The organism is Nocardia sp. NPDC057663 (assembly GCF_042799895.1).
GTDB lineage: Bacteria > Actinomycetota > Actinomycetes > Mycobacteriales > Mycobacteriaceae > Nocardia.
On the sequence record NZ_JBHVHX010000002.1, the window covers coordinates 54,859 to 167,952 of the forward strand.

Annotated in this window: 107 protein-coding genes, 3 tRNA genes and 1 pseudogene (2 of these 111 cut by a window edge); 67 read left to right on the top strand and 44 right to left on the bottom strand. The window is 69.6% G+C overall.

Going from position 1 to position 113,094, the window contains the following annotated elements; genetic code table 11:
* A protein-coding gene (locus ACFVAV_RS04970; protein ID WP_379030179.1) for a tyrosine-type recombinase/integrase crosses the window boundary here: on the bottom strand, positions 1-432 show its start. The gene continues 501 nt to the left of window position 1, outside the view; the window shows 432 of its 933 coding nt (coding positions 1-432); it begins with the start codon at positions 430-432; its stop codon lies beyond the left edge, outside the window.
* Positions 433-530: 98 nt separating this feature from the next.
* Positions 531-604, bottom strand: a tRNA-Arg gene (locus tag ACFVAV_RS04975).
* A gap of 135 nt (positions 605-739) precedes the next feature.
* On the opposite strand from ACFVAV_RS04975, the gene ACFVAV_RS04980 reads away from it, so the two are divergent.
* From ACFVAV_RS04980 to ACFVAV_RS05010, 7 genes are all read left to right on the top strand, one after another.
* A complete protein-coding gene (locus ACFVAV_RS04980; RefSeq protein WP_379030182.1) occupies positions 740-2,806 on the top strand; it encodes a cytochrome c oxidase assembly protein in 2,067 nt (688 codons plus the stop codon).
* 11 nt (positions 2,807-2,817) lie between these two features.
* Positions 2,818-3,780: a serine/threonine dehydratase gene (locus ACFVAV_RS04985; RefSeq protein WP_379030184.1), complete on the top strand. Its 963-nt coding sequence runs from the start codon at positions 2,818-2,820 to the stop codon at positions 3,778-3,780.
* A gap of 121 nt (positions 3,781-3,901) precedes the next feature.
* Positions 3,902-4,465 (top strand): single-stranded DNA-binding protein, encoded by a 564-nt coding sequence (locus ACFVAV_RS04990; RefSeq protein WP_379030187.1) that lies wholly within the window; start codon positions 3,902-3,904, stop codon positions 4,463-4,465.
* A gap of 69 nt (positions 4,466-4,534) precedes the next feature.
* On the top strand, positions 4,535-6,211 hold the full coding sequence (ettA, locus tag ACFVAV_RS04995) for an energy-dependent translational throttle protein EttA (RefSeq protein WP_379030189.1): 1,677 nt from the start codon (positions 4,535-4,537) through the stop codon (positions 6,209-6,211).
* Between the two features lie 248 nt (positions 6,212-6,459).
* Positions 6,460-11,334 (top strand): NAD-glutamate dehydrogenase, encoded by a 4,875-nt coding sequence (locus tag ACFVAV_RS05000; protein ID WP_379030192.1) that lies wholly within the window; start codon positions 6,460-6,462, stop codon positions 11,332-11,334.
* 41 nt (positions 11,335-11,375) lie between these two features.
* Positions 11,376-11,801 (top strand): acyl-CoA thioesterase, encoded by a 426-nt coding sequence (locus tag ACFVAV_RS05005; RefSeq protein ID WP_379031771.1) that lies wholly within the window; start codon positions 11,376-11,378, stop codon positions 11,799-11,801.
* A gap of 5 nt (positions 11,802-11,806) precedes the next feature.
* Positions 11,807-12,478, top strand: a complete 672-nt coding sequence (locus tag ACFVAV_RS05010; protein ID WP_379030195.1) for a hypothetical protein — start codon at positions 11,807-11,809, stop codon at positions 12,476-12,478.
* A gap of 165 nt (positions 12,479-12,643) precedes the next feature.
* Here the strand turns inward: ACFVAV_RS05010 and ACFVAV_RS05015 are convergent, their stop codons facing one another.
* Together ACFVAV_RS05015 and ACFVAV_RS05020 are read right to left on the bottom strand one after the other, a co-directional pair.
* Positions 12,644-12,964 carry an AzlD domain-containing protein gene (locus tag ACFVAV_RS05015; RefSeq protein ID WP_379030198.1) on the bottom strand — a complete coding sequence of 107 codons (321 nt, stop codon included), beginning with the start codon at positions 12,962-12,964 and terminating at the stop codon, positions 12,644-12,646.
* Between the two features lie 103 nt (positions 12,965-13,067).
* The gene (locus ACFVAV_RS05020; protein WP_379030201.1) at positions 13,068-13,766 is read right to left on the bottom strand and encodes an AzlC family ABC transporter permease; all 699 of its coding nucleotides are present in this window, start codon (positions 13,764-13,766) and stop codon (positions 13,068-13,070) included.
* 67 nt (positions 13,767-13,833) lie between these two features.
* Here ACFVAV_RS05020 and ACFVAV_RS05025 point away from each other — a divergent pair, with 67 nt between their 5' ends.
* A complete protein-coding gene (locus ACFVAV_RS05025) occupies positions 13,834-14,403 on the top strand; it encodes a helix-turn-helix domain-containing protein (protein ID WP_379030204.1) in 570 nt (189 codons plus the stop codon).
* A gap of 1 nt (position 14,404) precedes the next feature.
* Here ACFVAV_RS05025 and ACFVAV_RS05030 read toward each other — a convergent pair whose 3' ends face one another.
* On the bottom strand, positions 14,405-15,118 hold the full coding sequence (locus tag ACFVAV_RS05030) for an HNH endonuclease (protein ID WP_379030208.1): 714 nt from the start codon (positions 15,116-15,118) through the stop codon (positions 14,405-14,407).
* 185 nt (positions 15,119-15,303) lie between these two features.
* Here ACFVAV_RS05030 and ACFVAV_RS05035 point away from each other — a divergent pair, with 185 nt between their 5' ends.
* The 9 genes and pseudogenes from ACFVAV_RS05035 (at position 15,304) to ACFVAV_RS05075 (ending at position 23,016) form a co-directional block, all read left to right on the top strand.
* Positions 15,304-15,717, top strand: a complete 414-nt coding sequence (locus ACFVAV_RS05035; protein ID WP_379030211.1) for a globin — start codon at positions 15,304-15,306, stop codon at positions 15,715-15,717.
* A gap of 177 nt (positions 15,718-15,894) precedes the next feature.
* On the top strand, positions 15,895-17,499 hold the full coding sequence (locus tag ACFVAV_RS05040) for a glycoside hydrolase family 13 protein (protein ID WP_379030214.1): 1,605 nt from the start codon (positions 15,895-15,897) through the stop codon (positions 17,497-17,499).
* A 72-nt stretch (positions 17,500-17,571) separates the two neighbouring features.
* Positions 17,572-17,850 carry a hypothetical protein gene (locus tag ACFVAV_RS05045; RefSeq protein WP_379030216.1) on the top strand — a complete coding sequence of 93 codons (279 nt, stop codon included), beginning with the start codon at positions 17,572-17,574 and terminating at the stop codon, positions 17,848-17,850.
* Positions 17,851-17,860: 10 nt separating this feature from the next.
* Positions 17,861-18,298 (top strand): annotated as a pseudogene (locus ACFVAV_RS05050) (DUF5130 domain-containing protein); the annotation flags it as partial.
* A gap of 291 nt (positions 18,299-18,589) precedes the next feature.
* A complete protein-coding gene (locus ACFVAV_RS05055; protein WP_379031774.1) occupies positions 18,590-19,126 on the top strand; it encodes a pyridoxamine 5'-phosphate oxidase family protein in 537 nt (178 codons plus the stop codon).
* Between the two features lie 81 nt (positions 19,127-19,207).
* Positions 19,208-20,353 (top strand): MFS transporter, encoded by a 1,146-nt coding sequence (locus ACFVAV_RS05060; RefSeq protein ID WP_379031777.1) that lies wholly within the window; start codon positions 19,208-19,210, stop codon positions 20,351-20,353.
* A 17-nt stretch (positions 20,354-20,370) separates the two neighbouring features.
* Positions 20,371-21,237, top strand: coding sequence for an alpha/beta fold hydrolase (locus ACFVAV_RS05065; protein ID WP_379030218.1), 867 nt, complete (start codon positions 20,371-20,373; stop codon positions 21,235-21,237).
* 107 nt (positions 21,238-21,344) lie between these two features.
* Complete coding sequence (locus ACFVAV_RS05070) at positions 21,345-22,553, top strand: alpha/beta hydrolase family protein (protein ID WP_379030220.1); 1,209 nt, start codon at positions 21,345-21,347, stop codon at positions 22,551-22,553.
* Positions 22,554-22,617: 64 nt separating this feature from the next.
* Entirely contained in the window at positions 22,618-23,016 is a 399-nt protein-coding gene (locus tag ACFVAV_RS05075) for a helix-turn-helix domain-containing protein (protein WP_379030223.1), read from the top strand.
* A gap of 160 nt (positions 23,017-23,176) precedes the next feature.
* Here the strand turns inward: ACFVAV_RS05075 and ACFVAV_RS05080 are convergent, their stop codons facing one another.
* Positions 23,177-23,767, bottom strand: coding sequence for a TetR/AcrR family transcriptional regulator (locus ACFVAV_RS05080; RefSeq protein WP_379031780.1), 591 nt, complete (start codon positions 23,765-23,767; stop codon positions 23,177-23,179).
* 69 nt (positions 23,768-23,836) lie between these two features.
* Here ACFVAV_RS05080 and ACFVAV_RS05085 point away from each other — a divergent pair, with 69 nt between their 5' ends.
* Genes ACFVAV_RS05085 through ACFVAV_RS05095 form a run of 3 tightly spaced genes read left to right on the top strand, consistent with a single transcriptional unit; the run spans position 23,837 to position 27,101 of the window.
* Positions 23,837-24,790, top strand: coding sequence for a patatin-like phospholipase family protein (locus ACFVAV_RS05085; protein ID WP_379030226.1), 954 nt, complete (start codon positions 23,837-23,839; stop codon positions 24,788-24,790).
* Entirely contained in the window at positions 24,787-26,268 is a 1,482-nt protein-coding gene (locus ACFVAV_RS05090) for a flavin-containing monooxygenase (protein WP_379030229.1), read from the top strand. Before ACFVAV_RS05085 ends, ACFVAV_RS05090 begins: the two co-directional genes overlap by 4 nt.
* Positions 26,265-27,101: an SDR family oxidoreductase gene (locus tag ACFVAV_RS05095; RefSeq protein WP_379030232.1), complete on the top strand. Its 837-nt coding sequence runs from the start codon at positions 26,265-26,267 to the stop codon at positions 27,099-27,101. The genes ACFVAV_RS05090 and ACFVAV_RS05095 overlap by 4 nt, the downstream gene beginning before the upstream one ends.
* 75 nt (positions 27,102-27,176) lie before the next feature.
* Here ACFVAV_RS05095 and ACFVAV_RS05100 read toward each other — a convergent pair whose 3' ends face one another.
* The 5 genes from ACFVAV_RS05100 to ACFVAV_RS05120 form a co-directional block, all read right to left on the bottom strand.
* Entirely contained in the window at positions 27,177-27,767 is a 591-nt protein-coding gene (locus ACFVAV_RS05100) for a ClpP family protease (RefSeq protein ID WP_189032958.1), read from the bottom strand.
* Positions 27,768-27,884: 117 nt separating this feature from the next.
* Positions 27,885-28,490 (bottom strand): ClpP family protease, encoded by a 606-nt coding sequence (locus ACFVAV_RS05105; protein ID WP_189032959.1) that lies wholly within the window; start codon positions 28,488-28,490, stop codon positions 27,885-27,887.
* Positions 28,491-28,608: 118 nt separating this feature from the next.
* Positions 28,609-29,070 (bottom strand): SRPBCC family protein, encoded by a 462-nt coding sequence (locus ACFVAV_RS05110; RefSeq protein ID WP_379030236.1) that lies wholly within the window; start codon positions 29,068-29,070, stop codon positions 28,609-28,611.
* A 115-nt stretch (positions 29,071-29,185) separates the two neighbouring features.
* Entirely contained in the window at positions 29,186-31,777 is a 2,592-nt protein-coding gene (gene pepN, locus ACFVAV_RS05115) for an aminopeptidase N (protein ID WP_379030239.1), read from the bottom strand.
* A gap of 225 nt (positions 31,778-32,002) precedes the next feature.
* On the bottom strand, positions 32,003-32,950 hold the full coding sequence (locus ACFVAV_RS05120) for an NADP-dependent oxidoreductase (RefSeq protein ID WP_379030242.1): 948 nt from the start codon (positions 32,948-32,950) through the stop codon (positions 32,003-32,005).
* A gap of 70 nt (positions 32,951-33,020) precedes the next feature.
* Here ACFVAV_RS05120 and ACFVAV_RS05125 point away from each other — a divergent pair, with 70 nt between their 5' ends.
* Complete coding sequence (locus ACFVAV_RS05125) at positions 33,021-33,977, top strand: GlxA family transcriptional regulator (RefSeq protein WP_379030245.1); 957 nt, start codon at positions 33,021-33,023, stop codon at positions 33,975-33,977.
* Between the two features lie 307 nt (positions 33,978-34,284).
* The gene (locus ACFVAV_RS05130; RefSeq protein ID WP_379030248.1) at positions 34,285-35,121 is read left to right on the top strand and encodes a phosphoribosylaminoimidazolesuccinocarboxamide synthase; all 837 of its coding nucleotides are present in this window, start codon (positions 34,285-34,287) and stop codon (positions 35,119-35,121) included.
* A gap of 71 nt (positions 35,122-35,192) precedes the next feature.
* On the opposite strand, the gene ACFVAV_RS05135 is transcribed toward ACFVAV_RS05130, so the two are convergent.
* Positions 35,193-35,549 carry a winged helix-turn-helix transcriptional regulator gene (locus ACFVAV_RS05135; RefSeq protein ID WP_379030251.1) on the bottom strand — a complete coding sequence of 119 codons (357 nt, stop codon included), beginning with the start codon at positions 35,547-35,549 and terminating at the stop codon, positions 35,193-35,195.
* A gap of 126 nt (positions 35,550-35,675) precedes the next feature.
* Between ACFVAV_RS05135 and ACFVAV_RS05140 the strand changes: the two genes are divergently transcribed.
* Positions 35,676-36,503 carry an NAD(P)-dependent oxidoreductase gene (locus ACFVAV_RS05140; RefSeq protein WP_379030254.1) on the top strand — a complete coding sequence of 276 codons (828 nt, stop codon included), beginning with the start codon at positions 35,676-35,678 and terminating at the stop codon, positions 36,501-36,503.
* A gap of 101 nt (positions 36,504-36,604) precedes the next feature.
* On the opposite strand, the gene ACFVAV_RS05145 is transcribed toward ACFVAV_RS05140, so the two are convergent.
* A complete protein-coding gene (locus ACFVAV_RS05145) occupies positions 36,605-37,336 on the bottom strand; it encodes an NAD(P)H oxidoreductase (protein ID WP_379030257.1) in 732 nt (243 codons plus the stop codon).
* Positions 37,337-37,461: 125 nt separating this feature from the next.
* Between ACFVAV_RS05145 and ACFVAV_RS05150 the strand changes: the two genes are divergently transcribed.
* Positions 37,462-38,409: an AraC family transcriptional regulator gene (locus ACFVAV_RS05150; RefSeq protein WP_379030260.1), complete on the top strand. Its 948-nt coding sequence runs from the start codon at positions 37,462-37,464 to the stop codon at positions 38,407-38,409.
* Here ACFVAV_RS05150 and ACFVAV_RS05155 read toward each other — a convergent pair whose 3' ends face one another.
* Genes ACFVAV_RS05155 through ACFVAV_RS05165 form a run of 3 tightly spaced genes read right to left on the bottom strand, consistent with a single transcriptional unit; the run spans position 38,410 to position 39,799 of the window.
* The gene (locus tag ACFVAV_RS05155; protein WP_379030263.1) at positions 38,410-38,841 is read right to left on the bottom strand and encodes a nitroreductase family deazaflavin-dependent oxidoreductase; all 432 of its coding nucleotides are present in this window, start codon (positions 38,839-38,841) and stop codon (positions 38,410-38,412) included.
* A 45-nt stretch (positions 38,842-38,886) separates the two neighbouring features.
* Positions 38,887-39,363 (bottom strand): NUDIX domain-containing protein, encoded by a 477-nt coding sequence (locus tag ACFVAV_RS05160; protein WP_379030266.1) that lies wholly within the window; start codon positions 39,361-39,363, stop codon positions 38,887-38,889.
* Positions 39,364-39,388: 25 nt separating this feature from the next.
* Positions 39,389-39,799 (bottom strand): MarR family winged helix-turn-helix transcriptional regulator, encoded by a 411-nt coding sequence (locus ACFVAV_RS05165; protein WP_379030268.1) that lies wholly within the window; start codon positions 39,797-39,799, stop codon positions 39,389-39,391.
* A 72-nt stretch (positions 39,800-39,871) separates the two neighbouring features.
* On the opposite strand from ACFVAV_RS05165, the gene ACFVAV_RS05170 reads away from it, so the two are divergent.
* On the top strand, positions 39,872-40,285 hold the full coding sequence (locus tag ACFVAV_RS05170) for a MarR family winged helix-turn-helix transcriptional regulator (RefSeq protein ID WP_379030271.1): 414 nt from the start codon (positions 39,872-39,874) through the stop codon (positions 40,283-40,285).
* 118 nt (positions 40,286-40,403) lie between these two features.
* On the opposite strand, the gene ACFVAV_RS05175 is transcribed toward ACFVAV_RS05170, so the two are convergent.
* From ACFVAV_RS05175 to ACFVAV_RS05185, 3 genes are all read right to left on the bottom strand, one after another.
* Positions 40,404-41,702, bottom strand: a complete 1,299-nt coding sequence (locus ACFVAV_RS05175; RefSeq protein ID WP_379030274.1) for an RNA polymerase sigma factor — start codon at positions 41,700-41,702, stop codon at positions 40,404-40,406.
* Positions 41,699-42,094 carry a YciI family protein gene (locus ACFVAV_RS05180; RefSeq protein ID WP_379030277.1) on the bottom strand — a complete coding sequence of 132 codons (396 nt, stop codon included), beginning with the start codon at positions 42,092-42,094 and terminating at the stop codon, positions 41,699-41,701. The genes ACFVAV_RS05175 and ACFVAV_RS05180 overlap by 4 nt, the downstream gene beginning before the upstream one ends.
* 106 nt (positions 42,095-42,200) lie before the next feature.
* The gene (locus ACFVAV_RS05185; protein ID WP_379030281.1) at positions 42,201-43,421 is read right to left on the bottom strand and encodes an NAD(P)/FAD-dependent oxidoreductase; all 1,221 of its coding nucleotides are present in this window, start codon (positions 43,419-43,421) and stop codon (positions 42,201-42,203) included.
* Positions 43,422-43,571: 150 nt separating this feature from the next.
* On the opposite strand from ACFVAV_RS05185, the gene ACFVAV_RS05190 reads away from it, so the two are divergent.
* Positions 43,572-44,216: a disulfide bond formation protein DsbA gene (locus ACFVAV_RS05190; RefSeq protein ID WP_379030284.1), complete on the top strand. Its 645-nt coding sequence runs from the start codon at positions 43,572-43,574 to the stop codon at positions 44,214-44,216.
* A gap of 37 nt (positions 44,217-44,253) precedes the next feature.
* On the opposite strand, the gene ACFVAV_RS05195 is transcribed toward ACFVAV_RS05190, so the two are convergent.
* The gene (locus tag ACFVAV_RS05195) at positions 44,254-45,438 is read right to left on the bottom strand and encodes a M48 family metallopeptidase (protein WP_379030287.1); all 1,185 of its coding nucleotides are present in this window, start codon (positions 45,436-45,438) and stop codon (positions 44,254-44,256) included.
* Between the two features lie 36 nt (positions 45,439-45,474).
* On the opposite strand from ACFVAV_RS05195, the gene ACFVAV_RS05200 reads away from it, so the two are divergent.
* From ACFVAV_RS05200 to ACFVAV_RS05210, 3 genes are read left to right on the top strand one after another with little or no spacing between them, the layout of a single operon-like run.
* A complete protein-coding gene (locus ACFVAV_RS05200) occupies positions 45,475-45,948 on the top strand; it encodes a ribose-5-phosphate isomerase (protein ID WP_379030290.1) in 474 nt (157 codons plus the stop codon).
* A 34-nt stretch (positions 45,949-45,982) separates the two neighbouring features.
* Positions 45,983-46,786 carry an Fpg/Nei family DNA glycosylase gene (locus tag ACFVAV_RS05205; protein WP_379030293.1) on the top strand — a complete coding sequence of 268 codons (804 nt, stop codon included), beginning with the start codon at positions 45,983-45,985 and terminating at the stop codon, positions 46,784-46,786.
* 1 nt (position 46,787) lies between these two features.
* Positions 46,788-47,345 (top strand): hypothetical protein, encoded by a 558-nt coding sequence (locus tag ACFVAV_RS05210; RefSeq protein WP_379030296.1) that lies wholly within the window; start codon positions 46,788-46,790, stop codon positions 47,343-47,345.
* Positions 47,346-47,389: 44 nt separating this feature from the next.
* On the opposite strand, the gene ACFVAV_RS05215 is transcribed toward ACFVAV_RS05210, so the two are convergent.
* A complete protein-coding gene (locus ACFVAV_RS05215) occupies positions 47,390-48,346 on the bottom strand; it encodes a diguanylate cyclase domain-containing protein (protein WP_379030299.1) in 957 nt (318 codons plus the stop codon).
* 697 nt (positions 48,347-49,043) lie between these two features.
* On the opposite strand from ACFVAV_RS05215, the gene ACFVAV_RS05220 reads away from it, so the two are divergent.
* From ACFVAV_RS05220 to ACFVAV_RS05235, 4 genes are all read left to right on the top strand, one after another.
* A tRNA-Gly gene (locus ACFVAV_RS05220) sits at positions 49,044-49,114 on the top strand.
* A gap of 42 nt (positions 49,115-49,156) precedes the next feature.
* Positions 49,157-49,233: transfer RNA gene (locus tag ACFVAV_RS05225), tRNA-Pro, on the top strand.
* Positions 49,234-49,281: 48 nt separating this feature from the next.
* Positions 49,282-50,040 carry a 3-oxoacyl-ACP reductase FabG gene (gene fabG / locus ACFVAV_RS05230; RefSeq protein ID WP_379030302.1) on the top strand — a complete coding sequence of 253 codons (759 nt, stop codon included), beginning with the start codon at positions 49,282-49,284 and terminating at the stop codon, positions 50,038-50,040.
* A 111-nt stretch (positions 50,041-50,151) separates the two neighbouring features.
* Positions 50,152-51,441 carry a GDSL-type esterase/lipase family protein gene (locus tag ACFVAV_RS05235; RefSeq protein ID WP_379030305.1) on the top strand — a complete coding sequence of 430 codons (1,290 nt, stop codon included), beginning with the start codon at positions 50,152-50,154 and terminating at the stop codon, positions 51,439-51,441.
* 13 nt (positions 51,442-51,454) lie between these two features.
* Here ACFVAV_RS05235 and ACFVAV_RS05240 read toward each other — a convergent pair whose 3' ends face one another.
* The 3 genes from ACFVAV_RS05240 to ACFVAV_RS05250 all read right to left on the bottom strand — a co-directional run bounded on the left by ACFVAV_RS05240 (position 51,455) and on the right by ACFVAV_RS05250 (position 55,384).
* Positions 51,455-51,823 carry a hypothetical protein gene (locus ACFVAV_RS05240; protein ID WP_379030308.1) on the bottom strand — a complete coding sequence of 123 codons (369 nt, stop codon included), beginning with the start codon at positions 51,821-51,823 and terminating at the stop codon, positions 51,455-51,457.
* A 243-nt stretch (positions 51,824-52,066) separates the two neighbouring features.
* A complete protein-coding gene (locus ACFVAV_RS05245; RefSeq protein WP_379030311.1) occupies positions 52,067-52,867 on the bottom strand; it encodes a metallophosphoesterase in 801 nt (266 codons plus the stop codon).
* Positions 52,868-52,909: 42 nt separating this feature from the next.
* Positions 52,910-55,384: a phosphoketolase gene (locus ACFVAV_RS05250; RefSeq protein WP_379030314.1), complete on the bottom strand. Its 2,475-nt coding sequence runs from the start codon at positions 55,382-55,384 to the stop codon at positions 52,910-52,912.
* A 162-nt stretch (positions 55,385-55,546) separates the two neighbouring features.
* Between ACFVAV_RS05250 and ACFVAV_RS05255 the strand changes: the two genes are divergently transcribed.
* The 5 genes from ACFVAV_RS05255 to clpX all read left to right on the top strand — a co-directional run bounded on the left by ACFVAV_RS05255 (position 55,547) and on the right by clpX (position 60,602).
* Positions 55,547-56,101 (top strand): FKBP-type peptidyl-prolyl cis-trans isomerase, encoded by a 555-nt coding sequence (locus tag ACFVAV_RS05255; RefSeq protein WP_379030317.1) that lies wholly within the window; start codon positions 55,547-55,549, stop codon positions 56,099-56,101.
* Positions 56,102-56,240: 139 nt separating this feature from the next.
* Complete coding sequence (gene tig / locus ACFVAV_RS05260; protein WP_379030320.1) at positions 56,241-57,605, top strand: trigger factor; 1,365 nt, start codon at positions 56,241-56,243, stop codon at positions 57,603-57,605.
* Between the two features lie 187 nt (positions 57,606-57,792).
* Positions 57,793-58,368, top strand: coding sequence for an ATP-dependent Clp protease proteolytic subunit (locus ACFVAV_RS05265; protein WP_379030323.1), 576 nt, complete (start codon positions 57,793-57,795; stop codon positions 58,366-58,368).
* A gap of 46 nt (positions 58,369-58,414) precedes the next feature.
* Entirely contained in the window at positions 58,415-59,080 is a 666-nt protein-coding gene (locus ACFVAV_RS05270) for an ATP-dependent Clp protease proteolytic subunit (RefSeq protein ID WP_067486212.1), read from the top strand.
* 241 nt (positions 59,081-59,321) lie between these two features.
* Complete coding sequence (clpX, locus tag ACFVAV_RS05275; protein ID WP_379030326.1) at positions 59,322-60,602, top strand: ATP-dependent Clp protease ATP-binding subunit ClpX; 1,281 nt, start codon at positions 59,322-59,324, stop codon at positions 60,600-60,602.
* A gap of 67 nt (positions 60,603-60,669) precedes the next feature.
* Here the strand turns inward: clpX and ACFVAV_RS05280 are convergent, their stop codons facing one another.
* Positions 60,670-61,479, bottom strand: coding sequence for a hypothetical protein (locus ACFVAV_RS05280; protein ID WP_379030329.1), 810 nt, complete (start codon positions 61,477-61,479; stop codon positions 60,670-60,672).
* Positions 61,480-61,770: 291 nt separating this feature from the next.
* Positions 61,771-62,385, bottom strand: a complete 615-nt coding sequence (locus ACFVAV_RS05285; RefSeq protein WP_379030332.1) for a dihydrofolate reductase family protein — start codon at positions 62,383-62,385, stop codon at positions 61,771-61,773.
* Positions 62,386-62,564: 179 nt separating this feature from the next.
* Here ACFVAV_RS05285 and mihF point away from each other — a divergent pair, with 179 nt between their 5' ends.
* Positions 62,565-62,879 (top strand): integration host factor, actinobacterial type, encoded by a 315-nt coding sequence (gene mihF, locus ACFVAV_RS05290; protein ID WP_019045768.1) that lies wholly within the window; start codon positions 62,565-62,567, stop codon positions 62,877-62,879.
* 78 nt (positions 62,880-62,957) lie between these two features.
* Here the strand turns inward: mihF and ACFVAV_RS05295 are convergent, their stop codons facing one another.
* Complete coding sequence (locus ACFVAV_RS05295; protein ID WP_379030335.1) at positions 62,958-64,151, bottom strand: FHA domain-containing protein; 1,194 nt, start codon at positions 64,149-64,151, stop codon at positions 62,958-62,960.
* A 413-nt stretch (positions 64,152-64,564) separates the two neighbouring features.
* Here ACFVAV_RS05295 and ACFVAV_RS05300 point away from each other — a divergent pair, with 413 nt between their 5' ends.
* Together ACFVAV_RS05300 and ACFVAV_RS05305 are read left to right on the top strand one after the other, a co-directional pair.
* A complete protein-coding gene (locus ACFVAV_RS05300; RefSeq protein WP_379030339.1) occupies positions 64,565-65,242 on the top strand; it encodes a TetR/AcrR family transcriptional regulator in 678 nt (225 codons plus the stop codon).
* On the top strand, positions 65,239-65,814 hold the full coding sequence (locus tag ACFVAV_RS05305; protein ID WP_379030342.1) for a GNAT family N-acetyltransferase: 576 nt from the start codon (positions 65,239-65,241) through the stop codon (positions 65,812-65,814). The genes ACFVAV_RS05300 and ACFVAV_RS05305 overlap by 4 nt, the downstream gene beginning before the upstream one ends.
* A 174-nt stretch (positions 65,815-65,988) precedes the next feature.
* Here ACFVAV_RS05305 and ACFVAV_RS05310 read toward each other — a convergent pair whose 3' ends face one another.
* Both ACFVAV_RS05310 and ACFVAV_RS05315 read right to left on the bottom strand, forming a co-directional pair.
* The gene (locus tag ACFVAV_RS05310; protein ID WP_379030345.1) at positions 65,989-67,536 is read right to left on the bottom strand and encodes a glycerol-3-phosphate dehydrogenase/oxidase; all 1,548 of its coding nucleotides are present in this window, start codon (positions 67,534-67,536) and stop codon (positions 65,989-65,991) included.
* Entirely contained in the window at positions 67,526-68,146 is a 621-nt protein-coding gene (locus tag ACFVAV_RS05315; protein ID WP_379030348.1) for a TetR/AcrR family transcriptional regulator, read from the bottom strand. The genes ACFVAV_RS05310 and ACFVAV_RS05315 overlap by 11 nt, the downstream gene beginning before the upstream one ends.
* 193 nt (positions 68,147-68,339) lie before the next feature.
* Between ACFVAV_RS05315 and ACFVAV_RS05320 the strand changes: the two genes are divergently transcribed.
* Positions 68,340-69,968, top strand: coding sequence for an FAD-binding oxidoreductase (locus tag ACFVAV_RS05320; protein ID WP_379030351.1), 1,629 nt, complete (start codon positions 68,340-68,342; stop codon positions 69,966-69,968).
* 156 nt (positions 69,969-70,124) lie between these two features.
* A complete protein-coding gene (locus ACFVAV_RS05325) occupies positions 70,125-71,075 on the top strand; it encodes a YegS/Rv2252/BmrU family lipid kinase (protein WP_379030354.1) in 951 nt (316 codons plus the stop codon).
* Positions 71,076-71,114: 39 nt separating this feature from the next.
* Here ACFVAV_RS05325 and ACFVAV_RS05330 read toward each other — a convergent pair whose 3' ends face one another.
* A complete protein-coding gene (locus ACFVAV_RS05330) occupies positions 71,115-71,816 on the bottom strand; it encodes an AAA family ATPase (protein WP_379030357.1) in 702 nt (233 codons plus the stop codon).
* A gap of 312 nt (positions 71,817-72,128) precedes the next feature.
* Between ACFVAV_RS05330 and ACFVAV_RS05335 the strand changes: the two genes are divergently transcribed.
* The 9 genes from ACFVAV_RS05335 to proB all read left to right on the top strand — a co-directional run bounded on the left by ACFVAV_RS05335 (position 72,129) and on the right by proB (position 84,413).
* Positions 72,129-74,807 (top strand): valine--tRNA ligase, encoded by a 2,679-nt coding sequence (locus tag ACFVAV_RS05335; protein WP_379030359.1) that lies wholly within the window; start codon positions 72,129-72,131, stop codon positions 74,805-74,807.
* Positions 74,804-76,264: a bifunctional folylpolyglutamate synthase/dihydrofolate synthase gene (locus ACFVAV_RS05340; protein ID WP_379030363.1), complete on the top strand. Its 1,461-nt coding sequence runs from the start codon at positions 74,804-74,806 to the stop codon at positions 76,262-76,264. The genes ACFVAV_RS05335 and ACFVAV_RS05340 overlap by 4 nt, the downstream gene beginning before the upstream one ends.
* On the top strand, positions 76,261-76,689 hold the full coding sequence (locus ACFVAV_RS05345; RefSeq protein WP_379030366.1) for a DUF4233 domain-containing protein: 429 nt from the start codon (positions 76,261-76,263) through the stop codon (positions 76,687-76,689). Before ACFVAV_RS05340 ends, ACFVAV_RS05345 begins: the two co-directional genes overlap by 4 nt.
* A gap of 9 nt (positions 76,690-76,698) precedes the next feature.
* The gene (gene ndk, locus ACFVAV_RS05350; RefSeq protein WP_379030369.1) at positions 76,699-77,115 is read left to right on the top strand and encodes a nucleoside-diphosphate kinase; all 417 of its coding nucleotides are present in this window, start codon (positions 76,699-76,701) and stop codon (positions 77,113-77,115) included.
* A 489-nt stretch (positions 77,116-77,604) separates the two neighbouring features.
* A complete protein-coding gene (locus tag ACFVAV_RS05355) occupies positions 77,605-80,763 on the top strand; it encodes a translation initiation factor IF-2 N-terminal domain-containing protein (protein WP_379030371.1) in 3,159 nt (1,052 codons plus the stop codon).
* A 227-nt stretch (positions 80,764-80,990) separates the two neighbouring features.
* Positions 80,991-81,302, top strand: coding sequence for a 50S ribosomal protein L21 (rplU, locus tag ACFVAV_RS05360; RefSeq protein WP_110039506.1), 312 nt, complete (start codon positions 80,991-80,993; stop codon positions 81,300-81,302).
* A 22-nt stretch (positions 81,303-81,324) separates the two neighbouring features.
* Positions 81,325-81,591 carry a 50S ribosomal protein L27 gene (gene rpmA, locus ACFVAV_RS05365; RefSeq protein WP_022567181.1) on the top strand — a complete coding sequence of 89 codons (267 nt, stop codon included), beginning with the start codon at positions 81,325-81,327 and terminating at the stop codon, positions 81,589-81,591.
* A 121-nt stretch (positions 81,592-81,712) separates the two neighbouring features.
* Complete coding sequence (gene obgE, locus ACFVAV_RS05370) at positions 81,713-83,167, top strand: GTPase ObgE (RefSeq protein WP_379030375.1); 1,455 nt, start codon at positions 81,713-81,715, stop codon at positions 83,165-83,167.
* 148 nt (positions 83,168-83,315) lie between these two features.
* Entirely contained in the window at positions 83,316-84,413 is a 1,098-nt protein-coding gene (proB, locus tag ACFVAV_RS05375) for a glutamate 5-kinase (protein ID WP_189033282.1), read from the top strand.
* Here the strand turns inward: proB and ACFVAV_RS05380 are convergent.
* The 11 genes from ACFVAV_RS05380 to ACFVAV_RS05430 form a co-directional block, all read right to left on the bottom strand.
* Positions 84,403-84,726, bottom strand: a complete 324-nt coding sequence (locus ACFVAV_RS05380; protein WP_379030378.1) for a DUF6191 domain-containing protein — start codon at positions 84,724-84,726, stop codon at positions 84,403-84,405. The two genes, proB and ACFVAV_RS05380, sit on opposite strands and share 11 nt — an antisense overlap.
* A gap of 24 nt (positions 84,727-84,750) precedes the next feature.
* Positions 84,751-86,265, bottom strand: coding sequence for a hypothetical protein (locus ACFVAV_RS05385; RefSeq protein WP_379030381.1), 1,515 nt, complete (start codon positions 86,263-86,265; stop codon positions 84,751-84,753).
* Entirely contained in the window at positions 86,265-86,636 is a 372-nt protein-coding gene (locus tag ACFVAV_RS05390) for a hypothetical protein (RefSeq protein WP_379030384.1), read from the bottom strand. Before ACFVAV_RS05390 ends, ACFVAV_RS05385 begins: the two co-directional genes overlap by 1 nt.
* Positions 86,637-86,670: 34 nt before the next feature.
* Entirely contained in the window at positions 86,671-87,405 is a 735-nt protein-coding gene (locus ACFVAV_RS05395) for an ESX secretion-associated protein EspG (protein ID WP_379030387.1), read from the bottom strand.
* A 129-nt stretch (positions 87,406-87,534) separates the two neighbouring features.
* Positions 87,535-88,485: a D-isomer specific 2-hydroxyacid dehydrogenase family protein gene (locus ACFVAV_RS05400; RefSeq protein ID WP_379030389.1), complete on the bottom strand. Its 951-nt coding sequence runs from the start codon at positions 88,483-88,485 to the stop codon at positions 87,535-87,537.
* A gap of 119 nt (positions 88,486-88,604) precedes the next feature.
* Positions 88,605-89,564, bottom strand: coding sequence for a non-homologous end-joining DNA ligase (gene ligD / locus ACFVAV_RS05405; protein WP_379030392.1), 960 nt, complete (start codon positions 89,562-89,564; stop codon positions 88,605-88,607).
* Positions 89,565-89,629: 65 nt separating this feature from the next.
* Positions 89,630-91,804: an MMPL family transporter gene (locus ACFVAV_RS05410; RefSeq protein WP_379030395.1), complete on the bottom strand. Its 2,175-nt coding sequence runs from the start codon at positions 91,802-91,804 to the stop codon at positions 89,630-89,632.
* 28 nt (positions 91,805-91,832) lie between these two features.
* A complete protein-coding gene (locus ACFVAV_RS05415) occupies positions 91,833-92,276 on the bottom strand; it encodes an EXLDI protein (protein ID WP_379030397.1) in 444 nt (147 codons plus the stop codon).
* 215 nt (positions 92,277-92,491) lie between these two features.
* Positions 92,492-92,881, bottom strand: a complete 390-nt coding sequence (locus tag ACFVAV_RS05420; RefSeq protein ID WP_379030400.1) for a hypothetical protein — start codon at positions 92,879-92,881, stop codon at positions 92,492-92,494.
* A 65-nt stretch (positions 92,882-92,946) separates the two neighbouring features.
* Positions 92,947-94,047 carry a methyltransferase gene (locus tag ACFVAV_RS05425; protein WP_379030403.1) on the bottom strand — a complete coding sequence of 367 codons (1,101 nt, stop codon included), beginning with the start codon at positions 94,045-94,047 and terminating at the stop codon, positions 92,947-92,949.
* A gap of 197 nt (positions 94,048-94,244) precedes the next feature.
* Positions 94,245-96,368, bottom strand: coding sequence for a RecQ family ATP-dependent DNA helicase (locus tag ACFVAV_RS05430; RefSeq protein WP_379030406.1), 2,124 nt, complete (start codon positions 96,366-96,368; stop codon positions 94,245-94,247).
* A 353-nt stretch (positions 96,369-96,721) separates the two neighbouring features.
* On the opposite strand from ACFVAV_RS05430, the gene ACFVAV_RS05435 reads away from it, so the two are divergent.
* Positions 96,722-97,123 carry a hypothetical protein gene (locus ACFVAV_RS05435; protein WP_379030409.1) on the top strand — a complete coding sequence of 134 codons (402 nt, stop codon included), beginning with the start codon at positions 96,722-96,724 and terminating at the stop codon, positions 97,121-97,123.
* Position 97,124: 1 nt separating this feature from the next.
* Here ACFVAV_RS05435 and ACFVAV_RS05440 read toward each other — a convergent pair whose 3' ends face one another.
* Together ACFVAV_RS05440 and ACFVAV_RS05445 are read right to left on the bottom strand one after the other, a co-directional pair.
* Positions 97,125-98,336, bottom strand: coding sequence for an RtcB family protein (locus ACFVAV_RS05440; RefSeq protein WP_379030411.1), 1,212 nt, complete (start codon positions 98,334-98,336; stop codon positions 97,125-97,127).
* 84 nt (positions 98,337-98,420) lie between these two features.
* Positions 98,421-99,293, bottom strand: a complete 873-nt coding sequence (locus tag ACFVAV_RS05445; protein ID WP_379030414.1) for a ribokinase — start codon at positions 99,291-99,293, stop codon at positions 98,421-98,423.
* A 196-nt stretch (positions 99,294-99,489) separates the two neighbouring features.
* Here ACFVAV_RS05445 and ACFVAV_RS05450 point away from each other — a divergent pair, with 196 nt between their 5' ends.
* From ACFVAV_RS05450 to lexA, 11 genes are all read left to right on the top strand, one after another.
* Positions 99,490-100,755, top strand: a complete 1,266-nt coding sequence (locus ACFVAV_RS05450) for a glutamate-5-semialdehyde dehydrogenase (protein WP_379030417.1) — start codon at positions 99,490-99,492, stop codon at positions 100,753-100,755.
* Positions 100,752-101,630, top strand: coding sequence for an AAA family ATPase (locus tag ACFVAV_RS05455; RefSeq protein WP_379030420.1), 879 nt, complete (start codon positions 100,752-100,754; stop codon positions 101,628-101,630). Before ACFVAV_RS05450 ends, ACFVAV_RS05455 begins: the two co-directional genes overlap by 4 nt.
* Position 101,631: 1 nt before the next feature.
* Entirely contained in the window at positions 101,632-103,023 is a 1,392-nt protein-coding gene (locus ACFVAV_RS05460) for a VWA domain-containing protein (protein WP_379030423.1), read from the top strand.
* An 11-nt stretch (positions 103,024-103,034) separates the two neighbouring features.
* Positions 103,035-103,376, top strand: coding sequence for an MmcQ/YjbR family DNA-binding protein (locus tag ACFVAV_RS05465; protein ID WP_379030426.1), 342 nt, complete (start codon positions 103,035-103,037; stop codon positions 103,374-103,376).
* Between the two features lie 161 nt (positions 103,377-103,537).
* Positions 103,538-104,542 (top strand): hypothetical protein, encoded by a 1,005-nt coding sequence (locus ACFVAV_RS05470; protein ID WP_379030429.1) that lies wholly within the window; start codon positions 103,538-103,540, stop codon positions 104,540-104,542.
* A 65-nt stretch (positions 104,543-104,607) separates the two neighbouring features.
* Positions 104,608-105,249: a nicotinate-nucleotide adenylyltransferase gene (nadD, locus tag ACFVAV_RS05475; RefSeq protein WP_378848310.1), complete on the top strand. Its 642-nt coding sequence runs from the start codon at positions 104,608-104,610 to the stop codon at positions 105,247-105,249.
* Positions 105,250-105,295: 46 nt separating this feature from the next.
* Positions 105,296-105,709: a ribosome silencing factor gene (gene rsfS, locus ACFVAV_RS05480; RefSeq protein WP_379030432.1), complete on the top strand. Its 414-nt coding sequence runs from the start codon at positions 105,296-105,298 to the stop codon at positions 105,707-105,709.
* Positions 105,706-106,365, top strand: coding sequence for a histidine phosphatase family protein (locus ACFVAV_RS05485; protein ID WP_379030435.1), 660 nt, complete (start codon positions 105,706-105,708; stop codon positions 106,363-106,365). The genes rsfS and ACFVAV_RS05485 overlap by 4 nt, the downstream gene beginning before the upstream one ends.
* Positions 106,355-107,890 (top strand): diglucosylglycerate octanoyltransferase, encoded by a 1,536-nt coding sequence (gene octT, locus ACFVAV_RS05490; RefSeq protein WP_379030438.1) that lies wholly within the window; start codon positions 106,355-106,357, stop codon positions 107,888-107,890. The genes ACFVAV_RS05485 and octT overlap by 11 nt, the downstream gene beginning before the upstream one ends.
* A 3-nt stretch (positions 107,891-107,893) precedes the next feature.
* Positions 107,894-108,736 (top strand): DegV family protein, encoded by an 843-nt coding sequence (locus ACFVAV_RS05495; RefSeq protein ID WP_379030441.1) that lies wholly within the window; start codon positions 107,894-107,896, stop codon positions 108,734-108,736.
* An 81-nt stretch (positions 108,737-108,817) separates the two neighbouring features.
* Positions 108,818-109,468: a transcriptional repressor LexA gene (lexA, locus tag ACFVAV_RS05500; RefSeq protein WP_378848297.1), complete on the top strand. Its 651-nt coding sequence runs from the start codon at positions 108,818-108,820 to the stop codon at positions 109,466-109,468.
* An 11-nt stretch (positions 109,469-109,479) separates the two neighbouring features.
* Here lexA and ACFVAV_RS05505 read toward each other — a convergent pair whose 3' ends face one another.
* The gene (locus tag ACFVAV_RS05505) at positions 109,480-110,442 is read right to left on the bottom strand and encodes a DUF2332 domain-containing protein (RefSeq protein ID WP_379030444.1); all 963 of its coding nucleotides are present in this window, start codon (positions 110,440-110,442) and stop codon (positions 109,480-109,482) included.
* A 179-nt stretch (positions 110,443-110,621) separates the two neighbouring features.
* On the opposite strand from ACFVAV_RS05505, the gene ACFVAV_RS05510 reads away from it, so the two are divergent.
* The 3 genes from ACFVAV_RS05510 to ACFVAV_RS05520 all read left to right on the top strand — a co-directional run.
* Positions 110,622-111,602, top strand: a complete 981-nt coding sequence (locus ACFVAV_RS05510) for a helix-hairpin-helix domain-containing protein (RefSeq protein WP_379030447.1) — start codon at positions 110,622-110,624, stop codon at positions 111,600-111,602.
* A gap of 116 nt (positions 111,603-111,718) precedes the next feature.
* A complete protein-coding gene (locus ACFVAV_RS05515) occupies positions 111,719-112,249 on the top strand; it encodes a hypothetical protein (protein ID WP_379030450.1) in 531 nt (176 codons plus the stop codon).
* Between the two features lie 26 nt (positions 112,250-112,275).
* Positions 112,276-113,094: the 5' end (the start) of a ComEC/Rec2 family competence protein gene (locus ACFVAV_RS05520; RefSeq protein WP_379030453.1), read on the top strand. The gene runs 1,653 nt beyond the window's last position; 819 of the gene's 2,472 nt are visible here — the first part of the coding sequence; its start codon is at positions 112,276-112,278; its stop codon lies beyond the right edge, outside the window.

The window sequence follows — 113,094 nt, forward strand, 5'->3', positions numbered from 1 at the left end:
GTCGTCGAAGGATGTGCCGTCGCAATCAGTGAGCAGCTTCCGCAACGCGTCGACCGGTGGAACCGGGATCTTCTTCTCCGGAACGATCGGAGGCGACATCCTCGCGAACGGGTCCACCTCGAGGAGCTCCTCGCGAACAAGGTACTTGCAGAACTGCTGCAAGCTGCGGTACTGGCGGTGCGCGTACTCCGGCGTCACCGGCTTCTGAGTGCGCTGATTCGGGCGATTGAGCGTGTGCTCGATGTACGCGCCGAGCCGCTGACGTGTCAGGGATTCGAGGGTGGGCGGCAGATTCTCGCTGATTAGGTACTTGCGGAAGTATCCGACGTCCCGCGCGTAGAGGTCGATCGTGCCCTTGGCCTTGTTTTGCTGCCGCAGCTCGCTCGTAAAGTCCTCGAGGAGCTCTTTTATGTCGTCGAGGTCCTGGCTCATGCAGCCACTCTACCTGCGATGTTTCTAGCTGTTGAAGCTTTGTGCTGAAGTGAGTCACGGCCCCTGACCGGCAATTCTTGCAGGTCAGGAGCCGTTTGCGCCCCCGGCAGGAATCGAACCTGCGACCTAGGGATTAGAAGGCCCTTGCTCTATCCAACTGAGCTACGGAGGCAGTGGCATCCACCTTGGCCGAACTCGGCCCCGGTGTCCAGCGCGAAAAGTATAGCGACCGACCAAATCGAGATCCGGGGTCGGGAGCGACGCCCCATCGGGGCGGCTCCGGGCACGCCGAACTACCCTCGTTGTCATGTCGTTATCGCAGGACCCCTCCGCTGGACCCGCCGAGGACGGCGCGCCATCGGTGGCAGCGGGTCGGGCGGCGCCGACAGGGAACGCCGTGTCCTTCCGGGTGCTGAGTGTCGTCGCGGGTGCGATGGCCGCCTTCGTCGCGGCCGTCGTGGTCGGGTTGTCTGCGGCGCAAGCCTTGAGTCTGCTGGGTATACCCGATCCGGGGCCGTTGACAACATATGGCTTGCCCGCGCTGCGTGCGGTGGCCGATCTCGCCGCCGCGGTGACCGTCGGCTCGTTGCTGTTCGCCGCGTTCCTGCTGCCCCCGCGCGACAGCGGACTGCTCGAGGCGGGCGGCTACCGCGCGGTGCGCCGGGCCTCGGCCGCCGCGCTGGTCTGGGCCGCGTGTGCCGCGCTGCTGGTGCCGCTGACGGTGTCGGACACCACCGGTCAGCCGGTCGGTGACATCTGGCGGCCCGAGGTGCTGTGGCCGGTGATCGCGCAGGTCGAAGTGGCGGGCGCGTGGCGGACGACGACGCTGTTCGCGCTGATCGTGGCCATCGGCTGCCGGTTGGCGCTGCGCTGGGGCTGGACGCCACTGCTGCTGGCCGGCTCACTGATCACCATGATGCCGCTGGCGCTGACCGGGCATTCGTCCTCGGGCGGCGCCCACGATGTGGCGACCAACTCGTTGATCCTGCACATGGTGTCGGCGTCGGTGTGGGTCGGCGGCCTGGTCGCGGTGCTGGCCTACGCCCTGCGCGGCGGGCCGGGCACCGAGATCGCGGCGCGGCGGTTCTCGCTCGCCGCGACCGTCGCCTTCGTCGTGATCGGCCTCAGCGGGGTGATCAACGCCTGGGTGCGGCTGCCCGTGTCGGACCTGTTCAGCACCACCTACGGCAAGCTGGTGCTCGCCAAGGTGGCGGCGCTGCTGGTCCTGGGCGTCCTCGGTTATCTGCAGCGCCGGGCCGCGCTGCCCGCCCTGGCCGCCGACCCGGGCGACCGCAGGGCGCTGATCCGGTTCGCCGGGGTGGAGATGCTGATCTTCGCGGCCACCATCGGCCTGGCCGTCGGGCTCGGCCGCACCCCGCCACCGCCGCCCACCGCGATCCCGACGCCGGTCGAAGTGGAACTCGGCTACACCCTCGCCGGGCCGCCGACCGTGAGCCGGCTGCTGTTCGACTGGCGGTTCGACCTGATCTTCGGAACCCTGGCCATCGTGCTGGCCGCGCTCTACCTGCTCGGGGTCTACCGTCTGCGCAAGCGCGGCGACGCCTGGCCGGTCGGGCGGACCATCGCCTGGTGCAGCGGCTGCCTGGTGCTGCTGCTGGCCACGTCCTCGGGTGTCGGGCGCTACGCCCCGGCGATGTTCAGCGTGCACATGGGCGCGCACATGGCGTTGTCGATGCTGGCGCCGATCCTGCTGGCACTCGGCGGTGCGGTGACACTCGCGCTGCGCGCGCTGCCGCCGGCCGGGCGCGAGGGAGTGCCCGGTCCGCGTGAGTGGATTCTGGCCGCGGTGCACAACCCGGTCTCGCGGTTCCTGACCCAGCCGGTCGTCGCCTCGATCATCTTCGTCGCCGGGTTCTACGCGCTGTACCTGGGCGGGATCTTCGACGCCTCGGTCGACTCGCACGCCGCCCACCTGATGATGAACGCGCACTTCCTGCTCAGCGGCTACCTGTTCTACTGGGTGGTGATCGGCATCGATCCCAAGCCGCGTGAGGTGGCGCCGCTGACCAAGCTGGGAATGGTGTTCGGCACGTTGCCGTTCCACGCCTTCTTCGGCATCGCGCTGATGAGCATGACCACGGTGCTCGGCGGCTGGTTCTACCGCACCCTCGGCCTCGGCTGGAACATCGACCTGCTGGCCGACCAGCGCAACGGCGGCAGCTTCGCCTGGGCCAGTGGTGAGGTGCCGCTGGTCGTGGTGATGCTGGCGCTGCTGATCCAATGGTCGCGCAGCGACCAGCGGCTGGCCAAGCGCACCGACCGGGCCGCCGACCGTGACAACGACGCCGAGCTGACCGCCTACAACGCGATGTACGCCGAGCTGGCGCGACGTGACCGCGAGGTCCGCCGGTGAGCGGATGCGGGGTGCCGATCAGCGAATCGACCGACCGCGCCGAACCGCCGCGGGTACTCCGCTCTGATGTGCGGGCGGCGCGGCGGAGGCTGGCGGGCCGGGTGCGCAAGACGCCGGTGTTCCATACCAGGGTGGACGGACCGGACGGACCGGTGCCGGTCTCGCTGAAGCTGGAGTTCCTGCAGCACGGCGGCACGTTCAAGGTGCGCGGCGTGCTCAACGCGCTGCTCGCCGCCGATGTGGGCGCCGACCATGTCGTCGTCGCCTCCGGCGGCAATGCCGGGATCGCGGTCGCGCTGGCCGCGGCGCAGCTGGGTAAGGCGTGCACGGTGGTGGTGCCGGAATCGGCGCCGCACACCAAGGTCGCGGCGATGTGGGCGCACGGCGCCGAGGTGCTCTGGCACGGCACGAGCTATGCCGAGGCCCAGCGCAAGGCCGTCGCCCTGGCGGCCGAACGCGGCGCCGAACATCTGCATGCCTACGACATGCCCGCGGTGGTCGCCGGTGCGGGCGTTATCGGCCTCGAGCTGGAAGAACAGGTGCGTGGCAGGCCGCCGGTGCTGGCCGCGATCGGCGGCGGCGGCCTGATCGCGGGCCTTGGCGCCGCGCTGGGCAGGCGCAGGCACATCGTCGGCGTCGAGTCCGAGCACACGCCGGCGCTCTCGGCCGCGCTGGCGGCGGGCGCGCCGGTCGACGTGGACGCGCAGTCGAGGGGCTCCGAACTGTTGTGCGCGACGCGGGTCGGCGATATCGCCTTCGATATCGCCCGCAGGCACCGGATGCCCGTGCTGTCGGTCGCCGACGACGCGATCGCCGCGGCCCGCGAATACCTGTGGCGGGAATTCCGCGTCGTCGTCGAGCTCGAGGGTGCCGCCGCCCTGGCGGCGGTGCAGAGCGGCGTGTACCGCCCGGAGCCGGGTGTGCGGCCGGTCGTCGTCCTGTGCGGGGCGAACACCGAACTCCCCGTGCTCTGACACGGGCGATATCCACAACCGCCGTAGTTGTCCCCACCTGCGGGCGCGGCCTCCCGTTCCCCGGCGCGACGGGCCATCCTTGGATGGTCAGAGCAACAACGACCGAGCGGGGGCGGGTTCGATGTACGAGGCACATGCGACGGTGATCGGGACGGTGGTCACCCATCCGGTGCGGCGCGATCTCGCCAACGGCGAGCAGGTGGTGACGTTCCGGATGGCGAGCAACTCACGCCGCTTCGACGCCGCGGCGGGGGAATGGGTGGACAACGGCACCCTCTACCTCACGGTGTCTTGCTGGCGCAGGCTGGTGACCGGGGTGGACCGGTCGCTGCACCGGGGCGACCCGGTGATCGCCTACGGTCAGCTGCGCTCGCACGAATACCGTGGCAAGGACGGCACCGAGCGCCGCGATCTGGAGATGCGCGCGGTCGCGGTGGGGCCTGATCTGGGCCGGTGCAGCGCGTCGGTCGTGCGCCGCTCCGACGCTGCCCGGCCGGCGCCACACGCGGTGCGGAATATTTCGGACCGCCGTGGCGCTGTACTCCCGGTCTCCGCCGAGGACGTGGCCGAGTATGCGCCGACGGCACCCACTGCCGTAGCCTCTACGACCGCGGCGGATTCCCTCCCGGCGCGATCGCCGGTTGCGGTGCCGAGCTCAGGCATGCCCGAGCAGGTCGACGCCTGAGGGTCGCTCCGCGGCACCCAGCCCGCTCCGCATCTCACCCCCGTTACCCGCACCGATAGGCTTCCGTATATGGCTGAGTTCATTTATCAGATGATCAAGGTTCGCAAGGCGCACGGCGACAAGGTCATTCTCGACGACGTGACGCTGAACTTCCTGCCCGGCGCCAAGATCGGTGTGGTCGGCCCGAACGGCGCTGGTAAGTCCAGCGTGCTGAAGATCATGGCGGGACTGGACCGGCCGAACAACGGCGAGGCGTTCCTCGCGCCGGGCGCGACAGTCGGCATCCTCATGCAGGAACCGCACCTGAACGAGGAGAAGACCGTCCGCGGCAACGTGGAGGAGGGCCTCGGCGAGGTCAAGGTGAAGCTGGATCGCTTCAACGAGATCGCCGAACTGATGGCCACCGACTACTCCGACGAGCTCATGGACGAGATGGGCAAGCTGCAGGAGTTCCTCGACCACGCCGACGCGTGGGACGTCGACTCCCAGCTCGAGCAGGCCATGGACGCGCTGCGCTGCCCGCCGCCGGACGAGCCGGTCACCAACCTGTCCGGTGGTGAGCGTCGCCGTGTCGCGCTGTGCAAGCTGCTGCTGAGCAAGCCCGATCTGCTGCTGCTCGACGAGCCGACCAACCACCTCGACGCCGAGAGTGTGCTGTGGCTCGAGCAGCACCTGGCTTCCTACGCGGGCGCCGTGCTGGCCGTCACCCACGACCGGTACTTCCTCGACAACGTCGCCCAGTGGATCCTCGAGCTCGACCGTGGTCGCGCCTACCCCTACGAGGGCAACTACTCCACCTACCTGGAGAAGAAGGCCCAGCGTCTCGAGGTTCAGGGCAAGAAGGACCAGAAGCTGCAGAAGCGCCTCAAGGAGGAGCTGGCCTGGGTGCGCTCGGGTGCCAAGGCCCGCCAGGCCAAGAACAAGGCCCGCCTCGGCCGCTACGAGGAGATGGCCGCGGAGGCCGAGAAGCACCGTAAGTTGGACTTCGAGGAGATCCAGATCCCCGCGGGTCCGCGCCTGGGCGACATCGTGGTCAACGTGTCGAACCTGGACAAGGGCTTCGGCGATCGTCAGCTGATCAAGGATCTGTCGTTCACGTTGCCGCGCAACGGCATCGTCGGCGTCATCGGCCCCAACGGTGTCGGTAAGACCACGCTGTTCAAGACCATCGTCGGCCTGGAATCGCCCGACAGCGGCGAGGTGAAGGTCGGCGAGACGGTCAAGCTCAGCTACGTCGACCAGAACCGCGCGGGCATCGACCCGAAGAAGAACGTCTGGCAGGTCGTCTCCGAGGGGCTCGACTTCATCGAGGTCGGCAACCAGGAGATGCCCTCGCGCGCGTACGTCAGCGCGTTCGGCTTCAAGGGCCCGGACCAGCAGAAGCCGGCCGGGGTGCTCTCCGGTGGTGAGCGCAACCGCCTGAACCTGGCGCTGACCCTCAAGCAGGGTGGCAACCTGATCCTGCTCGACGAGCCGACCAACGACCTCGACGTCGAAACCCTCAGCTCGCTGGAGAACGCGCTCGACCAGTTCCCCGGCTGCGCCGTCGTGATCTCCCACGACCGCTGGTTCCTCGACCGGACCTGCACCCACATCCTCGCGTGGGAGGGTGACGACGACAACGACGCCAAGTGGTTCTGGTTCGAGGGCAACTTCGAGGCCTACGAGGCGAACAAGATCGAGCGCCTCGGCGCGGAAGCGGCCCGCCCGCACCGGGTGACGCACCGCAAGCTGACCCGCGACTGATTCGCGGCGCGCACAACGGCCCGGCGGGGTCGATCGGTGAACGATCGATCCTGCCGGGCCGTCGTCGTCGGTGCGCGAAAAGTGCTGGTAGCCGGGGCGTGTCCGGAGTTCACCGAACGTTGGCCAAGTTACCGGCGCGGCAAGGGGAAAAACCTTCCGCGTGTCCAAGTGCCCGCGGCTAGTCTCGAATTTGCGTCACCTGAGTTGCGGAATCGAAGCGAACCGAATCCATGGGAGTGGGCTAAACGATGACGGTCTCGTCGGAAATGTCGAGCGCGGCGTGGGCCGCGGGAATGCCGCAAAGCTTGCGCGGTGAGCTCGCGACACTCGAGGGAGCGTATTTCCGACACGTCGACGCCGGTGACGCCGACTTCCCGGTCACCGGCATCAACCAGATCTTCCGGCGACACATGGAGCTGGCCGCCGAACGCCCCGCCGGCACGGCGCTGGTGCGGGTCTACCATCCCGACGACGGGTCGAGCATGGGCGCGGCGGTGCAGGTGGTCACTGACGACATGCCGCTGCTGGTCGAGTCGATCACCGCGGCGCTGGCCAGGATGCAGGTCAGCGTCACCGAGGTCATCCACCCGATCTTCGAGGTCACCCGCGACGAGCACGGCGTGCTGGTCACCGCGGCACCGCACGAGGTCGACGCCAACGGCGAGACCGGGAAGCCCGAGTCGTGGATGCACCTGCAGCTGCATCCGTCGACCAGCCGGGCCCAGCTCGACCACATCGAGCGGACCGTGCCCGCGGTGCTCGCCGACGTTCGCCAGGTCATCGACGACACCGAGGCGATGACCCAGGTGCAGAGCTCGCTGGCCGACCAGCTCGATCGCGCTGCGGCCGCAGGCGCGGGTCCGTTCCCGGCCGACGACCTGGCCGAGTGCGCGCAGCTGCTGCGCTGGCTGGCCCGCGGCAACTTCACGCTGCTCGGGTACGCGCGCTACCACCGCCAGATCGACCACGGCCACACCGTGTCGACGCCGGTGCCCGGCGTGAGTCTCGGGGTGCTGCGCGCCGATACCGGCACCGACTTCCAGGTGCCGCTCAACGGCGGCGACCGCCCGCTGCTGATGCTTACCCAGGGCCTGGTCCGCGCGACCGTGCACCGCTCGGTGTACCCGTACTTCATCGGCGTCGCCGACGTGGACGACGACGGCACCGTGGCGGGCGTGCACCTGTTCATCGGCGTGTTCACCGTCAGCGCCGTACACGAGAACGTGCTCGACATCCCGGTCATCAACACCCGGGTGCGGACCGCGATCGAGGCGGCGGGATTCGACAAGGACTCCTTCTCCGGGCAGGCGATGCTCGAGGTGATCGAGTCGTTCCCGCGCACCGAGCTGTTCTCCGCCGACACCGAGGCGATGCGCCGCACCGCCGTCGCCGTGCTCGGCGTCGGTCTGCGCAGGCAGGTGCGGTTGTTCCTGCGCAGTGACAGATACGGCCGGTTCGTCGCCTGCATGGTGTACCTGCCGCGGGATCGCTACACCACGGCGGTGCGCCTGCAGATGCAGGAGATCCTGGTGCGCGAGCTCGGTGGCACCGACATCGACTACTCCGCGCGGGTGAGCGAAAGCGAGCTCGCCAGTGTGTATTTCACGGTGACGCTGTCTGCCGATGCCACCGCGGCGCCCGACACCTCCGAGGACAACCGGCTGCGCCTGCAGGGCCTGCTGAACGCGGCCAGCCACACCTGGGACGACCGGATCGACGACGAGGTCGCCACCTCCACCGTGCTGGATCCCGCGGTGGTGAAACGGTATTCGGACGCGTTCCCGGAAAGCTACAAGGAGGACTTCGGTCCCGCCCGGGCGCTGGCCGATATCGGCAGGCTGGAACGGCTCACCGAGGGCGGCATCGGCCAGCACCTGTACCGCAAGCCGGAGGCCGCGCCGGGCTCGTGGCGGTTCAGCCTCTACATCGCCGGCGCGGCCGTCTCACTGAGCCAGGTGCTGCCGGTGCTGCAGAGCCTGGGTGTCGAGGTGGTCGACGAGCGGCCCTACCAGCTGGAGATGGACGGCGGCGCCGAGCGCTGGATCTACGACTTCGGCCTGCAGGCCAGGCCCGAGCTGCTGCGCAACGCGCTCGGCGGCGATCTCGACGCCGAACTGCTCGAGCAGGCGAGCCACGAGCTGCACTCCCGGTTCACCGATGCGTTCGAGGCGGTCTGGTACGACCGGGCCGAGGCCGACGGACTCAACGAGCTGGTGCTGCGGGCCGGCCTGGCGTGGCGTTCGGTGGCGATCCTGCGCGCGTACGCGAAGTACCTGCAGCAGGCCGGTTTCCCGTACAGCCAGGTCAATATCGCCCGGGTGCTGCTGGCCCATCCCGAGGTCTCGCGCGCGTTCGTCGAGCTGTTCGCGGCGCGCTTCGATCCGGTTACCGTCTCGGCCGAGGCCGCCGCCGAGATCGAGACGAGGGTGCGGGCCGGGATCGACGAAGTGGTCAGCATGGACGCCGACCGCATCCTGCGCGCCATCCTCGGTCTGATCAAGGCGACCCTGCGCACCAACTACTACGTTGTCGACGCCGAGGGTCGGCCGCGTGAGTACCTCTCGTTCAAGGTGGAGCCGCGCGAGATCGCCGAATTGCCCAAGCCGCGACCGCAATTCGAGATCTTCGTCTACTCGCCGCGCGTCGAAGGCGTGCACCTGCGCTTCGGTTCGGTGGCCCGCGGTGGCCTGCGCTGGTCGGACCGGCTCGAAGATTTCCGCACCGAGATCCTGGGCCTGGTGAAGGCGCAGGCGGTGAAGAACGCGGTGATCGTGCCGGTCGGCGCGAAGGGCGGCTTCGTGGTGAAGCGCCCGCCCGCCGCCACCGGCGATCCCGCCGCCGACCGGCAGGCGAGCATCGCCGAGGGCACCGCCTGCTATCGCACGTTCATCTCCGGGCTGCTCGACGTCACCGACAATGTCGACCTGACCACGGGCGCGGTGCTCCCGCCCGCCCGGGTGGTCCGTCGCGACGGTGACGACACCTACCTGGTGGTCGCCGCCGACAAGGGCACCGCCAGCTTCTCCGACATCGCCAACGACGTGGCCACCAGCTACGGCTTCTGGCTCGGCGACGCGTTCGCCTCCGGCGGTTCGGCGGGCTACGACCACAAGGCGATGGGCATCACCGCCAGGGGTGCGTGGGAGGCGGTCAAGCGCCACTTCCGCGAGATGGGCATCGACACCCAGAGTCAGGACTTCACCGTCGTCGGCGTCGGCGACATGAGCGGTGACGTCTTCGGCAACGGCATGCTGCTCTCGCGCCACATCCGGCTGGTCGCCGCGTTCGACCATCGGCACATCTTCCTCGACCCGAATCCCGACGCCGCCACTTCCTACGCCGAGCGCGAGCGGCTGTTCGCACTGCCGCGTTCCTCGTGGGCCGACTACGACCGCAGCCTGATCAGCGCGGGCGGTGGCGTGTACGAGCGGACCGTGAAGTCGGTGCCGATCTCCCCGCAGGCCAGAGCAGTGCTCGGCCTGCCGGATGCGGTGCAGGCGCTCACGCCGCCGGAACTGGTGCGGGCCATCCTGCTCGCGCCGGTGCAGTTGCTGTGGAACGGCGGCATCGGCACCTACGTCAAGGCCGGCACCGAATCCAATGCCGAGGTGGGCGACAAGTCCAACGACGCGGTGCGCGTCGACGGTAATCAGTTGCGGGTCAAGGTGATCGGCGAGGGCGGCAATCTGGGCGCCACCGCACTGGGCCGGATCGAGTTCTGCCGCTCGGGCGGCAAGATGAACACCGACGCGCTGGACAACTCGGCGGGCGTCGACTGCTCCGACCACGAGGTCAACATCAAGGTCCTGCTCGACGGCGTGGTGAGCGCGGGCGCGCTCGCGCCCGCCGACCGCAATCCGCTGCTGGCCTCGATGACCGACGAGGTCGCGCGGATGGTGTTGCAGGACAACGTCGACCAGAACGTGCTGATCGGCATCGCGCGCACCGACGCGCCGCAGATGGTCAGCGTGCACGGCCGGGTCATCGACGATCTCGAACAGCGCCGCGGCCTGGACCGGGAGCTCGAGGCGCTGCCGTCGGACGTCGAGCTGAAGCGGCGCGACGAGGAGGGCCGCGGCCTCACCTCGCCGGAGCTGGCCAACCTGCTCGCGCATGTGAAGCTCGGGCTCAAGGTCGATCTGCTCGACACCGATCTGCCCGACAGCGCCTACTTCGCGCGACGGCTGCCGCGGTACTTCCCGACGCCGCTGCGCGAGCGGTTCGCCGCCGCGATCAAGAAGCACCGGCTGCGCCGCGAGATCGTCACCACGATGATCGTCAACGAGGTCGTCGACTACGGCGGCATCACCTACGCCCACCGGCTCGCCGAAGAAGTCGGGGCCAGCACCTCCGACACCGTCCGCGCCTTCGCCGCGGCCTCGGAGATCTTCGAGCTGCGCGATGTGTGGGCGCGCATCCGCAGCGCCGACGCCCCCGCCGGCGTGTGCGATCTGATGGAACTGGAGTCCAAGCGGACGCTGGACCGGGCCTCGCGCTGGCTGCTGAGCAACCGGCCGCAGCCGATCGCGGTCGGCGCGGAGATCAACCGGTACCACCGCCGGGTACAGGAGCTGGCACCGCAGGTGCCGGGCTGGCTGCGCGGGCACCACATCACCTCGCTGACCCAGGGCGCGGCCGAGCTGATCGCCCGTGGCGCGCCGACCGAGCTGGCGACCGAGGTGTTCGGTCTGCTCAGCCTGTATCCGCTGCTGGACGTGGTCGATATCGCCGATATCGCCGACCGTGACGGCGCCGAGGTGGGCGCGCTGTACTACGCGCTCAACGAGCACCTCAAGATCGACTGGCTGCTCGAGGCGGTCAGCCACCTCGAACGTGGCGACCGCTGGCACGCGCTGGCGCGGCTCGCCCTGCGCGACGACATGTACGGTTCGCTGCGCTCGCTCACCCTGGATGTGCTGTCCGGGGGTGACCCGGAGGAGACGGCCGACGAGAAAATTGCATACTGGGAGTCGAAGAACCAGTCCCGGCTCGGCCGTGCGCGCGCGGCGCTGTCGGAACTGTTCGAGTCCGGGACCCACGACCTCGCCACACTGTCGGTCGCCGCGCGACAGGTGCGGAGCATGGTGAGCGGGGTGGGCGCCCAATCGGAGGTACCACGGTGACGAGCTCGCCGAACGGAAACGCGGCCGTGCCCGCGGCGGACCTGGTTCTGCCGCAGCGTTTTCACGCCAAGGTCGAGATCCGCTGGTCGGATATGGACGTGTTCCAGCACGTCAACCACGCGCGGATGGTGACCCTGCTGGAAGAGGCCAGGATTCCGTGGCTGTTCGACGAGGACAAGCCGACGGCCTCGATGGGCAGGCAGGGCTGCGTGCTGGTCGACCTGCACGTGAAGTACCGGGGTCAGCTACGCCACGAGGACACCCCGCTCGACATCGCCATGTGGGTCAAGCAGCTGCGAGCGGTCGATTTCACCATCGGCTACGAGGTACGCGCCGACGGCGCCGCCCCGGATTCGCCGCCCGCGGTCACCGCGACCACCCAGCTCGCCGCGTTCGACATCGAGACCCAGCGGTTGCGCAGGCTCAGCGACACCGAACGCGACTACCTGGCACTGTGGCGGGCCTGACGTCCGTGAGTTCCGAACAGCGGGTGCTGCACGCACCCGACCCGGCCGAACGCGAGAACCTGGCGACCTTCCTCACCCGGGCGATCCGGCTCGATCCCGCCGCCGTCGTGCGGCTGCGGCGGCGGGGCTCCAGCCTCGTCTCCGCCTGGGTGGCAACAGGTTTCGAAACCCTCGCGGTGCGCACGGTGACCGCCGAGCTCGGCGTCGACGATGTCACCGTGGGCGCCGACATGGTGCTGGCCGGTCTGCGCACCGGTCATCCGGTCGACCTCGGCTACTCGATGGACTCGGCGTGGCGTGGCGCACTGCCGCCCACCGAAGGCTTCACCCACATCGACGATGTCCCGGCTCGCGCGCTGGTCGAACTGGCCGAGCGCGGCGCCGAGGTGGCCCGCGAACACGGCGGCGCCCACGGCCCGCCGGCGTCGCTGCTCGACCAGTCGGTTCTCACGGTCACCGGCGCGGGTGACCTCGCGGTCGAAGTCCCGATGCGCGTGGTCTTCGCATTGGCCGCCATGGACTTCATCCCGCATGCGGGGGAGAAAACCGAGTCGCGCCGGATCCAGCCCACGGAACTGGTCCGCGTCCGCGCGACCCGCACCTGGTTGCGTCTCGATGCCCGCTACGGCTCTGTCGCACGCCGCCTGGGCGGCGGAATCCCGCTGTCGCCCAGCTGAAATCGCATCACAGCCGCCATCGAACCCTGACTGGGTGGCCCGTGAGTGCGTCCGGTCGAAAGCTGACGCGGCCTCTGGTGCGCGTCCTGTCGGATGCTGAAGGCAGATGAGATCGGCGCCGCGCCACGGACGAGATCTGGGTAGAGCTGAACGTGTCGGCAGGGATCAGTGCACGCCGGCCAGTCGCAGCAGCGCCGTCGTCGCCGCGGCCGCGAGCACGGTGACCAGCAGGGGAGCGCGACGCCACGCGAGCACACCACCGACGCCGACACCGGCGGGCAGGGCGACGCCGAGTTCACCGGACCCGGTCGGCAGGGTGGCGGTTGCCACGAGCGCGGCGAGCAGGATCAGCGCACCGGTGTCGAGCAGGTGGATCGTCCTGGCCGACAGGCGAAGTCGATGCCGCAGGGCGGGCCCGGTCCAGCGCAACGCGTAGGTGCCGGCGGCGAGCGCGAGCATCGCGGGCAGCAGGTACGGCGTGTTCACGGCGCGTACCGCCGCGGTGCTGTCGGCTGATCGTCCGTGGACAGCGATCCGAGAACAACGCCCCTGCCGTTGGTAGCAATGCGCATCGCCCGCGTGGTGGCGGTCAGCATGGCTGTGCCGCCGGCTCGGCGGTCTTCTCCGGTGGCCGCAGCGCGAGCACCAGACCGAGCAGCGCGATCAGTACCGGCAGCCCGGCGGGCACGAACGGTGCGACGACCACCGCGAGCGCGGCACCGACCAGCACCGGGCGCACGGTGGCGCGATCGCGTAGCGCGGGCAGGATCAATGCGAGCAGGATCACCGGGAACACCGCGTCCAGGCCGAGCGCCGAGGTATCGGGAACGAGCGAGCCCAGCGCGGCGCCCAGCGTCGCGCCGAGCGGCCAGCACAGGGCGACGCCGATGCCGCAGGCCCAGTACGCGGCGCGTTTGCGCTCCTGATCACCGGGAGCGGTGGCGAAGGCCACCGATTCGTCGTTCAAGACATGGATGCCGAGCACCCGCTTCCAGCCACGGCCGAACACCTCGGGCGCCGACAGACCGTATGGCAGGTGCCTGGCATTGAGCAGCAGCCCGGCGACCACAGCGGCGAGAGGGCTGCCACCGGCGGCGACAATGCCGAAGAACAGCAACTCCGACCCGCCGGCCAGCACCGTCACCGCCATCACGATCGGCATCCACACCGGGAATCCGGCCGCGATCGTCGAGGCGCCGTAGGACACGCCGAACAGGCCGACGGCCAAGCAGGCCGCGGCCACGGCGGTGACGGTTCGCCGATCGAGTGTTCGCCATATCGAACGCATGTTTCTCATAATGAACGCGAGGGCTGGGTAAAGTCAACGCGAAACCGCCAGCCCCCAGGAGGCGTCGATGGACCGGCAGGACCCGGTCGCCGGACCACCCCAAGCGGTGATCGCGGCGGCACTGCGACGCGAACGCGCGCGCGCAGGCTTGTCGCTGACCGAGGTCGCGAGCCGGGCCGGCGTCGCGAAATCCACACTGTCGCAACTGGAATCGGGCACCGGCAATCCCAGTCTGGAAACCCTGTGGGCGCTGTGCGTCGCACTCGAGATGCCATTCTCACGGCTGCTCGATCCGCCGCGGCCCAATGTCCAGGTGATCCGCGCGGACGAGGGCGCGCCGGTGCCGTCGGCCGATGCCGGCTATCGAGTGACATTGCTCGCAGCGGGCCAGTCCCACACCCGCTGCGACGTCTACCGCATCGCGGCCGAGCCCGGTCACATCCGGCGCTCCGACCCGCACAACCCGGGCGTCGTCGAACACGTCGTCCTGGCGGCGGGACGGGCACTGGTCGGCCCAGCGGACGAACCCATCGAAATCGGCCCCGGTGACTACGTCCGCTACCTGGGCGATCTACCGCACATCTTCGAGGCGCTCGAACCGGGTACCTGGGCCTCGATGGTCATCGAGAGCCCCTGACTCAGGCGGCTCCTTCGCCCAGGTACTGCAACCAGATCGGATCCAGGTCGGCGGTGGTGGACAGCAGCCGCCAGTGCGGGCCCTTGGGGGAGACCAGCGGATGGCGCAACGTCCAGCCGAGCTCGGTGAGCATCTTGTCGGCTTTGCGGTGGTTGCACGGGGCGCAGCTGGCGACGCAGTTCTCCCACGAGTGCTCGCCACCGCGACTGCGGGGGATCACGTGGTCGATGGTCTCGGCTTTGCCGCCGCAGTAGCCGCAGCGATAGCGGTCGCGGTGCATGAGCGCGGCGCGGGTCATCGGGACCCGGGCGCGATAGGGCACGCGCACATAGGTGCGCAGCCGGATGACGGAGGGAATCGCGACCGCGGCGCCTGCCGAATGCAGGACCGGGGCTTCGGGATTGTCGTGAACCGCGTCCGCCTTGGCGCAGATCAGCAGCACGACAGCGCGACGCGCGGACAGCGCGGTGAGCGGTTCGTAGGTGGCGTTGAGGAGGAGGACCCGGCGTTTGCGCCAGGCGGCGGCGTCGTGGTCTCCGGCGAGGTGCAGTGGCGTGGGGTGATGCGGCAGGTCGTGATGACCGTGTGCGCCCGGATGGTGATCGGACAAGATATGCAGCGGAATGGCCCCCGAGCCACGATTGTGGACGTCGGCGGGCTGGAGTTGTCGGTGCGCGCGCGCCTCGTGTGACCGGGCGCCTGGTCGCTGCTTCATCTTGACCTCAATTTCATGATTGGCAGGATCATGTGGTATCTGGGGCCGATACTGCCCCCCAGTTGACCATGGTTCTGCCGGTATTGCACGGCTATTTTTCAAACTTTCGGGTGAACTGTGGTTGAAGGGCCATGCGTTCGTGACCGAGGCTGCCGCCGGGCCGCCCGCCAGGTCATCGGGGCACAATGGACCACGTGACTTCAGGTGAGCAGACAACGACCTCGTTCTACGAAGCGGTGGGCGGCGCCGAGACGTTCCGGCGCCTCGTGTCCGTGTTCTATCGAGAGGTCGCTGCCGACGAGATCCTGCGCCCACTGTATCCGGAGGAGGACCTCGGCCCGGCCGAGCGCCGGTTCCGCATGTTCCTCGAACAGTACTGGGGCGGTCCGCGCACCTACTCCGACGAGCGCGGGCACCCGCGCCTGCGGATGCGGCACAACCCGTTCGTCATCGGGCCGCTCGAGCGCGACGCGTGGCTGCGGTGCATGACGATCGCCATCGGCGAGATCGAGCCATCGATTCTGGACGACGAACACCGCAAGGCGCTGATGGACTACTTCCAGATGGCCGCGGCATCCCTGCAAAACGCGCCCGGCTGAGGGTGCGGGTGCCGCGCGTTCGCTGATGACCGGCAGGTGGCGGCCCGGTTTCGGATCGATGCCGACGTTTACCCCGGTGTTTCGGTCCGGCGTGGCGAAACGCTGGTGATTTGCCGGATTCGAAGAAAGTCTCGCGCCACAGGAATATTGCGGGCAATCTTTGGCAATATTGCGGATGTGACACAGACACCTGCCTCGCCGGTGCCGGGGGAAGACAGCACCGCTCCGTGGTGGACAACCGCCGTGTTCTATCAGGTCTATCCGCGCTCGTTCGCCGACTCCGACGGTGATGGTGTCGGCGATCTGGGCGGTGTACGCGAGAAGATCGGCTACCTGGAGTTACTGGGCGTCGACGCGCTGTGGATCTGTCCGGTGATGCGCTCGCCGCAGGCCGACGGCGGCTACGACGTGTCCGATCCGCGCGACATCGACCCGCTGTTCGGCGGGCTGGCCGCGCTGGACGAGCTGATCGCCGAGGCACACGACCGCGAGATCAAGGTGACGATGGATCTGGTGCCCAACCACACCAGCGTCGAGCACCCGTGGTTCACCGAGGCGCTGGATGCGGCGCCGGGCAGCCCCGAGCGGGCCCGCTACATCTTCCGCGACGGTCGCGGGAAGGACGGCGCCGAGCCGCCCAACAACTGGCCGAGCATCTTCGGCGGCCCGGCCTGGACCAGGGTCACCGAATCCGACGGCAAGCCCGGCCAGTGGTACCTGCACATCTTCGCGCCGGAACAGCCCGACCTGAACTGGGACAACTCCGAGGTCTCCGCCGATTTCGAGAAGACGCTGCGATTCTGGCTCGACCGCGGGGTCGACGGTTTCCGGATCGACGTCGCCCACGGCATGGCCAAGCCCGATGGCCTGCCCGACATGGCCAGGGTCGAGACCAAGATGCTGGTGCACGACGACGACGATCCCCGCTTCAACAACCCCGGTGTGCACGCCATCCACCGCCGCATCCGCACGATCCTCGGCGACTACCCGCACGCGGTGTCGATCGGCGAGGTGTGGGTCGACGACAACACCCGCTTCGGCGAATACGTGCGCCCGGACGAATTGCACCTGGCGTTCAACTTCCGCCTCGCCGAGGCCCCGTTCACCGCCGAGGGGGTGCGCGAGGCGATCACGTTCTCCCTCGACGCGGTGAGCGACGTGGGCGCGCCACCGACCTGGACGCTGTCCAACCACGACATCGAGCGCGAGGTCACCCGCTACGGCGGCGGCCGGACCGGGGTGGCGCGGGCGCGGGCGATGATGATGGTCGAGCTGGCGCTGCCCGGCGCGGTGTTCGTCTACAACGGCGCCGAACTCGGTCTGCCCAATGTCGACGATCTGCCCGAGGACGCGTTGCGGGACCCGGTGTGGGAGCGGTCCGGGCACACCGAGCGCGGTCGTGACGGTTGCCGGGTGCCGATTCCCTGGGAGGGCGCGAGCACGCCGTTCGGGTTCACCGCCGCCGAGCAGGCGTGGCTGCCGATCCCCGCGGACTGGGCCGACCGCACCGTGGAAGCCCAGCTGGAGACCCTGCATTCGACGCTGTCGCTGTACCGGCTGGCGATCGATCTGCGTGGCACCAGGCCGGAGTTCGCCGGCGACCGGATCGAGTGGTACGGCAGCCCGGACGGCTGCCTGGCCTTCCGCAGGCCGGGCGGGCTGGTCTGCGTGCTCAACGCGTCCGACGGGCCGATCCAGCTGCCGCCGGGGGAGGTTCTGCTGGCCAGCGCGCCCATCGTCGACGACCGGTTGCCCGCGAACGCGGCGGCCTGGCTGGTGTGAGGACGGCCGGACACGCGGGCGTTCGGATAGCCGGAGGATGAACTACTACACAGCATCGTCTACCGTTGGACCGTGAGCATTCTCGAGACAGTGCTGATCTTCGTCGGCATCCCGGCCGCGATCTATTTCGCGATCGCGGGTTTGTCCTATCTCGGTAAGCCATTCCCCGGTGACAAGCCGGCCCACTTCGCGCTCGGGCAGAAGTGGACCCACTCGCCGGTGCTGTGGAGCGCTACCGACGAGGTGACCGCTGCGGCGGGTCACCACACCGCCGAGTCGCATGGCAGCCATGCGGCTCTCGAAGCCGCGAACGCGGAGCTGATCGGAGGCCGGGCAAGTGGCAAGTTCTAAGTGGCCCGCGGTGGTCGAGGCCGACCTGCCGCACGGGTCCGCGCTGACCAGCAGCGGCCGGGTGTCGGGCGTGCACGAGTCGGGCACCGTCTTCGACGAGGTGCCGTTCACCGACCGTGAACGCATCATGCTCGACAACGCGCTCACCGAAGCGACCCGCGCGACCAAGGTCCGCTTCAACATCTACCTCGGCGATCTCGGCAACGACCCGGCGGCCGGCGCGGACGCGGTCCTGCCGAACACTTCCGAGGCGGCCGACTCGGTACTCATCGCCGTCTCGCCGAACCAGGGTGCGATCGAGGTGCGGTCCGGTGCGAACGTCGCCGAGCGGGCCAACGACCGAATCTGCCAGCTGGGCGTCACCGCCGCGCTGGCGTCGTTCCGTCAGGGCAACCTGATCGACGGCCTGATCTCCGCCGTCCCCTCGTGGGCCGCGGCGAACGCCCGCAACCCCCTCCACTCCCTACGGGCGCGAACACCTACCCTGTTTACCGCGCCGTTCGTGTTTCCCGCCCTGCACCCCGATTCCGAAGTTCTTTCCCGAACCGGGAATCAAACGCGCCCGTATAACCTTTCAACTATTGATTACAGGTTAGAACGATGGAATCATCGCGAGGGATCGAGTCATGGGCAATCACGCGAAGGGGCAGTCATGACCGGGCATTACGCGCAGGTCGCGTTCACTCCGCTGGTGCGCGAGCATCAGCGCGTCCACGGCAGCCTGCGCAGCTATGAGCGGATGGCGCAGGTGCCCGAGGTGGCCGATCGGATCGGGCCCGACGAGGCCTGGTTCATCGGCGAGCGTGACAGTTTCTATCTGGCGACGGTCGGTGAGACCGGCTGGCCGTACATCCAGCATCGCGGCGGCGCACCGGGATTCCTGAAGGTGCTCGACACACACACGCTGGGGTTCGCCGACTTCCGCGGCAACAAGCAGTACATCAGTCGCGGCAATCTCGATCACGACGACCGGGTCTCACTGTTCCTGATGGACTACGCCGCGCAGTCGCGGATGAAGATCTTCGGGCGGGCGCGGGTGGTCGAGGCCGCCGAGGATCCCGAACTCCTCGCCTCGCTCGTGGTCGACGGCTACCGCGCACAGGTCGAGCGGGCGGTGTTGATCGAGGTCGAGGCGTTCGACTGGAACTGCCGCCAGCACATTCCGCCGCTGTACCCGCGGGCCGCGGTCGCCGAGGCGATGCAGGTCCTGCGTGATCGGATCGCCGAGCTCGAGGGCGAGATCGCCCGGCTGCGAACCGATTCCGTGCGCGACTGACTTCCGTGGCGGCGGAATGTCGTCGACTGCTGTCCAGTTGTAACCATTAAAATGTATTTAGAGAGTTAGGATGTGACAGGCATGCGGCGTGCGCACCTTGCCTGGGCCGGACTGGCGGCGATGACCGTGTCGTTCGGACTGAACTTCACGATGGGCGTGTTCTTCGCGCCCACCGCCGCGGTCTACGGCGTCTCGGCGACCGCGCTGGCCGTGGCCGCCGCACTCGGCACCATGGTCACCGGCCTGGCTCAGCACGGGATCGGCAGATTGCTCGATCTGCTCGGGCCCAAGCTCGTGCTGATCGGCGGGCTCAGTCTGATCTCGGGCAGCTATCTGGTGCTGGCCATGGTGACCGAGACGTGGCAGTTCGTCGCCGCCTACATGGTGCTCGGCGGACTCGGCTTCGCCTCCTCCTCCACGCTCACGGTGACCACCCTGCTCGGGCGGGCGCACGGTGCGCAGGCGGGGCCCGCCATGGCCAGGGCCGCGATCGGCATCAATCTGGGGCAGCTGATCACGCCGTGGGCGGCCACGGCGCTGTTCGAACCGATCGGCGTGCGCGGCACCTTCGCGCTGCTCGGCGCGATCGGGCTGGCCGCCACCGCCGTGCTGTGGCTGCTGCTGCCCGACGACCAGCGGGCGGCGAGGGTCCCCGGTGCGGGCGAGTCGCTGGCCGATCGGTGGAAAGTGCTGGTGTCCTTCGGGTTACACGCGGCGACCCTGTACGTCGTCGTGCTGATGCTGCCGAAACACGCCGTGGAGCAAGGCTGGTCGGTGACGGGTGCGGGCAGGTTGGTCGCCTTGGCGGCGCTGACGGCCGGGGTGACCTCGGCGGCGCTGGTGCGGCTGCTGCGGCGGTACCCGCCGGAAACCCTGCTGCGGGTGCTGTATTCGGTGCGCCTGGCCGCGCTGCTGCCCGCGGTGTTCGTGCCGGGGCCGGAGGCGCTGGTCGTGGTGGCCGTGCTGTTCGGTGTCGCGTCGTTCCCGGTCATCCCGCTCACCATGGCGATCCTCTCGCGCGGTCTCGACCCCGCCCGGATGGGCCGCACCCTGGCGCCTGCCTGGGTGATCCACCAGCTCGCCGCCGCCGCAGGCCTCGGCGTGGCCACCGTCGTGCACGCCCTCACCGACAGCTACCGCAGCTACTTCGCCCTCGGCCTGGCGTTCACCGTCGCCGCCGCCCTCCTGATCACCCCGGTTCGCCGTCGCGAACCGGTCACCGTATGAAAAGAGAGAGGTCCATCATGAACCAGACCCGTCACAACACTGTCCAGATCCAGGGCCAGACCGTCTTCTACCGGGAGGCGGGCGACCCGAACGCCCCGGCCGTCGTGCTGCTGCACGGCTTCCCGTCCAGCTCGGCCATGTTCGGCAACCTGATCCCCGCGCTGGCCGAGGACTACCACGTGATCGCGCCCGACCACCTCGGCTTCGGTCAGTCGGCCATGCCGCAGGTCGACGAATTCGACTACAGCTTCGAGAAGCTCACCGAGATCACCCTGGAACTGCTCGACACCCTCGGCATCGACCGGTTCGCGCTCTACATCCAGGACTACGGCGCTCCCATCGGCCTGCGCATCGCCTCGCGCAATCCCGAGCGGGTCAGCGCGATCATCACCCAGAGCGGCAACGCCTACCTCGAAGGCTTCACCCCGTTCTGGGAGGTGCTGTTCGCGCACGCGAACGACCGCGTCACCCACGAGCCCGCGGTGCGCAAGCTGCTCGAGCTCGAAGCGACGAAATGGCAGTACACGCATGGTGTTCCGGCCGACCGGCGCACACTGGTCAGCCCGGACACGTGGACCCTCGACCAGGCCTACCTGGACCGCCCCGGCAACAAGGAGATCCAGCTGCAGCTGTTCTTCGACTACAAGAACAATCTCGACGGCTACCCCGACTTCCAGAAGTACTTCGCCGAGCACCGGCCGCCGACGCTGATCACCTGGGGCGAGCACGACGAGATCTTCGGCCCCGACGGTGCCCGCGCCTACCTGCGCGACCTGCCCGACGCCGAACTGCATCTGCTCGACGCGGGCCACTTCGCGCTGGAGACACACGGACCCGAGATCGCCGCGCTGATCCGCGACTTCCTCGGCCGGGTCCTGCGCTGAGCCGGTGGCTGGGCGCCGTGGGGCGCCCAGCCGTCCCAGCGGCGTCGAGTAACCTGGTCGGCGGTTTATCGGCCGGGTGTATCGGCCGTCGGTGTAGCGGGGGGAACATGCAGACAGGTATCGCTCGGGTGATCGCGGCGGCCGCGGTGGCCTGCCTGGCGCTGACGGCGTCGGCGTGTGCCGAGGACACGGCGGGCGCGGCCGAGGTCGCCGGCGCACCGCAGTCCCGCTTCTACTCCCCACCTGCGGAATCTATTCCGGGACAGCACGGTTCGGTGATCCGGACCCAGCCGCTGACCGGGTCGCAGGCGGTGCCGGGCGCACGCAACTCTCTGGTGCTCTACCGCTCCGTCGACGCGCAGGGCAAGCCCGTCGCGGTGTCGGGCACGCTCGCCGTGCCGGACGGGACGCCGCCCGCGGGCGGCTGGCCGTTGATCTCCTGGGCGCCGGGTACCAACGGCGTCGCCGATGTGTGCGCGCCCTCGCGCACCGAGGGATCCTCACCGGGTAGGGACGAACAAGCCCGCTGGGTCGCCAAGGGCTACGCGGTGGCCAGGACCGACTACCAGGGCCTCGGCACGCCGGGTAACCACGGCTATCTGATCGGCGAGACCGAACAGCGGGCGGTGGGCGATATCGCCACGGCCGCACGCGAAGTCGACAAGTCGGTGGGTTCGCGCTGGGTGGCGATGGGGCATTCGCAGGGTGGCCACGCCGCCCTGTTCGCCGCGGGGGCCGCCGCAGCGTGGGCGCCGGGCTCGGAACTGCTCGGCGCCGTCGCGATGGCTCCCGCGTCGCACCTCGGGGAGCAGGTGCGGATGGCGAAGTGGACGGTGTCGAACCCGCTCGGCAAGCTCGGCACCGGTGACGTCTCGCTCTACGTGCCACTGCTCGTGCGCGGCGCGCAGACCGTCACCGATGTCGACCCGGCCCGGTTCCTCACCCAGCGCGCGGTGTCGATGCTGCCGGTCGCGGACTCCGAATGCACTGCGGCACTGCGGGATCGGAGCAAGTGGGGCGGGCTGTCCGCGAAGGACGTGTTCACCAAGGACGGCGACCTGTCCGGGCTGCTGCGGGTACTCGACGACAACGACCCCAGCGGACTTCGGTTCACCACGCCGGTACTGGTGCTGCAGGGCCGCTCGGACATGACCGTCCCGCTGAAGTCGACCGATGCGATGGTCGCCGAGCAGCAACTGCACGGGCAGTCCGTCGACTACCGCAAGTACGACGACGTCGATCACAGCGGCATCGTCGCGGCCTCGTTCGCCGACGCGCTCGGCTGGGTGGACACCCGCTTCGGCATCATCCGCTGAGCCGGGGTTACGCCGAGAGCAGAAGAACCGGGTGTGTCGGCATCGGCATCCCTACGCTCGGAGTATGGGCGAACACAACGGGTTGCGGGTGATTCCGGGCGGACGCGGTGCAGGGCGTCCCGAACCGCTGTGGCGTGAGGTCCTCGGTGATCGGCTGCGCGCCCTGCGCTTGGAACAACGTTCCACCCTTGTCGACACCGCGGGCCGCGCGGGGATCTCCCCGCAGTACCTGTCCGAGGTCGAACGCGGCCGCAAGGAGCCGTCGAGCGAGATGATCGCGGCTCTCGCGGGCGCGCTCGGTACTTCGCTGAGCGACCTCGTCGCCCAGGTGGCCGAGTCCATGCGCCGGCCTGCCGCGGCTCGCGCGGTCGTCATCGGTGGCGATCGGCGCATCGGCGCTCAGGTCCAGCCCGCCCCGGTTCAGACTTTCGTCGCCCCGAACGCCGTCCTCCTGGCGGCCTGACCCCGATCGGCCTGCGATCCCGCCGCTGGGTCCGAGAGCGCTCCGCGGAGGCTGGATCCTCGGACGCGGCGCCAACTCCGGCTGACGGCCGCTGCGTCGGCAGGACTTCGGTGCCGCTGGTCTCCGCCGAGCCCACGGGCGCAGCCTTGCTCGTGCCGAGTCAAGCCGTCCGCACGGAATCGATCAGGCCGCGGAGCTGTTCGACGAGCGCGTTCACCGGCATCTCCGGGTCGATCGCGCGCTGCACGCCGAGGCCGATGCCGAGGGAGAGTAGTTGCAGCGCGGCGTCTTCGGCGGAAATCGGCAGGTCGAAGCCCATCTCGTCGGCCTGCACCTGGATCAGGGAAGCCAGCACCGTGGTCATCGAGCGGCGGCGCGCCGCCAGTTCGGTGCGGACCTCGGGCATGTGCCGGGTGCTGGTCGCGAACTCGACCTCCAGTGCCGTCCAGCCGACGTCGCCGATGTTCTGATCGGCCCAGCGGGCGAAGCCCTCGATCCGCTGCGCCATCGTGTCGTGCGGCAACACCGCGTCGGCGAGGGACTGAGCCCGTTCCACGTGCACCACATCGATCACGGCCAGGCCGAGCTCGTGCTTGGTGGCGAAGTTCGAGTAGACGGCGCCCTTGGAGAAACCGGCCTCGGCGGCCACCTTCTCCAGTGAGGTCACGTTGTAGCCGTCGGCCAGGAACAGGCGTTTAGCGGTTTCCACCAAACGCTCGCGGGTGAGTGCGTGCGACTCCTTGCGCGTCATTCGGGCCACGACCGAAGTGTAGCAAAAACGGGGTACCGCTGGAACTCGAATACCGTTAGTATCCGAGTTATGACTACACGACGTGGCCTCGCCATCGGGTGCGGCGGTCTCCTCGGCTTCGCCTGGACCGCCGTCGCCCTCGACGCCGTCGAACGCGCGCTCGACTGGGATGTCCGCACCGCCGACGTGCTGATCGGCACCTCGGCGGGTGCGGAGATCGTCGCCGCGCTCGGCTCCGGGCGTACCCCGGGCGATCTCCTCGCCGCCCTCGACGGCGCACCCGATGCCGACCCGGTCCTCGCCCACCACGTGGCCGTCGACCCCGGTGCGATGCCACCGCTGCCCGCACTCGGGCTGCCCGGCCTCGGACTCGTCGGCGCGGGTGTGCGCGGCGGTTCGGTCTACACCGCGCTGGCCGGGCTCCTGCCGAAGGGCCGCGGCGACGCCGACTGGCTGCGCGCGTTCGGCCGGGCGCTGGCCCCGCGCGGCGGCTGGGTCGACCATCCGGCCACCTGGCTGGTCGCCGCCGATCCCCGCTCGGGGCAGCGAGTCGCCTTCGGTTCGCCGGACGCGCCGCACGTCGATCTCGGCGCGGCGATCGCCGCGTCGTGGGCGATTCCCGGCTGGTTCCCGCCGGTGCCGATCGCCGGACGCGACTTCGTCGACGGCGGTGCGGTGTCCTCGGTGTCGGCCGACCTGCTGGCCCCGCTGTACCTCGACGAGGTGGTGGTCGTCGCGCCGATGACCTCGGCGGGCGGCGCACCGGCCACCGGCCTGAGCCGCGTCGAACGTCTGTTGCGCGCCCAGATGACCCGGGGTCTGGACCGCGAAGTGGCGCTGCTCCGCGCCGCCGGTACCCGGGTGATCCGGGTCGAGCCCGGCCCCACCGAACTCGCCGTGATGGGCCCCAACTTCATGGATTCCACCCGGCGTCCGGCCACCCTGGCCGCCGCGCGCCGCATCGTCCCCGACCGGGTCGCCGACGCGATCCGGGTATCTGTCGTCGAAGGAGAAATCGTATGAGCACCCACCACGAAGTGGTCGTGATCGGTGCGGGCATCTCGGGCATCTGCGCCGCGATCAAGCTCGCCGAGGCCGGCGTCGAGGACGTGCTGATCGTCGAGAAGGCCGAGACCTTCGGCGGCACCTGGCGCGCCAACACCTATCCCGGCTGCGCCTGCGACGTTCCCTCCGGCCTGTACTCGTTCTCGTTCGCGCCCAACAGCGAGTGGTCGCGGCTGTTCGCGACCCAGCCCGAGATCCTCGCCTATGTCGACCGGGTGGCGCGCGAGTCCGGGCTCGCCGCCCGCACCCGTTTCGGTGTGCAGGTGCTCGGCGCGCACTGGGACGACACCGACCGGCTCTGGCGGCTCGACACCGGCGACGGCGAGCTGACCGCCCGGTTCGTCGTCTCGGCGGCCGGACCCTGGAACGAGCCGCGAGTCCCCGAGATCCCGGGCCTGGCCGAGTTCCCCGGCGAGGTGTTCCACTCCGCGCGCTGGAACCACGACTACGACCTGCGCGGCAAGCGCGTCGCCGTGGTGGGGACCGGGGCGTCGGCGGTGCAGTTCGTGCCGGAGATCCAACAGGAGGTCGCCGCGCTGCACCTGTTCCAGCGGACCGCGCAGTGGGTGCTGCCCAAGTTCGACCACCCGGTGCCCGGGATCGAGAAGCGGGTCATGCGCCGGCTGCCGTTCGCGCACAAGGCGTTGCGCTCGGTGGAGTACACGCTGATGGAAGGGCTCGGCGTCGCGTTCCGCAATCCGCGCCCGCTGATGCAGACGGTGCAGAAGGTGGGCTCGGCGTATCTGCGTGCGGTGGTGCGTGATCCGCAGCTGCGGGCCAAACTCACCCCCGACTATCTGCTCGGCTGCAAGCGAATCCTGTTCTCCAACAGCTACCTCCAGTCGCTGACCAAGGACAACGTCGACGTCCACGCCACCGCCGTCAGCGAGTTCCGTGGCAACACCGTGATCGGCGCCGACGGCAGTACCGCCGAGGTCGACGCCGTCATCCTCGGCACCGGCTTCCACATTCTCGATACTCCGCTGGCCGACATCGTGCGCGGCGCGGACGGCCGCACCATGGCCGAGCATTGGCAGGGCTCGCCCGAGGCGTACCTGGGCACGGTGACCACCGGTTTCCCCAACGCGTTCACCGTGCTCGGCCCCAGCCTGGGCACCGGCCACTCCTCGGCCTTCGCCATTCTCGAGGCCCAGGTCGACTTCCTGGTCTCGGCGATCGCCGGCGCGCGGCGGCAGGGTTGGGCGATCCTGGATGTGCGACCGGAGGTCCAGGCCCGCTATGTCGACCAGGTGCAGTCCGCGCTGGCGGGCACCGTCTACAACGCGGGCGGCTGCCAGAGCTACTACCTGGATGCCAACGGCCGCAACAGTTTCAGCTGGCCCTGGTCCACCGGCGAGCTGACCCGCCGGGTCAGCGCCTTCGACCCCGACGACTTCACCATCACCCACGACGACGAGATGGCGGTACCGGCATGAGTTACCCACGAATCGACCTCGACGGCGCGCTGGTCGCGATCACCGGCGCCGCACGCGGCATCGGCCTCGCCACCGCCGCGGCCTTCGCGGCGAAGGGCGCCTACGTCGCGCTCGGTGACCTCGACGAGGGGCTCGCCGTCCAGGCCGCCGACGAACTCGGCATCCGGGCTATGGGCCACGTCCTCGACGTCACCGACAAGGACTCCTACGCGGCGTTTCTCGCCGCGGCCGCGAAGTGGCGTGGCACACCGCTCGATGTCCTGGTGAACAACGCGGGCGTGATGCCCAACGGCGCGTTCCTCGACCAGTCCGACCGGATCGACCAGCTCACCATGGATGTCAACGTCTACGGCGTCATCCACGGCATGCGCCTGGCCCTGCCCGGCATGGTCGAGCGCGGTTACGGCCACGTCGTGAACGTGGCCTCGCTGGCGGGCAAGTTCCCGATCAAGGGCCTGGCCGTCTACAACGCCAGCAAGTTCGCCGTGGTCGGGCTGACTGCGGCGACCCGGCTGGAGATGGACGAGACCGGGGTCAGCGTGAGCGCCGTGCTCCCGTCGGCGGTGCGCACCGAACTCAGCTCCGGGATCGACTACGGCATCCTGCCCGCGGTCGACCCCGAGGACATCGCCGCCGCCGTGGTCCGCACGGTGAAGACCAGGGCTGCCGAGACCGCGGTGCCGTCGTATGTCGGGCTGGTGGCCAACGCCTCCGGGCTGGTGCCGGAAGCGGTCATGCGGGTCTTCCGCAAGGCCGCCCGCGACGACGCCGCGATCACCCGGGTCGACGACGACGTGCGCCGCGCCTACCTGGATCGCATCGAAAAGCAGTGAGTTCCGGCTGGTTCGGGCTGTGCGTGCACACCGCTGAGGTCGGCAGATCCGGCGTGGTGCGCGCAGCCCGGGCGCTCACTCCCGTTCGTGCAGCACCTGGTCGACCAGTCCGTACTCGAGCGCGGTATCGGCGGTGAACACCCGGTCCCGGTCGGTGTCGCGACGCAGGGTTTCCGGCGTCTGACCGGTGTGCTTGGACAGGATCGCCTCGATCGCCGCGCGCATCCGGACGATCTCGTCGGCTTGCAGGATCAGGTCCGGGATAGTGCCCTGACCGCGAGTCGCGGGCTGATGCAACACGATTCGGGTGTGCGGGAGCATCGAACGATGACCCGCCGCACCACCGGCCAACAGCACGGCGCCCACCGCGATGGCCTGGCCGACACAGGTGGTGTGCACGGGCGCCTTGATGAAACTCATGGTGTCGTAGACGGCGAGCATCGCCGACAGATCACCGCCCTCGCAGTTGATGTAGAGACTGATCGGCTGGCCGGGGCTGTCCGATTCCAGGTGCAGCAGTTGGGCGATGAGCGCGTTGGCGACACCGGAGTCGATGGGGGTGCCCAGATAGACGATGCGCTCGCTGAGCAGATGCGAGTAGATGTCGGTGATGCGCTCACCACCGCGATGCTGGGATACGACATTGGGGATCGTGTAACTGGTCATGGTGCTGTTCCGCCTCTCCGCGTATTTTGGCCGGGCTCGTCTGCCGCGGGAATCGCGTCGGCGGCAGGCGGTTGTGATGGGGTCGGGTTGGCTCGTGATCGGTTGTTGCTGTGGGATTTACGCAGTGATGCCGATGCGGTGGCGGTTGGGGACCACCTGGTCGAACGATTCGACGATGTGGTCGATGAACCCGTACTCGAGCGCCTGTGTCGCGGTGAACCAGCGGTCGTGCAGCGAGTCCTCGTAGACGCGGTCGAAGGGCTGTCCGGTGTCGGCGGCGATCAGGCCGAGCACGGTGTCGACGGTGTAGCGCAGATCGTCGGCCTGCACCTCGACCTCCACCGCGCTGCCGCCGATACCCGCCGACCCCTGGTGCATCAGGATGCGGGCGTGCGGCAGGGCGAACCGGCGGCCCGGCGTCCCCGAGGACAGCAGGAACTGCCCTGCGCTGCACGCCAATCCGAGCGCGAGCGTGGACACCTCGCACGGGACCAGCCGCATCACGTCGCGAATCGCGAGCATCGACGGTACCGAGCCGCCGGGGGAGTGGATCCACAGCGAGATCGGGGCTTCGGGACTTTGCGCGGCCAGGGTCAGCAGCTGCGTGATGAGCAGGGTGCCGTTGTCGTCGTCGAGCGGGCCGTCGAGTACGAGAATGCGGCGGCCGAACAGTTGTTCGCGGGCCCGCCAGCTGAACATCGGAGTCTTGTCGTCGTGTGCCATGCGTCCACGGTGCCTCGCGCACATCGTGATTCGCCGCTTCTGCTGCCCCCAGCAGATCTGCTCACAGCAGCAGGACCGGCCCGGCCCGGACAGCGAGCGGGGACGCGCCGGTGACGAATCAGCCGGCAGCCGGCCGCGACGCGGTGAGCTCCGCCGCGCAGATGTCCAGAATCTGCCCGAAGACCTTGGCGACAACCGGCGCGGCCAGCCTGCGCGTGACCGGTCCGGCGACCAGCGGGACCTGCACCTCCATGGTGGTCGTCCAGACGACCTCGGTGCCTCCGGGCACGGCCGTGAATGTCATGGTTCCACCCTCGTGCCGCGACGGGGGGAAGCTGCGGTCGACGACGTAGTCGAACGCATGCGGTGCGTCGTACCGGGTGACGCGCTCTTCGAAACGGCCGATCAGCCAGATGTGCCGCCGGATCGCGCCGACCCCGTACGGCGCGCCCCTACCCGGATGGGCAAGGCGGTTACGCAGCACCCAGAACGAGCGCTCGTAGTTCGTCGTGGTCGCACACCAGTCGAAGACCTGCTCGATCGGTGCCGCGACAACGCGCTCGACGACAACAGTTTCCATCCCGCTTCTCCCTCGAAGATTCGACATGGAGGAAGTCCCCCACCCGGAGCCTACCGGTGGTTCGAGCGCGGATGGCCCCGATCCGGGTGGGATCGGGGCCATCCGCTGATGTCACCTACTTGGCGTCGAATTCCCGTGCGCGCAGAGAACGTTCGATACCGGCGCGGCCTTCGGAGACCAGGCGGTACAGGGCGGGCGGGTGATCGCCCGCCAGGAACTCGTCGGCCTTGGCGACGGCGTCCTCGGCGATCGCCCAGTGCGGGTACAGGCCGATGACGACGGTCTGGGCGACCTCGCTCGAGCGGCGCTCCCACACGGCGGGGATCTCGGCGAAGTACTTGTCCACGTACGGGGCAAGCAGCTCGCCCTGACCGGCGGGCGCGAAGCCGCCGACGATGGCGCGGGCGGTGATGTTGGGCACCGAGTCGTCGCCCATCACCGTCGCCCAGGCCTGTTCCTTGACCTCGGCGATCGGGCGGGCGGTGGCGGCCGCGGCGGCCTGGCGCTTGCCCGCCGCCGTCGGATCGCCCGCCAGCTCGGCGTCGATGGTCGGCGTGTCCAGGCCGTCGGCGTCGATCTGCCCGGCCGCCGCCAGCGCGGTGACGATGCGCCAGCGCAGGTCGGTGTCGACGGTGAGCCCGGTGAGCCCGGCCACGGCCGGATCGCCGTCGAGCAGCTGCGCCAGCACGCCGGTGTGGCGCGGCGCGAGCAACGCCCCGGTCAGCGCGTTGACGAAGGCGAGCTGATGATCCGAGCCCGCCTCGGCCGCGCGGGCCAGCTCGAGCAGCCGGTCGGCGAAACCGGGCCAGCCCTCCTGCTCGGCCCACACCGGATCGGCGTAGCTGGAGATGGCGGTGACGGCCTGCATGAGCAGACGCTGCACCACCCCGATCTCGGACTCGGCGCCGATCCCGCGCTGCACCAGCGCGACGAAATCGCGGGCCTTCATCTCGGCCTGGCGGGTCATCTCCCAGGCCGCCGACCAGGCCAGCGTGCGCGGCAGCGAATCGGCGATGTCACCGATGCGCTGCACGACCACGTCGAGCGAATCGGGGTCGAGGCGCAGCGAGCAGTAGGTCAGGTCGTCGTCGTTGACCAGCACCAGCTTTCCGCGCGGCACGCCCGCCAGCTCGGGTACCTCGGTGCGTCCGGTGGCGTCGAGGTCGAGCTCGGCGCGGTGGGTGCGCACCAGCTGGCCGTCGACATCGTCGTAGACGCCGACCGCGATCCGGTGCACGCGGTGCTCACCGGCGCCGGGCTCGGCGCCCTCCTGCACCACGGCGAAACTCGAGAACGTGCCGTCCGGCGCGACGAGGAAGTCGGGGCGCAGGATGTTGAGGCCGGTGGTCTTGAGCCACTGCGCGCCCCAGCTCGACAGGTCGCGGCCGGACGCCTTCTCCAGCGCCGCGAGCAGATCGTCGAAAGTGGCATTGCCGTAGGCGTGTTCGGCGAAGTAGTCACGCAGACCGGCCAGGAACGGCTGCAGGCCGACGTAGGCGACGAGCTGCTTGAGCACGCTGGCGCCCTTGGCGTAGGTGATGCCGTCGAAGTTGACCTCCACCGCGTGCAGGTCGGGGATGTCGGCCGCGATCGGGTGGGTCGAGGGCAGCTGATCCTGCCGGTAGGCCCAGGACTTCTCCACATTCGCGAATGTGGTCCAGGCACTGGTGTATTCGGTGGCCTCGGCCTGGCACAGCACCGAGGCGAAGGTCGCGAACGACTCGTTGAGCCACAGGTCGTCCCACCACTTCATGGTGACCAGGTCGCCGAACCACATGTGTGCCATCTCGTGCAGCACGGTCTCGGCGCGGCGCTCGTAGGACGCGCGGGTCACCTTGGACCGGAACACGTAGTCCTCGAGGAAGGTGACCGCGCCCGCGTTCTCCATCGCGCCCGCGTTGAACTCGGGGACGAACAGCTGGTCGTACTTGCCGAAGGCGTACGGCACGCCGAAGTTGTCGTGGTAGAAGGCGAAACCCTGCTTGGTCTCGGTGAACAGGCGCTCGGCGTCCATGTGCTCGGCCAGCGAGGCGCGGCAGAACAGGCCGAGCGGGATCTCGCCGTGGCTGTCGGCGTACGAGTCGGTCCATATCGCGTACGGACCGGCGATCATGGCGACCAGGTACGTGCTCATCTTCGGGGTGGTCGCGAAGGTGTGCCGCACGACCGCGCCGACCTTGTGCTCCTCGGCGGTCGCGCCGTTGGAGACGACCCGCCAGTCGCCGGGTGCGGTGGCGACGATGTCGAAGGTGGCCTTGAGGTCGGGCTGGTCGAAGCAGGCGAACATCCGCTTGGCATCGGCGGTCTCGAACTGCGAGTACAGGTAGACGTTGTCGTCGGCCGGGTCGACGAAGCGGTGCAGACCCTCACCGGTGTGCGAGTACTCGCAGTCGGCCTCGACGACGAGCTCGTTGGTCGCGGCGAGATCGGGCAGCGTGATCCCGGTCGACTCGTCGTAGTCGCTCACATCCAGCGGTGTGCCGTTGAGCACGGCCGAGCGCACCCGCGGCGCTACCAGGTCGATGAAGGTGCTCGCGCCGGGGGTGGCGGTGAAGGTGACGGTGGTCTTCGAACCAAAGGTGTCCGACACTTCCGAACCCGCGCCTCGCGGCTGGTCGGTGAGGTCGAGTTCGATCCGATAGTTCTGCACGGCCACCGTGGCGGCGCGTTCGACCGCCTGGTCGCGGGTGAGATTCGGGGCGGACATAGATCTCCTTCGTCGTCGACGAACACGGCACGGTCGCGCGTTCCGGCTACCGCCGGTGCGCACATCAGCGTCCACAATGCCACTTGCCGTCGACCCCCGCTCACGAGTTTCCGGCCTCGCCGCCACCGCGTGCCCCGGGGGCGGCGCCACCGCGTCCCCTGGGTCGGCGCCACCGCGTCCCCTGGGTCGGCGCCGCCGCGCACCTGGTCGGCGGCGCCCACCTGGTCAGGGCACAGTGACCACGAGTTTTCCGAGCGTCCGGTCCGTCTCGCCGAGCGCGTGCGCCTTCGCCGCTTCGGCAAGCGGGAACACCCCGGCGATGGTCGGCGTCAGCTCGCCCGACGCGAGCAGCGCGGCGACGGCCCGCATACCGGCATGATCGGCCTCGACGAGCAGCGCGGCGAAGCGGGCGCCCTGCCGGGCCGCCTCGGCGGGCAGGTCGGTCCCGTTGCTCGCCAGGATGCTGACGAGCAGTCCGCCGGGTCGCAGTGTCGGCAGCGACCGGCGGCTGTTCTCCTCGCCGAGGGTGTCCAGCACCACGTCGACATCGCCGACCACCTCGGCGAAATCGACCTCCCGGTAGTCGATCAGCTCGTCGGCGCCGAGCGAGCGCAGGTGCTCGTGCTTGGCAGCGCTCGCCGTCCCGATGACATACGCGCCCCGCGACTTCGCGATCTGCACCGCGAGATGGCCGACCCCGCCCGCGGCGGCGTGGATCAGCACCCGTTGTCCCGCTTGAATATTCGCGGTGTCGACCAGTGCCTGCCAGGCGGTGAGCGCGGCGAGCGGCGTGGCACCGGCCACGATGTGGTCGACGTTGTCCGGCTTGCGGGCGAAGGCGCGCGTGGGCCCGACGACGTATTCGGCCAGCGATCCGTGCCCGTGCGGGTAGGGCAGCATGCCGAACACCTCGTCGCCGGGCTCGAACAGGGTGACGCCGTAACCGACGGTCTCGACGACGCCGGAGACATCCCAGCCGAGCACGAAAGGCGGTGCGGGCAGGAACAATCCAGGGAGGGCGCGATGCTTCCAGTCCGTCGGGTTGAGCCCGACCGCGTGGACGCGGATGAGCAGCTGACTCGGGCCGGGGGTGGGACGGGGGAGTTCGATCTCGTGCAGGACCTCGGGTCCGCCGAGAGTGTCCTGGCTGATGGCGCGCATGGTGTCGGTCATGGCGTCAACGGTGCCGGGTGCGCGGCCCCGGGAAAATGGCAGAGATGTCATCATCCGATAGAATCGTGCCATGCATCGCGTGGTGGTTCTGGCCCTCGACGGCGTATATCCGTTCGAACTCGGTACGCCGCAGCGGGTCTTCGGCACCCTCGACGACCGCTACGAGGTGCTCACCTGCTCGGTCGATGGCCTGCCGGTACGGACCTGCGCCGACTTCCGGATCACCGTCGAGCACGGCCCCGAGTTGCTGGCTACCGCCGACACGGTGGTGGTTCCGGCATGCGACATTTCCGAGTCGGTCACCGGGCTGGGCGAGGTGACCCGGGACGCGCTCGCACGGATCCGGCCCGGCACCCGGATCGTGTCGATCTGCACCGGAGCGTTCGTCCTGGCCGCGGCGGGCCTGCTCGACGGGCGGCCCGCGACCACACACTGGCGCATGGCCGACTCGTTCCGCCGCCACTTCCCGCAGGTGCGGCTCGACCCGGGCGTGCTGTTCGTCGACGACGGCGACATTCTGACCTCGGCGGGCGCCGCCTCCGGCCTTGATCTGTGCCTGCACATCGTGCGCGCCGACCACGGCAGCGCGGTCGCCAACCAGGTGGCGCGCCGCTGCGTGGTGCCGCCGTGGCGAGAGGGTGGGCAAGCGCAGTACATCGACCAGCCCGTCCCCGATCCCGCGGTCGCGAGCACCGCCGCGACCAGGTATTGGGCGCTCGAACACCTCGAGCTTCCGCTGACCATGGCGGAGTTGGCCGCGCACGCGCGAATGAGCCAGCGCACCTTCGCGCGCCGCTTCGTCGACGAAGTGGGGATGAGTCCGGGCCGCTGGCTCACTCAGCAACGCGTGTCCAGGGCCAGGCACTTGCTAGAGGCCAGCGAACTGTCGGTCGAGCAGATCGCCGGCCGCGTCGGCTTCGCGACCGGTGCCTCACTGCGCCAGCACTTCCAGGTCGCGGTCGGTGTCGCCCCGCTGGCCTACCGCCGCACGTTCCGCCTCGCCGATGGCGAGCGCAAGACTGCCTGACCGGCTCGCCGGGCGAACTCGCGGCCAGGCCAGGAATAACCCGCGACCGGTGCGTCGGCGGAGCTGCGGCCAGGCTGGGAGGACGTCCGCGACCGTCGCCTCCATGGAGCTGCAGCGAGGCTCTGAACGCGCCGGCAACCGTGACCCGAGCGGAATTGCGCCAGGGGCGGCGCACGCTCCGCGTCCGGCGCGCCACGAAATGTGATCGGCCTCGCGTCGCGGTGACCAGGCCGGATCCGGTCACCGGGTGGGCCGGTAGAGTTCCGGGCGAACCCAGTACGCCCATCCAGGATTCGGAGGCTCGACGTTGAAGCATGTGCACGCCGGGAAAGTTCGTGACCTCTACGAGGACGGCGACACCCTGCTGCTGGTTGCCTCGGACCGCGTGTCGGTCTACGACGTGGTGCTGCCGACGCCGATCCCGGAGAAGGGCGCGCTGCTGACCCAGCTGTCGAACTGGTGGTTCGAGTACTTCACCGGCATCCCCAACCATGTGGTCTCCGCGACCGATGTGCCCGCGGAGTTCGCCGGGCGCGGTATCCGGGTCAAGCCGCTGAAGATGGTGCAGGTCGAGTGCATCGCGCGCGGGTACCTGACCGGGTCGGGGCTCAAGGAGTACCAGCAGTCCGGGACCGTGTCGGGCATCGCCCTGCCGCCGGGGCTGCGTGACGGCGACAAGCTGCCCGAGCCGATCTTCACCCCGTCCACCAAGGCCGCCGAGGGCCATGACGAGGCGATCAGCTTCGCCGACGTGGTGAACCAGGAGGGTCGCGAGGTCGCCGAGAAGCTGCGTGACCTGACCCTCGAGATCTACTCGCGCGGCGCCGAGCATGCCGCGAAGGCCGGTGTGATCGTCGCCGATACCAAGGTCGAATTCGGCTGGGACGGTGACGTGCTCACCCTCGGCGACGAGGTGCTCACCTCCGACTCCTCGCGCTTCTGGCCCGCCGACGAGTGGGAGCCGGGCCGCGCGCAGCGTTCCTTCGACAAGCAGTTCGTCCGCGACTGGTCGACCTCCACCGGATGGAACAAGGAGTACCCGGGCCCGGAGATCCCCGCCGACGTGGTCGAGGCGACCCGGCGCAAGTACGAAGAGGCCTACGAGCGCATCACGGGCAAGACCTGGCAGGGCATCCAGGGCTGATGCCCGCGCGGCGCCGGGCGATGCACCGGCGCCGCATCCGCGCGATGGCCGGCCGGACCACGGTCGGCGCGTCAGTGCACCGGCGCGAGAACGCCTTTGACCTCGCAGATGTGGTCCATATTCGCGTTGCCCCACGCGCCGAGGGTGACGAGCGCCGCGTTCAGCGATACCCCGAGGTCGGTGAGTGAGTACTCCACCTTCGGGGGCACCTGCGCGTAGATTTCCCGGTGGACGATCCCGTCGTGCTCGAGCTCGCGCAACTGCTGGATCAGCATCTTCTCGGTCACCCCGGGCACCATCCGCTTGAGGTCGCCGAAGCGCTGCGTGCCGGTCGACAATGCCCACAGGATCAGCGCCTTCCACTTGCCGCCGACGACGTCGAGCGCGGCATCGATACCGCAGGAATACGGACGCTCTCGCTGCTTCATGTTCGCCTTACTTACTTTTTGGTGAGTATTGGACTTGATAGTCGGTACTTGTGCAGTGTATCGCTACCGGCGAATCTGGGAGTGCGTTGCCGAGGTGGCAACGAGAGCTTCGGACCAAGGGGAAACATGACCAACTCGGTGACGGCACAGCGGGTTTCGGTGCTCGGCCTCGGCGCGATGGGCGCCGCGCTGTCCCAGGCGCTGCTGACCGGCGGCCACCAGGTGACGGTGTGGAATCGCACCGCGGCGCGGGCCGAGCCGCTCGTGGCGCAGGGCGCGGTGCTCGCGGCGAGCTCCGCCGAGGCGCTGGCGGCGGCCGATCTGGTGATCCTGTGCGTGCTCGACGACGCGGCGGTGCGCGAGCACATCGAGCCGGCCGCGGCGCTGCTGCGCGGGCGCACGGTGGTGAACCTGACCACCACGACACCGGAACAGGCGCGGGCACTGGGCCGCTGGGCCGCGGACAACGAGGTCGAGTTGATCGACGGCGGCATCATGGCGGTGCCGTCGATGATCGGCGGGCCGGGTGCGTTCGTGCTGTACAGCGGCGCGACCGCGGCCTTCGAGCGGTACCGCTCGGTGCTCGAACTGTTCGGGCGGGCCGATTTCGTCGGCGCGGATCCCGGCGCGGCGGCGATGTACGACGTGTCGATCCTGGGCGGCATGTACGCGATGTTCGCCGCGTTCCAGCAGGGCGGCGCGATGGTCCGCACCACAGGCGGCACCGCCGCGCAGCTGGCCGCGCTGATGGCTCCGTTCCTCCAGGCCATGGCGACCCTGCTCGCCCAGCACGCGCCGGGCATCGACACCCCGGCGGAGTACGTGCAGGAGCAGAGCGACGAATTCACCGCCGCCGCCATCGATCTGATCGACAAGGCGGCCGTCGAATCCGGCAACCCCACCGAACTCTTCGGCGTGCTCCGGCGCGTGCTCACCTCCCCCGCCTCTCCGTAACTCGGCCGGTCGTCGGTGGGTGGAGCGTCCCACGCCGGGCAGTTCGGTGGGTCGGGCCCGACCGCGCGGTGACGGTCACGGTCACCGCGCGGGGCAGGGGCTCAGGCGTCGACCAGGTTCGCCGCGAGGAAGTCGTCGACGAAACCCTCGGCGGTGGCGTCGAACGCGGCGTAGTGGGCGGTGCGGGCGTCGCCACTGATCGCCTCGCCGATGATCAGATTGCCCTCGGCGTCCAGGGTCTGCGGCTGTTCCTCGGCGTCGGGAAGCAGGCCGATCCGGGAGTCGGCGAAACCGCTGTAGTAGGCCAGGCCCAAGCTGAGCTGGGCTTCCAGCAACTGCTGCATGCCGGGGAGGATCTCGTCGCCCGCGGTCGCGCCCGCCAGGCCGAGCCACAGGATGCGCTTGCCCGCCAGGCGCGGCTTGCTGCGGCCGTAGGCGAATCCGTAGTTCCAGACGCTGTCGATCCAGCCCTTGAGCGTCGCGGGCACGCTCTGCCAGTAGACCGGGAAGACCACGACCACGACTTCGGCGGCCAGCAGGCGCCGCATGTGCGCCTCGACGCCGGGGGAGTACCGCTTGTCTCGGTCGCCCCAGTCGGGCTGGTCGGCCACGGTCATCCGCGGGTCGAAGTTCTCGCCGTGCAGATCCAGGAAGTCGATCGTGTACCCGGCGGCGGTGAGCCGGTCGGCCGCGCGGCGCGCGATATGGGCGGACAGTGAGTCGGCGCGGTGGTGGGCGAGCACGACAAGCGCTGTGCGAGTGCCGGATTCGGACTGCTGCGACCCGATGGTGGTCGGGCTGGTCGGCACGGTGGTGGTGGGCGACTGCGACACGGTGGGCTCCCTGTTCGATCGTGGTGTGGGGCGGTGCGCCCCGTGCCTTCGAGTCAACCGTGATTCGTGTGGACGATCTATGGGTGATCATCTCCAGTTGATAGGAGTTCGTCTACGCTGGTGGGATGGACCCGTTGAGTTCTCTGCTGAGCGGCATCCGTGCCGACGGCTCGGTCGTCGCCCATGCCGTCCTGCGCGCACCGTGGACGATTCGCTTCGCCGATCGAGCGCCGCTGATCATGGTGTGCGTGCTGCGGGGCGGCGGCACCCTGGTGCTCGCCGACGGGTCGAGCACCCGGCTCGTCGCGGGCGATACGGCGGTGGTGCAGGCCGGTGAACCGTTCCGGCTCAACGATACCGAGGCCGCGCCCGATCGGCCGCTCACCGAGTACGAGCTGTCCTGCTTCGTACCGGACGGATTCGGCCGGACCGACTTGACCTGCGCCACACCGGAATTGAACGAGGAGATCACCGAAACCGGTGCGCCGGGGGAGACCTCGCTGATCGTCGGCGCCTATCGCGCCTCCGGCAGGCGGCACGAACGGCTGCTGCGCGCCCTGCCGCCGGTGATGGTGGTCGCCGCCGACAGCGACGTCTGCGCCTGGCTCGAGGACTCCGCCGCCGAAGCGGTCCGGCACAGCGCGGGCTCGCAGGCCATGATGGATCGCCTGCTGGACTGGTCGCTGGTCTGCAACCTGCGCACCTGGCTCGCCGAGCAGCAGCACTGCGCGCCCGCCTGGTATCGCGGCATGGCCGATCCGGTGGTCGGCCCGGCACTGGAGGCCATCCACGCCAAGCCTTTCGAGCGGTGGACGGTCGCGAGCCTGGCCGCCGAGGCCGCCGTGTCGCGGGCACTGTTCGCCAAGCGGTTCACCGAGGTGATCGGGGAACCGCCGCTGACCTACCTCACCGAATGGCGGATGGCCGAGGCGGAGGAACTGCTCGCCGATCCCGCGCGCAGCGTCGCCCAGGTGGCGACCACCGTCGGCTACTCCGACGCGTTCGGTTTCAGCGCGGCCTTCAAGCGCTCCCGCGGCAGCAGCCCGACGGAATTCCGGGCCGCGCTCGTCTGATCAGGCCCGCGGCGTGAGCAGCACCAGCGGGATCTCCCTGGTGGTCTTGGTCTGGTAGTCGCCGTAGCCCTTGTACCCCTTGACGACCCGGGGCCACAGCCGCGCGCGTTCCTCCGGGGTGGCGACATGGGCCGTCATCGGTCGCGTCGGACCGGTCTGCAGCGACACCTCGACGTCCGGGTTGTCGCGCAGGTTCAGGAACCAGGCCGGGTGGGTCGGGTCGCCACCGCGCGAGGCCACGACGACGATCGTGTCGCCGTCGATGACCGGCGCGGTCAGCATCACCTTGCGCGGTTCGCCGGATTTGCGGCCGACCGTGGTCAGCTCGAGGGAGGGCATCCCGAAGATGCGGTTGCCGATGCGGCCCCCGCTGAGGGCGAGCAGGACGCGGTGGCCGGCGTTCATGATCTTCAGCTGCAGGTCGCTGGGCATAACCGCAATCTACCGCGAACCGGCCACCGCCCGTCGTGTCCGGCCTCAGCCCAGCAGCTCGGCGAGGCGGGTGAGGAAGGGGCGCTGACCCTTGGCGAGTTTGTCTTCGGCGGCGGCCGGATCGAACCAGGCCGCCCGGTCGATCTCGGGGAACACGCCCGTGCGGCCCGAACGCGGTGGCCATTCCATCTCGAACGTCCCCGGCACCACCTCGGCCGGATCGAGGTCGCCCTCGACCGCCCACACGGTCACGGTCTTGCGCCTGCCGCCGCTGCCGTACTGCACCTCACCGAGTTCGGTCCAGTCGCCATCGGGTACCGGAAGACCGAGTTCCTCGGTGAACTCCCTGGCCGCGGCCTCGCGCGCCGATTCCTCGCCGGGGACGTACTCGCCCTTGGGAATCGACCACGCCGAGGAGTCCTTCTTCGCCCACAGCGGGCCACCCAGATGGCCGAGCAGGACCTCGATCCCGGTGTCGCCGCGGCGATAGACCAGGACACCCGCACTGAATACATCCGTCACGACTGCGAGTCTGCCAGGACCGGCGTCAGCCGAGCCCGTCGACGAACCGGGCGAGCAGGCGGGCGAAGTCGGCGCGGTCGGTGTCGGGCCAGCCGGTCATCGCGCGGTCGAAGGCGCCGCGGCGGCGGTCGTGTGCGCGGTCGAGCAGGTCCCGGCCGTGCTCGGTGAGCACGAGCAGCGAGCGTCGGCCGTCGGATTGGTCGGCGACGCGGCGCAGGTATCCCGCGGTGACGGCGGCGGCGACGAGCTTGCTGGCGCGCGGCTGATCGACGGCCAGCGCGGTCGCGACCGTGGACACGGTCGGCTCGGTCGCGGCCTCCACCACATCGAGCACGTCGAAGGCCTGTCCGCTCGGTTCGTCCGCCGCAAGGGTGCGCCGGGTCTGGCGCCGCCGGATGGCGATCATCGCCTGTTCGATCCGCTCGACCTCGTCCATGGAATCATGCTACCGTCGTACATATACATGTAATAAGACATGTAATTGTTGAAGTGCATTTAAGGATGGACGATGACCGGACGCAGGCTGATCGGTTACCAGGTCAAACGCCTGGACCAGCTGATCGAGGCGACCTTCGACCAGGCGGTCGAGAGCGTCGGGATGTCGCGGCGCGAGTGGCAGACGCTCAACACGATCGTCGGTGATACCGCCGCCGACCTGGTCGACGCGCTGCGCCCGTTCTGGACGGCCGACGGCGAGTCGATCGCCGATGTCACCGCTGCGCTGATCGAACGTGGGTGGATCACCCGCGACCCCGACGGCCGGTATGCCGCTACAGGCGCGGGGCTGACAGCGCACGGGACTGCGGCCCGCGCGGTGGGCGTCGTCCGCCGACAGCTGGCCGACGGCATCACCGAGGCCGAATTCGCCACCCTCACCGGCACTCTCGCGCGCATGATCGCAAACCTCGAACCAGTCGGTTGACCCGGTCCCGGCCTCGGCGCGTTGAGCTTGCCGGCACCGACGCCCTCGCGCGTGGTGTCCGAGAACCTGAGCGAGCCTGCAGATCGGCGTTCGGCCTCGGCCGCCGAGCTCGGGGAGTTCAGTGGGCTGGCGCGGCCTTGCCGGAGTTCGGGTCGACGACCTTCTCGATGCCGGGCTGTTCGCGTGGACGCGAACGAACCGCCGATACAGCCTCGCCCGAACGCAGACGGGCGGCGCGGAGCAACAGGTAGTCGCGCTCTGGCACGCTTGCCGTCTGTTTGGCGGCCAGCTGATAGTGCTCGACGGCAGCGGCGTCGTCGCCCGCCATCTCGTGTAGGTGCCCGCGCACCGCGGCGAGCCGGTGGGAGCGGGCCAGCGGCTCGGCGACGGAGTCGACCACGGCGAGTCCGGCGGCGGGACCGTGCACCATGGCGGTCGCCACGGCCCGGTTGAGGGTGACCATCGGGTTCGGGTTGGAACGCTCGATCATGGTGTAGAGCAGCAGGATTCGATCCCAGTCGGTGTCCTCGAGGTGGGCGGACTGTGTGTGCAGGCCCGCGATCGCGGCCTGGAGCTGGTACAGCCCGGTCAGGCCGGCGGGCATGGTCGCGGTGAGCAGGCGCAGGCCCTCGGTGATCTGGGCGCGATCCCAGCGGGACCGGTCCTGCTCGTGCAGCGGGATCAGTTCGCCGTGCGGACCGGAGCGGGCGGCGCGGCGGGCGTCGGTGAGCAGCATCAGTGCGAGCAGGCCGGTGACCTCGGTATTCGCGGGCAGCAGGGCGCGCAGCGCACGGGTCAGCCGGATCGCCTCGGTGGAGAGGTCGGCGCGGCGCAGCCCGGCGCCGGAACTGCTGGTGTGGCCCTCGGTGAAGATCACGTACAGCACCTGGAGTACCGCGCCCAGGCGTGCGCTGTCGTGCGCGCCGTCGGCGAACGGGCGCTCGGCCTCGGCCAGCCGCTTCTTCGCGCGGGAAATGCGTTGCGCCATGGTCGCTTCCGGAACCAGGAAGGCGGCGGCGATCTCGCCGGTGCTCAGGCCGCCGACCGCGCGCAGGGTCAACGCGATCGCGCCCGCAGGCGGCAGATCGGGATGACAGCACAGGAAGTACAGGTCGAGGGTGTCGTCCCGCCCGGACGCCTCGACCGGAACGTCACGGACGAAGACCGTTGTCTCCCTGCGCCGCCGCGCGACCTCGGCGCGCACCGCGTCGGCCATCCGGCGCTGCGCCACCTGGATCAGCCAGCCGCGCGGATTGCCCGGCAGACCGTCGGTACGCCACTGCGTCGCCGCCGCGAGCAGCGCGTCCTGGACGGCGTCCTCGGCCAGGTCGAAATCGCCGAACCGGCGGACCAGGACGCCGAGGACCTGCGGGGCGAGTTCGCGCAGCAGGTCCTCGGTGTGCGGGGCTGGGCTCACTCGGCAGGCGCGCTCATGATCTGGCGCACCTCGATGTATTCGCCGAGCGGCTTGCCGCCAGGGCCGGGTGCGGCCGAGGCCTGTGCGGCGATCTCGATCGCGCGTTCGGGGGAGTCGACGTCGACGATCCAATAGCCAGCCAGGAACTCCTTGGTCTCGGGAAATGGTCCGTCGGTCACTACCGGCGCCGAGCTGCCGTCGGAGCACACGATCAGCGCCTGATCCGGCCCGGACAGGCCCTGGGCGTCGACGAGCTCGCCCGCGGCGGCCAGCTGTTCACCCAGCACCCGCTGGAAATCGATGTGGGCGGCGATGTCCTCGGGCGCCCACTCCGGCAGCGGGGTGCTGCAGTACGCGGCATCTGCATAGGTCTTGACCAGCATGTACTTCATCGGAACGCTCCTGGTTTCGGTGGCGCCTTCCTGGCGCCCTCGAGACATGGTCGGAGCCGATGCGCACCGTTCGACACATCGGCTCCACCAATAGCTGTGAACTGGGTCACAAGGGGGCGTCCGGATCGGCCAGCCGGTCCGGATCGACGGGCTCGCCCGCCAGGATCAGCTGCTTGATCCGCTCGGTCACGTCCCACACATTGACGTTCATGCCCGCGCGCACCCGGTTCTGCGGGTCGAGCCAGAAGGCCACGAACTCGCGTTCGGCCTGGTCACCGCGCACCACCACACGCACGTCGTCGCCACGGCCGACATAGCCGGTGTACTCCATGCCGACGTCGTACTGATCGCTGAAGAAGTACGGAAGCCGGTCGTAGGAGGCGGGTTTGCCCAGCATGGTCAGCGCGGCCACGGCGGGCTGGTTGAGCGCGGTGGCCCAGTGCTCGACGCGGACGCGCCGGTTCAGCAGCGGATGTTCCTGCTCGGCGATGTCGCCGACCGCGACCACATCCGGATCGCTCGTGCGCAGTCCCGCGTCCACCAGCACGCCGCCGTCGGCCGCGAGTCCGGCCGCGAGCGCGGCCTCGATATTGGGCTGCGCGCCGACCGCGACCAGCACCGCCTGCGCGGGGATCACGGTGCCGTCGCCGAGTTGCACGCCGGTGGCGATGCCGTCGTCGGTCAGGATCATGTCGACCTTGGTGCTGGTTCGCAGGTCGACGCCGTGCGCGCGATGCAGCTCGGCGTAGAACGCGCCCATCTCCGGGCCGAGCGCGCCGACCAGGGGCAGCTCGGCCGCCTCCAGTACGGTGACCTCGACCTGTCTGGCGCGCGCCTGCGCGGCGACCTCGAGGCCGATCCAGCCCCCGCCGATGATCACCAGCTGCCGGTGCGTCCGCAGGATCTCGGCGAGCACATCCGAATCGCCGATCGTGCGCAGGGTGTACACATTCGGTGCGTCGGCGCCGGGAATGGGCAGCGTGCGCGGGCGCGAACCGGTGGCCAGCGCCAGCTTGTCGTAGCTCAGGGTGGATTCGTCGGGCAGCGTCACCGTGTGGGCGCGCGGATCGAACGCCGTCGCCGTGGTGCCCAGTCGCAGGTCGATGTGATGATCGCGGTACCAGGAACCCTGGTCGACGGTGAAATCGGGCAGCTGCTGGGTGCCGGCCAGATGCTGTTTGGACAGGGGCGGCCGCTCGTAGGGCAGCTCCTCCTCGGCGGCCAGTACCGTCACCCGGCCGTCGAAGTCGTTGGCGCGCAGGGCCTCGGCGAGCTTGGCTGCACCGAGTCCGCCGCCGATGACGACGAAATGCTGATTCGAGCTCATGAACGGACTCCTTCTCGCGGACGACCGGGACTCCTCGCCGTCGAGCCTAGTGCGCGAGATCACCGCAAGGGAACGATTCCGGGCGTGGCGCGGTTGCACCAACCGGCGGGGCGTTGCGACCTGCCCACTGTGACTCGAGAGGAAAGCTCCGTGAGCGATCAAGCCACGAAGGACGTCGTCGATTTCTGGTTCGACCCGCTGTGCCCCTGGTGCTGGATCACGTCCCGCTGGATTCTGGAAGTGGAGAAGGTGCGCGACATCGAGGCGCGCTTCCACGTGATGAGCCTGTCGGTGCTCAACGAGGGCAAGGACGACCTGCCCGAACGCTACGTCGACCTGATGGCCGCGGGCTGGGGCCCGGTCCGGGTCGCGATCGCCGCCGCCGAGAAGATCGGTGACGAGATCCTGGCGCCGCTCTACACCGCGCTGGGCAGCCGCATCCACGAGCGCAGGGACGAGTACGAGCGCGCGACCGTCCAGGAAAGCCTCGCCGCGGTCGTCGCGGACGCCCTCGCCGAGCTCGAGCTGCCCGCCGAGCTCGCCGCCGCCGCCACCGGCACCGACTTCGACGAGGCGCTGCGGGAGAGCCACCACGCGGGGATGGACAAGGTCGGCCCCGATGTCGGCACCCCGACGATCCACGTCAACGGGGTCGCGTTCTTCGGGCCCGTGCTTTCGCGCATCCCGCGCGGCGAGGACGCGGGCCGGGTGTGGGACGGCGTGGTCGCCCTGGCCTCGTACCCGCACTTCTTCGAACTCAAGCGCACCCGCACCGAAGACCCGGTCTTCGACTGAAACGAGCGGGTGGGGTGCCGGACCGGCACCCCACCCGTCACACCGGCTTCGGCGGCAGCGCGGGCGGCGCCGCGTTCAGCGGATAGCCGCCCGGCGGCGGGATCATGCCGGGCTGCGGTGCGCTCGGGCGCCAGAACATCGCGCCCGGCTTGCTCCGATCGCGCAGTGCCCACATCCGCCAGGTCAGCACCGGATGGCTCGACATCGCGTTGACCAGCATGACGAAGCCGCCCCGCTCCTGCGCCGCCCGGTCGGCCATCTCGTCGAACCCGACGTCGGTATTGAGGTACTTGCCCGCGGCGAGGGTGGCCATCGCGCCGGGCGCGCCCAGATGCCGGTTGCAGAAGCCGTGATTATCGGCGGTGTACTCCTGCGCCCGGATCAGCGACGACCCGAGCAGCGGCAGCCACGGCGCGACGAACATGCCCAGCTGACGCCAATACGACACGTGACCGGCCGCGATATGGCCGACCTCGTGGCCGATGATGAACGCCAGCGCGTCGGGTTCGCGGGCGGCGCCGCCGATCTCGAACAGGTCGCTGTAGACCACGACGAACCGGCGGAACCCGTGCCCGGACGCGAACGCGTTGATCTGGCCGTTGCCGAGCACCACGAACGCGTCGGGCACCTTCGGCATCCCGAATCGCGCCGCGGCCTCCTGCACCAACCGGTAGCCCTCGGGGAACTGCGTCGGCGACATCTTGACGCCGTTGATCCGCATCCGCGCGTAGTTCATGCCTCGGCCCGCCCACAGCAGCACCGGCGCGAACAACAGCAGCAGCACATACGGGCTGGTCAGGATCGAACCGCTGACTTCTTCCCCGTGCTCGTCGAGGACCGGATCGGCCACCATCTCGACCGCCAGCATCAGCAGCGCGAGCAGATACGCGACCGAGGTGATCATGATGACCACCACCAGCAGCGGGATCTCCCACGGATGCCGGGCAGGCATCCCGAACGGCGACAGTCCCCGCGGCTGGTACTGCGGCGGCAGCGGCGGACCGCCGGGCGGGTAATACCCTTGCGGCACCGGCTGATACGCGCCGGGAAACTGCTGGGCCTGCGGGAACGCCCCGGTCTGCGGTGCGGGAAACCCGCCGGTCTGCGCGCCCGGCTGCTGCCACGGCGACAGCGGTGCGGTCCCCGATCGGTCGGCAAGCGGCCCCGGCTGCGCGGGTGGGGGACCTGCCGAAGGCGGAGAATGCGGTTCGTGCGGGTGCATGAAAACGACTCTAAGCGGCCTGACACAATCGCAGCCATGCGCGTTTACCTGGGTGCCGACCATGCCGGTTTCGAACTGAAGAATCACGTCAAGGCCCATCTGCAGGAGGCCGGACACGAGGTCGTCGACTGTGGCGCCCTCGAATACGACGCTCTCGACGACTACCCCGCCTTCTGCATCGAGGCGGCCCGCCGCACCGTCGCCGACCCGGGCTCGCTCGGCCTGGTCTTCGGTGGCAGCGGCAACGGCGAGCAGATCGCCGCCAACAAGGTCCCCGGCGCCCGCTGCGCCCTGGCCTGGAGCGTCGAAACCGCCAAGCTGGCCCGCGAACACAACAACGCCCAGCTGATCGGTATCGGCGGCCGCATGCACACCACCGCCGAGGCCCTCGCCATTGTCGACGCGTTCATCGCGCAGCCGTGGTCGGAAGAGGCCCGGCACCAGCGTCGCATCGACATCCTCGCCGACTACGAGAAGTCCGGCGAGGCCCCTGAGGTCCCTGCGTACTGAGATAAGCAGATGCGTTTCGAGAAGGGTGTGTTTCTTGCCTGAGGGGCACACCCTTCATCGCGTCGCCCGCCTGCATCAGGAACGGTTTTCCGGTGGCGCTGTGCGGGTTTCGAGTCCGCAGGGGCGGTTCGCCGAGGGCGCCGCGCTGGTGGACGGGCGGGTGCTGGAGCGGGCTGAGGCCGTCGGCAAGCATCTACTGCACCACTACGAGTCCGGACTGACCGTGCATGTGCATCTCGGGTTGTACGGCATGTTCAGCGAGGCCGAGCTGCCGATGGGTCCGCCTGTCGGGCAGGTGCGGATGCGGATGATCGGCGCCGCCACGGAATTCGGGACCGATCTGCGCGGGCCGACCGCGTGCGAGGTGCTCGACCCCGCCGAGGTGGATGCCCTGGTGGCGCGGCTCGGCGCCGACCCGCTGCGGCCCGATGCCGACCACGAACGGGCAGGCGCGCGAATCCGGCGCTCCCGCAGGGCGATCGGTGCGCTGCTGATGGATCAGGCGTTGATCGCGGGGGTCGGCAATGTCTACCGCGCGGAAGTGCTGTTCCGGCACGGCATCTCGCCGTTCCGGCCCGGCACCTCGGTGAGCGCCGCCGAATGGGACGCGCTGTGGGCCGATCTCGTCGACCTGATGCCGGTGGGCGTCGCCACCGGCCGGATGCACGTCGTCCGGCCCGAACACGACACCGGCGCACCGTCCTACGCCCAGGACCGGCCACGCACCTACGTCTATCGCCGCCAGGGCGAACCATGCCGGGTTTGCGCGACCACGATCGCGCACCAAGTCATGGACGGCCGAAATCTGTTCTGGTGCCCCACCTGTCAGCCATGCTGACTTGCGGCCGGTCCGGCCTGCGCGTGTGTGCGACCATTGGCCGGTGACGCAACTCGGGGGAACGGCCGGAGCGAATTCGCGGCAGGCTGACGCGGAATATCATGGTGCCGAAGGTGATTCGCGCTATCCGTCACCGCGCAGGCTGCGCAACGCGGTGGCCAACGTCGCCGACATCGTGCTCCCCTACGGCGTGCTCATAGCCGCGTTCGTGAGCGTTGTGCTGCTCATCGGCCACGAGTGGATCCTCGACATGGACGATCAGGCCCCGGTGATGCTCGTATCCATGATCTTCCTGGTGGTCATGCTGGTGGCCAACGCCATTGTGCTTCCGGCCGTCGTCGGCGCGACCGTCGGTCAACTCCTGACCGGCCTGGCGTGGATTCGTGGCACCGACGGCATCAAGCCGAGCGCACGTGACATGAGGCGGGCAACCTTGCGGCACCGCACCGTTTTCCGGCTCGGTGGCGTCCAGCAATGCGCGCCACTGATCGTCGTGGTGCGCCGCTGCGACATCGTCGCGAAACCGTCCGTCGGCGAGGCCGGCTACATCGAACACTGAGAGGGGTTGAGCCGGACCGCGAAGTGCAGGCTTCGCGATCCGACTCAGCCCGCGACCGCGGTTCCCAGTTCCGGGTCGCCCGATTCGGCGAGCGCGAAACGCCGCCCGCCCGCGGATTTCGCCGAGTACATCGCGCGGTCGGCGCGACGCAGCAGGTCGGTGAAATCGCACGTCTTACCCGGCGCGCAGAACGCCGTGCCCACGCTCGCCGAGACCGGCACCGGCCCCGCGCTCGACCACACCGGGTCGCGCAGCGCCGCCACCACGCGGTGCGCCAGCTCGCCGAGGGTGTCGCGGCGCGGATTGGCCGCGACCACGAACTCGTCGCCGCCGTACCGGCAGATCACCGTGTCGGGCGGGCACACCTCGCGCAGCCGGCTGGCCAGTTCGACCAGTACCTCGTCGCCGATCGCGTGTCCGTAGCCGTCGTTGATCTGCTTGAACCGATCCAGGTCGACCACCAGCACGCCGACGCCGCGAGTCGGGTCGGCCGCGAAGGCCCGTACTCGTTCCTGCAGCAGCGTGCGGTTGGCCAGATCGGTGAGTGCGTCGTGGGTTGCTTCGTGGCGCAAGCGGTGCTGCAGCGCGGCGATCTCCTGTACGCGCAGCGACACTTTCGCCGAGATGTTCTGTTCCTGTTGTGCAAGCGCGCGTTCCTGCAGCGCCTGCGCGTAGCTGTCGATGGCCTGGCTGGCGACGAGCGGCCAGCGGGTGGCCACCAGCGATCCCGGCACGCCCGAAGGAAAGCCGAGCAGCCAGCGGGTGGCATGCGCCAGCATCCTGGTGCGTTCGAAGGGCGCCTCGGCCAGCCGGGCGCCGAGCATCCGCGCCTGTGGCACCGGGAACGGTTCGGTCCGAGCCAGATGCAGCAGCCGCTCGACGATCTCGACGAGCACCGGCTCCAGCTGGTGCGGCGCCGTGGACGATCCCGGTTCGGCGCACACCGCGCGAGCCCAGGCGCGGGCCATCGCGGCGACCGGTGGCTCGATGTGGACAGTCATCGATATCACCGGCGGAAGGTGGCGACGGTCTTGCCACCTCGATCGTTCGCACTGCTACGCGGTTGAGTCCACCGAGTTCGGCACACGCTCACCGCCCCCTTTCCAGATACCCCCGTCCGGCAAAAAGGATCCTAGCAAGCCACCCGAGACCGAAAAGCCGCGTGGTAGAACGCGTTGCAGGTCTCTAGCGAATGGCGATCGGGTATGACATCGCTGCAGGCGCCCGGGTGTTACACACTTCCCGAAAAAACTTTGGGAACTCCGAAACGTGCAGCGTGTTGCCCATCTCGAGGCGGTGGGCGTTGGGTCGCCATGGGGTTCCTCCTGGCACAAGGGGCGAGTCGTGACGAAGTGGCCGAGCAACCACGACTCCCCCCGACAAGGAGCCGTCACGCGCCATCTCATGGTGGCCTACCCGCCGCCCACATGCCAGGTTTTTAAGGAAAATTCTCCTATTTATTCCCCCGGTGGAGCAGGCGCCGGTCCCCAAGGCGCGCATCAACAATGGTGTCGGTCGGAAGCTTTGCGCGAATAGGGCCATTAGGCCCTATTCGGGCGCTCGGCCGGCGGGTGACATCACCGCGGGGGAAGGGGCGTCGCCGTGCTCGCCAGGGGGCGGATTGGCATTTATCGCGCGGGATTCGGTACAGTCGGTGCGCACACGACATCGTGGCGATCCCATCGATGTCGTATGCCTGCGGGTGTAGTTCAATGGTAGAACCTCAGCCTTCCAAGCTGATGGTGCGGGTTCGATTCCCGTCACCCGCTCAAACATGAATTCCCTCGACGGCGTCGTAGCCTGCGAGGCCTCGGGGTGTAGCGCAGCTTGGTAGCGCATCCGCTTTGGGAGCGGAGGGTCGCAGGTTCAAATCCTGTCACCCCGACCATCACCATTTCGCCCAGTTCAGGGTTGTACCGGCGCGGTAGGAGGGCTCATGTCCACGGAACGCAGGGTTGCGATCGTCACCGGTGCCGCACGGGGTATCGGTGCCGCCGTCGCCGTCAAGCTCGCCGCCGACGGATATGCCGTCGCCGTCCTCGATCTCGACGCCGCCGCCTGCGCCGACACCGTCGCCGCCATCGAAGCGGCCGGGGGTAGTGCCCTCGCGGTGGGCGCCGACGTCGCCGACGAAGCCGCTGTCGCCGCGGCGGTCGAGCGGATCGCCACCGAGCTGGGTGCGCCGACTGTCCTGGTCAACAATGCGGGCGTGCTGCGCGACAACCTGCTGTTCAAGATGTCGGTGGACGACTGGGACACCGTCATGAACGTGCACCTGCGTGGCGCCTTCCTGATGACCCGGGCGGTGCAGAAGTACATGGTGGACGCCGAGTTCGGGCGCATCGTGAACCTGTCGAGCACTTCCGCGCTCGGCAACCGTGGTCAGGCCAACTACTCCGCAGCCAAGGCGGGCATGCAGGGCTTCACCAAGACCCTGGCCTTCGAGCTGGGCAAGTTCGGTGTCACCGCGAACGCGATCGCGCCCGGTTTCATCGAGACCGAGATGACCGCGGCCACCGCGGCCAGGGTCGGCGTCGACTTCGAGGCGTTCAAGCAGGCTGCCGCCGCGCAGATTCCGGTGAACCGGGTCGGCAAGCCGGAGGACATCGCCAACACCGCGTCGTTCTTCGCGAGCGAGGGTGCCGGCTTCGTGTCCGGTCAGGTCATCTACGTCGCAGGCGGACCGAGGGACTGACGCGAAGGCTGGTGCGCGCGAAGAAATTTCGCCGATCCGGCCCGGCGGACCGCCGGCGCTTTTACTGTTACCACCGTTAACGGTCGGATGGTGACATTGGAGGCTGTGGGCGTGGGGAAGTGGGCGGTCATCGGTGCCGCGATGGTCTTGGCCGGATCTGTATCGACCGGAATCGCCGGTGCCGAACCTCGAACCTGCGGTGAGCCGTCGTGGGTGGGCAGCTGGATGGCGGCGCCGTCGGACTCGTTCAGTGCGGCCGATCCGTCGCTGATCCCGCAGCTGTCGATCTCGGATCAGACCTATCGCGTGGTGATCACACCGCACCGCGGCGGTTCGCAGGTGCGGGTCCACCTGACCAATCGCACCCGGCCGATCGCGATGGACGTGGCGCACGTGACCATCGCGACCCAGACCACGGGCGCGGCGGTACGCCCCGACTCCGTGCGCGAGGTGACCTTCGACGGCGCGCACGGGGTGACCATTCCGCCGTGGGGCGATGTCGTGAGCGACCCCGTGGAGCTCGGTGTCGAGGCGTTCGCGCCGCTGGCGGTCAGCGTGCACGCGCCCGGGCTCGCGGCGCTGCCGACCGAACATTTCAACGGCAACGCCACCAGTTATTACAGCCTTCCGTTCGCCGGCGACCGCACCGCCGATCCGTCGGGCGCGCAGCTGCCGCTGAGCACCACCGCGGTGCCGTTCGTCTCGGGCCTGGATGTCATGGCGCCGGCCGGGGTCGCGTCCGTCGTGGCGTTCGGCGATTCGATCACCGACGGCTACGTATCGGCCAATCTGCTCGGCACGCCGCAGGAAACCGGCGTGATCGATCGCAACGTGCGCTATCCGGACTTCCTGCAGCGGCGCCTCGACGCGGCGGGCAAACCGTTCAGCGTGCTCAACGCGGGCATCTCCGGCAATCGGGTCACCCGGGCGGGGTTCATCCCGCAGTTCGGGCCCGCCGCCGTCACGCGGTTCCAGCGCGACGTCGCCGGGCGGGCCGGGGTCACCGACGTCATCATCCTCGAGGGCATCAACGATCTGGGAATCCCGATCGGCGCGAGCTACGACCAGATCATCGACGGCTACACCGATCTGATCGGGCAGGCGCGCGCTGCCGGGCTGTCCGTGCATCTCGGCACGATCCTGCCCACGGGCAACGCGATCGCCGACGGCATCCTCACCTTCCCGTACGCCGAACCGGTGCGTCAGCGGATCAACGCGTGGATCCGCACCCAGCGCCTCACCGACAGCGTCATCGACTTCGACGCGGCACTGCGCGACCCGGCCCGCCCGGACACCCTGGATCCGCGCTATGCGGGTCCGGACCATCTGCACCCGAACGCGGCGGGCTACCGGGCGATGGCCGAGGCGATCGACCTGGACGCCTTGGCGGGCTGCCGCTGAATCCCGCTGCCGCTCAGGCGCAGCGGAAGCGGAATTCGGTGCTGACCGCGGTGCGCCGGCGGACCTCGAGCTGTACCGGTTCGGTGTCGGCGAGGGCGCAACCACCGGGCACGGTGATCACCCTCGCCTCGTAGCAGCCGTCGGGCAGCGCGACGGCAGCGCGACCGTCGGCGCCGCTGGTCAGCGTCGTGACGACCTTGGTCTCCTCGCAGCGGGTCACCGTGATCTCGGCGCGGTTGACGGGGATCGGTTCGCGACCGGTGATCGCCCGGACGGTCAGTGTTCCCGCGGTACTCGCCACGGGCGGCGCCGGATCCGCGGCCGCCACCCCCGCACCGACCAGTAGGCAGAGCACGGGCAGTGCGAGCAACGTTCGGCGCATGAACCTCTCCTCGGCAGTGAGTCGGGTCGTCCGCCGCTGATGGTAAGCCCGCCGCGCCGGGGTTGCGGTCCGCCGGTCCGGGGTGTCGAGTTGACGATTCGGCGACGATCCGCCGACTCGGGCGCGCGCTCGCGCAGCGGCCTGCCCGCGGCCTGCCCGCGGCCGGAAACGCGCTGGTCGCGGTAGCGTGGCGACGGTCGCCGGGTGTGCCACGATCAGGCGGTGAGCTATGCGCGGCGAGGCCTAGCCGGCGGGGGTGATGCCTGCGCGTTCGGTCCAGATCTGTTCGGCGGGAACGGAGATCGTGGTCAGCTCGGGGTAGCGCACGGCGGAGAGGCTGCCGCCGAAGACGGCGCCGGTGTCCAGGCACAGGGTGTTGTTGACCCAGGTGAGCTTGGTGACGGGGGTGTGGCCGTAGAGGACGGTGGCGGTGCCGCGGTAGTCCTTGGCCCAGTCGTAGCGGATGGGCAGGCCGTATTCGTCGTATTCGCCGGTGGGGGCGCCGTAGAGGGCGAACGAGCGGGCCCGGCCGGAGGTGCTGCCGTGCAGGCTTTCCGGGAGGCCGGCGTGGGCGACGACCAGCTTGCCACCGTCGAGCAGATAGTGGCTGGGCAGCTCGCCCAGGAAAGTGTGCGCGGCGGAACGGAATTCGGGGTCCTCGTCGGCGAGTTGAGCCAATGAGCGTTCCAGGCCGTGAGCGATCCGGACATTGCGGCCGTCGAGGGCCCGCACCAGTTTGTAATCGTGGTTGCCGGTGACGCACAGGGCGGTGCGCGCGGCGACCATGCCCATCGCCAGGCGCAGCACGCCGGGGGTGTCGGGGCCGCGGTCGACGAGGTCACCGACGAAGACCACGGTGCGCCCGTCCGGATGGGCGGCGCCGATGGCCCGCCCCTGCTCGTCGCGGTCGATCAGGTAGCCGAGTTCGCCGAGCAGGGTCTCCAGCTCGCCGCGGCAGCCGTGCACGTCGCCGATCACGTCGAACGGTCCGGTGAGGTCGCGACGGTCGCGGGGGAGGGTGTCGGGGCGGCGGGACTCGGTCATCGCCTCCATGGTCGTGCAGGCGCGGCCCGCGCCGCAAGCGCGTTACGTCACAGTGGGGATGGCGGCGTCGGGCCAGACCCAGTTCGCGACGACCGGGATGTCCTCGCCGTGCTCCCTGGTCCAGCGGCGCGCGGTCATCCTCGCGTCGACCATCTCCTGGCGCAGTCCCGCCGCCCGCTCGCGCAGGCCGGGGACCCGGTCGATCACGTCGAGCACCAGGTGGAAGCGGTCGAGATCGTTGAGCATGACCATGTCGAACGGCGTGGTGGTCGTGCCCTTCTCCTTGTATCCGCGCACGTGCAGATTGGTGTGGTTGGTGCGGCGGTAGGTGAGCCGGTGCACCAGCCACGGGTAGCCGTGGAAGGCGAAGATCACCGGGCGGTCGGTGGTGAACAGCGCGTCGAACTCGGGATCGGGCAGGCCGTGCGGATGCTCGCCGGCGGGCAGCATGCGCATCAGGTCGACGACATTGACCACCCGGATCCGCAGATCGGGCAGCCGTTCACGCAGGATCGCCGCGGCGGCCAGGGTTTCCAGGGTGGGGATGTCGCCCGCGCAGCCGAGCACCACATCGGGGGTGGTGCCCAGCTCGTCGTTGTGACCCGCCCACTCCCAGATGCCGACCCCGCGAGCGCAGTGCGCGGCCGCCTCGGACACCGAAAGCCAGTCGGGTCCCGGCTGTTTCCCCGCGACGACCACATTCGCGTAGTGCAGCGAGCGCAGGCAGTGGTCGTAGGTGGACAGCAGGGTGTTGGCGTCCGGCGGCAGATACACCCGCACGATCTCGGGACTCTTGTTCGCCACGACATCGAGGAAACCCGGGTCCTGATGGGTGAACCCGTTGTGGTCCTGCCGCCACACATGCGAGGTGAGCAGGTAGTTCAGGCTGGGAATCTTGCGCCGCCACGGCACCGCCAGGCTGGCGTCGAGCCATTTGGCGTGCTGGTTGAACATGGCGTCGACGATGTGGATGAACGCCTCGTAGCAGGTGAACACGCCGTGGCGGCCGGTCAGCAGATAGCCCTCGAGCAGGCCCTGGCACAGGTGCTCGGAGAGCACTTCGACGGCGCGGCCGGTCGGCGACAGCGCGACATCCCAGCGGCCGACCTCGGCCTGCCAGTCGCGGCCGGTCACCTCGAGGATGTCCTGCAATCGATTGCTGACCAGTTCGTCGGGGGCGAGGGTGAGGAAATTGTGCGGGTTGCGCACGGTGACATCGCGCAGCCAGCCGCCGAGCACCCTGGTCGCCTCGTGCTGCCCCGCTCCCGGCTGCTCGACCGCGACGCCGTACTCACGCCAATCGGGCAGGTCCAGGTCACGCACCAGCAGGCCGCCGTTGGCCACCGGATTGAGGCTCATCGGCCGGTCGGGGATCTGCTCGAGCAGGGCGGGCACCGGCGTGCCGTGTTCGTCGAACAGCTCATCGGGCCGATACGACCGCAGCCACTGTTCCAGCACGCGCCGATGCCGCGGGTTGGTGCGGGCCGCGGGCAGCGGCACCTGATGGGCGCGGAAGGTGCCCTCGACCCGCTCGCCGTCGACCACCGGGGGACAGGTCCAGCCCTTCGGCGTGTGCAGCACGATCATCGGCCAGCGCGGCCGGGTGCTGACGCCGTCGGCGCGGGCCGCGCGCTGGAATCCGGCGATCAGGTCCAGGCAGGTGTCCATCGCGGCGGCCATCGCCTGGTGCACCGGCGCCGGATCGTCGCCGGAGACGATGATCGGCTCGTAGCCGTACCCGCGCAGCAGCGCGACCAGTTCCGCCTCGGGGATGCGGGCGAAGATGGTCGGATTGGCGATCTTGTACTCGTTGAGCGCCAGGATCGGCACCACCGCGCCGTCGCGGCCCGCGTTGAGGAACTTGTTCGCGTGCCAGCTGCCCGCGAGCGGACCGGTCTCGGCCTCGCCGTCGCCGATCACGCAGAACACCGTCAGATCGGGATGGTCGAGCGCGGCGCCGTAGGCGTGCAGCAGGCTGTAGCCGAGTTCGCCGCCCTCGTGGAACGAGCCGGGCGTCTCCGGCGCGCAGTGGCTCGGCACGCCGCCGGGGAAGGAGAACTGGTGGAACAGCCTGCGCATGCCGTCGCCGTCGCGCGGGATATCGGGGTAGAGCTCGGCGTAGGCGCCTTCCAGCCAGGCGCAGGCGTTGGGGCCGGGTCCGCCGTGGCCGGGGCCCGCCACGTAGACCGCGTTCAGGTCGCGTTCCCTGATCACCCGATTCGCGTGCGCCCACACCAGATTCAGGCCGGGCACCGTGCCGAAATGACCGAGCAGGCGCGGCTTGATGTCCTCGGGCCGGAGCGGCTCGCGCAGCAGCGCATTGCTCATCAGATAGATCTGACCGACCGCCAGATAGTTCGATGCCCGCCACCAGGTGTCCACCGCGACGAGTTCGTCCCGGGTCAGCGGGCCGGGGGCGTCGGTGAGGGCATAGGGCTTCGGGGCGATGGTCTCGCCGTCGCCGCCGCCCACGTTGTCGGCTGCGGTGTCGCGCTCGATATCGCTGGTCCGGGTCATCGCGGACTCTCCTCGCACTGGGTGAGCTGCGGCGTCGCGCGCCGCGGGACCTGTCCGTTGCGCCGATTCGGCACTCGGCGACACCGGTGGAGAAACGCACCGCCGAGCCTACCGCCGTGCCGGTACCCGGGCCCGGATCAGCGGTCTATTACTGTGCGGGCCATGCATTCTCTCGGCAGGATCATCGGCATCGGACTCGTCGCGGCCGCCGCGATCGCGACAGCGGCGTGCGGCTCGGACACGGAGTCGTCCGGCACGACGTCGACCACCAGCGCCGCCGCGGGCGCGCCGACGGCGAGCAAGGGCCGCGAGTGCACCGCCGACGACGTGCAGGTCAGCGGTGGCTACGGCGACGCACCGGAGATCACCATCCCGGACTCCTGTGACCCGCCCAAGACGCTGATCGTCAAGGACCTGGTCGCGGGCAACGGCCCCGGCGCGGTCGCGGGTCAGCCGCTGACCATGAACTACGCGCTGGTCACCTGGTCGGACAAGCAGACCCTCGACAGTTCCTTCAAGCGCGGCAAGCCGTTCCAGCTGACCCTCGGCGCGGGCCAGGTCATCGAGGGCTGGGACCAGGGTCTGCTCGGGGTCCAGCAGGGCGCGCGCAGGCTGCTGATCGTGCCGCCGAACCTCGGCTACGGCGAGGGCGGCAACGGTGTCGCGCCGAACGAGACCCTGGTCTTCGTCACCGACGCGGTGCAGGTCGGCCGCTAGCCGCCGCCCAAACAACTGCCGATTGCACGACCGCGAGGGCGGTCAACTACCCTGGTCGGGATGCGTTCGCCGCACCCGACTCAGGGTGCGACGTCCCATGCGGGGACACCACATGAACTACGAACCAAGGAGCATGTCCGTGAAGAGCACCGTCGAGCAGCTGAGCCCGACCCGGGTCCGGATCAACGTCGAGGTGCCCTTCGAGGAGCTGAAGCCCGACTTCGACAAGGCGTACAAGGCGCTGGCCCAGCAGGTCAAGATCCCCGGCTTCCGTCCGGGTAAGGCTCCGGCCAAGCTGATCGAGACCCGCGTCGGCCGTGGCGCCGTGCTGGAGCAGGTCGTCAACGACGCCCTCCCGGGTCGCTACGCCGAGGCCGTGCAGTCCGCCGAGGTGAAGGTCATCGGCCAGCCCGAGATCGAGATCACCAAGATCGAGGACGGCGAAGAGCTGGCGTTCACCGCCGAGGTCGACGTGCGCCCCGAGATCGCGCTGCCGGACTACTCGGGCCTCGAGGTCACCGTCGACGCGTTCACCATCGAGGACGCCGACATCGAGCAGCAGCTCACCTCGCTGCGTCAGCGCTTCGGCACCCTGACCGGTGTCGAGCGCGCCGTGCAGGACGGCGACTTCGTGTCGATCGACCTCTCGGCCACCGTCGACGGCGAGGACGTCCCCGAGGCGGCCACCACCGGTCTGTCGCACGAGGTCGGTTCGGGTCAGCTGATCGAGGGCCTCGACGAGGCGATCACCGGTCTGTCGGCCGGCGAGTCGAAGGAGTTCACCTCCACCCTGGTCGCCGGCGAGCACGCCGGTAAGGAAGCCGTCATCACCGTCACCGTGCAGTCGGTGAAGGAGCGCGAGCTGCCCGAGGCCGACGACGAGTTCGCCCAGCTGGCCAGCGAATTCGACACCATCGACGAGCTCAAGGAAGACCTGAAGGGCCGCGTCGAGCGCGTCAAGAAGGTCGAGCAGGCCGGTCAGATCCGCGACAAGGTGCTCGACACCCTGCTCGAGACCGTCGAGGTCCCGCTGCCCGAGGCCGTGGTCAAGGCCGAGGTCGACGCGGTGCTGCACGACGCCGTCCACGGCTTCGACCACGACGAGGCCAAGCTGGCCGAGGCGCTCGAGGCGCAGGGCTCCTCCCGGGAGGAGTTCGACAAGGACACCCAGGAAGCCGCCGAGAAGTCGGTCAAGACCCAGCTGCTGCTCGACGCCATCGCCGAGGCCGAGAACACCCAGGTCGGCCAGCAGGAGCTGACCGAGCGAATCCTGTTCCAGGCCCAGCGCTACGGCATGTCGCCGGAGCAGTTCATCCAGCAGGTGCAGCAGGCCGGTCAGCTGGGCGCGGTGTTCGCCGACGTCCGTCGCGGCAAGGCGCTGGCCGGTGTCGTCGGCCAGGTGAAGGTCACCGACTCCGAGGGCAACGTGGTCGACACCGCCGAAATGTTCGGTGACCCTGCGGATTCCGCCGAGACCGAGCAGGTCGAGGCAGCCGCCGAATAGGTTTTGTGATGCCGGTGTGACCGGTGCCCCTACCGGGGTGCTTGGATTGCGCTGTGAGCGAAGAAGGGCGGTACCGGGAGTTCGGTGCCGCCCTGCTTCGTTACTGTTTGTGACGACGAACCGTATGGCCGTAGCAATCGGTGAGAAGAGAAGGCAGGTATCCGTGACAATCAACCAGGCAGGGGTCATGACAGCCGCTACTGCTGGTCTCAACCTCAGTGATTCGGTGTACGAGCGGCTGCTGCGCGAGCGCATCATCTTCCTCGGCACCCAGGTCGACGACGACATCGCGAACAAACTGTGCGCGCAGATCCTGCTGCTCGACGCCGAGGATCCGACCAAGGACATCTCCCTCTACATCAACTCGCCCGGTGGCTCGGTCACCGCGGGTATGGCGATCTACGACACCATGCAGTTCGCCGAGTGCGACATCAAGACCGTCGCGATGGGTCTGGCCGCGTCGATGGGGCAGTTCCTGCTGACCGCGGGCACCAAGGGCAAGCGCTTCGCGCTGCCGCACACCCGGATCATGATGCACCAGCCCTCGGCGGGCATCGGTGGTTCGGCGGCCGACATCGCCATCATGGCCGAGCAGTTCGCGCACACCAAGCGGGAGCTCAACGAGCTGCAGTCGCTGCACACCGGCAAGTCGGTGGAGCAGGTGACCGAGGATGCGGATCGCGACCGCTGGTTCACGGCGAAGGAAGCCCTCGAATACGGCTTCATCGACCACGTGGTCAGCCACGCGAACCAGGCGAAGTAGCGCAGGCCCGCGCCCCATCACACTCGAGACAAGCTTGGAGACCAAGATGGCCAATCTGATCGACCCGCGCGCAGGCCTGGGCGGCGCTGCCGCCGCCAACCCGCAGTCGCGCTACATCCTGCCGCAGTTCACCGAGCAGACTTCGTTCGGCGTCAAGACTTCCGACCCGTACAACAAGCTGTTCGAAGAGCGCATCATCTTCCTGGGCAACCAGGTCGACGACGTCTCGGCGAACGACATCATGGCGCAGCTGCTGGTGCTGGAGTCCCAGGACCCCGATCGCGACATCACGATGTACATCAACTCGCCCGGTGGCTCGTTCACCGCGCTGATGGCCATCTACGACACCATGCAGTACGTGCGTCCCGACGTGGTGACGGTGTGCCTGGGCCAGGCCGCCTCGGCCGCCGCGGTGCTGCTGGCCGCGGGCGCCCCCGGCAAGCGTGCCGCGCTGCCCAACGCGCGCATCCTGATTCACCAGCCGTCCTCCGGTGGTGTGCAGGGTCAGGTGTCCGACCTCGAGATCGCCGCGGCCGAGATCGAGCGGATGCGGCGCCTGATGGAGGTCACCATCTCGCGCCACACCGGCAAGTCCGAGGAGCAGGTCCGCAAGGACACCGACCGCGACAAGATCCTGACGGCCGAAGAGGCCAAGGAGTACGGCATCGTCGACCAGGTCTTCGACTACCGGAAGCTCAGCGGACAGAAGTGACACGCCCGGGCCCGTCGCCGCAGTTTCGGCGGCGGGCCCACCAATTTCGTGCGGGTTGGCCCACAATGGTGAGAACCCGCACAACCCTGAACAGAAACATGCGCGAGTTGTCGACCTCATTCGCGCACACCAGGTACGGTCGACTCAGGGACCATTGCTCTGATTGACGGCACCGAAACGTATTTCCGGCCCAATCGGGGGACGACGGTCGCACTCGGACAAGGAAGTAGGGACCTACGAGATGGCGCGCATCGGAGACGGCGGCGATCTGCTCAAGTGCTCGTTCTGCGGAAAGAGCCAGAAGCAGGTCAAGAAGCTCATTGCGGGCCCCGGGGTCTATATCTGCGACGAGTGCATAGACCTCTGCAACGAGATCATCGAGGAAGAGCTGGCCGAGTCGAGCGAGGTCAAGCTCGACGAGCTGCCCAAGCCCTCGGAGATCCGGGACTTCCTGGAGAACTACGTCATCGGCCAGGACACGGCCAAGCGCACCCTCGCGGTCGCGGTGTACAACCACTACAAGCGCATCCAGGCCGGCGACAAGGGCCGCGACAGCCGCGGCGAGTCCGTCGAGCTGGCCAAGTCGAACATCCTGATGCTCGGCCCCACCGGCTGCGGTAAGACCTACCTCGCGCAGACGCTGGCGAAGATGCTGAACGTGCCGTTCGCCATCGCCGACGCCACCGCGCTCACCGAGGCGGGCTACGTCGGTGAGGATGTCGAGAACATCCTGCTGAAGCTGATCCAGGCCGCCGACTACGACGTCAAGCGCGCCGAGACCGGCATCATCTACATCGACGAGGTCGACAAGATCGCCCGCAAGAGCGAGAACCCCTCGATCACCCGTGACGTCTCCGGCGAGGGCGTGCAGCAGGCGCTGCTGAAGATCCTGGAGGGCACCCAGGCGAGTGTGCCGCCGCAGGGCGGTCGCAAGCACCCGCACCAGGAGTTCATCCAGATCGACACCACCAACGTGCTGTTCATCGTGGCGGGCGCGTTCGCGGGCCTGGAGAAGATCATCTCCGACCGCACCGGTCACCGCGGCATCGGCTTCGGCGCCGAGGTTCGCTCCAAGGCCGAGGTCGACACCGACGACCACTTCGCCGAGGTGATGCCCGAGGACCTGATCAAGTTCGGCCTGATCCCCGAGTTCATCGGCCGCCTGCCCGTCGTCGCCTCGGTGACGAACCTGGACAAGGAATCGCTGGTCAAGATCCTCTCCGAGCCGAAGAACGCGCTGGTCAAGCAGTACGTCCGGCTCTTCGAGATGGACGGCGTCGACCTCGAGTTCACCACCGACGCCCTCGAAGCGGTTGCCGATCAGGCGATCCTGCGCGGCACCGGCGCCCGTGGCCTGCGCGCCATCATGGAGGAAGTCCTGCTTCCGGTGATGTACGACATCCCCGGCCGCGACGACGTCGCCAAGGTGGTCGTGGACGCCGACACCGTCAACGACAACGTCCTGCCGACGATCGTCCCGCGTAAGACCCAGCGCACCGAGCGCCGCGAGAAGTCCGCGTAGAACTCGCCTGGAGCCACGAAAGAGGGCCCGTGCTCCGATCGGAGTACGGGCCCTCTTTTCGTCTGTCCTAGCTCTCGCGGAAGGCCGGAGCCGCCGAGAGGAGATCTTCGGCGTCGTCGGAGGGGATCTCGGCCGAGGCGCGGGCGATGGCGGTGCTGTAGCGGGCGCTGGCGGCGTTGTGGATCATCAGCGCGACACCGATCATCACCGGCGCCACGGCGTGCACCGCGGCGTCGTACCAGTGCCCGGCACTCAGGTGCGGATAGGTGTTGAGGGCGATGGTGAGGGTGAGCAGGAACAGCTCGGCGACCAGGACCTGGGTGCGGTTGCCCATCACGCCCCACTCGGCCACGCGGGTGGTGCCGATCATGATGATGATCAGGCAGACGCTGATCATTGCCTCCAGGCCGAAGCTGGCCCAGTAGAGCGGGTCGCTCGGCCCGCCGGGCGCGATGTTGTGCTGGACGTTCACCGCCGACCACAGCATGCCCGCGATGACCACGCCGGCCAGCGCGCGCAGCGACCAGGTGCGGTGCTGATAGAGCGAGGCCAGCCGGGCGCGCGGGTTGGATTCGCGGCGCTGTGCGGCGATGGCCTTGCGGGCGAGCATCACGTCGGCCATCTCGGCCCGCTCCATCTCGGCGGTGGTCTCGCGCAGCCGGTCGGCGTGGGTGGAGGCCGCCTTGATCTGCTTCCAGCGCTGGTCGCGCTCGTAGGTGCGGATCTTTTCGGCGAGTTCGCGCTCGGCGCGCAGCTCGTCCTCGGACAGCGCGTCGGTCAGGGCCGGATCGGACTGGTAGGCGATGCGCCGCCTGGCCCGTTCGACCCGGACCGGCAACGCAACGACCTCGTCATCGAGCGGGTGTTCCTCGCGCATCGCAACTCCAGTTAGCAAAAGGGTTCGCCGGGTCGCGTCATTCTTGCGCATAGGGCCGCGGAGAGCACAACCGCGGGCCGGTTTCTCGCCGACCCGCGGAGGCCGGAATCGTCTGACGCACAACTGTGTAGCTGGTATCGCACTGTCACGGGGAGACGGTGACGACCGGGGAACCGGTCGCGCCCGGGGCCGAGGAGCTTCGTTGATCCTCCGTGGTTCGCCGTTGAACCTTGATCCCGTGCTGTGCTTCTGCTGAGTTTTTCGCCGCAGGCGGGTGCGGTGTTACGTGGGTCACTCGGTGGAGTAGTCGCCGTACTTCGGTGCGCCGTCGGCCCGGTAGCTCGCGATGATCACGCCGGTGGAGGTGGTGCGTGATTCGGTGAGGGTGAAGCCGGTGGGTCGCACCGTGTCGGTGAACAGTTTCTTGCCGGTGCCGAGTACCACCGGGAAGGTCAGCAGGTTCATCGTGTCGACGAGACCGGCCGCGAGCAGGGTCTGGGCGAGGGCGCCGCTGCCGTGCATCTGCAGTTCCCGGCCGGGGCGGGCCTTGAGGGCCGTCACCTCGGCCACGATGTCGCCGCGCAGCAGCTCGGTGCCCGCCCAGGCCGCCTCGGCGAGGGTGCCGGTGGCGACGTACTTGGGCAGGTCGTTGAGCTTGGTCGCCACCGGGTTGTCCGGGTCGTCGACCTTGGGCCAGTACCCGGCGAAGATGTCGTAGGTGCGCCTGCCCAGCAGGAACACGTCGACCCGGTCGAACACCGAGTCCATGAAGACGCCGAAGTCCTCGTCGCCGTAGGGGACCGACCAGCCGCCGTGCGTGAAGCCGTCGCTGGTGTCCTCCGCCGGGCCGCCCGGCGCTTGATAGACACCGTCGATCGTGAGGAACTGGGTCAGGGAAAGCTCCATGGCGACGATCCTTTCGTCCGTTTAGTCCGTCTTACTGGTCGTTCACCGATTACGACGGGCTCAACACGCAAAACTCATCGGCGTATCCTCGCGGTGTGTCGGACTGGTGCTGCCGTTCGGTTGCTGTTTACTCGGTCCGTCAATCAGATGTTCGAGTGACGAGTGGAAGCGGAGGAGACATGGCACTGCCTACGATGACCGCCGAACAGCGCACCGAGGCGTTGGCCAAAGCGGCTGCCGTGCGCAAGGCGCGCTCGGAACTGATCGGCAAGGTGAAGGAGGGCAAGGTCACCGTCGCCGATCTGCTCAAGAAGGCCGACAGCGACGATCTGGTGAAGAAGACCAAGGTCGCTGCGGTGATCAAGGCGCTGCCGGGTGTCGGCCCGGTGAAGGCGGCCAAGCTGATGGATCAGGCTGAGATCCCCGAGGATCGCCGTATCGGCGGGCTCGGTGCTCGCCAGCGCGCGGCGCTGCTCGACGCCCTCGAGGCCTGAGCCGAACAGTGATCCGACGCCCGTGGACGCACAGCGTGCACACCACGGGCGTCGGGATAGTTCGGCCTGACGAGGTTTTCAGACGCAGTAGGTCAGCAGGAAATCGTTGATCCGCAGGCGCCAGCCCGGCTGCAGTTCGATGGGCAGGGTGCCGACGCGGGACCAGCGTTCGGAGTCGGGGGCGGCGAAGAACGTACCGGAGGTGGCGGGGGCCTCCCGGACGAACACCTTGCCACGGTCGGGGGCGACGAAGGCATGGACCCGGGAGACGAGCCGGTCGCGTTCGATCAAGATGGGGGTGGCGGCGGCGGCCCGCACCGATTCGTCGCCGGAGGGGTTACGGCCGAGGACATAGGGCCGGTCCAGTGGGTAGCTGAGCCCGTCCTCGGTGACCAGGGCACCGCGCGGACTACTCGGCTGCGGCCCGGACTTTCCCAGCGCGATGGGCTCGGCCCGCTTCGCCGCATCCAAGGCCTGTGACCAGGCCAGGGGAGCGTTGGTGGCGGGGGTGTTGCGCGGGCCGGTGCTGACGGTGGCGCCGTCGCCGGTGCTCGGCCGGGAGCCCGTGCTCACCGTCTCCCCGTCGGCGCTGCCCGCGTCGGCGGGCGGCACGAAACCGGTTGCCGGACCGGCGGATCCGGACTCGCCGGCCAGGCTGAAACCCGCGGTGGCGGGCCTGGCCTCGCCGTTCTCGGCGTGGCCGGACGGTTCGCGCAGTGCCCGGAACCCGGTGGCTTCGGTCGGCGGCGGTTCGTCGATGGCCTCGACGCGGCGCGGCGCCGGATTGCGGCGACGGCCGAGGGTGAGCACGAAACCGTTGCCGGTGACGATGCCCGCCCGTAGATCGGTGCGCGGATTGGCGCTGGTCGGGTCGGCCATCTCGGCGCCGACCGCGATCCGGCGAACGGGTTCGCGGATGATCTCGTCGACCCAGGTGAAGGCCCGGTCGCCGGCGAGGCGGCGGTTGCCCTCGGCGCCGGAGATCTCGGCGATCACCGCGCCGCGCAACAGGATCAGCATCCCGTCGGAGGTGGGCGCCAGCACGCCGAACGGCGGCGGTGCGGAGGCACCACCGAAGACGACACCGGCCAGTCGCTGGGCCAGCGCCGCACCGGGCGCCGAGGCCGCGGTACTCATCGCGACGGTTTCGACCGCGCCGAGTAGCCGGTCGGTGGATGGGGTCTCACCTGCCAGATAGACGACGACGTCGCCGAATCGGGCGACGATCCCGGTCCCGGGCACGATGGCCACGGTGGACGAATGCGCGCGCATCAATGCCTCCTTGTCGGACTGGCCTTTGTCAGCATAGATCGACTGACGCGCGGGGGTCAGGGGTTGGGGCCACCGCGGCGGCGCCGGTCGCGTCGGCCGGCTGCGGCTCGGCGGCAGTGCGCCACTGGCACTGCCGGTTTCGGCCGGAGCGAGGCGAAGCGCAGGCCATGCCGAGGATCAGGATCGGTACCGCGAGAACTGCACGCGGCGACGGTGGTGCCTGCCGAGACGACGAGCGCGAGCAGGGTGAGCGTGCCCGCGAGGATGGTGCGCGGGCCGGAGGTGAATCCCTTGTGGCGCACCAGGGTCAGCGCCGACACTGGGTTCGGCGCGGTGAGCTCGCGGGGGTTCCGGCGAGAAATACGAACACCGTTCGTGCCAAACGTCGTTCGTGGACCCCGTATGATCGGCGCATGAATGCCGCACCCGTCAGTCGCCGGGCCAGACCGGCGAAAGCCCCGCTCAGCCGTGAGGTGGTCATCGAGACCGGACTGCGCATCCTCGACACCGACGGCCTGGCCGCGCTCACCATGCGCCGGGTCGCCCAGGAACTCGACACCGGCGCCGCTTCGCTCTACGTCTACGTCGCCCATCGCGACGACCTGATGACCGGCATGCTCGACCACGTCCTGTCCACCGTGACCACGCCCACCGGCGGTGACTGGCGGCAGCGCCTGACCGCCCTCGTCGAGAACACGATCGAGGCGCTCGGCAGGCACGAAGGCCTCGCGCTCGTCGCCTTCGGCCGGGTCCCGACCACCGAACACGCGCTCGGCCTGATCGAACAGCTGCTCTCGCTGCTGCGCGAAGGCGGTCTCGACCCGGCGACCGCCACCTGGGCCGTCGACCTGATCCACCTGCACATCACGGCCGAAGCCGCCGAGCAGGCGGCCGCCAACGTCACGGGCGGGACCGAGCCGGACTACATCGCCGGGATCACCCAGCGCATCGCCGAACTACCCGCCGAGCGGTACCCGACCGTCGTCGCGCTGCGTGCGCACATGCCGGCGGGCGACGGTGACGCCCGTGCCCGGTGGGCCCTGCGCGCCCTGCTCAACGGCATCATCGCCACCCCGGCGGTGGCGCGATGACCGGCGTCGATCAGCCAGGAACCGTCGAGCGGCGACGGGTGGCCGGCGGCCCGATCCGACCCGCGAGCGAGTCCGAGATCCCGGTGCTGCAGGAGATCGAGCAACGCGCCGGTGCCCCGTTCGCCGAGGTGGGGATGACCGCGGTCGCCGAGGACGAGCCGCCGCAGGCCGACACCCTGCGCGAGTACATCGCCGCCGAGCGCGCGTGGGTGTGGCCCGACGACGCCGACCGTCCGATCGGCTACCTGGTGCTGGGCCTGGTCGACGGGCAGCCGCACATCGACCAGGTGTCGGTGGACCCGGCCTACGCGGGCCTGCGCCTCGGCAAACGCCTGATCGACCACGCGGTCCGCTGGTCGAAAGACCGTGGGCTGCACGAGATCACCCTCACCACCTTCACCGAGGTGCCGTGGAACGGCCCGTACTACGAGCGACTCGGCTTCACCTACATCCCGGCCGCCGCCGAGACACCGGAGCTACGGGCGATCCGCGCCGCCGAGATCGCACACGGCCTCGACGAATGGCCCCGCGCCTGCATGCGCGCCGACCTGGCAACTTGGGTCGACGGCTGACCTGCCCGGTCGCCGAGCGCACCCGCCGACCGGGCGGTCGTCGTGGTGCGGGCAGCTCGACGTCGCGGGCGCCCGCGTGCCGATGCCGCGCCGGGCGTCTAGCGACGCGCAGCTCGACGTCGCAGCCGCCCCGCGCCGGCACCGCGCCGCAGTCACCGACGGGCGGTCACGCGGTCAACTGCCGACGACGGCCCGGGCGAAGGCGGCTTCCGCGGCGGGGGTGGCGGCGGCGCGGTCGGCCGGGACCAGGCCGATGCGGGACCGGCGGTCGAGGAGGTCGTCGACGGTGAGTGCGCCCTCGTGGCTGATGGCGAAGTCGAATTCGGCGGCGGTGACGTCGATTCCGGGGGCGACCGGTTCACGCAGGGACGGATCGGCCAGCCAGGCCGAGACGATCTGGCCTGCCTCGCTGCCGTAGCGCTCGATGAGGACCGGGGGTGCGTCGATGCGGTCGCGGGCCGCGCCCGCGACCGCGCCGACCAGGGGAAGGCGGGTCGTGCGGCAGTTCGACGCGGGCAGCGCGGCGTGGGCGACGGCGGCGTCGACGGCGTCCTGGGCCATCTGCCGGTAGGTGGTGAGCTTGCCGCCGACGACGGTGATCAGGCCGTCGGGGGAGGTGAGTACCGCGTGCTCGCGGGAGATGTCGGCGGTGCTGTCGTCGGCGGTCTTCAGCAGGGGACGCAGGCCGGCGAAGCGGCCGCGGATGTCGGCGCGGGTCAACGGTTCCCGCAGCGCGGTGTTGATGGTGTCGAGCAGGAAGTCGATCTCGGCTTCGGTGGGCTGCGGCTCGTCCGGGATCGGGCCGGGCGCGTCCTCGTCGGTGAGGCCGAGGTAGACGCGGCCGTGCGCCGCGGGGAGCGCGAAGACGAAGCGGCTGATGCTGCCGGGGACCGGCACCGTCAGCGCCGCGCTCAGACCGCCGAATGCGGCGGCGTCGAACACCAGGTGGGTGCCGCGGCTGGGCCGTAGTTCGATGCTGTGGTCGACCTCGCCCGCCCACACGCCGGTCGCGTTGATCACCGCGCGGGCCCGCACGGTCAGCGATTCGCCGGTGATCGTGTCGCGCAGCTGGACCGAATCACCGGTCGCGGCAACGGCTTCGACACGGGTGAGCACGGTAGCGCCCTCGGCGGCCGCGGTGCGAGCCAGGGCGACGACCAGGCGCGCGTCGTCGACGAGCTGACCGTCCCAGGCCTGCAGGCCGCCGCGCAGCCCCTCGCGGCGCACGGTGGGAGCCAGCCGCAGCGCCTCGGCGGCGGCGACCCGGCGGGAGCGGGGCAGGGTGTCGGCGGAGGTATGGGCGGCGATGCGCAGGGCGTCACCGGCGGCGAAACCCGCACGGATCAGCGAACTCTGGGCTGTCTTGATGCCGGGCAGCAGCGGCACCAGCTGGGGGAGCGGGCGCACCAGGTGTGGCGCGGTGGTCCGCAGCAGGATGCCGCGCTCGACCGCGCTCTCGTGCGCGATCCCGACCCGCCCGCTCGCCAGGTACCGCAGGCCGCCGTGCACCAGCTTCGAACTCCAGCGGCTGGTGCCGAACGCGAAGTCGTTGCGCTCGACCAGCAGCGTGCGCAGCCCGCGCGACGCCGCGTCGAGCGCGACACCGGCGCCGGTCACGCCACCGCCGATCACCAGCACGTCGACCTCGGGTCGTTCGCCGAGGGCGGTCAGGTCGGCGGTGCGGCGGGTCGCGTTGAGGGCGAACTTCGAATCAGGAGTCATCACAGTCCTTGTCGCGTGGAGGGAGCAGGTAACCCTCGATCGCCCTCGACAGCTCCGCGTCGAACTGCGCACCGGCCAGCAGCGGCTCCACCGTGCCCGCGGACTGCACCGCGGACTGGGTGATGAGCAGCAGCATGGTCGCCATCTGCTCGGCGTTGCCCGCGCGGATCGATCCGTCTTCGTGGCCGAGCTGGATCTCTGCCGCGAACAGTTCGATCAGCGTGCGCTGGTTGCGCCCCAACCGGCCGAACACATAGGTCAGCATCAGATCGGTGTCGGTGCGGAAGATCTTGGCGAACACCGCGTTCGCCCGGATCGCCGCCGCACCGGCGACGATGCCACGGACCAGCCGATGTCGGCCGAGGCCGACATCGGGCATGGTCTCGCCGACGATCATGCGTAGCTCACGCACGAGCAGTTCGGCGATCAGCGACCCGGTGTCGGGCCAGCGCCGGTACACCGTCGGCCTGCTGACCCCGGCACGGCGCGCCACCTCGGTGAGAGTGGTACGACGGACACCGAAGTCGACGACGCAGGCCCGCGTGGCATCGAGAATCGCCACGTCGGTGGGCGAGAGTTGCTCGTCCGCGTTGGTCGCGATGTCGATCATCGTGCTTCACCCCGGTGTGTTCGGCGGCGCCGGAGGGGGCGCCGTGGTCGAGCTGGAACGCTCAAGGGTATCGAGCGGACCAGCGGGGTCGGTGTCGTGAATGCGGGGCAGTGACATCCGACAGCGGTCGGATGCCGGCTCGAGGACTTATCGTACTGGTTACTGCTTGACACTATATGTCAGAATGTAACGCATGGTCGAGACGCAACCCGAAAATTCCGGTGCCACCACCCTGCAGCCGAGTATGGTGTGGGACGCCTGGGGTGTCCCCGCTGGACACCAGCCCCTGTCGGCGCAGATCCGCGGCCTGCTCGCGCAGGTGTTCGGTATCTCGGGCGAGCCGGTGGCGCGTCGCGACGAGGGCGACGTGCCGCTGCGCCCCGCCACCCTCACCGCCGGCGATCGGGCCGGGCTCACCGCCATCGTGGGTGACGAACATCTCAGCACCGCCGATGTCGTGCGGCTGCGCCACGCGGGCGGCAAGAGCACCCCGGATCTGTTGCGCCGCCGGGCAGACGGCCCGCAGGACGCGCCCGACGCGATCCTCTTCCCCGCCGACCACGCCCAGGTCCTGGCCCTGCTGACGTATTGCTCCGAGCACGGCATCGCCGTCGTCCCGTTCGGCGGCGGCACCAGCGTGGTCGGCGGCGTCGACCCGGTGCGTGGGCAGTTCGCCACCGTCATCGCGCTGGATCTGCGCAGGCTCGACAGCGTCACCGGGGTCGACCCGGTCAGCGGCCTGGCGACGCTGGGCGCCGGCCTCACCGGACCGCGGGCGGAGGCGCTGCTCGGCGAGCACGGGCTCTCGCTCGGGCACTTCCCGCAGAGCTTCGAATTCGCCACCATCGGCGGGTTCGCCGCGACCAGATCGTCGGGTCAGGCGTCGGCGGGCTACGGCCGCTTCGACGACATGGTCGAGCGACTGGTCGTCGCCACCCCGCAGGGCACCGTCGAGCTGGGGCGGGCACCCGCGTCGGCCGCCGGGCCCGACCTGCGTGAGCTGTTCGTCGGCTCCGAGGGCACTCTTGGCATCATCACCTCGGTGACGCTGCGCGTGCACCCGGTCCCGGAAACCACTGCCTACCAGGCCTGGTCGTTCCCCGACTTCGCCACCGGCGCGGCCGCGCTGCGCTCTCTCGTGCAGACCGGCGCGGCGCCGACGGTGCTGCGCCTGTCCGACGAAGCCGAGACCGGGCTGAACCTGGCTCGCTCCGGCGATGTCGGCGGTGCCCCGGTCGCGGGCTGCCTGGCCATCACCACCTACGAAGGCACCGAGGAGCACGTCGCCGCTCGCGCGCTGGAGGCGAGCGGACTGCTGACCGCCGCGGGTGGCACCGCGCTCGGCGATGCGCCCGCGCAGCAGTGGGAGCACGGCCGCTTCGCCGCGCCCTACCTGCGCGACGCGCTGCTCGATGTCGGCGTGCTGTGCGAGACCCTGGAGACCGCGACCACCTGGGCGAACCTGTCCAACCTGAAGACCAAGGTCACCGGCGCGCTGATGGATTCGCTCGGCGCGCAGGGCACGCCCGCGCTGGTGATGTGCCACATCTCGCACACCTACCCGACCGGGGCCTCGCTGTACTTCACCGTCGTCGCCAAGCAGCTCGACGACCCGATCGCGCAGTGGCGCCTCGCCAAGTCCGCGGTCGGTGACGCGATCATCGCCGCGGGCGGCACCATCACCCACCACCACGCCGTCGGCGCCGACCATCGGCCGTGGATGTCGGCCGAGGTCGGCGACCTGGGTGTTCGCGTCTTGCGCGCGGTGAAACGCGAACTCGACCCCGCCGGGGTGCTCAATCCTGGAAAGCTGGTGCCGTGAGGGAGCTTTGGCGAGTGAACCGGATGCACAGCGCGCGTTCGCGCGCGACGGAGCCGAGCGCCGGCGAGGTGGAGTCGTGAAGGAGCCTTGGCGAGTGAACCGGATGCACAGCGCGCGTTCGCGCACGACGGAGCCGAGCGCCGGCGAGGTGGAGTCGTGAGCGAACTTTCGGTGCGGCGGGTACTCGTCGTCACGAATCCGCATTCGGGTGCGGGGCGGGGCGACGGCGTCGCCGAGGCGGTGCTGGAGCGGCTGCTGGCCCAGGGCGTCGAGGTGGCCGAGGTGCGGGCGCCCAGCGCGGCCGAATCGGTCGAGCAGGTCAGGGCGGCCGTCACCAGCGAGCTCCGGCGGCCCGACGCGGTGATCTGCGTCGGCGGCGACGGGCTGATGAACGTGCTGCTGGCCGCGGTCGCGCACAGCACCGTGCCGCTGGGCCTGGTGCCCGCGGGCACCGGCAACGACCTGGCCAGGGAGCTCGGCATCCCGACCGGCAACCCGGAGGCGGCCACCGACATCGTGCTGCGCGGCCGGGTCCGGCATATCGACCTCGGCCGGATCGAGTCGACCTACGCGACGCCCACCTGGTTCGCCACCGTCGTCGGCACCGGTTTCGACGCGCGAGTCACCCTGCGCGCCAACAAGATGCGCTACCCGCGCGGCCCGCTGCGCTACACCGTGGCCGCGGTGGCCGAGCTGATGCGCGGCTACACGCTGCCGTTCACCCTCGAGCTGTCGGGCCTCGCGCCCGGCGCGCTCGACAACCCCGACGGCGAACAGACGGTGATCCACACCGATGCCGTGATGGCCCCGATCGGCAACACCCGCACCTACGGCGGCGGCATGCTGGTCTGCCCGGACGCGCTCGCCGACGACGGCTACCTCGACATCACCGTGGTCGGCGCGGTCTCCCGGCTCGAGATGGCGCGGCTGCTGCCCGCGCTGTCGGCGGGCAAGCGCATCGACCATCCGTCGACCAAGCGCTACCGCGCGCGGCGGATCACCGTCACCGCCGACGGTGGCTACGCCACGGCCGACGGCGAACCGGCCGGGATGCTCCCGGTCACCGTGCAGGCGATGCCGGGCGCGCTGACGGTGCTGGTGCCGTAAAGGCCGCGGGGGCCGACGGTGGTGGCTCGGCCCGGGGCCCTAGGCGGCGTCGAAGGTGATGCGGGTGACGGCGGTGAGGCTCGGCCGGTCGACGATCACCACCGACGCCGAGTCCAGCGGCTCCGGGACCGGCGCGACGGGTCCGGCCCCGCGCGCGCCCAGGGACTGCATCATCCGCTCCCATCGGCGGCAGTGCGCGGTGAACGCCACGCTGTTGACCCGCCTGCCCCGGGTGACCTGACCGTGCCTGGCCTGCGTCGGGGGCACATCGATCAGCACCATGTGCAGTTCGCGGCGTCCGGTCACCGCCCAGCGGGCGATCATCCGGCGGCTCCAGGCGAACGTCGCGCAGTCGTGGATCGCCACCGGCCCGTCGGCGGTGCGCAGCGCGTCGCGGATCGCGCGATAGTGCTCCAGGTGCACCAGCGGTCGCCACAGCGGATACGGCACCCGGCCCAGCCGGTGCCGCAACCGGTTGCGGGTGTGATTCGAATCGAGCACCAGCGCACCCGATGCCGTGCGCACCGGCTCCTCGGCGTCGGGACCCGCGGCGAAGAAGCGGTGTAGCGCAGTGGATTTGCCCGCCCCGGGCACTCCGGCGAAGACCAGCACGCTGGCGGCGGGGTAGTGGAGCTGGTCGACTTCGCTCGCGCGTAGGTCCACCAGCGCGTGCGGAGCGATGATCCGCGGCGGCGCGGATCGGGGTGGGGGAGTCGCGGCGGAATCGAGCGGGGGCGTCACCCTCTCCAGACTCCGGGAAAACGGACAATTCGGCAATCGGGGATTACCCCGATGTTCGGTGGAGGCACTTGGCTCACAACAACTTCCGCGTGTCGTTGTGCCCAGGTGACAAACTGTCACCCGGGCGTCGGGCAGAAGCTGAGAATTGCATATGGATTCCCGGGACGGCCGGGAATCGCCGGTAGTATCACAGAAGTAGACGGAGTCTTCGGTGTCCCTCATCCACCGAAGATTCCGTCTCTGTTTTTTCGGCGGTGCCGTGCTGTGCCGGGGGGCGTCAGTTGCTTTGCCGGGGCCCCTTAGGATTGGTGCGTGACCAGCGCAGCCCCAGACAACTCGCGTAATCGTGCCGATGCCCTGCCCAAGAGCTGGAACCCCAGCGAGGTAGAGGCCGACCTGTACGAGGGCTGGGTAGACGCCGGATACTTCGGCGCCGATGCGACCAGCGGCAAGCCCGCCTACTCGATCGTGCTGCCGCCCCCGAACGTCACCGGCACCCTGCACATGGGCCACGCCCTCGATCACACCCTGATGGACACCCTCACCCGCCGCAAGCGGATGCAGGGCTACGAGGTGCTGTGGCTGCCCGGTATGGACCACGCGGGCATCGCGACCCAGACCGTGGTGGAGAAGCAGCTCGCCGCCGACGGCAAGACCAAAGAGGACTTCGGCCGCGAGCTGTTCATCGACAAGGTGTGGGACTGGAAGCGCGAGTCCGGCGGCGCCATCCAGTGGCAGATGCGCGCGCTCGGCGACGGCGTCGACTGGAGCCGCGACCGCTTCACCATGGACGAGGGCCTCTCGCGCGCGGTCCGCACCATCTTCAAGCGCATGTACGACGCGGGGCTGATCTACCGGGCCGAGCGCCTGGTGAACTGGTCGCCCGTGCTGAAGACCGGCATCTCCGACCTCGAGGTCGACTACAAGGACGTCGAGGGCGAGCTGGTCTCGCTGCGCTACGGCTCGCTCGACGACAACGAACCGCACGTCGTCGTGGCCACCACCCGGGTGGAGACGATGCTGGGTGACACCGCCGTGGCCGTGCACCCGGACGATCCGCGCTACGCCGCGATGATCGGCTCCACCGTCTACCACCCGATCACCGGGACCCAGATCCCGGTCATCGCCGACGACTACGTCGACCCGGAGTTCGGCACCGGTGCGGTGAAGATCACCCCCGCGCACGACCCCAACGACTTCGAGATGGGCCTGCGGCACAACCTGCCGATGCCGACGATCATGGACGAGGGCGGCCGGATCACCGGCACCGGAACCGAATTCGACGGCATGGACCGCTTCGAGGCGCGCGTGAAGGTGCGTGAGCGCCTCGCAGCCGAGGGCCGCGTCGTCGCGGAGAAGCGGCCGTACACCCACAGCGTCGGCCACTCCGAGCGCTCCGGCGAGCCGATCGAGCCGCGCCTGTCGATGCAGTGGTGGGTCAAGGTCGAGTCGCTGGCCAAGGCCGCCGGTGACGCGGTCCGCGACGGTGACGTGAAGATCCACCCGGCGAGCCAGGAACCGCGCTGGTTCGACTGGGTCGACAACATGCACGACTGGTGCATCTCGCGGCAGCTGTGGTGGGGCCACCGCATCCCGATCTGGTACGGCCCCGAGGGCGAGATCGTCTGCCTCGGCCCGGACGAGGAGGCGCCCGAGGGCTGGGTGCAGGACCCGGACGTGCTCGACACCTGGTTCTCCTCCGGCCTGTGGCCGTTCTCCACGATGGGCTGGCCCGAGGCCACCCCGGAGCTGGCGAAGTTCTATCCGACCAGCGTGCTCGTCACCGGCTACGACATCCTGTTCTTCTGGGTGGCCAGGATGATGATGTTCGGCATGTTCGTCAGCGACGACCCGGCGCTCACTGTCGGCAAGGGCGGACAGAAGCAGGTGCCGTTCGAAGACGTCTTCCTGCACGGCCTGATCCGCGACCAGTACGGCAAGAAGATGTCGAAGTCGCGCGGCAACGGCATCGACCCGCTGGACTGGATCAACTCCTACGGCGCCGACGCGCTGCGCTTCACCCTGGCCCGCGGCGCCCAGCCGGGCGGCGACCTCTCGGTCGGCGAACCGCACGCGCTGGCCTCGCGCAGCTTCGTCACCAAGCTGTTCAACGCCACCAAGTTCGCGCTGATGAACGGCGCGCGCTCCGGTGAGCTGCCCCCGCGCGAGACCCTCACCGACACCGATCGCTGGATCGTCGACCGGCTCGACGAGGTGCGCGCCGAGGTCGACGCCGCCTTCGACGCCTACGAGTTCGGCAAGGCCTGCGAGGCGCTGTACCACTTCGCCTGGGACGAACTGTGCGACTGGTACCTGGAGCTGTCGAAGGTGCAGTTCGCCGAGTCCGACGCTCGCGCCGAGAGCACCGCGGTGGTGCTCGGCACGGTGCTCGACGCGGTCCTGCGCCTGCTGCACCCGGTGATCCCGTTCGTCACCGAGACCCTGTGGAAGGCGCTGACCGGCGGCGAATCGGTCGTGGTCGCGCCGTGGCCGACCGCGAGTGGCATCGCCACCGACACCGTTGCCGCGCAGCGGGTCGCCGACACGCAGCGGCTCATCACCGAGATCCGCCGCTTCCGCAGTGACCAGGGCCTGGCCGACAAGCAGAAGGTGAAGGCCACGCTGGTCGGCCTGGACTCCGCCGGGCTCGGCGCGTTCGCCGGCTCGGTGGCCAACCTGGCCCGCCTGACCGAACCGGGTGACGACTTCGCCACCACCGCCGAGGTGCAGGTCCGGCTGTCGGGCGCGACGGTCACCGTGCAGCTCGACACCTCCGGCGCGATCGACCTCGACGCCGAACGCCGCAGGCTGGAAAAGGATCTCGCGGCCGCGCAGAAGGACCTCGACACCACCACGGCCAAGCTGGGCAACGAGGCGTTCCTGGCCAAGGCGCCGCAGCAGGTCGTCGACAAGATCACCGGCCGCCGGGATGTGGCCGCGGCCGAAGTCGCGCGGATCGGCGCCCGCCTGGCGGAGCTGAGCGGCAAATGAACGACGAGCCGGAGCCGCAGTACGACGCCGACGACCACCGCCCGGCGCCGCTGGGCGCCGGTCCGTCGCCGGTCGACCTGGCCGAGATGGCGCTGGTCGAGGCCGAACTCGACAAGCGCTGGCCGGAAACCAAGATCGAGCCGTCGCTGACGCGGATCGCCACGCTGATGGATCTGCTGGGCAACCCGCAGCGCAGCTACCCGGCGATCCACGTCGCGGGCACCAACGGCAAGACGTCGGTGACCAGGATGATCGACGCCCTGCTCACCGCGCTGCACCGGCGCACCGGCCGGATCACCAGCCCGCACCTGCAGCTGGCGACCGAGCGGATCAGCATCGACAACGCCCCGATCAGCCCGGCCCGCTACGTGGAGACCTTCCGCGAACTCGAGCCCTACATCGGGATGATCGACCAGCAGTCCGAGGCGGTCGGCGGCCCGGCGATGAGCAAGTTCGAGGTGCTCACCGGCATGGCGTTCGCCGCCTTCGCCGAGGCGCCGGTGGACGTGGCCGTCGTGGAGACCGGCATGGGCGGCACCTGGGACGCCACCAATGTGATCGACGGGCAGGTCGCGGTGATCACCCCGATCGGCCTCGACCACACCGAGTATCTCGGCCCCGACCTCGCCTCGATCGCCGGGGAGAAGGCCGGGATCATCAAGCGCGCGCCCGAGGCGTTGGTCCCGGTCGACACGGTCGCGGTGATCGCCGAGCAGGAGCCCGAGGTGATGGACGTGCTGCTGCGCCGGGCCGTCGAGGTCGACGCCGCGGTGGCCCGCGAGGGCGCGGAGTTCCGGGTGCTGGAGCGGGCCGTCGCCGTCGGCGGTCAGCTGCTCACCCTGCAGGGACTCGGCGGCGTCTACGACGAGATCTTCCTGCCGCTGCACGGCGAGCACCAGGCCCGCAACGCCTCGCTCGCGCTGGCCGCGGTGGAGGCGTTCTTCGGGGCCGGCGCGGATCGTCAGCTCGACATCGAGGCGGTGCGCGCCGGTTTCGCGAGCGCGTCCAGCCCCGGCCGGATGGAACGGATGCGCAACGCGCCGACCATCTTCGTCGACGCGGCGCACAATCCCGCGGGCGCGCAGGCGCTGGCGAACACCCTCACCACCGAGTTCGACTTCCGCAAGCTGGTCGGCGTCGTCGCCGTGCTCGCGGACAAGGACGCGGCGGGCATCCTGGACGCACTGGAACCGGTGTTCGACGAGATCGTCGTCACCAGCAACGGATCGCCGCGCGCCATGGAGGTCGACGCGCTCGCCGACCTGGCCGTGCAGCGCTTCGGCGACGAGCGGGTGATCACCGCCGACACCCTGCCCGATGCCCTGGAATCGGCGATCGCGCTGGCCGAGCAGGCCGGTGACGACGGTGACGTCATCTCGGGCGCGGGCGTCGTTGTCACCGGGTCGGTAGTGACCGCGGGCGCCGCGCGCGCCCTCTTCGGAAAGGGTCCGGCATGAGTGCGGTTCCACCCCCGGCGACCGATCCGTGGAAGGGTCTGCGCGGGGTCATGGCAGGCACCTTGGTCCTCGAGGCGATCGTGGTGCTGCTGGCGCTGCCGGTGGTCGCCGACGTCGGCGGCGGGATCACGTGGTTCTCCGGCACCTATCTCGTGACGCTGTCGCTGCTGATGGTCCTCGGCGCGGGCGTGCAGCGGAAGCCGTGGGCGATCCCGTTCAACCTCGGCCTGCAGGTGCTGCTGCTGGCGGGCACGTTCATCCACCTGTCGATCGGGATCATCGGCCTGGTGTTCGCCGCGGTGTGGGCGTTCATCCTCGTCCTGCGCTCGGACGTGCAGCGCCGGATGGACGCCGGCCTACTGCCCAGTCAGCGAATGGGCGGCCGGACCGACACGAGTTCGGCTCAGGGCGGCGACGCCGGTTAGAGTGGCGCCGTGACTGAGCAGACTTTGGTACTCATCAAGCCGGACGGCGTCTCCCGTGGCCTCGTCGGCGAGGTGCTCGCCCGCATCGAGCGCAAGGGGCTGAGCCTCAAGGCGCTGGAGCTGAAGAACGTGTCGACCGCCCTGGCCGAAGAGCACTACGCCGAGCACGCCGAGCGCCCGTTCTTCGGTTCGCTCATCGAATTCATCACCTCGGGTCCGGTCGTGGCGGCCGTGCTGGAGGGTCCGCGCGCGATCGCGGCGTTCCGTCAGCTCGCCGGTGGCACCGACCCGGTCGAGAAGGCCACCCCGGGCACCATCCGCGGTGACTTCGGTCTGGAGACCCAGTTCAACCTCGTTCACGGTTCCGACTCGCCCGAGTCCGCCAAGCGTGAGATCGCGCTCTGGTTCCCCGAATTTCCTGCTTGATTCGCGCTGTACTCGCTCGTCGCGTCCGGTGCGGGCGCGGCGGGCTCGAGCGGCCGGAGTTCGCGTGAGTTGCGCCGATGGCGATCCCCGCGCGAACCGTATGGGATACTGACTACGGATGTGTTCGACGCCGATGCTCAAACAGGGCGGTTGGTGACAGCCTGTCGCGCAGGTACGCGACAGCGGTGACGAACATGACCGGATGACACCGCGGTTGGATGCCGATCATCGCTGCCACGGACAACCCTGTTGCTGGGGTTGCCCGCGCAGGCACGCTGGATGAGCGCTCGGAGCGTGGCGTCACCGCACAGCCAGGCGCCGCGTGACCGGTTGGCCCGCCAGAAGATCGATCGAGGTGAGACCGGACACGCGGGGCGAGACCAGATGACCCTCGTACCATCGGGTACGAGGTGCACGGACGATGCCCCCGCGTCGGCCGCGTCACTCCCGTACCGGGGATGGACGCGCCCGGGGGCCCGAGGAGACTTCGTGGCCGATACAGAGCCGCTGGACACAACACAACAGGATGCCGATCAATTGCCGGAGCGAATTCGAGTTCATGCACTGGCCAAGCGGTTGGGAGTGACCAGCAAACGCATCCTGGCCAAACTGGCCGAGCTGGGGGCCGAGGCCCGCAGCGTTCAATCGAATGTGGATCGCGCGGTAGCCGAGACGGTGCGCGACTCGATCGCTGCCGCCGACGCCGACACCGGCGAATCCCCGGCATCCACCACCGCGACGGCCACACCGCCGTCGACCGCCCCCGTCGCCGAGCAGCCGGCCGACCCGACCACCGCGCCCGCGCCAATGTTCTCGGCACCCGAGGTCGCGCGCACCGACGAAGTGTTCGCCGCGATGGCCGACGACGCGCACACCGGCCTGTTCACCCACCGGACCACCGAGGCGCCCGCCCCGGCCGAGCCGGTGACCTTCGAGGCGCCCGCCTTCACGGCGCCGCTGTTCCTGCCGCCGGACGCCACCGCCGCCGAGGAGGCCCGCAAGCGCCGCCGCGCCGAGCGAACCGTCAAGCGGACCGAGGAGCCCGTCGACGAGGCCGAGCCCGAGACCGAGACGGTCGAGGACGAGTCCGCCGACATCGATTCCGCCGGTGACAGCGACGCCGACGGTCAGCCGCGGCGCCGTCGTCGTGGCCGTCGCGGTCGCGGCCGTGGCCGGGGCGAGCAGTCCGCCGACGGTGAGGACACCGACACCGAGGACGCCGAGGACGACACCGCCCCGGCAGCGGAAGCCGTCACCGACGAGGCCGAGCACGTCGAGGACACCGACACCGAGACCGAAGACGAGGACGATTCGCAGCCCGAGGGCGCGAGCCGTCGCCGTCGCCGTCGTCGCCGCCGCAAGGTCGGCGGGGAGCCTGGCGAGGCCGACGCGTCGTCGGAGGACGATCCGCCGAACACCGTCGTGCACGAGCGCGAGCCGCGCAACAAGAGCCGTAGCCGGTCCGGGTCCGACGAGGTGCAGGGCATCTCCGGTTCCACCCGGCTCGAGGCCAAGCGCCAGCGCCGCCGCGACGGCCGCGAGGCCGGGCGCCGTCGTCCGCCGATCCTGACCGAGTCCGAGTTCCTGGCCCGCCGCGAGGCGGTCGACCGGGTGATGGTCGTGCGGGAGAAGGCGTTCGACGCCGCCGAGCACGCGCCGGGTCACCAGATCACCACCCAGGTGGCGGTGCTCGAGGACAACATCCTCGTCGAGCACTTCGTGACCAGTTCCGGCCAGGCGTCGATGGTGGGCAACGTCTACCTCGGCAAGGTGCAGAACGTGCTGCCCAGCATGGAGGCGGCGTTCATCGACATCGGCCGTGGCCGCAACGGCGTGCTCTACGCCGGTGAGGTGAACTGGGATGCCGCCGGTCTGGGCGGCAAGGAGCGCAAGATCGAGCAGGCGCTCAAGCCCGGCGATCAGGTGCTGGTGCAGGTGTCCAAGGACCCGGTGGGTCACAAGGGCGCCCGCCTGACCACCCAGATCTCGCTGGCCGGTCGCTTCCTGGTGTACGTGCCGGGCGGCACCTCCACCGGGATCAGCCGCAAGCTGCCCGACACCGAGCGCAAGCGGCTCAAGGAGATCCTGCGCGAGATCGTGCCCGCCGACGCCGGCGTGATCATCCGGACCGCGTCCGAGGGTGTCAGCGAGCCCGAGCTGGCGCGCGACGTCGAGCGGCTGCAGGCCACCTGGCGCACCATCGAGGAGGCCGCGGCCAAGGAGTCCAACGCGCCCAAGGCCCTCTACGAGGAGCCGGACCTGCTGGTCAAGGTGATCCGCGACCTGTTCAACGAGGACTTCTCCAAGCTGGTCATCGAAGGTGACCGCGCGTGGAGCACCGTCGAGACCTACGTGCGCACCGTCGCGCCGGACCTGCTGCCGCGGGTCAACCGGCACGAGAACAACGGTGTCGACGTGTTCGAGACCCTCCGCATCGACGAGCAGCTGGCCAAGGCGCTCGACCGCAAGGTGTGGCTGCCCTCGGGCGGCACCCTGGTGATCGACCGCACCGAGGCGATGACCGTCGTCGACGTCAACACCGGCAAGTTCACCGGCTCGGGGTCGAGCAACCTGGAGGAGACAGTCACCAGGAACAACCTGGAGGCGGCCGAGGAGATCGTGCGCCAGATGCGGCTGCGCGACATCGGCGGCATGATCGTCGTCGACTTCATCGACATGGTGCTCGAATCCAACCGTGACCTGGTGCTGCGCCGCCTCACCGAGGCGCTGGGCCGGGATCGCACCCGCCACCAGGTGTCGGAGGTGACCTCGCTGGGCCTGGTCCAGATGACCCGCAAGAAGCTGGGCACCGGACTGGTCGAGGCGTTCTCCACCACCTGTGAGCACTGCCACGGTCGCGGCATCCTCGTGCACTCCTACCCGGTGGACGCCGGGTCGGGCGCCGACGAACAGGCGGGCCGGGCCAAGGAGGGCGGTTCGCGCCGTCGCCGTGGCAAGGACAAGGGCCAGGACAAGCCCGCCGCCGTGTCGGCCGCCCCGGCGACCAACGGCACCGCACCGGCCGCCGAGCACGGTGAGGAGGACATCGCGGTCAAGCGGGCCCATCCGGTCGCGCTCGCGATGGCCGCCCACCACGGTGAGGACACCGACGAGGTGACGACGGCTCCGGCCGAGGAAGTCGCCGTCGAGGAGACCGTCGCCGCCGAGCCCACCCGGCGTTCGCGTTCGCGGTCGCGCCGGTCGAGCCGGAGTGCGGCAGCCAGTGAGCAGTCCGCGGAGAGTCCGGCGCTGACCGGGGTCATCCCGGCCGAGGCGGAAGCTCCGGCCGAGGAGCCCGCGGCGCCGGTCGAGCCGGCGGAGGTGGCCACCGAGCCGGCGGCCGCCGAGGTCGAGCAGCCCGAGGCCGCACCCGCCGAGCCCGAGCAGGCCGAACCGGAACCGGCCGAGCAGGCCCCCGTCGCCGAGGAGCCCGCCCCGCGCGCGCCCCGCAGGCGCCGCGTGGCCCGGTCGACGGCCGCTCCGGCAGCCGATAGTGCGGGCGCGGTGTTCGTGCTCTCAGCGAACGAGCAGCCGCCCGCCGCGGCCGTGGTGGACTTCGCCGCCGAGCCGGTGATCGTCCCGGAACGGAAGCCGCGTCGTCGCGCGGTGGCGCGCCCCGCGGGCGCGCCTGCCGCCGAAGCGAAGTAACCGGGTGCCCCCGATTCGGCCCTGACCGGCCGAATTGGGGGAGGGGTTGCCATTCTGGTAACCTAGGTCGGTCGCTGCCCCGCGATTGGGCATCTGGCCGAACGGCCGGATGATTCCGCAGGCAGCCAAACGTTCTTCCCCCGCTCTGCGGGGATGAGCCCAGAAATACGCGTCGCAGCTGTGGCGTGGACATGTGCAGGACCAACGTGAGTGGAGGAAGCCGACCGATGGCAGCGTACGCAATCGTCAAGACCGGCGGAAAGCAGTACAAGGTCGCGGTCGGTGACCTGGTGAAGGTCGAGAAGATCGAGGGCGAGCCCGGCACCGCCGTGGCCCTGACCCCGGTTCTCGTCGTCGACGGCGCCGATCTGACCACCGACGCCGACAAGCTGGCCAAGATCTCCGTGGCCGCCGAGGTCGTCGACCAGACCAAGGGTCCGAAGATCCGGATCCACAAGTTCAAGAACAAGACCGGCTACCACAAGCGCCAGGGTCACCGTCAGCCGCTGACGGTCATCAAGGTCACCGGCATCAAGTAAGACATCCCGAGGAGACGAAGCAATGGCACATAAGAAGGGTGCATCCAGCTCCCGGAACGGTCGTGATTCGAACGCCCAGCGCCTCGGCGTGAAGCGCTTCGGTGGCCAGAAGGTCAGCGCGGGCGAGATCCTCGTCCGTCAGCGCGGAACCCACTTCCACCCCGGCGTGAACGTCGGTCGTGGCGGCGACGACACCCTGTTCGCCCTCGCGGCGGGCGCGGTCGAGTTCGGCACCAAGCGTGGCCGCAAGACCGTCAACATCGTCGTCCCGGAGCCGGCCCAGGCCTGACCGCCTGGAGCGTCAGCTCCCCACGGACACCGGAGCGGGTCAGGGTTGTTTCCCTGACCCGCTCCGTCGTGTTCGCCCACCCTTACCGCAATCGACCAGTCAGAAGGAGGAGGATCAACCCATGTCCAAATTCATCGACCGCGTCGTGCTGCATGTTCGTGCCGGTAGAGGTGGACACGGTTGCGCCTCGGTGCATCGTGAGAAGTTCAAGCCGTTGGGTGGACCCGACGGCGGCAACGGCGGCAACGGCGGGGACGTGATCCTCGAAGTAGACGGCAACGTCCACACCCTGCTCGATTTTCATTTCCACCCGCACGCCAAGGCGGGCAACGGCAAGCCCGGTGAGGGCGGCAACCGTGACGGCAAGATGGGCACCGATCTGGTGCTGAAGGTGCCCGACGGCACCGTGGTGGTCGACAAGGACGGCGCTGTCGTCGTCGACCTGGTCGGTGTCGGCAACCGGTTCGTCGTCGCCAAGGGCGGCCGCGGCGGTCTCGGCAACGCCTCGCTGGCCTCCAAGGCGCGCAAGGCCCCCGGTTTCGCGCTGCTCGGCGAAGAGGGCGAAGAGCTCGACCTGGTCCTGGAGCTGAAGTCGGTCGCCGACGTCGGCCTGGTCGGGTTCCCGTCGGCGGGCAAGTCCTCGCTGGTGTCGGTGCTCTCGGCCGCCAAGCCCAAGATCGCCGACTACCCGTTCACGACGCTGGTCCCGAACCTGGGCGTGGTCGCCAGTGGCGACACGACGTTCACCGTGGCCGATGTTCCGGGTCTGATTCCCGGCGCCAGCGACGGCCGCGGCCTCGGCCTGGACTTCCTGCGCCACCTCGAGCGCTGCGCGGTGCTCGCGCATGTCGTGGACTGCGCGACCCTGGAACCGGGTCGCGACCCCGTCTCCGACGTCGACGCGCTCGAGGCCGAACTGGCCGCCTACAAGCCCGCCCTGGCCGGTGACGCCAGCCTGGGCGACCTGGCCGACCGCCCCCGCGTGGTCATCCTCAACAAGACCGACGTCCCCGACGCCGCCGAACTGGCCGAGATGGTGACCTCCGAGTTCACCGAACGCGGCTGGCCGGTGTTCGAGATCTCCGCCGTGAGCCGTGCCGGTCTGCGCCCGCTGACCTTCGCGCTGGCCGACATGGTCCGCCAGTATCGCGAAGATCACCCGAAGGCCGCCCCGAAGCGCCCGGTGATCCGCCCGATCGCGACCGACGAGTCCGGTTTCAGTGTGATCGCCGATCCGCAGGAGCCCGGTGGCTTCATCGTCCGCGGCACCCGCCCGGAGCGCTGGGTGCGCCAGACCCAGTTCGACAACGACGAAGCCGTGGGTTACCTGGCCGACCGCCTGGCTCGCCTCGGCGTCGAGGCCGAGCTGGTGAAGCAGGGCGCCCAGCCGGGTTGCTCGGTGACGATCGGCGATGTGTCGTTCGAGTGGGAGCCGCAGGTGTCCGCCGGTGTCGACATCGTGCCGACCGGCCGCGGTACCGACATTCGACTGGAGAACAACGACCGCGTCGGCGCGGCCGAGCGCAAGCTCGCCTCGCGGGCACGGCGCGGCTTGCTCGACGAAGACGGGAAGTAGGGGTCCGGCCGCGTCGGCGCCGGTCGAAAACCGGTGTCGGGCGCGGTCGTTGGATCGGCATACTGCGGTGGGTCACCGGCGCGAGCCGGGATGAGTCGACGACGGCGATCGCGGTGCAGGGAGTAAGGCAATGCAGGTGAGTTCGGAGCTGAGTGCGGCGCGCCAGGCCATCGTGTCGGCGCGCGCGGTGGTGGTGAAGATCGGTTCGTCGGCATTGACCAGCCTCGAGGGCGGTCTCGACACCGATCGGCTCGACCGGCTGGCCGATGCCGTCGAAGCGCGCATGCGGGCCGGGTCGGACGTGGTGGTCGTGTCCTCGGGCGCGATCGGGGCAGGCATCGCGCCGCTCGGGCTGTCCCGCAGGCCCAAGGACCTGGCCACCAAGCAGGCCGCGGCCAGCGTCGGCCAGCTGGCGCTGGCGCACGCCTGGGGCACCTCGTTCGCCCGCTACGACCGCACCGTCGGCCAGGTCCTGCTCTCCGCCGACGACTTCGCCCGCCGCGAGCATCATCGCAATGCCCAGCGCACCCTCGACCGGTTGCGTTCGCTCGGCGCGATCGCCGTGGTCAACGAGAACGACACCGTCGCGACGGAAGAGATCCGCTTCGGCGACAACGACCGCCTCGCCGCCCTGGTGGCGCATCTGGTCGGCGCCGACGCCCTGATCCTGCTCTCCGACGTCTCGGGCCTCTACGACGGCGACCCCCGCAAGGGCGCGGCGAACTTCATCCCCGAGGTGCGCAGCAGCGCCGACCTCGACGGCGTCATCGCGGGCAGCGGCGGCGCGCTCGGCACCGGCGGCATGGCATCGAAACTGTCCGCCGCCCGCCTCGCCGCCGACGCCGGCATCCCCGTCCTGCTGGCCTCGGCCGCCGACGCGGCGACCGCGCTGGCCGACGGCACCGTCGGCACCGCCTTCGCCGCCCGCCCGGTCCGCCTGTCCGGCCGCAAGTTCTGGGTCCGCCACGCCGCCGACACCCGCGGCTCGGTCCTGATCGACGCGGGCGCCGTCGAGGCCGTCGCCAAACGCCGCTCCCTGCTCGCCGCAGGTATCACCGGCGTCCGCGGCCGTTTCTTCGGCGGCGACGTCGTCGACCTGGTGAGCCCCGACAATCGCGTGGTAGCCCGCGGCGTAGTCGAATACGACAGCACCGAACTGTCCACCATGCTCGGCCGCTCCACCACCGAACTCCCCGACACCATGCAGCGCCCGGTGATCCACGCCGACGACCTCGTCAAGGTGTGAAGCCCGTGCCCGGGGGCTCATTCTCCGGGGACGGATTCACCCCGCGCAGGTAGACCGTTCGCGTGTCGAGGTCGAGCTCGCGGCCCGAGCCTGCTTCGACACGCACCAACTGCTTGGATTCACGTTCCTCGACAACGTGTTTGGACGCCGGATTGAACAGGTCGTCCACCACCGCCAGCATGCCGGGCCCGGCACCGGCGGTTCTGCGTGTCTTGCGCCAGTAGATCCAGCCTCGCCGCTCCGCCCACAGTGCGAGCTGGTCGAGTCCGATCACGGCTGCGGCGAAGACCACCGCGAACAGCAAGTACTCCACTGTGTCCTCCATGTCCGGCGGCGATCACCGCCGTGGTGGGATGACGCCCGGCTGGTCGAGATCGATCGGTGGCGCGGGTGGCGGCGTAACCGGTTGCGGGCCCGGGACATTCGTGTCCGGAATGGGGCCGGTGACACCCGGTTGTCCACCCGGATCGACCGGGCCCCCGGGCGCCGGGTCGGCCGCTTGTGGCTCGGGCGCGCGAGGTGCAGGCTGGGGCGCGGGTGGTTCCGGCGCGGGCTGTTCCGAGGTGGGCGCGGGAGCTGGCGGCGCCGGTTCTGGTGCTCGCGGTGCGGGCTGCGGCGCCGATGGCGCCGGTTGCTCTGCGGTGGGTACGGGCTGTGGTGCTGATGGTTCGGGTTGCGGTGCAGGCGGTTCCGAGGTGGGCGGAAGAGTCTGCGGCGCCGGTTCAGGCTGTGGTGCTGATGTTTCCGGTTGCGGTGCAGGCAGTTCCGAGGTCGGCGCGGGGATCTGCGGCACCGGCTGTCCGGTGGTAGGTGATGGCAGCTGTTCTGGTGTCGTCGGGGTAGGCGCGGGCTGTTCTGTGGTCGGCGGTGCCGGTGTCGGTGCAGGTTGTTCCGTCGACTTCGGGACGGGTGTCCCCGAGTCCTGTTGCACCGGTGACTGTCCCGAGTCCGGTGGAGCGGGGGCCTGGCTAGTCGGCGCGGGGGCCGTTTCCGGCGGTGGAGTTTCGGTGCTCGTGCCGGACGGTGCCGGAGTGGTTGGCGGCGCCTGGCTCGGTGCGGGGGTGGTGCCCGGCTGAGTGGGTTCGGTGCTCGGGGCGGATGGTGCGGGCGTCGTGGTCGGCGGTGGCGGACTCTGGCTCGGTGCGGGACTCTCTCCGGACGGCGGAGTCTGCGTACCCGGTGCAGTCGCGCTGGGAGGCTGCGAGGAGGTATCGCCCTGCGTCGACTCACCCTGCGGTGCACCGGGTTCCACGGCACCTTCCGGCGTCGACCCGTTGCGCGAACCCCTTTGCCCCGCTGTCGATCCCTGACCGACCGTCCCCGGCGGCGCGGGCAAGGCGGGCACTCCGGTCCCGGCCAGCGTGTACGCGGGCTTGTAGATCATGTTCATCGCCAGCACCGCCTCCTGGCGCAGCGCTTCCGCCGCCATCTGGGCGTCGATGACATGGGCGGCCTCGAGCAACCGTGCGATGGTCCCGATCGGCCCGGAACCACCGGGGGCGACCACCGCCAGCTTCACCGCTTCCGCGGCCGCCGCGACCCCGCCGAGGCGGGCGCCGACCTCGCCGAACACTGTGGCCAGCTCGTCGAGCGCGGCCGCGAAGCTGCGGGTGCTGGCGAAAGCGGCATCGGCGGCCGCGCCCTCCCAACCGGTTTCGTCGATCACCCGCTCGGCGTTGGACCTGGTCAGCGGCATGGAGGTGGTCAGGGTGGCGGCGCACTCCAGCCAGGCCATCGACGCGCCGAGCACGGCGGCGGCATCGATCTGCTGGGTGCGCGCGTAGATCTGTTCGTGCGGCATGGACTCGAAATGTTCCATCGCACCGATGTAGGTGGGGTCGGTGCCGCTCATCAGCGCAGCCTCGTCTCGACGGCGCGCAGCGCGGCGGCCGCGGCGGCATCGGCCTCGTCCAGGAGGCCGCCGCTGAGCAGGAACGCCTCTTTCATCCGGTAGGCGGCTTCGATGTAGTGATCGATCAGGTCGGCGGCGTCGCGCGCCTTGCGCGCGAAGCCTGCCTGTAGCTGCTGGGCGGAGACGAAACCACCGAATCCGCCTGCCTCGGAGGCGGATTCGAGATGCTGACGGAGCTGGGCGAGCCGATCGGCCTGCTGTTCGTAGAGGTCGGCGCACCGGCGCGCGGCATCGGGATCGAACTTCACGGTCCCCGCCGCGGCGGCGCTGCGGAACCGGGAGATCTCGGCTCTGCTGCTGTCGATCGTCATCGCGTCCCCTCCAGATCGTGCGTCGGCGTCCAGGCTAGCCGGACCTTCTGGTGTTCGAACTGTGCACCGGTGCGAGCCTGCGCTGCAGTTGCGCGGCGAGCTGACCGGCCGCCGCGGGCACGACGTGCACGGTTTCGCCCGCGCGCAGCAGGTAGCGGCCGTCGCCTGCCACATCGATCCAGCTGTAGTGCACCGGCGGCGCCGGGGTGTCCCGGTCGAGCCCGGTTTCGATGCGGATATGCCCTTCGGCGGTGTGCGGCTTGCGCAGCAGCCGCTGGATCCGGGGGACGGCGGGATGGGCCGCGATCACGGTTTCCTCGTCGCGGACGGCGTCGGCGTCGGCTTCCCGCGCCGGTTCGCGTCCGGGCGGCGTGTCGGGCAGACAGGCGGCGACGCGGGCGCCGATCCCCGCGGTATGACCGATCGAAACACGCACGCTGCCACCGTAATCGGGGCGGGTGCCGGGTTCCTGGAGCACGAGCACCGCGTGGTCGAAGACCGAGCAGGCGAGCAGCCGGATCTCGCTGCCGGGGGTGTGCGCGCCGCCGACGAGCACGATCCTGGCGTGTGGTGCGGCGATGATCCGCAGGCAGGCGGCGAGATCGGGATCGCCGCCGCCGGGTAGTCGGTGGTCGAGGCCCGCGCGTAGCCGGGCGGCCTCGTACTCGGTGTGCGGCGACTCGAGCACCCGGATCGGGAAGGGCATTCGGTCCTGACCGGATTCCCGCCACACGTGCGCGAATTCGTCAGCGCTGAAGGTCCATCCCATTGCCGATCCCATCCTTACCGAACCAGGACGAGCACAGCCTAACCGTAGTGTCCGATTCCGGCGCATCGATCACCCGTCAAACCTGCCGAATGGAACCTTCGGCCGTAATGAGCAGGGCGGCAGGATCGCTCAGTAACCCCGCTCCGGCTCGACGATCGCGAGCAGCGGCTCGCCCGCCACGAACCGGGCGATATTCGCGCCGACGTGATCGGCGAAGGCGGCCAGCCGCAGCTGCGGCGGATTCGAATCGTGCGGGGTGATGATCGCGTTCGGCAATGTCCACAGCGGATGTCCGTCCGGCAGCGGCTCCGGATCGGTCACGTCGAGGCCCGCACCGCCGATCACTCCCCGCGACAGCGCGTGGACCAGCGCATCGGTATCGATCAGGCTGCCGCGGGCCACATTGACGACCCATGACGAGGGGCGCAGCCTGGCGAGCTCGTCCGCGCCGATCAGGTGCCGGGTCTGCGCCGTCGCGGGCGCGGCGACCACCACATGGTCGGTATGCGACCACACCCGGCTCAGCTGCTCGGCGGGCACCGTCTCCACGTCGGCCGGAATACCCGCGCCCGTCACCGGCCTGCCCGACCGGTTCACCGCGATCACATGCGCACCCAGCGGCGCCAGCATCGGAATCAGCGCGCGCCCGATCCCGCCCGCGCCGACGATCGTCACCGTCTTGCCGCGCAACGACCCCACGTGCGGGAAGAACTCGCGCTGCTGCCACGATGTCGCCCGCAGGTGCTCGGGCAGATAGCGCACGCCCGCCAGCAGCAGCATCAGCGCGTGCTCGGCGACGCTGTGCGCGAACGCGCCCGCCGCCGAGGTGAACAGCACGTCCGGGTGAGCGCGGAAGACGCCCGCGTCGAAGAAGTCTTCGATACCCGCGGCGGGCAGTTGCACCCAGCGCACCGCGGCGGGCAGCGTGGCGGGGAAGTCACCGGCCGTGCCGGTCCAGATCAGCGCGTCGGCGTCGGTGAGCTCGCCGACCTTCGCGCCCGCTCCGACGACGGCCTTCTCGAGCAGGCGGGGTGTCTGCCGGTCCGGGCCGATCGCGATCGTGGTCGCGGATTCCTGCACGGGGACCTCCTGTGTGAACCAGTGGTGAGCTGCTGCCGTCGACGCACGGTGCGACCGGAGCTGTGTCGCCGCCGCGGGTGCGCCGACCCGGAGCCTCGATTCTTCCCCGTCGGCCTCGCTCACGATTCGTCGAGGTCGACCGGCTCGTCGATGCCGTGGCGGTCGGCCAGGTCGAGCAGGGGCGCGAGGTCGAAGACGGCGTCGTCCATGCCTGCCTGGATGTCGCCGAGTTCGGCGTAGCGGGCGGGGACGGTCTCGATGGTGAAGTCGCGGGGATGGATGTCGTCGATCTCGGTCCAGCGCACCGGGGTCGACACCGTCGCCGCCGGCACGCCGCGGACCGAGTAGGCGGCGGCGATGGTGTGGTCACGGGCGTTCTGGTTGTAGTCGACGAACAGCTGGGCCGGATCGCGATCGCGCCGCCACCAGGCCGTCGTCACGTCCTCGGGCGCCCTGCGCTCCACCTCCTGCGCGAAGGCCAGCGCGGCCCTGCGGACCTGTTTGAACCCGTGTTCGGGGGCGATCCGCACATAGACGTGCAGACCGGAACCGCCGGAGGTCTTGGGCCAGCCGACCGCGCCCAGTTCGTCGAGCACCTCGTGCACCACCCCCGCGACCCGCTGCACACGCGGCCACGGGCACTCCGGCATGGGGTCGAGGTCGATGCGCCATTCGTCGGGGGATTCGGTGTCGCTCGCCCGCGAATTCCACGGATGGAACTCGACCGTGGACATCTGCACCGCCCAGATCACATCGGCGAGCTCCTGCACGCACAGTTCGTCGGCATGCCTGCCGTAGCGCGGAAAGTACACGCGCACAGTCGAAATCCAGTCCGGCGCACCGCCGGGCAACCGCTTCTGGTGAATCTTCCCGCCGGGCAGGCCCTTCGGGAACCGGTGCAGCATGCACGGCCGGTCCCGCAGCGCGTTCACGATCCCGTCGCCCACGCTCAGGTAGTACTGCACCAGGTCGAGCTTGGTCGCCCCGAACTCGGGGAAATACACCCGGTCCGGGTTGCTGACCCGCACCGTGTGCTCACCCACCGCCAGCTCGACCGCCGGCGTCGCAGACTTGGCCACCTGCGCAACGATAGACGAGCAGGTCCGCTCCCGGCGGGGGAGCGGACCTGCGGTGGGTGGGTGTGTCAGCCCTGGCGGCTCTGCTGAGCCGGGGGCGTGTAGTAGCTCTCGGCGTAGGAGTACTCCGCCCAGCGGGGCGAGCGTTCCTCGTCGCTGTCCCCACCGTGTCCCGGCCACCAGGCGCGGCGCCCGAGCAGCGCCGTGACCGCCGGGGTGAAGAACAGCGCCATCACGAACGCGGCGATCGCGATGCCCACCGAGATGGCGAAGCCCATCTGCGACAGGGTGCTGTTGCCCGCCAGCATCATCGAGGCGAAGGTGCCCGCCAGGATGAGACCGGCCGCGGCCACCGTCGGCCCGGTGTGTCGCACGGCCAGCGCCGCCGCCTCGCGTGGCGTGTGCCCCTCGCGGGCTTCCTCCCGCAACCGGGCGACCATGAGGATGTTGTAGTCGGTGCCCAGCGCCACGACGAACAGGTACATGATCACCGGCAGCGTGAAGATCAGCCCGTGCTCGCCCTGGATCTGCTGGAACACCAGCACCGTCGCGCCGAGGGTCGCGGCGAACCCGAGGAACACCGAGGCCATCAGATACCAGGGTGCGACGAGGCTGCGCAGCAGCAGCGCCAGCACGATCATGATCAGGATCGCGGCCACCGGGAACACGATCCGGTAGTCGTGGTTCATCGCCTCCTCGAAGTCGACGAATACCGCGGTCATGCCACCGACCGCCGCCGTCGCTCCCGCGGGCGCCGCCTGATGGGCGACCTCGCGCAGCGGACCCGCCACCGTGTCGAGCGCGGCATCGGATTCCGGTGCATTCGAGAGCGTCACCTGGAAGTTCGCGATCGTGCGGTCCGGCGAGAGCTGCGGCTGCCCCACCTGGCCGACACCGTCGACCTGGGTCAGTGCCGTGCGATACGTCGCCAGCTGGTCGTCGGCCAGCGGACCTGTCGACTGCAGCACCACATCCGACGGTTGCGTCGCCCCCGCGGGCATCCCCTTGACCAGTTCGGTGGTGAAGGCCACCGACTCCGAGGCGTCGGTGGTGGAACCCGAGCTCAGATCGAAGGTCGGGTTGAAGCCGACCGCGAACACCCCGAGCGCCACCAGCACGCCACCGGAGGCGACGGCGAACACGCCGGGCCGCCTGCCCATCGCCGCGCCGATCGCGCCGAACCGGGCGCCCTTGGGCTCGATCTGCCAGGCCTTCGACGGCCAGAACACCTTGGTGCCCAGCAGCGAGACGATCGCGGGCACCAGCGTGAGCCCGGCCAGCAGCGCCACCGCCACCGCGATCGCCAGTGCGGGGCCCAGCGCCCGGAACATCCCGAGGCTCGACAGCGTCAGCGCCATGAACGCGATGATCACCGCGGCCGCCGCCGACGTGACGGCCTCGCCGACCTTGGTGACGGCATTGACCATCGCGGTCTTCGGGTCGTCGCCCGCCCGCAGCCGTTCCCGGTAGCGGAACATCAGGAACAGGATGTAGTCGGTGCCGACACCGAACAGCACGACCAGCAGGATCGAGTTCACCGAGGTGTCGATCTCGAGGTCGAATGCCTTGGCGGCCATGGCGATCAGGCCGCCGACCGTGCTCGAGATCGCGCCGATGGTGACCACCGGCAGCAGCGCGATGACCGGGCTGCGGAAGATGATCAGCAGCAGCACCAGGATCAGCACGATCGTGGCGATGCCGATGATCGCCATGCCCTTCTCACCCTCCTCGGTCTGATCGAGGGTCTGCGCCGCCGTACCGGTGACACCTGCCTTCAATCCGGTGTCACGCACCTGCTCCTTCAGGTGCTCACGCAGGCTCTGCACCGCCTCGCCCTGCGTCTTGTCGGCGGCGTCGGTCAGCTTGGTCATCTGTACCGCGATGACCTGGACCAGGCCGTTCTCCGAGGGCGGTGTCACCTGGATTCCGGTGACGCCCTTGATGTTCTGCGCGGTGAGCGCGGCGGCGGCCGCGCTCACCGTCGCCGAGTCGGCCTCGGTCAGCGCCGCGCCGTCGGCCCGCACCGCCACGATGAGCGCGGCGGGCGCGGCGTGCTGCGGAAATGCCTGCTCCTGCAGCTTCATCGCCTGGATCGACTCGTAATGCGAAGGCAGGAACTCGGATTGGTCGGTGGTCGCGGTGAGCGCGGGCGCCGTCGACAGCACGGCGACGATCGCGATCACCCACAGGCCGATCACTTTCCACGGATGGTGGACGACGACGCGCCCCAGTCTGGCGAACATGATGGGAGGTCCTTTCCGAGCCTGGAAATCAGATGTCGAGGTCCTGGATCAGCGGATGGCTGACGCGGTCGACGATCGTCAGGTAGACCTTCGGCGGGACCTGATCGCGCAGCGCCTCGAGCGAGTCGGCCACCTCGACGGTGAAGTCGCCCCAGTCCTGCTCCCCGATGCCGACCATCGCGCGCCAGTTCTTCCAGTCCCTGGTCCAGTTCTCGGGCAGCGAGAAGGCCGACCACTCGGCGGTCTGCTTCTGCACCACGTAGTTGCCCTTGTGGGTGAGGAACACGCGGACGACCTCGACGGCCTTCTTGGTCACCTGCCGGGACTCGCCGACCTTGCGTCCGGTGAATCGCTGGGTGCGACCGCCGCCGGGGCCGACCTTCACGACGATCGGACCGAATTCGTCCGAGGTGGGCTTGACGGTGTCGACGATCGCGGGTGCATCGGAGATGGCGTGCGTTTCGGTGGTCATTGATCGCTCCAATTCGATAAGTGTGTGCGCATATGGGCATGGATGTACGAGCGGCGAGCCCCTTGCTTCGGCTCGTCGTGGTGGTCGATGTGCGGTTGTGCGGTGACTCTGCGTTCCGTCCGTCTCACTATAAGTAGATGTATACGTATAGGGCAAGAGTCAAAAAAAGTCCGCACGGATCGACTCCGTGCGGACCGCCCGCGTGTGGCGGAAAACTACAGCTCGTAGACCCCGAACGCCCGGTTCTGTATACACATCGGCATCACGTGGACCCGCTCGGTCCATTCGAATTTGGCTGCCGCTTCAACGGTTCCGCGTTCGTCTACGCACACACTCGCGGTGCCCGGCATGGTCAGCGGGTTCAGCACGGCCAGCGGGATTCCCGCGTGGATGTTGCTGTAGAGGCCGCCGCTGAAGCACAGCGGGATGATCGCGATGCCGCGCCGGGCGCTCTCGCGGTCGGCCGCGGCCTGGGCGCCCGGCACGCCGGCGCAGTCGAGGGGGTTCTCGTTCGACGCCTGGGCGGGAACGGTCAACAGGGTGAATCCGGCCGCAAAGCCCGCGGCGACGGCCATCAGGGATCGAGCAAATGAGGTCCTGGTCATAGCCGCATTGAAACATTGGTGGCCGGTCACACCCACAATCGACGGCGGCGTGTCGAGGAGGGGAGTCAGCGTGGAACGGCCTCCAGCACGCAATCCGGCGCCGCGGTTTCCACCGTGCGCCGGAGCGTGAACCCGCAGCGCGCCAGCAGGTCACGGAACTGCTGTTCGGTGCGTTCGTGGCCGCCCTCGGTATTCACCAGCATTTCCAGATCGATGAACTTGCCCGGATGCGGACGGTGATGATCCGGCAGCACCAGCTCGATCACCAGCAACGTCGCCGAGCGGCTCATCGCGGCGCGAACGGTGCGCAGAATCTGCTCGGCCTGCGCGTCGGACCAGTCCTGCACGATGTGTTTGAGCAGGTAGGCGTCACCACCCTGGGGCACCTCCTCGAAGAACGACCCGCTCTCCACCACGCACCGTTGCGCGAGGCCCACCGCGGCCAGGTCGGCGGTCAGGTCGTCGACCACGTTCGGCAGGTCGAACACGATGCCCCGCGTCGCCGGATACCGGTTCAGTATCTCGATGAGCAGGCTGCCGCGCCCGCCGCCGACGTCGACGAGCGTGCCGTACCGGCCGAAGTCGTAGGCGGCGAGCAGCGGTTCGATCGACAGCGTGCTCACGCTGGTCATCGCACGATCGAACAACTCGCCGACCTCGCGGTTCACCGCCGCGTACTCGAAGAAACTCGACCCGTCCAAGTCCCGGCCGACGGCTTCGCCGCTGCGTACCGCGTCGGTGAGGTGGGTCCAATGGTTGCGGTGGAACGTCGAGCCGAGGAACCGGGACAGATCACGCAAGGTCACCTCGGCGTCGCTGCGCAGCGCGTCGCCGATGCGGGTGAGCGCGTAGGTGCCGTCGCGACGCTGGGCGAACACGTCATAGCTCACCAGCAGCCGCATCAGCCTGCGGATACCCTCCTCGTCCACCTCGACCGCACGCGCCAGCTGGGCCGCCGTGCGCGGGCCGTCGGCCAGCTCGTCCGCGATCCCGAGCTCGGCGGCGGTGCTGATGGCCTGGGAGAGGAATCCGGCGATCTGCAGATCCAGCAGCGCGATATGGCCGGGAACCAGCTTCCGGTGCAGTCCGCCGAGCGCGTCACGCACCCGGTCGATCGCGCGGAGCACGGGCAGCGGGGGGATCTTCTTCAGTGCTGTGGATGTCATGACGACTCCATCGTCGGCCGGTTGACCTGCACGGACGCACTGAGTTTACGGGAATCGGGACCGGCCGGGGAGGGGGTCGCCGCCGATGAACCTGAGGTCGGCAGGTCGTCGCCGCAACACGTCGGCCGGCGGCGCACAGGACCAAGCCGATCGCCCAGGGGAACGGCGATCGGAGCCACCGGAGTGCGGGACGAAGATCAGGTCGGGGTCGCCAGGGCGAACGGCAGGATCGCGTCCGCGCCGCTGGTGCGCAGGGCATGGGCGGCGACGGTCATGGTCCAGCCGGTGTCGGTGAGGGTGTCGACCAGCAGGATCGGGCCGTCGACGCCGGTGAGGTCGGGCACCTCCCACGAGTCGAACAGCCCCGCGACCCGGTGGGCCGAGTTCGCCGCCGACACCGGCGGCCGATCCGGTCTGGTGTGGAGGGTGCCGAGGTTGTCGAGCCTGCCGACCTGCGCCAGCCGCGCGGCCAGGCTCGCGGTGAGCTGGGGGTAGCGGGGCGATTCCAGCGCCAGGACCGAGGTCGGGCGGGTCTGCCAATTCCAGTCGCGCAGCACGGCGATGCACGCGTCGAAGACGGCATCGGGCACCGGGGCGTCGGGGCCGTCGAGCAGGCCGCGCAGGCGCTGTCCCCAGCCGAGGTCGGTGAGCCTGCCGAGCACCCGGCCGGTGTCGGCGCCTGCGGAGATCTTGCCGGACAACGGGATTCCCAGCTTCGCCATGCCGGTGGGCCACTGCTTGCGCGGCGCCAGGTCGAGGCCGGGGCGGTCCAGCCTGGCCCGGGTGGCGGCGACGGCGGCCGCGTCGACGGTGGTGTCGGGGCGGGTGCCGGTGCAGTTGTCGCAGCGCCCGCAATCGGGGGTCGCGGCGTCGAGCGCGCCGAGGCCGGGGTCGTCGAGCTGACGGCGCAGGAATGTCATCCGGCAGGCAGTGGTCGCCTGGTAGTCGATCATCGCCTGCTGCTCGGTATCGCGGGCGGCGGCGAGACGCTCGTAGCGCTCGGTGTCATAGGTCCACGGCTCGCCGGTGGACAACCAGCCACCGCGTACCCGGCGCACGGCACCGTCCACGTCGAGCACCTTCAGCACCATCTCCAGCCGCGACCGGTTCAGCTCGACCAGCGGTTCCAGCGCGACCGTCGACATCGGCCGATCGGTGTCGAGAGCGGCCAGCACCGCGCGCACGATGTGCTCGCGCGGGAACGCCACCGAGGCGAAATAACTCCAGATCCGGCTGTCCTCCGCGCCGGGCAGCAACACCACCTCGGCCCGCTCGGTACCGCGGCCCGCACGGCCGACCTGCTGGTAGTAGGCGATGGGCGAGGACGGGGCGCCGACGTGCACCACGAATCCGAGATCGGGCTTGTCGAAGCCCATACCGAGCGCCGAGGTCGCGATCAGCGCCTTGACCTCGTTGTTCAGCAGGGCGCTCTCGAGCACTTCGCGTTCGGCCGGGTCGGTCTGGCCGGTGTAGGCGGCGACGGTGTGACCGTGCGAGTTCAGCACATCGGCCAGATCGTGCGCGGCGGCCACCGTGAGGCAGTAGATGATGCCCGACCCGGGCAGCCGGTCGAGCTGTCCGCCCAGCCAGGCGGTGCGCTGCACGGCATCGTCGAACCGCACCACCGACAGGTGCAGCGACTCGCGGTCCAGCGTGCCGCGCAACACCAGCGTGTCGGTGCCGATCTGGCCCGCCACATCGGTGACCACGCGGTCGTTGGCGGTCGCGGTGGTCGCCAGCACCGGCACGTCCGATCCGAGATCGGCGATCAGGGTGCGGATACGGCGATAGTCGGGCCGGAAATCATGCCCCCAGTCCGACACGCAGTGCGCTTCGTCGATCACCACCAGCCCGGCGTCGGCGGCCAGCCGCGGCAGCACCTGATCGCGAAAGTCCGGATTGTTCAACCGCTCCGGGCTCACCAGCAGCACGTCGACCGCGCCGTCGGCCACCCGCTGATGGATCTCGTCCCACTCCGTGACATTGCCCGAGTTGATCGTGTCCGCCACCACCCCGGCCCGCTCCGCTGCCGCCACCTGGTTGCGCATCAACGCCAGCAGCGGCGACACGATCACCGTCGGCCCCCGCCCGGCGCGCCGCAGCAGCTTCGCCGCGATGAAGTACACCGCCGATTTACCCCAACCGGTCCGCTGCACCACCAGCGCCCGCCTGCGCTGCACGACGAGCGCTTCGATCGCGGTCCACTGGTCCTCCCGCAACCGCGCCCCGGGCCCGGCCAGCTCACGCAACAACTCCTCAGCTCGTTCGCGCAGGTCGGAAGCCGTCAGGTCGAGCACGTCGTTGCCGGTCGCTGAGGTCATGCCGACCATGCTGCCCGACCCCACCGACAGGTTTGATCAGCGGTACAGTTCCGCCTCTCCGCGATTCAAGCCAGACTTGGGAGCGATGGGGCGAAGGGAGGCGGCCGGCGGAGGGGCTGTTGCTCGGTTCGCCCGTACCCGGTGAGTTACCCATGTTCGTGCGAGACCTGTCGGCGGCATGGGGCCTGCGGCTGGGATAAGGCATTCGTTCGGCGAAATGCCGGGTGGGGGAGGACAATAGGGCGAGTTACCGGATTTGCCGGAGGGGCTCCATGGCGAACAGATTCGATCCGCCTGCTGGGTGGTCGCCGCCCGGGTCTCAGTTCCGGACGAATTCGGGGGCGTCTCGCACGGTGGCGGGCGCGTTTCTCGCGCTGGTGGTGACGCCGGTCGGGATGGCGTTGGCTGCCCATGGTGCGCTGGATTCCAGTCGCTGGGTGATCCTCGGTGACGCCGCCGATCGGCTGGGCTCGACCCTGCAGATCATCGCGGGTGCGCTGCTGTTGCTGCTGGTCAGCGCGCTGGCTGGGTACACGCCGATCGCGACGATCCTGGCCGGGCTGGTGTGGGGCGTGCTGCCCGGGTTGATCTACTTCGTGTCGCCGGAGAGCACCTGGCGGCTGGTGGGTGATCTGCCGCTGATGACCGATGAGCTGCATATCGCGCTCAATGCGTGGATCACCAGCGGCTTCACCTTCGTCGTCGGGCTGCTGCTCGTCGGCGCGGGTGTGGCGGGCACCCTGCGCCGACGATGACTCACCCCTTCACGCAGAGGACCTGACGCAGCGTCGCCACCACGTCGACCAGGTCGGCCTGTGCCGCGATCACCTCGTCGATGTTCTTGTACGCGGCCGGGATCTCGTCGACCACACCCGCGTCCTTCCGCGATTCCACGCCCTCGGTCTGGGCGACCAGATCCGCGACGGTGAACTGCTTCTTGGCCGCGGTCCGGCTCAACCGTCGTCCCGCACCGTGCGAAGCCGACTGGAACGAGGCGGGATTTCCCTTGCCACGCACCACATACGACCGCGTCCCCATCGATCCGGGGATCAACGCGAGGTCACCGGCGCCCGCCCGCACCGCGCCCTTACGGGTCACCAGCATCGGCATGCCGTCGATGATCTCCTCGGCCACATAGTTGTGGTGGCACGAGATCGGCTCGTCGAACCGCACGTCGCGGCCGGCGAATTCGTCGCGCACCGCCCGGCACACCAGCGACAGCATCACCGCGCGATTGCGCGCGGCGTATTCCTGCGCCCAGGTGAGATCGCGCCGATACGCCGCCATCTCCGGTGTCCCGGTGAGGAATACCGCCAGGTCACGGTCGGGCAGCGACTGGTTGTGCGGCAGCGCCCGCGCTATCGCCATGTGCCGCTCCGCCAGCTCCTTGCCGATATTGCGCGACCCGGAGTGCAGCAGAATCCACACGGCGTCGTCCTGGTCGAGGCAGACCTCGATGAAGTGATTGCCCGACCCGAGCGAACCGATCTGCTTGTGCGCCTTGGACTCCAGCGATGACACCCCTGGGTGCAGCTCGCCGAACTCACGCCAGAACCGGTCCCAGCCCTTCGTCCGCGCCGACTGCCCGTGCGAACCGGCATGCAGCGCACCGACGTTCACCGCCTCCTTGTGCGCATTGAACCCCACCGGCACCGCCCGCTCGATCCGCGACCGCAGCGACCGCAGATCATCGGGCAGATCGGCCGCCGTCAGCCCGGTCTTCACGCTCTCCATGCCGCAGCCGATATCCACCCCGACCGCGGCGGGTGCGACCGCGTCCCGCATGGCGATGACCGACCCCACCGTCGCGCCTTTGCCCAGGTGCACATCGGGCATCACACGCAGTCCATACACCCATTTCAACTCCGCGATATTGCGGAGCTGACGCAGCGCAGACTGCTCGATCTCGTGCTCGTTGGCCCACATGAGCGTCTGCGCCCTGGTACCGCGCAGCTCGACGGGAAACATGGTCGGTCCTTTCCTGGATGTACTACCCACGGTAGGACCGCGACCCGTGCGGCGCACGTGAATTTTGCCGCCGGACCGAGCCGATCAGTTCGCCGCGAGCGCGCGCGCGATCCGGGCCCGGTCCGGGATCGAGGAGCTGGCGCCGAGCCGGGTGGTCGCCACGGCACCGGCGGCATTGGCCCAGGTCACCGCGGCGTGCGGCCCGGTTTCCCAGGTAGCGGCGAGTGCGCCGGTGAAGGCGTCGCCCGCACCGGTGGTGTCGACGACATCGACCGTGCGACCGGCGACCGCGAACTCGGTGCCATCACTGGACCGATACACCGCGCCGTCGCCGCCGAGGGTGCGCACCACGTGCGGTACCTGGTTCAGTTCGGCCGCATACCGGTCGGACTCCAGCGAATTCACGATCGCCAGATCCACATCGGCCCACAATGCGGCGGGCAGCGGTTGCACGGGCGAGGGATTGAGCGCGACGACCGTGCCCGATGCGCGAGCGTGCTGAGCGGCCGCGGCCACTGTGCCGAGCGGAATCTCCAGCTGGCACAGCAGGATGTCGGCAGCCGCGATCGCCGCGAGCTCGTCCTCGGTCAGGTCGGTCACCCGGCCGTTCGCGCCGGCGACGACGATGATGCTGTTCTCGCCGGTCCCGTCGACCACGATGGTCGCCACGCCGCTGGGACCATCGACCGTGCGCATCAGTGTGGTGTCGATGGCTGCGTCGGCCAGCGTGGATCGCAGGGTCGTCCCGAACGCGTCGTCACCGATCGCGCCGAGGAACCGCACCCGGGCGCCCGACCGCGCTGCCGCGATCGCCTGGTTCGCGCCCTTACCGCCGGGGACCGTCGCGAAACCGGAGCCGAGCACCGTCTCACCCGGCGCGGGCCGTTGCGCCGTGGTGGTGACCAGATCCATGTTGACGCTGCCCAGCACGACGACGGTGGGTGCGACGGAGTCCATAGCGGCAAATCTAGCGGCGGCGGCACGGTCGGCGGCGATTTCGGGTGGCGAGCGCGCCGGGAGCGGTGTGACCTGTGGACAAGTACCGCGGCGGCGCGAAATCCTGTGGACAACTCGGTCCCGCCGCCGGTCGGAGCCGTATTCCGGGGTCCGGGTGGCGTCGAGCGGGGCAGCCGCACTGCGTACGCTGATACCCATGACGGTAGAAGTGACCCCCGAGCTCGACATCCGCGCAGCGGTGCACGACGCCGCCCGCAGGGCTCGCGTCGCGTCCCGCGTGCTGGCTCAGCTGACCACGGCGCAGAAGAACGAGGCACTGCACGCGGCGGCCGACGCACTGCTCGCCGCCGCCGATCGCGTCCTGGCGGCCAATGCCGCCGACATCGCGACGGCGCAGGCCGCGGGCACCGAGGAGAACCTGCTCGACCGCCTTCGGCTGACCAAGGAGCGCATCGACGGCATCGCCTCGGGCCTGCGCCAGGTCGCCGGGCTGCCCGATCCGGTCGGCGGCGTCGTCCGCGGTTCCACGCTGCCCAACGGACTCGAGATCCGCCAGACCCGCGTGCCGCTCGGCGTCGTCGGCATGGTCTACGAGGCCCGGCCCAATGTCACCGTCGACGCGTTCGGACTCGCGCTCAAGTCGGGCAACGCGGCCCTGCTGCGCGGCTCCTCCTCGGCGGCGAACTCCAACGCCACCCTGGTCGAGGTGCTGCGTGAAGCCCTTGTCGCCCAGGACATCCCGGCCGACGCGGTGCAGTTGCTGCCCAGCCACGACCGCTCCAGCGTCACCCACCTGATCCAGGCCCGCGGCCTCGTCGACGTGGTCATCCCGCGCGGCGGCGCGGGCCTGATCAACGCGGTGGTGCGCGATGCCCAGGTGCCGACCATCGAGACCGGCACCGGCAACTGCCACGTCTACGTGCACTCCGCCGCCGACCTGGACATGGCCGAGGCCATCCTGCTCAACGCCAAGACCCGCCGCCCCAGCGTCTGCAACGCGGCCGAGACCGTGCTCATCGACGCGGCGGTCGCCGAGACCGCGCTGCCGCGCCTGAGCAAGGCGCTCGAGGACGCGGGCGTGACCATCCACGGCGAGCTGCCCGGCCAGGTCCCGGCGACCGACGCCGACTGGGGTGAGGAGTACCTCACCATGGACATCGCGCTGAAGGTCGTCGACGATCTCGATGCCGCCGTCGAGCACATCAACACCTGGGGCACCGGCCACACCGAGGCCATCGTCACCGCCGACCTGGCCGCCGCCCGGGAGTTCACCTCCCGCGTCGACGCGGCCGCCGTGATGGTGAACGCGTCCACCGCGTTCACCGACGGCGAGCAGTTCGGCTTCGGCGCCGAGATCGGTATCTCCACCCAGAAGCTGCACGCCCGCGGCCCGATGGCACTGCCCGAACTCACCTCCACCAAGTGGATCGTGTGGGGCGACGGCCAGACTCGGCCGGTGTGATCGTGACACTGGTACAGGAACCGATCTTCACCTCGGTCGACGACGTCATCTCCCGGCTGGCCGGCACCGGCTACCTGGCCGACAAGGCCACGGCCACCTCGGTCTTCCTGGCCGACCGGCTGGGCAAGCCACTGCTCATCGAAGGTCCCGCCGGTGTCGGCAAGACGGAGCTGTCGCGCGCGGTGGCCCAGGTCGCCGGGGCCGAGCTGGTCCGCCTGCAATGCTATGAAGGCGTCGACGAGGCCCGCGCACTCTACGAGTGGAACCACGCCAAGCAGATCCTGCGGATCCAGGCGTCGAGTGAGAACGATTGGGCCGAAACCAAAGCCGACGTCTTCACCGAGGAATTCCTGCTCTCGCGTCCGCTGCTCACCGCCATCCGGCGCAGCGAGCCGACGGTGCTGCTGATCGACGAGACCGACAAGGCCGACGTCGAGATCGAGGGCTTGCTGCTCGAGGTCCTTAGCGATTTCGCGGTGACCGTGCCGGAGTTGGGCACCATCACCGCGACCCGCAAGCCGTTCGTCGTGCTCACCTCGAACGCCACCCGTGAGCTGTCCGAAGCGCTCAAGCGCCGCTGCCTGTACCTGCACCTGGACTTCCCCGACGAGGAGCTCGAGCGCCGGATCCTGGCCAGCCGGGTGCCGGAGCTGTCGGCCACGGTGGCCGAGCAACTGGTGCGGATCGTGCACGTCCTGCGCGGGATGCAGCTCAAGAAGCTGCCGTCGGTGGCCGAATCGATCGACTGGGGTCACACGCTGCTCGCGCTGGGCGCCGCAGATCTCGACGACGCCACGGTGCGTGCCACGCTCGGCGTGGTGCTCAAGCATCGCAGCGACCACCAGCGCGCGCTGGCCGAGCTGAAGCTGGCCTGAGATGACCGCGCCTGGCCCGCACGGACTCGGCGGGCACGTCGCCGGGTTCGTCGCGGCACTGCGGGCCCGCGGCGTGCCGGTCGGGCCCTCGGAAACCGTCGACGCGGGCCGGGTGCTCACCGTGCTCGACCTGCTCGATCGCGAGTCGGTGCGCGAGGGACTGGCGTGCGCGTTGCTGCGCCGTCCCACCCACCGGCGCACCTTCGACGGACTGTTCGACCTGTGGTTCCCGGTCGCGGTCGGGGAGCGCAGCGCCGAGTCCGCTGACCTGCCGCGCACGCCGGAGGGCCAGATCGATCTGCCCGCCCTGCGTGAGCAACTGGCCGAATTGCTCGCCACCGAGGACAGCGGTGCCCAGTTGCAGCTGCTGGCCGGGCAGATTGTCGAACAGCTGGGTCAGTACCAGTCGGCGCGTGGGCCGTCGTTCTCGGCGTATCAGGCGTTGAAAGACCTTGCGCCGCAGACCTTGCTGTCCCGGGTCCTGGCAGGACTGGCGCTGCCGCCGGATGCGAGCGACCGCGACACCGAGGTCGCGCAGCGGATCGTCCGGGAACGGATCGCCGGCTTCCGGGCGAGTGTGGAAGCCGAGACCAACCGGCGGGTCGCCGAGCAGATCGGTCGCGATCGCGTCGCCACCTACGGTGTCGCTCGCCAAGCCGAGGACGCCGATTTCCTGCGGGCCTCCGAACGCGAACTGGTCGAACTGCGGCGCGGCAGCCAGCGGCTGGCCCGGATTCTCGCCTCCCGCCTCGCGGTGCGGCGCAGAAAGGCCCGCCGCGGCGAGATCGATCTGCGCAAGACGCTGCGGGCCTCGATGTCCACCGGCGGCGTGCCGATCGACCTGGTGAATCGCAAGCCCCGGCCCGGCCGCCCGGAACTGGTTCTGCTGTGCGACATCTCGGGCTCGGTCGCCGGATTCAGCAACTTCACCATGCTGCTCGTCAGCGCGCTGCGCGAGCAGTTCTCCCGGGTCAGGATCTTCGCCTTCGTCGACCGCACCGACGAGGTGACCACCTTCTTCGACCCGTACGCGGGCCTCGACAACGTGCTGACCAGGATTTTCACCGAGTCGCGGATCATCGACGCCGACGGGCACTCCGACTACGGCCAGGCACTGACCACCTTCGCCGACAACTTCGGTGACGCGGTCACCAGCCGCAGTTCCCTGCTGGTGCTCGGCGACGGCCGCACCAACTACCGCAACCCGCAGCTGGACACCCTGCGGCAGCTGGTCGAGACCGCCCGGCACGCGCACTGGCTGAACCCGGAGCCGCGCAACTTGTGGGGTACCGGCGATTCGGCGGCCCGCGAGTACGGCGAGGTGATCGAGATGCACGAATGCCGGTCCGCCCGGCAGCTGACCGACGTGGTCTCCCGGTTGTTGCCCGTCTGAAGGAGCTGGTGATGAGCGAGGATCCGCTGACCTACTGCCTGGCCAAACCCGGTGCCTGGCAAGACGAACCGTGGGAGGGCGACATCGTCGCCAAAGTGGGCGACAAGATCTTCGCCTTCCTCGGGGAAGGCACGTCGATCGGGCTCAAATGCGGGCGCGACCGCGCCGAGGCCGACGAACTGGTCCACGTCTACCCCGATGACGTCAGCGCGTCCGCCTATATCGGGCGCTACGGCTGGAACAGCATCACCGTCGGCGGCGCCGTCCCGCCCGACGAACTGCGCGAGCTGATCGACGCCTCCTACGACGCGATCGTCGCCAAGCTCCCGAAGTCGAAGCGTCCCAAGGTCTGACTGTTTCAGCAGACGTTAAGCCACTTATATGGCGTGCCCGCCAAGATCACCGCCATGCTGGCAGGGGCGTCGCGCGACGACGAGCGGTCCGATCGACGGATATCGGAAAGGGGTACAGCGCGGCAGGCCCGAGCCGTCGCGGGTTGGCTGTGGTCCACCCGGTGACCGATCCAGCATCCAACGAGAGTTCCTGTGCTGCAGTTGAATCCGGAGCCGTCGCGGAGGGGCTCGGTGCGGTGGCCCGCAACGACAATGCAGCCCCGGCGCAGTATTCGACACCCGGCAGCGGCGATCGGTCCACGGCGTCCGGCGAGCCGGCGCAGGCCGGGCACCTGCGCCCGGGTTCGGGAGCGCGGGCGGCGCGCAGGCTGGCCGGGATCGCGGCAGCCCGGCTGGCCGACGCGCCCGCCGCCGCCGAAGAGCAGTTGCGCCGCGCGCTGGTCGTCGGCTTCGGCGAACTCGGCGGGCGGGAACTCGCCGAGCTGCGGACCCGGCTGGTCACCGCGATCGCCGCCCAACCGGGCCGCGACCGCGACGTGGCCAGGGCAGCCGCCTCCGCCGCCGCGTGCTGGCACCCGATCTCGGCGGCCGACTCCGCGCACCTGTGGCTGGTCGCGGGCCGGGCCTGGCATCGGGCGGGCAAGCACGCCGAGGCCGTCACCGCCTTCGACCGGCCCTTGCTGAGCGGCGCCGTCGGCTACCCGCCCGGCGAGCTCGCGCTGGTTCGCGCCGAGTTCGCCGAGTCGCTGATCCGGCTCGGCCGGTACCGCCAGGCCGCCTGGCAGTTCACCGAGGCGGCGCGGCTGCTCGCCGGATCGGCCACCCAGCGGCACCGCCACGCCGATCTGGTGTGGTCGGCGGCCGTCGCCCGGGAATGCTGCGGGCAGGAATCCGCCGCGCTGGGCGGCTACCTGCGGGCCGCGGGCCTGTGGGGTGAGCTGGGCAAGATCGTGCCGCGTGCCCGCTGCCTCCGCGCGGCGGCCTGGCTGCAGCTGCGCGGGCCGCAGGGCCGGGTCCGTGGGCCGTGGTGGGTCACGATCGACGTGCTGATGGCCGAGTTGAACGACCGGCTCGCCACCGATCCGGGCGCGCACATCGCCGATGAGCTGGCTCGCACCCGCGGCCAGTTCGCGCAGATGTGCGCGCAGGCGTCGGGTCCGTGCTGACGCCGAGCTGCCACGGAGCAGTCCGGTCCGCTCCCGCGGTGGCAGTCCCGTTAAGCTCGGACCTCATGCACGAAACAGCTCGGCCGCGCCGCAAGCTCGGCGTCATGGGCGGGACCTTCGACCCCGTTCACCACGGCCACCTGGTCGCGGCCAGCGAGGTCGCGAACCGGTTCGAGCTCGACGAGGTCATCTTCGTTCCGACCGGTCAGCCGTGGCAGAAGGTGAACAAGCAGGTCAGCCCCGCCGAGGACCGCTATCTGATGACGGTCATCGCCACCGCGTCCAACCCGAGGTTCTCGGTCAGCCGGGCCGACATCGAACGCAACAAGGTCACCTACACGGTGGACACCCTGCGCGAGATGCAGAGCGCTCACCCCGACGCCGAGCTGTACTTCATCACCGGTGCGGACGCGCTGGCCAACATCCTGACATGGCAGGATTGGACCGAACTGTTCGAACTGGCGAAGTTCGTCGGGGTGAGCCGTCCGGGGTACGAGCTGAACACCGACCATCTCGAGGAGCATCTGCGGGACCTGCCCGCCGATGCCGTGACGATGATCGAGATCCCCGCGCTGGCCATCTCGTCGAGCGAATGCCGCCGCCGCGCCGCGGAGGGTCGGCCGGTCTGGTACCTCGTCCCTGACGGCGTGGTGCAGTACATATCGAAGCGGCACCTGTATGGGCCCGCAGGAACGGAAGGTAGCTGACGTTGAGCCACACGATCGAGGGTCTGACCTGTCTGGGGGAGGCCGCATGAGTGCCACCGCCGAAGCGGTCGAAATGGCCAAGGTCGCCGCACTCGCGGCTGACGACAAGCTCGCCACCGATGTCGTCGTCCTCGACGTCTCCGAGCAGCTGGTGATCACCGACTGCTTCGTCATCGCCTCGGCGCCCAACGAGCGCCAGGTCAACGCGATCGTCGACAACGTCGAAGAGAAGCTGCGCGAAGCCGGGCACAAGCCGGTCCGTCGCGAAGGCACCCGCGAGGGCCGCTGGGCGCTGCTCGACTACGTCGACATCGTCGTGCACATCCAGCACAACGACGAGCGCAATTTCTATGCGCTGGAGCGGTTGTGGCGTGACTGCCCGACCGTCGCCGTCGAGGGCATCGCTGCACCGCCGACTCCGGCCGCCGACGACGCACAGGTAGAGGGCGACACCGAGTGAGCAAGTACGCCCATGTGCGCACGCTGATCCTGCTGCGGCACGGGCAGACCGAATGGAACGCGGCCGACCGGATGCAGGGTCAGATCGACACCGATCTCACCGAGCTCGGTCGCCAGCAGGCCAAAGAGGCAGCGCGCGAACTGGTTTCGCGTAATGCCATCGCCATCCACGCCTCCGATCTGCGGCGCGCCAAGGATACGGCGCAGGCGCTCGGTGACATCAGCGATCTGCCGGTGATCACCGATCGGCGGCTGCGTGAGACCCACCTCGGCGACTGGGAGGGGCTGACCCATCTCGAGGTCGACGCCGACTACCCGGGCGCGCGCGTGCAGTGGCGGCTCGACGCCACCTACACACCGCCCGGTGGCGAGAGCAAACTCGAGGTCGGCGCGCGGGCACTGCCCCTGGTGCGCGAACTGTACAACGAGCGACAGGATTGGCCCGGCCGGACTATCATCCTGGTGGCGCACGGCGGGCTGATCGCTGCCCTCACGGCCGCGTTGCTGGATCTGCCCCCAGAGAACTGGCCTGCCCTCGGTGGGCTGGCCAATACGAGCTGGGTACAGCTGTCCAGTCACGGCCCTGACATCGACCGACCCGGCTGGCGCCTCGATGTTTGGAACGCAGCGGCGAAGGTAGCTCCCGATGTCCTCTGAAGAGCCCGTCCGATCGGTACCGGACGAACTGTTCCAGCAGGTGACGGCCAAGCCCGGACGGCAATTGCCGGACGCGCTGTTCGGCCCGCCACCCGCTCGGCCCGCACGCCCTGAGCGTGAGGAGCCCATCCGTTCGGTACCGGACGAACTCTTCAAGCAGGTCACCGCGCGCAGCGAGCGCTCGCTACCCGACGCGCTGTTCGGCCCCCCGCCGGCACCGGTGGCCGCCGAGCCCGAGCAGATCGACTCGGCGGCAGTCGATTCGGCGTCTGCGGGCGGCTCGTCGGACGAGCAGGACGGCGATGTCGACGGCGAGCCTGCCACAGCGGGCGATGCTGTCTCCGAGGTCGAGGCCGTAGCGGACTCTGCCGCGCAGCTGGACGGCGCCGACGCTGAACCGGCTGTTGCGCAGTCGGATATCGCCGAGTCGGCGGCCACCGTCGCGGACCTGTCCGATGGCGCAAGCCCTGCTGCGGGTGCTGACGATCTCGTGGTGACGACGAACTCAGCGGCAGAGCCCGCTGGGGCGCAGGACCTCCAGTCGGCCGGTGCGGCTGATGGTTCCGGCGATCCGTCGGACGATGCCGACACCGCTGCGGGTGCCGAGCCGACGGGCGATTCGGTCGCGACGGTGTCGGACGAGTCCGTCGCGGTGTCTGCGGATTCCGTCACCGATGCAGCCTCGGTGGCCGAGGCGCCCGCAGCGGGCTCGCTTGTTGCGGAGACCGCTGTCGCGCAGGGTGAATCGCTCGCCGAAGCGGCCGTGGAGGTCGTGCTCGTCGAGGAATCCACCGAGCCCCGGCCGGTGGAATCCGCGTCGCCGCGTCCCGTGCTGCTGGTTATCGCCGACTCCCTGGCGTACTACGGCCCCAAGGGCGGCCTGCCCGCGGACGATCCGCGGATCTGGCCGAATATGGTGGCCGCCGAACTGGATTGGGATGTCGAGCTGATCGCCCGGATCGGCTGGACCTGTCGCGACGCCTACTGGGCGCTCATCGGTGATCCCCGGGTCTGGGCCGCGGTGCCGCGGGCCGGTGCGGTGGTGTTCGCCGTGGGTGGCATGGACACCCTGCCCTCGCCGCTGCCGACCGCGTTGCGCGAGCTGATCCGCTACATCCGTCCGCCCAAGCTGCGACGTGGTGTGCGCTCCTCCTACAACTGGCTGCAGCCGAAGCTGTCGAAACTTGGTCGGCCCGTGGCGCTTCCGCCCAAGGTGAGCGTCGACTACCTGGAGCAGTCGCGCGAGGCGCTGAACCATCTGCGCCCCGAGCTGCCCGTGGTCGCGGTGCTGCCGTCGGTGCACAAGTGCGATGCCTATGGGCGGGTGCACCGGGGCCGTGCGCGCGCGGTCAAGGCACTGCAGGCGTGGTCGGGCCGTACCTCGGTGCCGCTGGTCGACCTCGGTGAGGCCGTGCGCGACGACATCGAGTCGGGTGCGGCGAACCCGGACGGCATCCACTGGGGCTGGGCGGGACACGCGGCGGTGGCGACGGCAATGACCAAGGCGCTGCAGGAGGTCCGGTAGTCCGTGCCCGTTGTGGTGGTCACCGATTCGGCGGCCGGGCTGTCCCCCGACGTCGTCGCCGAGCTCGGTATCGAAGTGGTGCCGTTGCATGTGCTTGTCGGCGACCGGGAGATCCGGGAGGGCGTCGATCCTGTCGAGATCGACTACTCGACGGACTCGGTCACCACCTCGGCCGCCTCGCCGGGTGAGCTGCGGGAGGCCTACGAACGGGCGCTGAGTCACAGCGACGGCGACGGTGTCGTCGCCGTGCATCTGTCGCGCACCCTGTCGGCGACCTGGGAGTCGGGGCGGCAGGCCGTCCGCGATATGGGCGCCGAAGATCGTGTGCGCCTGGTGGATTCGCTGGGTGCGGGCTTGGCGACCGGTCTGCCCGTGCTCGCGGCAGCGCGCCGGGCACGGGCGGGCGAGGCGCTGGATGCCGTCTACGAACGCGCGGTGGCGGCCGCCGCCCGTGCTCGCACGTTCATCCTGGTCAACCGCACCGAACAGCTCCGCAAGGGCGGCAGGCTCAGCAGCGCCGCCGCGTTCTTCGGCAGCGAACTCGTGACGAAGCCGCTGCTGCAGCTGGTCGAGGGCAAGCTGGAATTGCGCGAGAAGGTGCGGACCAGATCCCGCGCCTACGCGAAGCTGGTGGCGGCCGCGGTGGACGCCGCGGGCCGGGACGGCGCGGCACTGGCCGTCCAGCATCTGGGCGCCGCCGACGCCGCCGAGACTATCGCCGCCCAGCTGCGCGAACAGGTGCCCGAGGTCGAGGAGCTCTACGTCGCCGAGTTCGGCCCCACCCTGGGCGTGCACCTCGGCGTCGGCGCGCTCGGCGTGCTCGTGGTGCCCGGCGGGTGTTCGTGACCGGCACCGGTTCCCGTGGCCGGCTGCCGCGCCGGGAGCCTGCGCCGACGGTCTGAACCGGCGGGCCTCTACGATGCCCCGGTGACCGGATACGACGACTTCGACTACCCCGACACCGCGCACCTGCCGCCCCGCAGGCAACACATCCTCGCCGTGATCCGGGACTCGGTGCTTGCGCACGGCTACCCGCCCAGCGCCAGGGAGATCGCCGACGCCGTCGGCCTGCGCTCCACGTCCACGGTCTCCAAGCATCTGAAAGCGCTGGAGGAGGACGGCTTTCTGCGCCGCGGTGCCGCGATGACCCGCCCTATCGATGTGCGCCTGTTCCTGCGGCACGCGCCGGGTGGCGGCTCCGACGGGTCGGTGACCGTGCCCGTGGTCGGCGACATCGCCGCGGGCACCCCGATCCTGGCCGAACAGCACGCCGACGACCTGCTCACCCTGCCACGCGAACTCGTCGGCCGCGGCGAGGTTTTCGGCCTCCGCGTCCGCGGCGACTCGATGATCGACGCCGCGATCTGCGACGGCGACCTCGTCGTCGTCCGCAGCCAGCGCGAGGCAAACTCCGGCGACATCGTCGCCGCCATGATCGGCGAGGAAGCCACGGTCAAGGTGTATCGCCGGCGCAACGGCCATGTGCAGCTCGAACCCCGCAACCCCGCGTATTCGGTGATCGACGGCGACGAGGCCGTGATCCTGGGCCGGGTTGTCTCGGTGATGCGCCGGATCTGACGTCGTCCGCGCTACGCCGGGCCGAACCAGTCGAGCGACTGGCCGTGCGGCCCGGCGTAGGCCACCGGCTCGCCGTCCACCGCGAGCGCCATCCGCGCTGTGCCCGAGTCTCTTTCGGGCAGCCGGTCGGCGAACGCCGCGATCACACCGGTGCCCTCCTGGGACACCCAATGGCAGGGCAGCGCACGCACCGTGGTGACGAACTCCTCGCGGGCCTGTACGGGCAGATAGGTGAGCACCGCGCTGTGGAACACGACCACGGTGCTGTCGCGAGGTGCGGTGTGGACCAGCTCGGCGACCTTCTCGTTCAAGTCGCCCGTCACCAGGATCGGTGGGTTCGCGGCAGCGATCGCGCAGGCCGCCCGCAGCCTCGCGAGTCGTTCGTCCTGTCCCGGCCAGACCAGCGCTTCCAGCCATTCCCGATCCCGGATGTCTCCCGCGTCCAGTGGGTTCAGGTCGACTCCGGCTCGATGGACCACCTCGGGGAGCCGAGCCGGTATCGGTGCGGCGCCGGTTACCGTGCACGACAACACCACCGGGGACGGTCCATCGGCGGGATCCAGCGCACTGTCGTCGTAGCGGTAGCTGAAATGGTCGGGATACAGGCACAGTCCCGCCGATGCGCCGACCTCGACCAGCGACAGTGGTCCGGGAAGCCGGGCGAGCACCGGCAGCAGTGTTGCGGCGCGGCCTGCTTCGTTCGTCTGGGTGCGCCTGACCAGCGCTGTCGCCGAGATCGCGGGCCAGTGCGCGATCAGCTGCTCGCGGAACTCGCGGTAGGGCACCGCGATGGCGCCGTTCACGCGCGCGGCCGCCAGCACCAGGTTGGGTTGCTGTTTGTCCGTGGGCAGCTCGGCGATCAACGCCAGCACCGCCGGGTCGTCGGCGATGTCGACCGCCCGCCGACGGTAGAGCGGGGAATTGCTGTGCACCTCGCGGAACGCGAAGTCGCGGAATCGTTGTGCCAGGTCCATGGCACCATCCGTACGTCGTTTCGGCCATGCGCGCACCGTATTCGCTCGGGCCGCGACGGATTCCGTGCTCAGCGGCCGATGACCGGGAGTTGTCCACAGGCTCGACGTTGTCCACAGGTTCGTTTCCTGCCCAGGTCGGCGGCGGTTTCCCGAGGCCGCTTCCTCGTAGCGTCGCTGCCATGTCACGACACGAAGAGCACGAGCGGGTACGGCAACGGCTGGGCGGGCTGGCGGTACGCGAGAAGGTGGGACCGGGCGGCCTGCGAGGCGAATCAGGTCGCGGTGCCACACCGGCAGGGGCGCGCATCGATGGTGGCGCCGAGGGCCGTTGGGACGATGAAGAACTCGCGCCGTCGGTGGGGGAGGTGCGTGCGCCGGGTTGGCTCGACGACGGTGCGAAGCCCGGCGGCGTGCAACGGCTTGTGCCCGAACGGTTCCGCGGGGCGCGCCTCGATCCCGGACGCCGGGGTGCGCTGGTACTCGGCCTGGTGGGGTTGGTCGCGATCGTGCTCACCGGCATCATGGTGGTGCGCGATCAGCCGATGCAGCAGGCGGTGCCGCCGGTTCCGGTAGTTCGCGCCGAGAGTATCGGCGTGCGTGCCGAGCCGACCGCAGCAGCCGCCGCAGTGGTCGGCACCGGGCCGAGCGCGAGCACGGAAGTCGTTGTCAGCGTGGTGGGTTTGGTAGACCGGCCGGGCCTGCACCGCCTGCCTGACGGCTCCCGCATCGCCGACGCCATCGAGATCGCAGGCGGCGCCCGCGACGGCGCCGACCTGGCCGGCCTGAACCTGGCTCAGCGGCTGTCCGACGGCGATCAGCTCGTCGTCGGCGCGACCGGCCCCCAATCAGGGCCGCCCCGCCTGGGCAGCATCATGATCAGCGCCGACCACACACCCGCCGCCGGACCGACCACAGCGAGCACCGCGGGAACGAACACCGCCGCCACTCCGAAAGGCAAAGGCGGCACAGCTCGCCTCAACCTGAACACCGCGACGGAAGCGGAGCTCGACGCGCTGCCCGGCGTCGGACCGGTAACCGCCACCGCGATCCTCGCCTGGCGCTCGGCCAACGGCCGATTCACCGACGTCGCCCAACTGGGCGAAGTCGACGGCATCGGCCCCGCCCGCCTCGCCCGCCTGCGCGACCTGGTGACGACATGACCCGACCGCCCCGTCCGGCCGAAGACGGCGAAACCACCTGCCCCAACAGAGATACCGATTCGCCGGGTGATCGCCCGGCATCGGTCGATCACGCGCCAACCTCAACCCCCTGCCACATGACATCGACAGCCGACCTTGTGGCATCAGCCGCAGACCGTGTCGCGTCGACCGCAGACAGCGTCGTGCCGGCGCTGACGCACGTGACGTCGACTGCCGACCATCTGGCATCGGTCGCGGACGGCGCCGCTTCAACTGAGGACCACTGTGTGCCGACCCTCGGGGACGCGGCATCGAACCCAGCCCACGTGGCATCGACTGTCGACCATGTGGAATCGGCCGCGGGCTGCGTCACGTCAGTTGCGGATCGCGTTGTGTCGATCCCGGACCGCGGCGCCTCGACCGGTGACCATGTGGCGTCGATGGGTGACCATGTGGCGTCGATGGGTGACCATGTGGCGTCGATGGGTGACCATGCGGTGTCGACCGGTGACCATGCGGCGTCGACGGGTGAATTTTCGCCCTGTTTCGCGGACTGTGTCGGACATTCGTACAGCAGTGTGGAATTCGGATGCTTCGGGGTCAGTTCGGTTCTCGGGCGGCGTGCGGTGCGTGGCGATGCTTCGGGCGTGAACCCGGCTTGCGAATGAGGGCGGCGCCGCGCGAAGAGGAGGTGGTGGCGGAGTCGGAGCGGCAGGTCCTCGATATGCGGCTGGTGCCTGCCGCGCTCGGGTGCTGGGTGGCGACGATTGTCGCGGTGTCGGTCGGGTGGCTCGCGGGGTTGATGCTGGCGGTCGGTGCTGTCGTGGTGGCGATCGGGTTGTGGGTCGTGCTGTTGTGGGCGATCGCGCACAAGCGGGAGCGGTGGCGCGTACTGGCGGTGGCGGGGCTGGCCACGATGCTGCTTGCGGCGGGTTTCGGGGCGGCAGGGGCGTGGCGTGAGCATCATGTGCAGTCGCACCCGCTGCGGGAATCGTTCGGGCGGTCGGTGACGGTGCTGGCCGTTGTCACCGACGACGCGAAACCGATGCGTGCGGGCGGGTTCGGTGGGCAGCGGCGGTGGATTGTCCATGCCGGTCTGCGGGAGTTCGGCGGCGGTGCGTCGACGATGCGGGCGGGTGGGGCGGTGGTCGTCCTCGCCAGTGGTGACGAATGGGCGGACCTGTCGCCGGGGCAGGTGATCCGGTTCCGCGCCCGCGTGAGCGAACCGAATCGAGCAGACCTGACCGTTGCGACCCTGAACGCGGTGGCCGATCCGGAGTTGGTGGGCACCCTGCCGTGGTGGCAGCGACTCGCCGCCGACGTGCGGGCGGATCTCGTCGAGGCATCAGGGCGAGCGCTACCGCCCGCCGCGGCAGGCCTGCTACCAGCACTCGTTGTCGGCGACACCGCCGAACTGTCCGATGATGTCCGCGATGCGTTCGACATCGCAGGCCTGCAACACCTTTGCGTGGTCAGCGGGGCGAATTTCACGATCCTGCTGTCTGCGTTGCTG

Excerpts from the sequence above, each read along its gene's own strand:
- ACFVAV_RS05085 (WP_379030226.1), top strand. The coding sequence starts at position 23,837 with ATGACTACACGACGTGGCCTCGCCATCGGGTGCGGCGGTCTCCTCGGC.
- fabG (WP_379030302.1), top strand. The coding sequence starts at position 49,282 with ATGTCCACGGAACGCAGGGTTGCGATCGTCACCGGTGCCGCACGGGGT.
- ACFVAV_RS05510 (WP_379030447.1), top strand. The coding sequence starts at position 110,622 with ATGTCACGACACGAAGAGCACGAGCGGGTACGGCAACGGCTGGGCGGG.
- ACFVAV_RS05055 (WP_379031774.1), top strand. The coding sequence starts at position 18,590 with ATGGCGCAGGTGCCCGAGGTGGCCGATCGGATCGGGCCCGACGAGGCC.
- ACFVAV_RS05385 (WP_379030381.1), bottom strand. The coding sequence starts at position 86,265 with ATGAGCGGCACCGACCCCACCTACATCGGTGCGATGGAACATTTCGAG.
- ACFVAV_RS05080 (WP_379031780.1), bottom strand. The coding sequence starts at position 23,767 with ATGACGCGCAAGGAGTCGCACGCACTCACCCGCGAGCGTTTGGTGGAA.
- ACFVAV_RS05265 (WP_379030323.1), top strand. The coding sequence starts at position 57,793 with ATGACAGCCGCTACTGCTGGTCTCAACCTCAGTGATTCGGTGTACGAG.
- ACFVAV_RS05110 (WP_379030236.1), bottom strand. The coding sequence starts at position 29,070 with ATGGAAACTGTTGTCGTCGAGCGCGTTGTCGCGGCACCGATCGAGCAG.
- ACFVAV_RS05240 (WP_379030308.1), bottom strand. The coding sequence starts at position 51,823 with ATGCGCCGAACGTTGCTCGCACTGCCCGTGCTCTGCCTACTGGTCGGT.
- rsfS (WP_379030432.1), top strand. The coding sequence starts at position 105,296 with ATGAGTGCCACCGCCGAAGCGGTCGAAATGGCCAAGGTCGCCGCACTC.
- ACFVAV_RS05060 (WP_379031777.1), top strand. The coding sequence starts at position 19,208 with ATGCGGCGTGCGCACCTTGCCTGGGCCGGACTGGCGGCGATGACCGTG.
- ACFVAV_RS05250 (WP_379030314.1), bottom strand. The coding sequence starts at position 55,384 with ATGACCCGGACCAGCGATATCGAGCGCGACACCGCAGCCGACAACGTG.
- ACFVAV_RS05170 (WP_379030271.1), top strand. The coding sequence starts at position 39,872 with ATGACCGGACGCAGGCTGATCGGTTACCAGGTCAAACGCCTGGACCAG.
- ACFVAV_RS05065 (WP_379030218.1), top strand. The coding sequence starts at position 20,371 with ATGAACCAGACCCGTCACAACACTGTCCAGATCCAGGGCCAGACCGTC.
- ACFVAV_RS05345 (WP_379030366.1), top strand. The coding sequence starts at position 76,261 with ATGAGTGCGGTTCCACCCCCGGCGACCGATCCGTGGAAGGGTCTGCGC.
- ACFVAV_RS05025 (WP_379030204.1), top strand. The coding sequence starts at position 13,834 with ATGGACCGGCAGGACCCGGTCGCCGGACCACCCCAAGCGGTGATCGCG.
- mihF (WP_019045768.1), top strand. The coding sequence starts at position 62,565 with ATGGCACTGCCTACGATGACCGCCGAACAGCGCACCGAGGCGTTGGCC.
- ACFVAV_RS04980 (WP_379030182.1), top strand. The coding sequence starts at position 740 with ATGTCGTTATCGCAGGACCCCTCCGCTGGACCCGCCGAGGACGGCGCG.
- ACFVAV_RS05305 (WP_379030342.1), top strand. The coding sequence starts at position 65,239 with ATGACCGGCGTCGATCAGCCAGGAACCGTCGAGCGGCGACGGGTGGCC.
- ACFVAV_RS05390 (WP_379030384.1), bottom strand. The coding sequence starts at position 86,636 with ATGACGATCGACAGCAGCAGAGCCGAGATCTCCCGGTTCCGCAGCGCC.
- ACFVAV_RS05030 (WP_379030208.1), bottom strand. The coding sequence starts at position 15,118 with ATGAAGCAGCGACCAGGCGCCCGGTCACACGAGGCGCGCGCGCACCGA.
- ACFVAV_RS05120 (WP_379030242.1), bottom strand. The coding sequence starts at position 32,950 with ATGACCGACACCATGCGCGCCATCAGCCAGGACACTCTCGGCGGACCC.
- ACFVAV_RS05215 (WP_379030299.1), bottom strand. The coding sequence starts at position 48,346 with ATGACTGTCCACATCGAGCCACCGGTCGCCGCGATGGCCCGCGCCTGG.
- pepN (WP_379030239.1), bottom strand. The coding sequence starts at position 31,777 with ATGTCCGCCCCGAATCTCACCCGCGACCAGGCGGTCGAACGCGCCGCC.
- ACFVAV_RS05095 (WP_379030232.1), top strand. The coding sequence starts at position 26,265 with ATGAGTTACCCACGAATCGACCTCGACGGCGCGCTGGTCGCGATCACC.
- ACFVAV_RS05415 (WP_379030397.1), bottom strand. The coding sequence starts at position 92,276 with ATGACCACCGAAACGCACGCCATCTCCGATGCACCCGCGATCGTCGAC.
- ACFVAV_RS05505 (WP_379030444.1), bottom strand. The coding sequence starts at position 110,442 with ATGGACCTGGCACAACGATTCCGCGACTTCGCGTTCCGCGAGGTGCAC.
- octT (WP_379030438.1), top strand. The coding sequence starts at position 106,355 with ATGTCCTCTGAAGAGCCCGTCCGATCGGTACCGGACGAACTGTTCCAG.
- ACFVAV_RS05200 (WP_379030290.1), top strand. The coding sequence starts at position 45,475 with ATGCGCGTTTACCTGGGTGCCGACCATGCCGGTTTCGAACTGAAGAAT.
- ACFVAV_RS05460 (WP_379030423.1), top strand. The coding sequence starts at position 101,632 with ATGACCGCGCCTGGCCCGCACGGACTCGGCGGGCACGTCGCCGGGTTC.
- ACFVAV_RS05140 (WP_379030254.1), top strand. The coding sequence starts at position 35,676 with ATGACCAACTCGGTGACGGCACAGCGGGTTTCGGTGCTCGGCCTCGGC.
- ACFVAV_RS05515 (WP_379030450.1), top strand. The coding sequence starts at position 111,719 with ATGACATCGACAGCCGACCTTGTGGCATCAGCCGCAGACCGTGTCGCG.
- ACFVAV_RS05075 (WP_379030223.1), top strand. The coding sequence starts at position 22,618 with ATGGGCGAACACAACGGGTTGCGGGTGATTCCGGGCGGACGCGGTGCA.
- rpmA (WP_022567181.1), top strand. The coding sequence starts at position 81,325 with ATGGCACATAAGAAGGGTGCATCCAGCTCCCGGAACGGTCGTGATTCG.
- ACFVAV_RS05300 (WP_379030339.1), top strand. The coding sequence starts at position 64,565 with ATGAATGCCGCACCCGTCAGTCGCCGGGCCAGACCGGCGAAAGCCCCG.
- ACFVAV_RS05035 (WP_379030211.1), top strand. The coding sequence starts at position 15,304 with ATGGACCACGTGACTTCAGGTGAGCAGACAACGACCTCGTTCTACGAA.
- ACFVAV_RS05180 (WP_379030277.1), bottom strand. The coding sequence starts at position 42,094 with ATGAAGTACATGCTGGTCAAGACCTATGCAGATGCCGCGTACTGCAGC.
- ACFVAV_RS04990 (WP_379030187.1), top strand. The coding sequence starts at position 3,902 with ATGTACGAGGCACATGCGACGGTGATCGGGACGGTGGTCACCCATCCG.
- ACFVAV_RS05320 (WP_379030351.1), top strand. The coding sequence starts at position 68,340 with ATGGTCGAGACGCAACCCGAAAATTCCGGTGCCACCACCCTGCAGCCG.
- ACFVAV_RS05395 (WP_379030387.1), bottom strand. The coding sequence starts at position 87,405 with ATGGGATGGACCTTCAGCGCTGACGAATTCGCGCACGTGTGGCGGGAA.
- ACFVAV_RS05105 (WP_189032959.1), bottom strand. The coding sequence starts at position 28,490 with ATGGCACACGACGACAAGACTCCGATGTTCAGCTGGCGGGCCCGCGAA.
- ACFVAV_RS05445 (WP_379030414.1), bottom strand. The coding sequence starts at position 99,293 with ATGGACTCCGTCGCACCCACCGTCGTCGTGCTGGGCAGCGTCAACATG.
- nadD (WP_378848310.1), top strand. The coding sequence starts at position 104,608 with ATGCACGAAACAGCTCGGCCGCGCCGCAAGCTCGGCGTCATGGGCGGG.
- ACFVAV_RS05430 (WP_379030406.1), bottom strand. The coding sequence starts at position 96,368 with ATGACCTCAGCGACCGGCAACGACGTGCTCGACCTGACGGCTTCCGAC.
- ACFVAV_RS05000 (WP_379030192.1), top strand. The coding sequence starts at position 6,460 with ATGACGGTCTCGTCGGAAATGTCGAGCGCGGCGTGGGCCGCGGGAATG.
- ACFVAV_RS05090 (WP_379030229.1), top strand. The coding sequence starts at position 24,787 with ATGAGCACCCACCACGAAGTGGTCGTGATCGGTGCGGGCATCTCGGGC.
- ACFVAV_RS05070 (WP_379030220.1), top strand. The coding sequence starts at position 21,345 with ATGCAGACAGGTATCGCTCGGGTGATCGCGGCGGCCGCGGTGGCCTGC.
- ACFVAV_RS05020 (WP_379030201.1), bottom strand. The coding sequence starts at position 13,766 with ATGCGTTCGATATGGCGAACACTCGATCGGCGAACCGTCACCGCCGTG.
- obgE (WP_379030375.1), top strand. The coding sequence starts at position 81,713 with ATGTCCAAATTCATCGACCGCGTCGTGCTGCATGTTCGTGCCGGTAGA.
- ACFVAV_RS05285 (WP_379030332.1), bottom strand. The coding sequence starts at position 62,385 with ATGGAGCTTTCCCTGACCCAGTTCCTCACGATCGACGGTGTCTATCAA.
- ACFVAV_RS05270 (WP_067486212.1), top strand. The coding sequence starts at position 58,415 with ATGGCCAATCTGATCGACCCGCGCGCAGGCCTGGGCGGCGCTGCCGCC.
- ACFVAV_RS05100 (WP_189032958.1), bottom strand. The coding sequence starts at position 27,767 with ATGACCAGTTACACGATCCCCAATGTCGTATCCCAGCATCGCGGTGGT.
- ACFVAV_RS05255 (WP_379030317.1), top strand. The coding sequence starts at position 55,547 with ATGCATTCTCTCGGCAGGATCATCGGCATCGGACTCGTCGCGGCCGCC.
- ACFVAV_RS05185 (WP_379030281.1), bottom strand. The coding sequence starts at position 43,421 with ATGAGCTCGAATCAGCATTTCGTCGTCATCGGCGGCGGACTCGGTGCA.
- ACFVAV_RS05420 (WP_379030400.1), bottom strand. The coding sequence starts at position 92,881 with ATGACCAGGACCTCATTTGCTCGATCCCTGATGGCCGTCGCCGCGGGC.
- ACFVAV_RS05280 (WP_379030329.1), bottom strand. The coding sequence starts at position 61,479 with ATGCGCGAGGAACACCCGCTCGATGACGAGGTCGTTGCGTTGCCGGTC.
- ACFVAV_RS05310 (WP_379030345.1), bottom strand. The coding sequence starts at position 67,536 with ATGACTCCTGATTCGAAGTTCGCCCTCAACGCGACCCGCCGCACCGCC.
- ACFVAV_RS05340 (WP_379030363.1), top strand. The coding sequence starts at position 74,804 with ATGAACGACGAGCCGGAGCCGCAGTACGACGCCGACGACCACCGCCCG.
- ACFVAV_RS05425 (WP_379030403.1), bottom strand. The coding sequence starts at position 94,047 with ATGACATCCACAGCACTGAAGAAGATCCCCCCGCTGCCCGTGCTCCGC.
- ACFVAV_RS05245 (WP_379030311.1), bottom strand. The coding sequence starts at position 52,867 with ATGACCGAGTCCCGCCGCCCCGACACCCTCCCCCGCGACCGTCGCGAC.
- ACFVAV_RS05135 (WP_379030251.1), bottom strand. The coding sequence starts at position 35,549 with ATGAAGCAGCGAGAGCGTCCGTATTCCTGCGGTATCGATGCCGCGCTC.
- ACFVAV_RS05125 (WP_379030245.1), top strand. The coding sequence starts at position 33,021 with ATGCATCGCGTGGTGGTTCTGGCCCTCGACGGCGTATATCCGTTCGAA.
- clpX (WP_379030326.1), top strand. The coding sequence starts at position 59,322 with ATGGCGCGCATCGGAGACGGCGGCGATCTGCTCAAGTGCTCGTTCTGC.
- ACFVAV_RS05410 (WP_379030395.1), bottom strand. The coding sequence starts at position 91,804 with ATGTTCGCCAGACTGGGGCGCGTCGTCGTCCACCATCCGTGGAAAGTG.
- ACFVAV_RS05195 (WP_379030287.1), bottom strand. The coding sequence starts at position 45,438 with ATGCACCCGCACGAACCGCATTCTCCGCCTTCGGCAGGTCCCCCACCC.
- rplU (WP_110039506.1), top strand. The coding sequence starts at position 80,991 with ATGGCAGCGTACGCAATCGTCAAGACCGGCGGAAAGCAGTACAAGGTC.
- ettA (WP_379030189.1), top strand. The coding sequence starts at position 4,535 with ATGGCTGAGTTCATTTATCAGATGATCAAGGTTCGCAAGGCGCACGGC.
- ACFVAV_RS05440 (WP_379030411.1), bottom strand. The coding sequence starts at position 98,336 with ATGTTTCCCGTCGAGCTGCGCGGTACCAGGGCGCAGACGCTCATGTGG.
- ACFVAV_RS05450 (WP_379030417.1), top strand. The coding sequence starts at position 99,490 with ATGACGGTAGAAGTGACCCCCGAGCTCGACATCCGCGCAGCGGTGCAC.
- ACFVAV_RS05150 (WP_379030260.1), top strand. The coding sequence starts at position 37,462 with ATGGACCCGTTGAGTTCTCTGCTGAGCGGCATCCGTGCCGACGGCTCG.
- ACFVAV_RS05315 (WP_379030348.1), bottom strand. The coding sequence starts at position 68,146 with ATGATCGACATCGCGACCAACGCGGACGAGCAACTCTCGCCCACCGAC.
- ACFVAV_RS05155 (WP_379030263.1), bottom strand. The coding sequence starts at position 38,841 with ATGCCCAGCGACCTGCAGCTGAAGATCATGAACGCCGGCCACCGCGTC.
- ACFVAV_RS05295 (WP_379030335.1), bottom strand. The coding sequence starts at position 64,151 with ATGCGCGCGCATTCGTCCACCGTGGCCATCGTGCCCGGGACCGGGATC.
- ACFVAV_RS05165 (WP_379030268.1), bottom strand. The coding sequence starts at position 39,799 with ATGGACGAGGTCGAGCGGATCGAACAGGCGATGATCGCCATCCGGCGG.
- ACFVAV_RS05465 (WP_379030426.1), top strand. The coding sequence starts at position 103,035 with ATGAGCGAGGATCCGCTGACCTACTGCCTGGCCAAACCCGGTGCCTGG.